This is a genomic window from Streptomyces sp. NPDC111516, assembly GCF_055635345.1.
The window spans coordinates 1-102,884 of the sequence record NZ_JBVKBV010000022.1 but is presented as its reverse complement, the minus strand read 5'-3'; the positions used below and the strand labels follow the sequence as shown (position 1 = coordinate 102,884).

The 102,884-nt window shown below is 71.2% G+C and carries 85 protein-coding genes; 27 read left to right on the top strand and 58 right to left on the bottom strand.

The window, feature by feature from the left end:
* Positions 1 to 159 precede the first annotated feature (159 nt).
* Entirely contained in the window at positions 160 to 1,776 is a 1,617-nt protein-coding gene (locus ACZ7L9_RS30525; RefSeq protein ID WP_471420231.1) for an MDR family MFS transporter, read from the bottom strand.
* A 128-nt stretch (positions 1,777 to 1,904) separates the two neighbouring features.
* Between ACZ7L9_RS30525 and ACZ7L9_RS30520 the strand changes: the two genes are divergently transcribed.
* Positions 1,905 to 2,489: a TetR/AcrR family transcriptional regulator gene (locus ACZ7L9_RS30520; RefSeq protein WP_471420229.1), complete on the top strand. Its 585-nt coding sequence runs from the start codon at positions 1,905 to 1,907 to the stop codon at positions 2,487 to 2,489.
* A 20-nt stretch (positions 2,490 to 2,509) separates the two neighbouring features.
* On the opposite strand, the gene ACZ7L9_RS30515 is transcribed toward ACZ7L9_RS30520, so the two are convergent.
* Together ACZ7L9_RS30515 and ACZ7L9_RS30510 are read right to left on the bottom strand one after the other, a co-directional pair.
* The gene (locus tag ACZ7L9_RS30515) at positions 2,510 to 3,190 is read right to left on the bottom strand and encodes a M23 family metallopeptidase (protein WP_471420227.1); all 681 of its coding nucleotides are present in this window, start codon (positions 3,188 to 3,190) and stop codon (positions 2,510 to 2,512) included.
* A gap of 735 nt (positions 3,191 to 3,925) precedes the next feature.
* Complete coding sequence (locus ACZ7L9_RS30510; protein ID WP_351787469.1) at positions 3,926 to 6,454, bottom strand: ATP-dependent Clp protease ATP-binding subunit; 2,529 nt, start codon at positions 6,452 to 6,454, stop codon at positions 3,926 to 3,928.
* Between the two features lie 429 nt (positions 6,455 to 6,883).
* Here ACZ7L9_RS30510 and ACZ7L9_RS30505 point away from each other — a divergent pair, with 429 nt between their 5' ends.
* Complete coding sequence (locus ACZ7L9_RS30505) at positions 6,884 to 7,492, top strand: SCO3374 family protein (RefSeq protein ID WP_471420225.1); 609 nt, start codon at positions 6,884 to 6,886, stop codon at positions 7,490 to 7,492.
* Here ACZ7L9_RS30505 and ACZ7L9_RS30500 read toward each other — a convergent pair.
* The 10 genes from ACZ7L9_RS30500 to ACZ7L9_RS30455 all read right to left on the bottom strand — a co-directional run bounded on the left by ACZ7L9_RS30500 (position 7,471) and on the right by ACZ7L9_RS30455 (position 15,802).
* Positions 7,471 to 7,806 carry a histone-like nucleoid-structuring protein Lsr2 gene (locus ACZ7L9_RS30500; RefSeq protein ID WP_093894032.1) on the bottom strand — a complete coding sequence of 112 codons (336 nt, stop codon included), beginning with the start codon at positions 7,804 to 7,806 and terminating at the stop codon, positions 7,471 to 7,473. The two genes, ACZ7L9_RS30505 and ACZ7L9_RS30500, sit on opposite strands and share 22 nt — an antisense overlap.
* Before the next feature lie 144 nt (positions 7,807 to 7,950).
* Entirely contained in the window at positions 7,951 to 8,508 is a 558-nt protein-coding gene (locus ACZ7L9_RS30495) for an amino-acid N-acetyltransferase (protein WP_471420224.1), read from the bottom strand.
* Between the two features lie 10 nt (positions 8,509 to 8,518).
* A complete protein-coding gene (locus ACZ7L9_RS30490) occupies positions 8,519 to 9,019 on the bottom strand; it encodes a BlaI/MecI/CopY family transcriptional regulator (protein WP_471420223.1) in 501 nt (166 codons plus the stop codon).
* Positions 9,020 to 9,129: 110 nt separating this feature from the next.
* Positions 9,130 to 9,309, bottom strand: coding sequence for a hypothetical protein (locus tag ACZ7L9_RS30485; protein ID WP_471420221.1), 180 nt, complete (start codon positions 9,307 to 9,309; stop codon positions 9,130 to 9,132).
* Between the two features lie 61 nt (positions 9,310 to 9,370).
* Complete coding sequence (locus tag ACZ7L9_RS30480; RefSeq protein WP_471420279.1) at positions 9,371 to 9,961, bottom strand: hypothetical protein; 591 nt, start codon at positions 9,959 to 9,961, stop codon at positions 9,371 to 9,373.
* Between the two features lie 142 nt (positions 9,962 to 10,103).
* The gene (locus ACZ7L9_RS30475; protein ID WP_471420219.1) at positions 10,104 to 10,901 is read right to left on the bottom strand and encodes a type III pantothenate kinase; all 798 of its coding nucleotides are present in this window, start codon (positions 10,899 to 10,901) and stop codon (positions 10,104 to 10,106) included.
* The gene (gene nadC, locus ACZ7L9_RS30470) at positions 10,901 to 11,944 is read right to left on the bottom strand and encodes a carboxylating nicotinate-nucleotide diphosphorylase (RefSeq protein WP_471420217.1); all 1,044 of its coding nucleotides are present in this window, start codon (positions 11,942 to 11,944) and stop codon (positions 10,901 to 10,903) included. Before nadC ends, ACZ7L9_RS30475 begins: the two co-directional genes overlap by 1 nt.
* Positions 11,945 to 11,946: 2 nt before the next feature.
* Positions 11,947 to 13,698 (bottom strand): L-aspartate oxidase, encoded by a 1,752-nt coding sequence (locus tag ACZ7L9_RS30465; protein ID WP_471420215.1) that lies wholly within the window; start codon positions 13,696 to 13,698, stop codon positions 11,947 to 11,949.
* The gene (gene panC / locus ACZ7L9_RS30460; RefSeq protein ID WP_471420277.1) at positions 13,695 to 14,747 is read right to left on the bottom strand and encodes a pantoate--beta-alanine ligase; all 1,053 of its coding nucleotides are present in this window, start codon (positions 14,745 to 14,747) and stop codon (positions 13,695 to 13,697) included. Before panC ends, ACZ7L9_RS30465 begins: the two co-directional genes overlap by 4 nt.
* Before the next feature lie 104 nt (positions 14,748 to 14,851).
* The gene (locus tag ACZ7L9_RS30455) at positions 14,852 to 15,802 is read right to left on the bottom strand and encodes a Rossmann-like and DUF2520 domain-containing protein (protein WP_471420213.1); all 951 of its coding nucleotides are present in this window, start codon (positions 15,800 to 15,802) and stop codon (positions 14,852 to 14,854) included.
* Positions 15,803 to 15,993: 191 nt separating this feature from the next.
* On the opposite strand from ACZ7L9_RS30455, the gene ACZ7L9_RS30450 reads away from it, so the two are divergent.
* Positions 15,994 to 17,283: a threonine aldolase family protein gene (locus tag ACZ7L9_RS30450; RefSeq protein WP_471420211.1), complete on the top strand. Its 1,290-nt coding sequence runs from the start codon at positions 15,994 to 15,996 to the stop codon at positions 17,281 to 17,283.
* On the opposite strand, the gene ACZ7L9_RS30445 is transcribed toward ACZ7L9_RS30450, so the two are convergent.
* Complete coding sequence (locus tag ACZ7L9_RS30445; RefSeq protein WP_471420209.1) at positions 17,262 to 17,447, bottom strand: hypothetical protein; 186 nt, start codon at positions 17,445 to 17,447, stop codon at positions 17,262 to 17,264. The genes ACZ7L9_RS30450 and ACZ7L9_RS30445 overlap by 22 nt on opposite strands.
* 104 nt (positions 17,448 to 17,551) lie before the next feature.
* On the opposite strand from ACZ7L9_RS30445, the gene ACZ7L9_RS30440 reads away from it, so the two are divergent.
* Positions 17,552 to 18,667, top strand: a complete 1,116-nt coding sequence (locus ACZ7L9_RS30440) for a DUF5937 family protein (protein ID WP_471420275.1) — start codon at positions 17,552 to 17,554, stop codon at positions 18,665 to 18,667.
* Positions 18,668 to 18,840: 173 nt separating this feature from the next.
* Here ACZ7L9_RS30440 and ACZ7L9_RS30435 read toward each other — a convergent pair whose 3' ends face one another.
* Positions 18,841 to 19,521: a response regulator transcription factor gene (locus ACZ7L9_RS30435; RefSeq protein ID WP_471420207.1), complete on the bottom strand. Its 681-nt coding sequence runs from the start codon at positions 19,519 to 19,521 to the stop codon at positions 18,841 to 18,843.
* An 84-nt stretch (positions 19,522 to 19,605) separates the two neighbouring features.
* Positions 19,606 to 20,808, bottom strand: coding sequence for a sensor histidine kinase (locus ACZ7L9_RS30430; RefSeq protein WP_471420205.1), 1,203 nt, complete (start codon positions 20,806 to 20,808; stop codon positions 19,606 to 19,608).
* Between the two features lie 96 nt (positions 20,809 to 20,904).
* Here ACZ7L9_RS30430 and ACZ7L9_RS30425 point away from each other — a divergent pair, with 96 nt between their 5' ends.
* Both ACZ7L9_RS30425 and ACZ7L9_RS30420 read left to right on the top strand, forming a co-directional pair.
* Positions 20,905 to 21,918, top strand: a complete 1,014-nt coding sequence (locus tag ACZ7L9_RS30425; RefSeq protein WP_471420203.1) for an SAM-dependent methyltransferase — start codon at positions 20,905 to 20,907, stop codon at positions 21,916 to 21,918.
* Positions 21,915 to 23,057: an NADH-quinone oxidoreductase subunit D gene (locus tag ACZ7L9_RS30420; protein ID WP_471420201.1), complete on the top strand. Its 1,143-nt coding sequence runs from the start codon at positions 21,915 to 21,917 to the stop codon at positions 23,055 to 23,057. The genes ACZ7L9_RS30425 and ACZ7L9_RS30420 overlap by 4 nt, the downstream gene beginning before the upstream one ends.
* Positions 23,058 to 23,086: 29 nt before the next feature.
* On the opposite strand, the gene ACZ7L9_RS30415 is transcribed toward ACZ7L9_RS30420, so the two are convergent.
* The 4 genes from ACZ7L9_RS30415 to ACZ7L9_RS30400 form a co-directional block, all read right to left on the bottom strand.
* Positions 23,087 to 24,097: a hypothetical protein gene (locus tag ACZ7L9_RS30415; protein ID WP_471420199.1), complete on the bottom strand. Its 1,011-nt coding sequence runs from the start codon at positions 24,095 to 24,097 to the stop codon at positions 23,087 to 23,089.
* A 92-nt stretch (positions 24,098 to 24,189) separates the two neighbouring features.
* Complete coding sequence (locus ACZ7L9_RS30410; RefSeq protein ID WP_471420197.1) at positions 24,190 to 25,179, bottom strand: ABC transporter substrate-binding protein; 990 nt, start codon at positions 25,177 to 25,179, stop codon at positions 24,190 to 24,192.
* Positions 25,180 to 25,311: 132 nt separating this feature from the next.
* Complete coding sequence (locus ACZ7L9_RS30405; protein ID WP_406382289.1) at positions 25,312 to 25,986, bottom strand: ABC transporter permease; 675 nt, start codon at positions 25,984 to 25,986, stop codon at positions 25,312 to 25,314.
* 3 nt (positions 25,987 to 25,989) lie between these two features.
* Entirely contained in the window at positions 25,990 to 26,712 is a 723-nt protein-coding gene (locus ACZ7L9_RS30400; protein WP_471420195.1) for an ABC transporter permease, read from the bottom strand.
* Positions 26,713 to 26,874: 162 nt separating this feature from the next.
* Here ACZ7L9_RS30400 and ACZ7L9_RS30395 point away from each other — a divergent pair, with 162 nt between their 5' ends.
* Positions 26,875 to 28,065 (top strand): ABC transporter ATP-binding protein, encoded by a 1,191-nt coding sequence (locus ACZ7L9_RS30395; RefSeq protein ID WP_471420193.1) that lies wholly within the window; start codon positions 26,875 to 26,877, stop codon positions 28,063 to 28,065.
* A 66-nt stretch (positions 28,066 to 28,131) separates the two neighbouring features.
* Here the strand turns inward: ACZ7L9_RS30395 and ACZ7L9_RS30390 are convergent, their stop codons facing one another.
* Positions 28,132 to 29,253, bottom strand: a complete 1,122-nt coding sequence (locus tag ACZ7L9_RS30390) for an alpha/beta hydrolase (protein WP_471420191.1) — start codon at positions 29,251 to 29,253, stop codon at positions 28,132 to 28,134.
* A 200-nt stretch (positions 29,254 to 29,453) separates the two neighbouring features.
* Here ACZ7L9_RS30390 and ACZ7L9_RS30385 point away from each other — a divergent pair, with 200 nt between their 5' ends.
* The 6 genes from ACZ7L9_RS30385 (at position 29,454) to ACZ7L9_RS30360 (ending at position 34,362) form a co-directional block, all read left to right on the top strand.
* Positions 29,454 to 31,235, top strand: a complete 1,782-nt coding sequence (locus ACZ7L9_RS30385; RefSeq protein WP_471420189.1) for a phosphatidylglycerol lysyltransferase domain-containing protein — start codon at positions 29,454 to 29,456, stop codon at positions 31,233 to 31,235.
* A 30-nt stretch (positions 31,236 to 31,265) separates the two neighbouring features.
* Positions 31,266 to 32,126 carry a dihydropteroate synthase gene (folP, locus tag ACZ7L9_RS30380; RefSeq protein ID WP_471420188.1) on the top strand — a complete coding sequence of 287 codons (861 nt, stop codon included), beginning with the start codon at positions 31,266 to 31,268 and terminating at the stop codon, positions 32,124 to 32,126.
* The gene (locus tag ACZ7L9_RS30375) at positions 32,123 to 32,602 is read left to right on the top strand and encodes a nuclear transport factor 2 family protein (protein ID WP_471420186.1); all 480 of its coding nucleotides are present in this window, start codon (positions 32,123 to 32,125) and stop codon (positions 32,600 to 32,602) included. The genes folP and ACZ7L9_RS30375 overlap by 4 nt, the downstream gene beginning before the upstream one ends.
* A gap of 193 nt (positions 32,603 to 32,795) precedes the next feature.
* Positions 32,796 to 33,155 (top strand): dihydroneopterin aldolase, encoded by a 360-nt coding sequence (gene folB / locus ACZ7L9_RS30370; protein WP_471420184.1) that lies wholly within the window; start codon positions 32,796 to 32,798, stop codon positions 33,153 to 33,155.
* Positions 33,152 to 33,763 (top strand): 2-amino-4-hydroxy-6-hydroxymethyldihydropteridine diphosphokinase, encoded by a 612-nt coding sequence (gene folK, locus ACZ7L9_RS30365; protein WP_471420182.1) that lies wholly within the window; start codon positions 33,152 to 33,154, stop codon positions 33,761 to 33,763. Before folB ends, folK begins: the two co-directional genes overlap by 4 nt.
* 116 nt (positions 33,764 to 33,879) lie before the next feature.
* On the top strand, positions 33,880 to 34,362 hold the full coding sequence (locus ACZ7L9_RS30360; RefSeq protein WP_471420180.1) for a DUF3180 domain-containing protein: 483 nt from the start codon (positions 33,880 to 33,882) through the stop codon (positions 34,360 to 34,362).
* Positions 34,363 to 34,395: 33 nt separating this feature from the next.
* Here ACZ7L9_RS30360 and folE read toward each other — a convergent pair whose 3' ends face one another.
* From folE to dacB, 6 genes are all read right to left on the bottom strand, one after another.
* Positions 34,396 to 35,001, bottom strand: coding sequence for a GTP cyclohydrolase I FolE (folE, locus tag ACZ7L9_RS30355; protein ID WP_471420178.1), 606 nt, complete (start codon positions 34,999 to 35,001; stop codon positions 34,396 to 34,398).
* A gap of 148 nt (positions 35,002 to 35,149) precedes the next feature.
* Positions 35,150 to 37,180: an ATP-dependent zinc metalloprotease FtsH gene (ftsH, locus tag ACZ7L9_RS30350; protein ID WP_471420176.1), complete on the bottom strand. Its 2,031-nt coding sequence runs from the start codon at positions 37,178 to 37,180 to the stop codon at positions 35,150 to 35,152.
* Positions 37,181 to 37,391: 211 nt separating this feature from the next.
* Positions 37,392 to 37,931 (bottom strand): hypoxanthine phosphoribosyltransferase, encoded by a 540-nt coding sequence (gene hpt / locus ACZ7L9_RS30345; protein WP_266752243.1) that lies wholly within the window; start codon positions 37,929 to 37,931, stop codon positions 37,392 to 37,394.
* Between the two features lie 100 nt (positions 37,932 to 38,031).
* Entirely contained in the window at positions 38,032 to 39,114 is a 1,083-nt protein-coding gene (gene tilS, locus ACZ7L9_RS30340) for a tRNA lysidine(34) synthetase TilS (RefSeq protein ID WP_471420174.1), read from the bottom strand.
* 199 nt (positions 39,115 to 39,313) lie between these two features.
* Positions 39,314 to 40,447, bottom strand: a complete 1,134-nt coding sequence (locus ACZ7L9_RS30335; protein WP_471420172.1) for a zinc-dependent metalloprotease — start codon at positions 40,445 to 40,447, stop codon at positions 39,314 to 39,316.
* Positions 40,448 to 40,496: 49 nt separating this feature from the next.
* The gene (gene dacB, locus ACZ7L9_RS30330) at positions 40,497 to 42,002 is read right to left on the bottom strand and encodes a D-alanyl-D-alanine carboxypeptidase/D-alanyl-D-alanine endopeptidase (RefSeq protein ID WP_471420170.1); all 1,506 of its coding nucleotides are present in this window, start codon (positions 42,000 to 42,002) and stop codon (positions 40,497 to 40,499) included.
* 86 nt (positions 42,003 to 42,088) lie between these two features.
* On the opposite strand from dacB, the gene ACZ7L9_RS30325 reads away from it, so the two are divergent.
* Positions 42,089 to 42,583, top strand: coding sequence for an inorganic diphosphatase (locus ACZ7L9_RS30325; protein WP_003968257.1), 495 nt, complete (start codon positions 42,089 to 42,091; stop codon positions 42,581 to 42,583).
* A 223-nt stretch (positions 42,584 to 42,806) separates the two neighbouring features.
* Complete coding sequence (locus tag ACZ7L9_RS30320; protein WP_471420168.1) at positions 42,807 to 44,516, top strand: threonine/serine exporter family protein; 1,710 nt, start codon at positions 42,807 to 42,809, stop codon at positions 44,514 to 44,516.
* A gap of 24 nt (positions 44,517 to 44,540) precedes the next feature.
* On the opposite strand, the gene ACZ7L9_RS30315 is transcribed toward ACZ7L9_RS30320, so the two are convergent.
* Positions 44,541 to 45,254, bottom strand: coding sequence for a DedA family protein (locus ACZ7L9_RS30315; RefSeq protein WP_471420166.1), 714 nt, complete (start codon positions 45,252 to 45,254; stop codon positions 44,541 to 44,543).
* Positions 45,255 to 45,399: 145 nt separating this feature from the next.
* On the opposite strand from ACZ7L9_RS30315, the gene ACZ7L9_RS30310 reads away from it, so the two are divergent.
* Positions 45,400 to 45,765 carry a YbjQ family protein gene (locus ACZ7L9_RS30310; protein ID WP_471420164.1) on the top strand — a complete coding sequence of 122 codons (366 nt, stop codon included), beginning with the start codon at positions 45,400 to 45,402 and terminating at the stop codon, positions 45,763 to 45,765.
* 126 nt (positions 45,766 to 45,891) lie between these two features.
* Here ACZ7L9_RS30310 and ACZ7L9_RS30305 read toward each other — a convergent pair whose 3' ends face one another.
* Positions 45,892 to 46,650 carry a MerR family transcriptional regulator gene (locus ACZ7L9_RS30305; RefSeq protein WP_471420162.1) on the bottom strand — a complete coding sequence of 253 codons (759 nt, stop codon included), beginning with the start codon at positions 46,648 to 46,650 and terminating at the stop codon, positions 45,892 to 45,894.
* A 147-nt stretch (positions 46,651 to 46,797) separates the two neighbouring features.
* On the opposite strand from ACZ7L9_RS30305, the gene ACZ7L9_RS30300 reads away from it, so the two are divergent.
* From ACZ7L9_RS30300 to ACZ7L9_RS30290, 3 genes are all read left to right on the top strand, one after another.
* Entirely contained in the window at positions 46,798 to 48,084 is a 1,287-nt protein-coding gene (locus ACZ7L9_RS30300; RefSeq protein WP_471420160.1) for an ion channel protein, read from the top strand.
* 169 nt (positions 48,085 to 48,253) lie between these two features.
* Complete coding sequence (gene wrbA / locus ACZ7L9_RS30295) at positions 48,254 to 48,877, top strand: NAD(P)H:quinone oxidoreductase (protein WP_471420272.1); 624 nt, start codon at positions 48,254 to 48,256, stop codon at positions 48,875 to 48,877.
* Positions 48,878 to 48,948: 71 nt separating this feature from the next.
* The gene (locus tag ACZ7L9_RS30290) at positions 48,949 to 50,373 is read left to right on the top strand and encodes a glutamate decarboxylase (RefSeq protein WP_471420158.1); all 1,425 of its coding nucleotides are present in this window, start codon (positions 48,949 to 48,951) and stop codon (positions 50,371 to 50,373) included.
* 16 nt (positions 50,374 to 50,389) lie between these two features.
* Here ACZ7L9_RS30290 and ACZ7L9_RS30285 read toward each other — a convergent pair whose 3' ends face one another.
* From ACZ7L9_RS30285 to ACZ7L9_RS30260, 6 genes are all read right to left on the bottom strand, one after another.
* On the bottom strand, positions 50,390 to 51,175 hold the full coding sequence (locus tag ACZ7L9_RS30285; RefSeq protein ID WP_471420156.1) for an ABC transporter permease: 786 nt from the start codon (positions 51,173 to 51,175) through the stop codon (positions 50,390 to 50,392).
* On the bottom strand, positions 51,172 to 52,119 hold the full coding sequence (locus ACZ7L9_RS30280) for an ATP-binding cassette domain-containing protein (RefSeq protein WP_471420154.1): 948 nt from the start codon (positions 52,117 to 52,119) through the stop codon (positions 51,172 to 51,174). The genes ACZ7L9_RS30285 and ACZ7L9_RS30280 overlap by 4 nt, the downstream gene beginning before the upstream one ends.
* A gap of 78 nt (positions 52,120 to 52,197) precedes the next feature.
* The gene (locus tag ACZ7L9_RS30275; protein WP_471420153.1) at positions 52,198 to 52,839 is read right to left on the bottom strand and encodes a PadR family transcriptional regulator; all 642 of its coding nucleotides are present in this window, start codon (positions 52,837 to 52,839) and stop codon (positions 52,198 to 52,200) included.
* Between the two features lie 14 nt (positions 52,840 to 52,853).
* A complete protein-coding gene (locus ACZ7L9_RS30270; protein ID WP_471420151.1) occupies positions 52,854 to 53,408 on the bottom strand; it encodes a DinB family protein in 555 nt (184 codons plus the stop codon).
* A 109-nt stretch (positions 53,409 to 53,517) separates the two neighbouring features.
* Positions 53,518 to 54,975: an aldehyde dehydrogenase family protein gene (locus tag ACZ7L9_RS30265; protein WP_471420149.1), complete on the bottom strand. Its 1,458-nt coding sequence runs from the start codon at positions 54,973 to 54,975 to the stop codon at positions 53,518 to 53,520.
* Between the two features lie 54 nt (positions 54,976 to 55,029).
* Positions 55,030 to 55,911 carry a helix-turn-helix domain-containing protein gene (locus ACZ7L9_RS30260; RefSeq protein ID WP_471420271.1) on the bottom strand — a complete coding sequence of 294 codons (882 nt, stop codon included), beginning with the start codon at positions 55,909 to 55,911 and terminating at the stop codon, positions 55,030 to 55,032.
* A gap of 326 nt (positions 55,912 to 56,237) precedes the next feature.
* Between ACZ7L9_RS30260 and ACZ7L9_RS30255 the strand changes: the two genes are divergently transcribed.
* Positions 56,238 to 56,738, top strand: coding sequence for an ATP-binding protein (locus tag ACZ7L9_RS30255; protein WP_471420147.1), 501 nt, complete (start codon positions 56,238 to 56,240; stop codon positions 56,736 to 56,738).
* Positions 56,739 to 56,887: 149 nt separating this feature from the next.
* Here the strand turns inward: ACZ7L9_RS30255 and ACZ7L9_RS30250 are convergent, their stop codons facing one another.
* Positions 56,888 to 57,130, bottom strand: coding sequence for a DUF397 domain-containing protein (locus tag ACZ7L9_RS30250; RefSeq protein ID WP_266746995.1), 243 nt, complete (start codon positions 57,128 to 57,130; stop codon positions 56,888 to 56,890).
* Positions 57,131 to 57,406: 276 nt separating this feature from the next.
* Here ACZ7L9_RS30250 and ACZ7L9_RS30245 point away from each other — a divergent pair, with 276 nt between their 5' ends.
* Positions 57,407 to 57,895, top strand: a complete 489-nt coding sequence (locus tag ACZ7L9_RS30245; protein ID WP_471420145.1) for a hypothetical protein — start codon at positions 57,407 to 57,409, stop codon at positions 57,893 to 57,895.
* Between the two features lie 67 nt (positions 57,896 to 57,962).
* Here the strand turns inward: ACZ7L9_RS30245 and ACZ7L9_RS30240 are convergent, their stop codons facing one another.
* Both ACZ7L9_RS30240 and ACZ7L9_RS30235 read right to left on the bottom strand, forming a co-directional pair.
* Complete coding sequence (locus ACZ7L9_RS30240) at positions 57,963 to 60,152, bottom strand: FUSC family protein (protein ID WP_471420143.1); 2,190 nt, start codon at positions 60,150 to 60,152, stop codon at positions 57,963 to 57,965.
* A gap of 66 nt (positions 60,153 to 60,218) precedes the next feature.
* Positions 60,219 to 61,421, bottom strand: coding sequence for a DUF2786 domain-containing protein (locus tag ACZ7L9_RS30235; RefSeq protein WP_471420141.1), 1,203 nt, complete (start codon positions 61,419 to 61,421; stop codon positions 60,219 to 60,221).
* Between the two features lie 371 nt (positions 61,422 to 61,792).
* On the opposite strand from ACZ7L9_RS30235, the gene ACZ7L9_RS30230 reads away from it, so the two are divergent.
* The 4 genes from ACZ7L9_RS30230 to ACZ7L9_RS30215 all read left to right on the top strand — a co-directional run bounded on the left by ACZ7L9_RS30230 (position 61,793) and on the right by ACZ7L9_RS30215 (position 67,704).
* On the top strand, positions 61,793 to 62,803 hold the full coding sequence (locus tag ACZ7L9_RS30230; protein WP_471420140.1) for a DUF1259 domain-containing protein: 1,011 nt from the start codon (positions 61,793 to 61,795) through the stop codon (positions 62,801 to 62,803).
* 229 nt (positions 62,804 to 63,032) lie between these two features.
* Complete coding sequence (locus ACZ7L9_RS30225) at positions 63,033 to 64,238, top strand: cytochrome P450 (protein ID WP_471420139.1); 1,206 nt, start codon at positions 63,033 to 63,035, stop codon at positions 64,236 to 64,238.
* Between the two features lie 552 nt (positions 64,239 to 64,790).
* Complete coding sequence (locus ACZ7L9_RS30220) at positions 64,791 to 65,849, top strand: type III polyketide synthase (protein ID WP_471420138.1); 1,059 nt, start codon at positions 64,791 to 64,793, stop codon at positions 65,847 to 65,849.
* A gap of 160 nt (positions 65,850 to 66,009) precedes the next feature.
* Positions 66,010 to 67,704: a bifunctional 3'-5' exonuclease/DNA polymerase gene (locus ACZ7L9_RS30215; RefSeq protein ID WP_471420136.1), complete on the top strand. Its 1,695-nt coding sequence runs from the start codon at positions 66,010 to 66,012 to the stop codon at positions 67,702 to 67,704.
* Positions 67,705 to 68,191: 487 nt separating this feature from the next.
* Here ACZ7L9_RS30215 and ACZ7L9_RS30210 read toward each other — a convergent pair whose 3' ends face one another.
* The 17 genes from ACZ7L9_RS30210 to ACZ7L9_RS30130 all read right to left on the bottom strand — a co-directional run bounded on the left by ACZ7L9_RS30210 (position 68,192) and on the right by ACZ7L9_RS30130 (position 97,951).
* A complete protein-coding gene (locus ACZ7L9_RS30210) occupies positions 68,192 to 69,346 on the bottom strand; it encodes a glutathione-independent formaldehyde dehydrogenase (protein ID WP_471420134.1) in 1,155 nt (384 codons plus the stop codon).
* Between the two features lie 329 nt (positions 69,347 to 69,675).
* Positions 69,676 to 70,653 (bottom strand): NAD-dependent epimerase/dehydratase family protein, encoded by a 978-nt coding sequence (locus tag ACZ7L9_RS30205; protein ID WP_471420132.1) that lies wholly within the window; start codon positions 70,651 to 70,653, stop codon positions 69,676 to 69,678.
* Positions 70,650 to 71,375: a 4'-phosphopantetheinyl transferase family protein gene (locus ACZ7L9_RS30200; protein ID WP_471420130.1), complete on the bottom strand. Its 726-nt coding sequence runs from the start codon at positions 71,373 to 71,375 to the stop codon at positions 70,650 to 70,652. The genes ACZ7L9_RS30205 and ACZ7L9_RS30200 overlap by 4 nt, the downstream gene beginning before the upstream one ends.
* Positions 71,372 to 72,505 carry an SDR family oxidoreductase gene (locus ACZ7L9_RS30195; RefSeq protein WP_471420128.1) on the bottom strand — a complete coding sequence of 378 codons (1,134 nt, stop codon included), beginning with the start codon at positions 72,503 to 72,505 and terminating at the stop codon, positions 71,372 to 71,374. The genes ACZ7L9_RS30200 and ACZ7L9_RS30195 overlap by 4 nt, the downstream gene beginning before the upstream one ends.
* Positions 72,502 to 73,230 carry an HAD family hydrolase gene (locus ACZ7L9_RS30190; protein ID WP_471420126.1) on the bottom strand — a complete coding sequence of 243 codons (729 nt, stop codon included), beginning with the start codon at positions 73,228 to 73,230 and terminating at the stop codon, positions 72,502 to 72,504. The genes ACZ7L9_RS30195 and ACZ7L9_RS30190 overlap by 4 nt, the downstream gene beginning before the upstream one ends.
* Positions 73,223 to 74,497, bottom strand: coding sequence for an ATP-grasp domain-containing protein (locus tag ACZ7L9_RS30185; RefSeq protein WP_471420124.1), 1,275 nt, complete (start codon positions 74,495 to 74,497; stop codon positions 73,223 to 73,225). Before ACZ7L9_RS30185 ends, ACZ7L9_RS30190 begins: the two co-directional genes overlap by 8 nt.
* A gap of 3 nt (positions 74,498 to 74,500) precedes the next feature.
* Positions 74,501 to 77,044: a non-ribosomal peptide synthetase gene (locus ACZ7L9_RS30180; RefSeq protein WP_471420122.1), complete on the bottom strand. Its 2,544-nt coding sequence runs from the start codon at positions 77,042 to 77,044 to the stop codon at positions 74,501 to 74,503.
* The gene (locus ACZ7L9_RS30175) at positions 77,041 to 78,633 is read right to left on the bottom strand and encodes an amino acid adenylation domain-containing protein (protein ID WP_471420120.1); all 1,593 of its coding nucleotides are present in this window, start codon (positions 78,631 to 78,633) and stop codon (positions 77,041 to 77,043) included. Before ACZ7L9_RS30175 ends, ACZ7L9_RS30180 begins: the two co-directional genes overlap by 4 nt.
* Positions 78,630 to 81,776: a non-ribosomal peptide synthetase gene (locus ACZ7L9_RS30170; RefSeq protein WP_471420118.1), complete on the bottom strand. Its 3,147-nt coding sequence runs from the start codon at positions 81,774 to 81,776 to the stop codon at positions 78,630 to 78,632. The genes ACZ7L9_RS30175 and ACZ7L9_RS30170 overlap by 4 nt, the downstream gene beginning before the upstream one ends.
* Positions 81,773 to 83,041: an MFS transporter gene (locus tag ACZ7L9_RS30165; protein ID WP_471420116.1), complete on the bottom strand. Its 1,269-nt coding sequence runs from the start codon at positions 83,039 to 83,041 to the stop codon at positions 81,773 to 81,775. Before ACZ7L9_RS30165 ends, ACZ7L9_RS30170 begins: the two co-directional genes overlap by 4 nt.
* Positions 83,034 to 87,131 carry a non-ribosomal peptide synthetase gene (locus tag ACZ7L9_RS30160; RefSeq protein ID WP_471420114.1) on the bottom strand — a complete coding sequence of 1,366 codons (4,098 nt, stop codon included), beginning with the start codon at positions 87,129 to 87,131 and terminating at the stop codon, positions 83,034 to 83,036. The genes ACZ7L9_RS30165 and ACZ7L9_RS30160 overlap by 8 nt, the downstream gene beginning before the upstream one ends.
* Positions 87,128 to 88,405, bottom strand: a complete 1,278-nt coding sequence (locus tag ACZ7L9_RS30155; protein ID WP_471420112.1) for a MupA/Atu3671 family FMN-dependent luciferase-like monooxygenase — start codon at positions 88,403 to 88,405, stop codon at positions 87,128 to 87,130. Before ACZ7L9_RS30155 ends, ACZ7L9_RS30160 begins: the two co-directional genes overlap by 4 nt.
* Before the next feature lie 2 nt (positions 88,406 to 88,407).
* Positions 88,408 to 92,994: a type I polyketide synthase gene (locus ACZ7L9_RS30150; protein ID WP_471420110.1), complete on the bottom strand. Its 4,587-nt coding sequence runs from the start codon at positions 92,992 to 92,994 to the stop codon at positions 88,408 to 88,410.
* Positions 92,991 to 94,856 carry an amino acid adenylation domain-containing protein gene (locus ACZ7L9_RS30145; RefSeq protein WP_471420108.1) on the bottom strand — a complete coding sequence of 622 codons (1,866 nt, stop codon included), beginning with the start codon at positions 94,854 to 94,856 and terminating at the stop codon, positions 92,991 to 92,993. Before ACZ7L9_RS30145 ends, ACZ7L9_RS30150 begins: the two co-directional genes overlap by 4 nt.
* Positions 94,846 to 96,501: a condensation domain-containing protein gene (locus tag ACZ7L9_RS30140; RefSeq protein WP_471420107.1), complete on the bottom strand. Its 1,656-nt coding sequence runs from the start codon at positions 96,499 to 96,501 to the stop codon at positions 94,846 to 94,848. Before ACZ7L9_RS30140 ends, ACZ7L9_RS30145 begins: the two co-directional genes overlap by 11 nt.
* Positions 96,498 to 97,352 (bottom strand): thioesterase II family protein, encoded by an 855-nt coding sequence (locus tag ACZ7L9_RS30135; RefSeq protein ID WP_471420105.1) that lies wholly within the window; start codon positions 97,350 to 97,352, stop codon positions 96,498 to 96,500. Before ACZ7L9_RS30135 ends, ACZ7L9_RS30140 begins: the two co-directional genes overlap by 4 nt.
* Positions 97,349 to 97,951, bottom strand: a complete 603-nt coding sequence (locus tag ACZ7L9_RS30130; RefSeq protein WP_471420103.1) for an NADPH-dependent FMN reductase — start codon at positions 97,949 to 97,951, stop codon at positions 97,349 to 97,351. Before ACZ7L9_RS30130 ends, ACZ7L9_RS30135 begins: the two co-directional genes overlap by 4 nt.
* 383 nt (positions 97,952 to 98,334) lie before the next feature.
* Here ACZ7L9_RS30130 and ACZ7L9_RS30125 point away from each other — a divergent pair, with 383 nt between their 5' ends.
* A complete protein-coding gene (locus ACZ7L9_RS30125) occupies positions 98,335 to 99,369 on the top strand; it encodes an aspartate-semialdehyde dehydrogenase (RefSeq protein ID WP_471420102.1) in 1,035 nt (344 codons plus the stop codon).
* Between the two features lie 9 nt (positions 99,370 to 99,378).
* Here ACZ7L9_RS30125 and ACZ7L9_RS30120 read toward each other — a convergent pair whose 3' ends face one another.
* The gene (locus tag ACZ7L9_RS30120; RefSeq protein ID WP_471420100.1) at positions 99,379 to 100,284 is read right to left on the bottom strand and encodes a LysR family transcriptional regulator; all 906 of its coding nucleotides are present in this window, start codon (positions 100,282 to 100,284) and stop codon (positions 99,379 to 99,381) included.
* A gap of 43 nt (positions 100,285 to 100,327) precedes the next feature.
* Positions 100,328 to 100,480, bottom strand: coding sequence for a hypothetical protein (locus ACZ7L9_RS30115; protein WP_471420098.1), 153 nt, complete (start codon positions 100,478 to 100,480; stop codon positions 100,328 to 100,330).
* A gap of 173 nt (positions 100,481 to 100,653) precedes the next feature.
* Here ACZ7L9_RS30115 and ACZ7L9_RS30110 point away from each other — a divergent pair, with 173 nt between their 5' ends.
* Positions 100,654 to 101,661 carry a helix-turn-helix domain-containing protein gene (locus tag ACZ7L9_RS30110; protein WP_471420096.1) on the top strand — a complete coding sequence of 336 codons (1,008 nt, stop codon included), beginning with the start codon at positions 100,654 to 100,656 and terminating at the stop codon, positions 101,659 to 101,661.
* A gap of 17 nt (positions 101,662 to 101,678) precedes the next feature.
* Here ACZ7L9_RS30110 and ACZ7L9_RS30105 read toward each other — a convergent pair whose 3' ends face one another.
* Entirely contained in the window at positions 101,679 to 101,897 is a 219-nt protein-coding gene (locus tag ACZ7L9_RS30105; protein WP_471420094.1) for an MbtH family protein, read from the bottom strand.
* Positions 101,898 to 102,884: the final 987 nt, after the last annotated feature.

Here is a 102,884-nt window from a genome sequence, read left to right as displayed (position 1 = left end):
CGGTTTTCCGAAAAGCACACCCAGGAAAGTGGGGACGGGGAGGGTGCGAGTCCTTCCCACAAAGGAACCGGTGGCGAAACCAGACACGGGAGAGCCTCCCGGGCCCCCCCCCGGGACCCTCTCCCGTACGCGGGCTCCTACGTGTACGCCGCGAAAAGGTCAGACGACCTCGGTCTGCTTGGGAGCGGCAGCCGCGTCCCGTGCCTGCGTGTCGTCCGACGACGTGGTCTCCGGGCCCGCTCCCCGCAGCGGGACCTCCTTGACGAACACCGAGGCGAGCAGGGCGATGACGCCGACCGATGCGCCCACCAGGAACGCGATGTGCGTGCCGGACGACACCGCGTACTGGTACGCCTCACGCGCCTGCTCCGGCAGCTTCGCCAGGCTCGCCGCGTCCAGCTGCGCGGACTTCGCGGTGGCTGCCCCGCCGCCGCGGGCCGCCATCTCGTCCTGCACCCGTCCGGTGAACAGCGCGCCCATGATCGCGACGCCGAAGGAGCTGCCGAGCGTACGGAAGAGGGTGGTCGCGGAGGAGGCGACGCCCATGTCCTTCATCTCCACGCTGTTCTGCGCGACGAGCATCGTGATCTGCATCAGGAAGCCCATGCCCGCGCCGAGCACCGCCATGTAGATGCCCGAGGTCAACCGCGTGGTGGCGGTGTCCATCTGGGAGAGCAGGAACAGACCGGCCACCATCAGGGCGGAGCCCACGATGGGGAAGATCTTGTACTTGCCGGTGCTGGTGGTGACGCGTCCCGCGATCAGTGAGACCACCATCATCGCCAGCAGCATCGGCAGGAGCAGCAGACCCGAGTTGGTCGCGGAGGCGCCCTGGACGGACTGCTGGTACAGCGGCAGGAAGAGCACCGCGCCGAACATCACGAAGCCCACCATGAAGCCGACGACGGACATCAGGGTGAAGTTGCGACTGCGGAATATGTGCAGCGGAATGATCGGTTCCGCGGCCTTGGTCTCGACGGCGAGGAAGCCGACGAGCGAGGCGACACCGATCGCGATGAGCTCCATGATCACAGCGGAGTCCCAGTCGTACTCCGAACCACCCCAGGTGGTGACCAGCACGATCGCGGTGATGCCGAGAGTCAGCAGCCCGGCGCCGAGGTAGTCGACCTTCGCCGCGGTGCGCTCACGCTTCGGCAGATGCAGTACGGCGGTGACCATGGCGAGGGCGACCGCGCCGAGCGGCAGGTTGATGTAGAAGCTCCAGCGCCAGCCGAGGTGGTCGGTGATGGTGCCGCCGACCAGCGGTCCGCCGATCATGGCGATGGCCATGACACCGGCCATCATGCCCTGGTACTTGCCGCGCTCGCGGGGCGGTACGAGGTCGCCGATGATCGCCATGACGCCGACCATCAGACCGCCCGCGCCGAGCCCCTGGACCGCCCGGAAACCGATCAGCTGACCCATGTCCTGGGCCATTCCGCTCAGCACCGAGCCGATCAGGAAGATCACGATGGACGTGAGGAAGATGCCCTTGCGCCCGTACATGTCGCCGAGCTTGCCCCAGATGGGGGTGGACGCGGCGGTGGCCAGGGTGTACGCGGTGACGACCCAGGACAGATGCTCCAGGCCGCCCAGGTCACCGACGATGGTCGGCATGGCCGTGCCGACGATCAGGTTGTCCAGCATGGCGAGCAGCATCGTGATCATGAGGGCGAGCATCACCACCCGGACACTGCGCTGCTGTTTCCCGGGTTTTCCGGCCGGCAGGTCGGCACCGGCCGCCTTTCCGCCGGCCGCCTTCTTCAGATCGGACACTTGGTCCCCACTCCCCTGATCCGCTGTGCGGCCCGGACACTTACTTGCCGCCCGGCTAGTTGACTACACTGGGGAAAGTAGACCCGTAACTAGCCGGGCGTCAAGTAAGTTTTTTGAGGGAGAGCTTCATGGGCCGCACGCCGCAGCAGCGCCGTGGCAACACGCGCCAGCGCATTCAGGATGTCGCCCTGGAGCTCTTCGCCGAACAGGGCTACGAGAAGACCTCGCTCCGCGAGATCTCCGAGCGGCTGGATGTCACCAAGGCCGCGCTGTACTACCACTTCAAGACCAAGGAAGACATCCTGGTCAGCATCTTCGATGACCTCAACCGTCCGGTCGAGGAGCTGCTCGCCTGGGGCAAGGAGCAGCCGCGCACCCTGGAGACGAAGAAGGAGATCCTCAGCCGCTACAGCGAGGCCCTGATCGGCGCGGCCCCACTGTTCCGCTTCATGCAGGAGAACCAGGCGGCCGTACGGGACCTCAGCATCGGGGTGACCATCAAGGAACGCGTTGTCGCCCTCGTCGACCTGATCCTGGAACCCGGCGCATCGCTGACCGACCAGGTGCGCTGCTATACCGCGCTCTTCGCGGCGCACGCGGGCATGTTCGCCCTCAAGGACCTCGAAGGCGACCCCGAGGAGAAGCGCAAGGCCGTCCTCGAAGTCGCCTTCGAACTCGTCACTCGGGCGCACAGCCCGGAGTCCGCCGAGTAGCGGGGTCCGTCCCGGCCGGATCAGACCGAGACGCCCTCCTTGTGCAGGAAGCTGACCGGGTTGACCGCGGAACCGTAGTCGGCGGTGTGGCGGATCTCGAAGTGCAGGTGCGGGCCGCTGGAGTTGCCGGTGTTGCCGGAGAGGGCGATCTTCTCACCCGTCTTCACGGTCTCGCCGATGCGCACATCGATCTGCGACAGGTGGGCGTACTGCGAGTATGTGCCGTTGGCGTGCTTGATCACGACGGCGTTGCCGTACGCGGGACCGTCGCCGCCACCGTTCGGACCGGCCTTCACGACGGTGCCGCTGTGCGCGGCCTTGACCTTGGTGCCGATCGGCACGGCGAAGTCCTGGCCGGAGTGCTTGTGGGCCCAGCGGCTGCCGTCGGTGCCGAAGCTCGCGCTCAGCTCGTAGTGGCTCACCGGGATCTCCCAGCCGACGGCCTTCTTCGCGGCCGCCTTCTTGGCTGCCGCCTCGGCCGCCTTGGCCGCCTTGCCCTGCACGGCCGCCTGCTGGGCGACCGAGTGGGCCGAGGAGTCGTTGATCAGGCTTGCCGCGCCGGGGGAACCCGCCGGGGCGGCCGCGAACGCAGCGCCCGCACCGAGAACCATCGACGTCCCCAGGCCGGCTGCCACCACGGCGCCACGGACACGGGACAGGGACGGGCGGCGGGAGTGCTGGAACGAAACGCGCTTCGACATAAGCGGAGATCCTCCGGAGATGACTGGACCCGGCGCTCCGGCCGGGCTGGCCATTCCTTGGTAACCCGCACCCCCAGCCATACTCAAACACCTCATCTACGAACAAAAGCCGTAGCGTGCCCTCGGGAATTCACTGCCGATGACTTCACACACCTATCGCCGGAGCTCCTCGAAACCCGTTTTTTCGGACAGGTTTAACCCCAGGTCCAAACCGGTTGAACCGGACTAAACGTAGCGATTCAGGCTCCTCCTCCTCGAGCTCCGAAAGCCCCTCCCCGGGCGGGGGCAAGGGTCCCTGCCGCTGCCGCGACGCTCTCCCCTATCGCTGCTAGTAGGCTCCGAATGGGCTGTGTGCCTTGTCACCCCGGTGGGGCCGAAGCCCGTCCGATTCGGGGTCTTCGGCCGGCACCCGGCCACGCGGCCACGACGACCGGCAGCGGATCGGCGCACTGCTCCCGGACCGCCCGGGTGCTCCCACGGGGCGGCGCGGGCGCCCGGAAACCCACGCTGCGGTGGTGACAGGCCGCAGCACGCGCCTCGCACCCGCACACGGGGCCCGCGGCCGGGTGCGACGCACGGCCGGCCCACGGGGCGAAGTCGTTCCGGTTCACCGTTCCGAGGTGTTCGGTGCCGATCGCGGCAAGGGCACGGCAAAAGGGGCTGCCCCGGACCGTTTCTCACGGTTCCGGGGCAGCCCCTTCAGATGCTCAGGCGCTCAGGCGCTTTGGCGCGTCCTCACACGTCCTTCGACATGTTCGGTCCCGCGCCGCCCGCCGCCTGCTCGATCGGGGGGACGTCGGGCAGAGCCGACTTCTCCTCGCCGCGGAAGGTGAACGCCTTCTCCTCGCCCTCGCCCTCGGTGCCGACGACCACGATGTGACCGGGGCGCAGCTCACCGAAGAGGATCTTCTCGGAGAGGATGTCCTCGATCTCGCGCTGGATCGTCCGGCGCAGCGGCCGGGCGCCCATCACGGGGTCGTAGCCCTTCTTCGCCAGGAGCGACTTGGCTTCCGAGCTCAGCTCGATGCCCATGTCGCGGTCCTTCAGGCGCTCGTCCACCTTGGCGAGCATGAGGTCGACGATCTGGATGATGTCTTCCTCGGTGAGCTGGTGGAAGACGACCGTGTCGTCGACGCGGTTGAGGAACTCGGGGCGGAAGTGCTGCTTGAGCTCTTCGTTGACCTTGTTCTTCATCCGCTCGTAGCCGGTCTTGACGTCACCCTGGGCGGCGAAGCCCAGGTTGAAGCCCTTGGAGATGTCCCGGGTCCCGAGGTTGGTCGTCATGATGATGACCGTGTTCTTGAAGTCCACGACCCGGCCCTGGGAGTCGGTCAGCCGACCGTCTTCCAGAATCTGGAGCAGGGAATTGAAGATATCGGGGTGGGCCTTCTCGACCTCGTCGAAAAGGACGACGGAGAACGGCTTGCGGCGCACCTTCTCGGTGAGCTGACCGCCCTCTTCGTAACCCACGTAACCGGGGGGAGAACCGAAGAGGCGGGAAACCGTGTGCTTCTCGCTGAACTCCGACATGTCGAGGGCGATCAGCGCGTCCTCGTCACCGAAGAGGAATTCGGCGAGCGTCTTGGACAGCTCCGTCTTACCGACACCGGACGGGCCGGCGAAGATGAACGAACCACCGGGGCGCTTCGGGTCCTTCAGACCGGCTCGCGTACGGCGGATCGCCTGCGAGAGGGCCTTGATGGCGTCCTTCTGGCCGATGACGCGCTTGTGGAGCTCGTCCTCCATGCGCAGCAGCCGGGAGGACTCCTCCTCCGTCAGCTTGAAGACCGGGATGCCGGTCGCGGTGGCCAGGACCTCGGCGATCAGCTCACCGTCGACCTCGGCCACGACGTCCATGTCGCCGGCCTTCCACTCCTTCTCGCGCTTGGTCTTCGCGGCGAGGAGCTGCTTCTCCTTGTCGCGCAGGGACGCGGCCTTCTCGAAGTCCTGCGAGTCGATCGCGGACTCCTTGTCGCGGCGGACGCCCGCGATCTTCTCGTCGAACTCGCGGAGGTCCGGCGGCGCGGTCATCCGGCGGATGCGCATCCGGGAACCGGCCTCGTCGATCAGGTCGATCGCCTTGTCCGGCAGGAAGCGGTCCGAGATGTACCGGTCGGCCAGCGTCGCGGCCTGGACCAGCGCCTCGTCCGTGATGGAGACGCGGTGGTGGGCCTCGTAGCGGTCGCGCAGGCCCTTGAGGATCTCGATGGTGTGCGGCAGCGACGGCTCCGCGACCTGGATGGGCTGGAAGCGGCGCTCCAGCGCGGCGTCCTTCTCCAGGTGCTTGCGGTACTCGTCGAGCGTTGTCGCACCGATGGTCTGCAGCTCACCGCGGGCCAGCATCGGCTTGAGGATGCTGGCGGCGTCGATCGCGCCCTCGGCGGCGCCCGCACCCACCAGGGTGTGGAGCTCGTCGATGAACAGGATGATGTCGCCGCGGGTGCGGATCTCCTTGAGGACCTTCTTCAGGCGCTCCTCGAAGTCACCGCGGTAACGGGAGCCGGCGACCAGCGCACCGAGGTCGAGGGTGTAGAGGTGCTTGTCCTTGAGGGTCTCGGGCACCTCGCCCTTGACGATGGCCTGCGCCAGTCCTTCGACGACCGCCGTCTTGCCGACGCCGGGCTCGCCGATGAGAACCGGGTTGTTCTTGGTACGGCGGGACAGCACCTGCATGACCCGCTCGATCTCCTTCTCGCGCCCGATGACCGGGTCGAGCTTGGATTCGCGAGCGGCCTGGGTGAGATTCCGGCCGAACTGGTCGAGCACCAGGGACGTGGAGGGGGTGCCTTCCGCGGGGCCGCCCGCGGTTGCCGCCTCCTTGCCGCCCGAGTACCCGGAGAGCAGCTGGATGACCTGCTGCCGCACCCGGTTCAGGTCGGCGCCCAGCTTCACGAGGACCTGGGCCGCGACGCCCTCGCCCTCGCGGATCAGGCCGAGCAGGATGTGCTCGGTGCCGATGTAGTTGTGGCCGAGCTGAAGGGCCTCGCGGAGCGACAGCTCCAGGACCTTCTTGGCCCGGGGCGTGAAGGGGATGTGCCCGGACGGGGCCTGCTGGCCCTGGCCGATGATCTCCTCCACCTGCTGGCGGACCGCCTCGAGCGAAATCCCGAGGCTCTCCAGGGCCTTAGCGGCGACACCCTCACCCTCGTGGATAAGGCCCAGGAGGATGTGCTCGGTGCCGATGTAGTTGTGGTTGAGCATCCGGGCTTCTTCCTGAGCCAGGACGACAACCCGCCGCGCGCGGTCGGTGAACCTCTCGAACATCGTTAATCGCTCCTCAGAGCGGTCAGGCAGTAAGGGGTCGGTCCCCTCCCTGTCCTTCCGCAGCTTAGTCCCGCAAGCGGGGACCGCTCATTCCAACTGCCGACACCGTCCTTGGCCTCCTGACCTCGAACGCCGACATCTGCTCCAACCCGATGGTGCGAGACGATGTTCCCGCAGGCCAGGCAGATACGCCTTTCGTCAGTACGCCGATGGCGAACGTGAGATGCCCGGGCCTGCGTGTCGCCCCTCCCCACTAGGGATGTCTTACCCGCTATTACAGACAGTCCATGCGGCGCACGCCGGTTCCCTCCGCTATGGGCGAACATATTTACGCTCCCGAATACGCCTCTACGCCCCCATGCCGGACACTCTGTGCACCCGGTCACGGACTCCGCGTAACCGTTGGTGCGGCTCGGCCGTTCTTCCGGCATGGCCATCACCGTCCCGCCTCCCCCGCCGTCGTTCGCCGACGGGAGGAAAAGCCTCGATGCATGCGTGTGGTGGGCACGGTGGTACGAACGCGAGCTCGGCTGGGCAACGGAGGGCACCACACCGGTGCGGTTGCTGACCGGGCTGCGGTTCGACGTCCTGGAGGTGCCTGCGGCCGTCGGCCGTGCGGCGCTGCGGCGGGTCGGCCGCAGCGGGCCGGTGGCGCTGGCGGGCGCACGGATGAGCCTGCTGGTCGCGGCGGGAAGCGCCGACGAGCTGCCCGGACTGCTGGAGTGGCTGGAGTGGGGCGGGGTCACCCTCTCGCTGACCGCCATCGGTGCGGGCGGCCGGATCACCGCGCCGGTGCCGCCCGGCGGGGTGCCGAGCCGGCCGGGGGCCGCGGTATGGCTGCGGCCCCCCGGGCTGCGGCACGAGGAAGAGCCGGAACTGCCGGCCCTGGGCGGCCTCGGGAGCAGGGGTGGGGGTGCTCCCGATCTCGCACGGCTCGTGGACGCGGTGGCGACGGAATGCCACCGGGTCCGGTTGATGCGCGCCCGAACGGGGCGGTCGACCGATGAGTCGACAGCTCAGCCGTTGGCCTTCTCGTAAGCCTCGCGGATCTCCGCCGGAACACGGCCGCGGTCATTCACATTGTGGCCGTTCTCGCGCGCCCACTTGCGGATCTCCGCGGTGTCCTTGTTGCCACCCGTAACAGCGCGGCCCTTGCCGCGACCGGCCGCGGCACGACCACCCGTACGCCGGCCACCCTTGGTGTACGGCTCAAGAAGACCACGGAGCTTGTCCGCGTTGCTCGTGGTGAGGTCGATCTCGTACGTCTTGCCATCCAGGGCGAACGTGACGGTCTCGTCCGCCTCGCCGCCGTCGAGGTCATCGACAAGAAGGACCTGAACCTTCTGTGCCACCGGATTTCCTTTCATCGAAAATGCAGTACGCGGAAAGGAAACCGCTTTTCTCCGAAAAACACAAACCCCCGGGAGAGGTTCAGGATCGCAAGAAGACGGGAAACGTGCGCGATTCGGACATAGAGCTACGGCTTCTTGTCGCGGTCACAGGTGCAGCAGCATCCGACTGTTGCCCAAGGTGTTCGGCTTCACTCGTTCGAGGCCCAGGAACTCTGCTACACCTTCGTCATAGGAACGCAGCAGCTCGCTGTAGACATCTCCGTCGACCGGTGTCTCTCCGATCTCCACGAAGCCGTGCTTCGCGAAGAAGTCGACTTCGAAGGTGAGGCAGAAAACCCGGCGTACGCCCAGCCAGCGGGCGGTCTGCAGCAACTTGTCCAGTACTTGATGTCCGACTCCGGCGCCCCGGATACGGTGGTCGACCGCGAGAGTGCGCACTTCGGCCAGGTCTTCCCACATCACATGCAGTGCACCGCAGCCGATGACCCGGGCGTCCTCGTCGCGTTCCGCGATCCAGAACTCCTGGATGTCCTCGTAAAGGGTCACCGTCGCTTTGTCGAGGAGGATGCCTTCACGTACGTACCCGTCGAGGAGACGGCGGACCGATGCCACATCGCTGGTCCTGGCACGGCGAACGGTGATGGCCACGTTTATAACCGACGGTTCGGTACGCAAATCGGTATGCGGAAGCTCTGAGGACATACCCCCGACGCTATCGCCCGGACTCCGGGCCCACGCCATCGGCCGGATCTCCGGCCCGTTCATCGGTTGGTTCATCCGCGGCTTCGCGCGTGCCTTCATCAGCGGCTTCGTCGGCCGCTTCCCGCGTCGGGGTCGCGGAGGTCCCGGGCAGGTCGGGCCGGACGATCCGCATGGCGTCCCGGAGGGCCTCGCGCTGCTCGGCGGACATCATGCCGAAGAAGGCGACAAGAGCGGCAGCGGGGTTGTCACTGCGCGACCAGGCCTCGTTCATCAGTGCGGCCGAGTAGGCGGCGCGGGTGGAGACCGCCGTATATCGATATGCGCGGCCGTCGACTTCCCTGCGCACCCAGCCCTTCTGATGGAGATTGTCCATTACCGTCATGACGGTGGTGTAGGCGATGGAGCGTTCCTGCTGAAGGTCCTCGAGGACTTCCCGCACGGTGACCGGACGGTTCCATTGCCAGACCCGCGTCATCACGGCGTCTTCCAGATCTCCCAATTGGCGGGGCACAATGTCACTTTAGTGCCAGATGCCGGGAATGCTCGGTTATTTACGCAGCGAAAGGGCGCACGACTCCTGACGAGTCGTGCGCCCTTTGCGTACTGCGAGATGCGAAGTGATCAGACTCCGTCGGTCCGCGGGGCCTGCTGGCCGGACTCGGCATGGCCGAGCATCGAGTCCACGGCCGCGTCCTCCTTGGCCTTGTTGGGACCGCCCTGGCTCTTGACGATCGTCACGACGAGGCCGATGAAGAAGGCGGCCATCACCACGGGGGGCACGAGCGCGGCTACGTAGTCCATGGCATCCAGAGTAGCGAGGCCGGTACGGACTTCCGCGCGCCCCCTCCGGGTGGCGGCGTGGCTATCCCACGGCGCGCTGCTGCTGCGGCGGCGGGGCCGGGCGGCGGGGCGGGAAGACCTCGGAGGGCTTGGGTGCCGGGCGTCCGGGCGACGGGGCGGGCCGGGCCGGCCGGGCCGGGGCCGCCGGGGTCTTCGGCTGTTCGGGTTCGGCTTCGTCGGCCCGGCCGCCGGGCAGGGCGAGAAGCCGGCTGCGGGGCGCGGGGGCCACCGCCGGCGTGGCACGTCCGGCGAGGCGGGCCCGTACCGAGCGCTCCGCGAGCACCTGACAGCGCTCCAGGAGGGCCGCGGCCACCGGTCTGTGGCGCACGGCACGCAGTGCGGCGAGGTCGTCGGGGCGGGGGTCGTATCCGCCCGCCAGGGCGTCCTGGAGCAGCTCCAGGTAGCCGCTGACGGAGCCGGGGAGGGCGTTGCGGTAGCGGACGAGATCGGCGAGCAGGAACGCGCGCAGGCGTCCCGCCTCGCCGACCGCCTCGTCCACGGCGCCCGCCAGCCGCAGGCAGTCCTGGACGTCCTCGTCGGGCAGGGGCGTGGGGTGAAGGGCGGTGGAGAGGGCGCGTCGGAGCACACGCAGCTCGTCCGCGCTGAACGCCATACCGCCGCGTGATCCGTAAGGCGTGGGCATGGCGCGACAATACGTGCTAAATGGACAAAATCCGCTTAACGGGTCGTCGGCGGCGCGGCGGCGGCCCTCGGTCCGCCGCCGCGCCGTTCCCGCAGGTACGCCCCCGTATCCGCTACATCCGGGCGATGTTCCGCTCGTACACCAGGCGCAGACCGATGAGAGTGAGCCAGGGCTCGTGCTCGTCGATGACGGAGGACTCGCCCAACACCATCGGCGCAAGGCCGCCCGTCGCGATGACGGTGACGTCGTCGGGGTCGGCGGCCAGCTCCTTCTTCATCCGTGTGACGACACCGTCGACCTGGCCGGCAAAGCCGTAGATGATGCCCGCCTGCATCGCCTCGACCGTGTTCTTGCCGATCACGCTGCGCGGCCGGGCCAGCTCGATCTTGCGGAGCTGGGCGCCCTTGACGCCGAGCGCCTCGACCGAGATCTCTATGCCCGGCGCGATGACACCGCCGGTGTACTCGCCGCGGGCGGAGACCGCGTCGAAGGTGGTGGCCGTGCCGAAGTCGACGACGATCGCCGGACCGCCGTACAGGTCGACGGCGGCGACCGCGTTGATGATGCGGTCCGCGCCGACCTCCTTCGGGTTGTCCATCAGGATCGGCACCCCGGTCTTGATGCCCGGCTCGACGAGGACCGCGGGGACGTCGCCGTAGTAGCGGCGGGTCACCTCGCGCAGCTCGTGCAGGACGGCCGGGACCGTGGAGCAGATCGCGATGCCCTCGATGCCGTCGCCCAGCTCCTCGCCGAGCAGCGGGTGCATGCCCATCAGCCCCTGGAGCAGCACCGCGAGCTCGTCCGCGGTACGGCGGGCATCGGTGGAGATCCGCCAGTGCTCGACGATCTCCTCGCCGTCGAACAGGCCGAGGACGGTGTGGGTGTTGCCGACGTCGATGGTGAGCAGCATCAGGCGCCGGCCCCGTCGGTGTCGCGGAAGTCCAGGCCGATGTCGAGGATCGGCGAGGAGTGGGTGAGCGCGCCGACGGCCAGGTAGTCGACGCCCGCCTCCGCGTAGGCGCGCGCGGAGTCCAGGGAGAGCCGGCCGGAGGACTCCAGGACCGCGCGGCCGCCGACCAGGGCGACCGCCTCGGCGGTCTGCAGCGGAGTGAAGTTGTCCAGCAGGATCAGGTCGGCGCCCGCGTCGAGGACCTCGCGGACCTGCTGCAGGGTGTCGACCTCGACCTCGATCGGTACGTCCGGGAACTCGTCCCGGACCCGCTTGAAGGCCTCGGCCACGCCGCCGGCCGCGATCACGTGGTTGTCCTTGACCAGCGCCGCGTCCGACAGCGACATGCGGTGGTTGACGCCGCCGCCGCAGCGCACCGCGTACTTCTCCATGGCGCGCAGGCCCGGGGTGGTCTTGCGGGTGTCGCGGACCTTGGACTTCGTTCCTTCGAGGACATCGGCCCAGGCGCGGGTGGCGGTCGCGATGCCGGAGAGCCTGCAGAGCAGGTTGAGTGCGCTGCGCTCGCCGGTGAGCAGGTCGCGGGTGCGGGTGGTGACGGTCAGCAGCTTCTGGCCGGGGACGACGCGGTCGCCGTCCTCGACATGGCGCTCGACCGCGAACTCGTCCGTGCAGACGATGGACAGGACTGCCTCGGCGATGCGCAGGCCGGCCACGACGCCCGCCTCACGGGCGGTGAAGTCGCCGGTGGCCACGGCGTCCTCGGCGACGGTCGCGACGGTGGTGACGTCGACACCGCCGTCGAGGTCCTCCTCGATGGCGACGTGCGCGACGTCCTCGACCTGGACCGGGTCCAGGCCCGCGTCGGCGAGGAGCTGGGCGAGATCGGGGTCGAGGCCGCACTCCAGGGGATTGAGCTCGTAGAACTCGTCCACGCCGCAGCCGCAGCCGTCCCCGCAGCCGCCCTCGGACGGTGCGGGCGCGCCGATCTGGATCAGCGGTACGTCCACGGGTGTGGGGCGCGGATTCTCTTCGGGCGTGCTCACGGTTACGGCTCCTCGGTGACGTCTGCGGGGTGAATCAGGGGTGCTGCTGCTGCGCAGTCTGGTGCCTGCGCCGGGCGTACGGGCCCGAATGCCTCGGTCTCCGTCCGACGGAGGACGAGTTGACGCTCCGGGGTGAGCCGGACGACGAGGTGGCGGCGCCAGTTCTCGTCGTCGCGCTCGGGCCGGTCCTCGCGCCAGTGGCAGCCGCGGGTCTCCTCGCGCCGGCGGGCGGCGGCGACCAGGACGCGCGAGACGAGCAGCAGATTGGTGGCCTCCCAGGACTCGACGCCGGGCACCGCGACCTTGGGCTCGGCCTCGCCGGCGGCCCGGGCGGCACTGTCGTGCAGGGCCTCCAGCTCCTCGGCGGCGGTGGCCAGGCTCTCGGCGGAGCGCAGGACTCCGGCGCCCCGGGTCATGATCCGCTGGATCGTGCCGCGCGCCTCGGGGGCGAGCAGCGGCGAGGGGGCGGGGAGGGGGAGTCGGCCGGCGGTTGTGGCGCCCGCGCGGGGCCGTTCCTCGACGATGTCCGCCGCGATGCGCTCGGCGAAGACGAGACCCTCCAGGAGGGAGTTGGACGCCAGCCGGTTCGCGCCGTGCACGCCGGTGCACGCGACCTCGCCGCAGGCGTACAGACCGGGCACGGTCGTACGCCCCCGCAGGTCGGTACGGATGCCGCCGGAGGCGTAGTGCGCGGCGGGCGCGACGGGGACGGGTTCGGTGATCGGGTCGATGCCGTGGGCGCGGCAGGCCGCCAGGATGGTGGGGAAGCGCTGTTCCCACATCGCGGCGCCGAAGTGGCGGGCGTCGAGATACATGTGTTCGGTGCCGTGCAGCTGCATCTGGCGGGTGATGGCCTTGGCGACGATGTCGCGCGGGGCCAGTTCCGCCAGTTCGTGCTGCCCGGTCATGAAGCGCGTACCGGACGCGTCGACGAGATGGGCGCCCTCGCCCCGTACCGCTTCCGACACGAGGGGCTGCTGGCCCTCGGAGTCGGCGCCGAGGAAGAGGACCGTCGGGTGGAACTGGACGAATTCGAGGTCGGAGACCTCCGCGCCGGCCCGCAGCGCCAGGGCCACGCCGTCGCCGGTGGAGACCGCCGGGTTGGTGGTGGCTGAGAAGACCTGGCCCATGCCGCCGGTGGCGAGGACCACGGTGGGGGCGCGGACCGCGCCGACGCCGTCGTGCTGGCCCTCGCCCATGACGTGCAGGGTGACGCCCGCGGTACGGCCCTCGTCGTCGGTGAGCAGGTCGAGGACGAGGGCGTTCTCGACGGTGTGCAGGGCGGCTTCGCGGACCGCCTCGACCAGGGCGCGGGAGATCTCGGCGCCGGTCGCGTCTCCGCCCGCGTGGGCGATGCGGCGGCGGTGGTGGCCGCCCTCGCGGGTCAGCGCGATGTCACCGCTGTCCGTGGTGTCGAAGTGGGCGCCGGTCCGGATCAGCCGGCGCACGGCATCGGGGCCCTCGGTGACCAGGGTCCGGACCGCGGCCTCGTCGCACAGGCCCGCGCCCGCGACCAGGGTGTCGTCCAGATGCTGCTGGGGTGTGTCGCCCTCGCCGAGGGCCGCGGCGATGCCGCCCTGCGCCCAGCGGGTGGAGCCGTCGTCCAGACGGGCCTTCGTGACGACGACGGTGGCGAGACCCGCGGCGGCGCAGCGCAGCGCGGTGGTGAGACCGGCCACGCCGGATCCGACGACCACGACGTCGGCGTCGATGGACCAGCCGGGGGCGGGGGCGGTCAGCCGTATTCCGGTCACGTGGTGGCTCCGAAGGTCAGCGGGATGTTGTCGATGAGGCGGGTCTTGCCGACCTTCGCCGCGACGGCGAGGATCGCGTCGCCGGTGGTGCGGTCGTCGGGGATCTCGGTGAAGTCGGCCGGGTCCACGAGCGCCAGGTAGTCCAGGGCGAGCGGCGGCTGTTCGGCGGCCGCGTCGTCGAGGATCAGTCGCGCGGCGGCGCGCACCGCGGCGGGTCCGTCCACCGGGCGGGCCAGGGCCACCGCCTGGGTGTCGGCGGCCGCGCGGGTCTCGCCGAGCGCGGTGAGCGCGGCGGCCCGGCCGGTGGTCGCCGCGGTGGTCTGCGCGCGGGCGTGCAGCGCCTGCTGGGCGGCGAGCCTGTCACGCGCCGCGAACAGGGCCCGGGACAGGGCGAGGGCGGTGTGGCGCTCCTCGGCGTCCAGGAAGCGGTTGCGGCTGGAGAGCGCGAGGCCGTCCGGCTCGCGAACCGTCTCCACGCCGACGATGTCCACCGGGAAGTTCAGATCGCGCACCATGCGGCGGATCAGCGCCAGCTGCTGGGCGTCCTTCTGCCCGAAGAACGCGGCATCGGGGCGGGTGAGGTGCAGCATCTTGGCGACGACGGTGAGCATCCCGTCGAAGTGCCCCGGCCGAAACGCGCCTTCGAGCCGCTCGCCCATGGGGCCCGCCGTGATCCGGACCTGCGGTTCGCCGCCGGGATACACCTCGTCGACGGATGGCGCGAAGACCGCGTCCGCGCCGGCGGCACCCGCCACGGCGAGATCGGCGTCGAGGGTCCGGGGGTAGCGCTCCAGGTCGGCGGCCTCGCCGAACTGGAGCGGGTTGACGAAGACGGTGACGACGACCCGGCCGTCCGGGCCCGCGGCCGCGCGTGCGGTACGGATCAGGGTGGCGTGGCCCTCGTGGAGGGCGCCCATGGTCATGACGACGGCCCGCGGCCCCTTGAGCGGCGCGAACCCGGCGAGCTCGGCAGCCGTACGGAGAAGGGTGGCCGCGGGGGCGGCGCCGGGGGCCTGCGGCGGGGCGGCGGGGCGGGGGGTGTGGGGCATGTGGGACCGAGCGGGCTGGGGCGGCGGGGTGGGCTTGTGCGACTGGGCCGTCGGAGACATGGCGCCCCGCGCGCGGGGTGCGTCGGACCTGCCGGTTGTGTTGGTCATCGGGGCTCCTGTGATCCCGTGCCGCCCGCGGTGTCGGCGCCGTCGGCCAGCACGCCGAGCAGGGCCTCGGCCAGCTCCGGCTTGAGCATGCCGTGGGCGAGCGCGCGGTCGGCCGTGGCGCGGGCCATCGCGAGGTAGCCGGCCACGGCCTGCGGAGCGTGCCGGCGCAGCTCGCTCATGTGCGCGGCGACCGTACCGGCGTCGCCTCGGGCCACCGGGCCGGTCAGGGCGGCGTCGCCGGAGCGCAGGGCGTTGTCGAGGGCGGCGCCGAGGAGAGGACCGAGCATCCGGTCGGGGGCGGCGACCCCGGCCGTACGCAACAGCTCCATCGACTGGGCGACCAGCGTGACCAGGTGGTTCGCGCCGAGGGCGAGCGCCGCGTGGTAGAGCGGGCGGGATTCCTCCGCGATCCATTCGGGCTCACCGCCCATCTCGATGACCAGCGCCTCGGCGGCGAGCCGCAGCTCCTCGGGGGCGGTCACGCCGAAGGAGCAGCCGGCCAGCCGCTGGACGTCGACGGAGGTGCCGGTGAACGTCATCACCGGGTGCAGGGCGAGCGGCAGGGCACCGGCCCGCATGGCCGGGTCCAGCACCTGTGTCCCGTACCGCCCCGACGTATGGACGAGCAGCTGTCCCGGCCGCACCGCGCCCGTCTCGGCGAGGCCCTCGACCAGACCGGGCAGGGCGTCGTCCGGAACGGTCAGCAGCACCAGTTCGGCGCGCGCGAGCACCTCGGCGGGCGGCACCAGCGGTACGTCGGGGAGCAGGGTGGCCGCCCGGCGCACCGACGCGTCGGAGACGCCCGACACGGCGACCGGTCGGTGCCCGGCGAGCTGCAGGGACGCGGCGAGAGCGGGGCCGACGCGGCCCGCGCCCACGACGCCGACCGTGAGTCGGGCGGGGCGGTCCCTCGCGTCGAGGGGCTCCTTGGGGAGTGATGCATTCACGCGGCGGCGGCCTTCCGTTCCAGTCCGCGGGGGGTACCGGACGATTTCTCTGCATGCTACGCCAGCGTTTCGCCCGGCCCTCCGGCTGTCCACAGCCTGTGGGAAAAGTCCCGGCGGGTGCGCGGTCCGGCATCCCCGCGGGCCCGAAAAAACGTGCGGGCTCCGGCTGCGACCTGCGTGATGATCGTCCCATGACAGACACGGCAGACACGGCGAGCACGGAAGAGCAGGCACGGCGCTCGGAGGGGGATCCGCAGGAACAGTCGCAGGAACAGTCGCAGGAGCAGTCGCAGTCGCAGTCGCAGTCGCAGTCGCAGTCGCAGTCGCAGGAGGACGCGCAGCGGCTTCGCAGGTTGAAGGCCTGGCGTGCGGCCGAGCGGGTCCTGGTCAGGCTGCCCCTGCACCTCCCGCTCGGTGAACGGCTGGCCGCGCTGGCGGCGGGGGCCGGAGCGGTCACCGATCTCGGCCGTCCTGCGGACATATACGGCAATGGCATCGTCGCCGAGCTGGAGCGGCGGATCGCGGACCTGCTGGGCATGGAGGCCGCCGCGTTCTTCCCGACCGGGACGATGGCGCAGCAGGTCGCGCTGCGGTGCTGGGCCGGGCGGACCGGAAATTCCACCGTCGCGCTGCACCCCCTGGCCCATCCCGAGGTGCACGAGCGCGGCGCGCTGGGAGCGGTGAGCGGGCTGCGTACCGTCCATCCCACGTCCGAGCCCCGGCCGCCCACGGCGCAGGAGATCCGCGACTTCGCCGAGCCGTTCGGCACGCTGATGCTGGAGCTGCCGTTGCGCGATGCCGGTTTCCTCCTGCCGACGTGGGAGGAGCTGGAGGCCGTGGTGGCGGCCGCCCGGGAACGCGATGCGGTGGTGCACGTCGACGGCGCGCGGCTATGGGAGTGCGCTCCCCACTTCGCGCGGGAGCTGCCGGAGATCGCGGCGCTCGCGGACAGTGTGTACGTCTCGTTCTACAAGTCCCTCGGCGGAATCTCCGGGGCCGCGCTGGCCGGTCCCGAGTCCCTGATCGAGGAGGCCCGCACCTGGCGCCACCGGTACGGCGGCCAGCTCTTCCAGCAGTTCCCGGCGGCGCTCGCCGCGCTGATCGGCCTGGACCAGGAGCTGCCGCTGCTGCCGTCGTACGTGGCACAGGCGAAGGTGGTGGCCGGGGCGCTGGCCGAGGGCTTCGCGGCGGCCGGCGCCGGGTGGTTCCGGGTGCATCCGGAACCACCGCACACCCACCAGTTCCAGGTGTGGCTGCCGTACGAGGCGGACGTCCTGACGGAGGCGGCGGTGCGGCAGGCGGAGGAGACGGGCGTGGTGCTCTTCCACAACTGGCACCCGGCGGCTGCCGGGCCGCCCGGGGTGGCGTGCACCGAGGTCACGGTGGGCCGGGAAGGGCTGGAGTGGACGGCGGAGGACGTACGGGGGGCGGCGGCGGAGTTCATGAACCGGGTGGTGGCTCAGCTCCGTTCGTCGGACTGACGTCCGTCGGGCGGGGCGGACCAGGTGCGACGGCGGTAGCGGCCGTAGCGGTCCCGGATGGTCCGCAGTACGGACCGGTCGTGCCGGCCCGGCGGTGGCGGCGGCGGTTCGCCGTGCTGAGCCGTGCGGTAGCTGTCGATCATGTGCTGCTGAAGGGCGTTCATGGCCTCAGCGTGGGCCGGTCCCGGCCCACGCTGCTCGTCGATTGACGAGCAACGTCAAGTGAGCGTGGCCTTCCGCGCCCACCCCGCACCATGGAGGGGTGAGCGTGCACATCGACATCGTGGGGCTGGCGCCCGAGAGCATCGTCTTCGAGACCTCTCCCCTCGCCGAGCTGGGGCTGACTCTGCATGCCCTCTCCGAGCCCGGACACCACCCGGGGCTGCACGGCTGGGCGACGGCGACCGCCAGTGCGCTGGAACCCGATCTCGCCGACCGGCTGCACGAGGCCGAGTTCCTGTGGCGCAACACGTTCTCGGACATCTTCCTGCCGTTCGCCGGAGTCCGTGGCGGCAACGGCAGGACGGGCGCGAACCTCGCCGAGGACCTGGACATCCTCGACCGGCTGGACGACGAGCGGTTCGTCGCCGCCGCCCTGGAGTTCACCTGCTCCGGTCTGTACGGGCGCGGCGCGCCGTCCCCGCTCAGCGACGCGCCGATGCGCGCCCGCGCCCTGGACATGGCGGCGGCGCGCGGCCCTCAACAGGTGGAATTCGCCCAGCAACTGCTGGACGATCCCGCCCCCGTACGCCGCTGGATCCGCCGCCTGTTCGAGGACTGCGACCAGGCGTTCTTCGCCGACACCTGGCGGCGGGTGCGGGTCCAGCTGGTCGCCGACGCCCGGCACAAGACGGATCTGCTGCGGCGCAAGGGGCTCGGCGAGGCGATGTGCGCGGTGTCCCCGGCGCTGTCGCTCGACGAGGCCGGGACCCGGATCAGTGCCGACAAGCTGACCGAGGGCCGGGCCAATGCCGCAGACCCGGCTTTCGGCCGCCCCGGGCTCACCCTCGTCCCGTCCGCCTTCGGCTGGCCGCACCTGAACCTGCTGTACGCGCCCGGCTGGCGCCCGGTGATCCACTACCCGGTGCACCACCCCGAGCTGCCCTCTCCCGCCTCGGTTGAACTGCTCCAGCTGCGCATGGAGGCGCTGGCCCACCCGATGCGGATGCGCCTGTGCCGCCATCTCGCCCGGTCCCCGTACACGACCGGCGAACTCGCCGAGACGTACGGCATCTCGGCGCCCGAGGTCTCCCGGCACCTCGCGGCGCTGAAGAAGGCGGGCCTGGTCACCACCCGGCGGCGCGGCCGGTACGTGCAGCACCAGCTGGACCTGACTGTGGTGGCACGGCTGGGCAGCGATTTCCTGGAGGGCATCCTGCGCTGAGCGGCGCTTCCGATTCGCGCCGAGCGACGACCGGCTCGGCCGACTCGGTCGAAGCGGACGTGCTTGATCCGCGTCCACGTACGCCGCACCCGGTGCCGCAGCACGCCGTCCGTGTCCGGCAGGATGCCCAGCCCCGCCGATCCGGCGATCCGGTCGGCGACTGCGGGACCGTTTCAGCGCATCCCGCCGCCACCGCCGGCCCTGACCAGCCCCGTCTCGTACGCGAGGACGACGACCTGCACCCGGTCGCGCAGGCTCAGCTTGGTGAGGATGCGGCCCACATGCGTCTTCACGGTCGCCTCGGAGAGCACCAGGCGTGCCGCGATCTCGCCGTTCGACAGGCCCTGCGCGACCAGCAGCATCACTTCGCGTTCACGTTCGGTGAGCTTGGCGATACCCATGTGCTGCGGTTCGCTGGTGCCGCTCGGCAGCATCGGTGAGAAGCGGTCGAGCAGCCGGCGGGTGGTGGACGGGGCGACGACGGCGTCGCCGCTGTGCACGGAGCGGATGGCCGCGAGCAGTTCGGCGGGCGGCACGTCCTTGAGCATGAAGCCGCTGGCCCCGGCCTTCAGCCCGGAGAAGGCGTATTCGTCGAGGTCGAACGTGGTCAGGATGAGCACCTTGGGCGCATCCGGCTGCGCGCAGATGCGCCGGGTGGCCTCGACACCGTCCAGCCTCGGCATCCGGACGTCCATCAGCACCACGTCGACGGCGGTGGCACGCAGGATCCCGATCGCCTCCGCGCCGTCGCCGGCCTCGGCCACGACCTCCATGTCCGGCTGGGCGGCGAGCACCATCCGGAAGCCGGTACGCAGCAGCACCTGGTCGTCGACGAGCATCACGCGGATCGCCATGAGGGGTCCTGTCTCCTGTCTGTCCTGCGCCTGTACTGCGTTTCTGTACCGCGCCTGTCCTGGGTCCGGAAAAGTGCCGGAGGTCTAGTGGGCCGCCTTGAGCGGCAGCAGGGCGCTGATCCGGAACCCGCCGCCCGGCCTCGGCCCCGCGTCCAGCGTGCCGCCGACCATGCCGACCCGTTCGCGCATGCCGATCATTCCGTGGCCCGCGCCGTCGGCGCCGCCGTCCACGTACAGCTCGTGCGCCGCGCCCCGCCCGTCGTCCTCGACCAGCAGCCCGAGCCCGTCGTCGAAGTAGACCAGCCGCACGCTGGCCCCGGCGTCCGGGCCGCCGTGCTTGCGGGTGTTGGTCAGGGCCTCCTGCACGATGCGGTACGCGGTCAGCTCGACCCCGCTGGGCAGCGGCCGCGGGGTGCCCTCGATCTTGAAGTCGACGGCCAGCCCGGTCTTCCTGACCTGCTCGATGAGGTCCTCGATCTGCTCGACGTCGGGCTGCGGGACGTACTCCCCGCTCTCCTGGGCGTCCCCGGTCCGCAGCACCCCGAGCAGCCGCCGCATCTCCGCGAGGGCCTGCCTGCCGGTGCTGGAGATGGTCTCCAGGGCCTGCCGGGCCTGGTCGGGGGCCGCGTCCATGACATATGCCGCGCCGTCGGCCTGCACCACCATCACCGAGACGTTGTGCGCGACGACGTCGTGGAGTTCGCGGGCGATACGGGCCCGCTCGGCGGCCACCGCGACCTTCGACTGCGCCTCGCGCTCCCGCTCCAGCCGGGCCGCGCGCTCCTCCAACTGGCTGAAGTATGCGCGCCGGGTCCGCATCGAGTCGCCGAGCACCCAGGCGAGCACGAACGGCACGGTCATCACGATGACGACGAAGACCTGCTGGGCCCAGCCGGTCTGCGGTACGTCCTGCGGCCAGCGCAGCTGGGAGAGGGCTGCCGCGCACAGGGCGCAGACCAGCGCGAGCCGGGATGCCCAGCGCTCCCCGAGGGTGGCCACGGTGAAGACGATCACCAGCATCGCGAAGTTCACGACGCCGGGGGTGACCCCGAACAGCAGCTGTCCGACGCCCATCGCGATGGTGAGCAGCAGCATCTTCTCCGGCGCACGCCGGCGCAGGGCGACGACGGTGCAGAGCCCGATGCTGATCAGCAGGGCAGCGAGCCGCCCGCCTGCGCGATCCGCAGGCGCCACCATGGACAGGCCGGAGAGCCCGAGGAGGAAGACAGCCCAGAAGCTGTCGACGCCCGTCGGGTGTCTGCGGATGAAGTCGTAGAGGCGCTGCACGTAACCCAGCGTAGGGACAGGCGACAGGTGCACGGGTCAGCCGAAGGGCCGATCCGGCTCCAGGGACCGTACTCCCCAAGGTGGAGACTTGGAAACGTGACGGATGAGTGGCGTGGGTGGCAGGAGGCGGCAGAGACCGCTTTGTACGGAGACGGGGGGTTCTACCGGAGCCCGGAAGGGCCGGCGGGCCACTTCCGCACCTCCGTCCACGCGTCCCCGCTGTTCGCCTCGGCCGTCGCCCGGCTGCTGGTCAGGACGGCGCGGGAGCTGGGCACCGACTCGGTCGACCTGGTGGACCTGGGGGCGGGGCGGGGCGAACTGCTGACGGGGGTGCTGGCGGCCCTGCCGGCCGTGGGCGCCGACGGCCTGGCCGTACGGGCGTACGCCGTGGAGCTCGCCGCCCGCCCCGCCTCTCTGGACCCCCGGATCGAGTGGTGCGCCGAACCGCCGTCGGGGACGCGCGGTCTGCTGTTCGCCAACGAGTGGCTGGACAACGTCCCGACCGAGGTCGCCGAGACCGACGCGGACGGCGTCGAGCGGTATGTCCTCGTCCGGACGGCGGACGGTGCGGAACGGCTGGGCGGGCCGGTGTCCGGGGCCGACGCCGGGTGGCTGCGCCGCTGGTGGCCGTCGGCCGGTCCGGGCAGCCGGGCCGAGATCGGCCGCCCGCGCGACGAGGCCTGGGCACGGGCGGTGTCCACCCTGGCCGGCGGGCTCGCGGTGGCGGTGGACTACGCCCACGTACGTGAGGCGCGGCCCCCCTTCGGCACGCTGACCGGCTTCCGGGGCGGCCGTGAGGTGCGGCCGGTGCCGGACGGCAGCTGCGACCTCACCGCGCACGTGGCCCTGGACGCGTGCGCGGCGGCGGCCGGGGGCGGGACGGTGCTCCCCCAGCGCGAGGCACTGCACGACCTCGGCATCGACAGCGGGCGCCCGCCCCTGGCCCTGGCCTCGACCGACCCGGCCGGCTACGTACGGGCCCTCGCCTCGGCAGGCGAGGCGGCGGAGCTGACGGCCCGGGGCGGCCTCGGCGACTTCGGCTGGCTGATGCACCGAAGGCCCGGGGTCCGGGGCGGGGCCCCGGACACTCAGGGAATACTGGCCGTATGACGGAGACGACAGTCGGCATCGGCGGCGCAGCGGAGAGCACCGACATGGTGCTCAACATCGGCCCCCAGCACCCCTCCACCCACGGCGTGCTCCGTCTGCGCATCGTCCTCGACGGCGAACGCATCCAGCACGCCGAACCGGTCATCGGCTACATGCACCGCGGCGCGGAGAAGCTGTTCGAGGCCCGCGACTACCGGCAGATCGTGATGCTCGCCAACCGTCACGACTGGCTGTCGGCGTTCTCCAACGAGCTGGGCGTCGTGATGGCCGTCGAGCGCATGCTCGGCATGGAGGTCCCGGAGCGCGCGGTCTGGACGCGGACACTGCTCGCCGAGCTGAACCGGGTCCTGAACCATCTGATGTTCCTCGGCTCGTACCCGCTCGAACTCGGCGGGATCACCCCGGTGTTCTACGCCTTCCGCGAGCGCGAGGAGCTCCAGGCCGTGATGGAGGAGGTCTCCGGCGGCCGGATGCACTACATGTTCAACCGGGTCGGCGGCCTCAAGGAGGACCTCCCCGCGGGCTGGCTCGGCCGCGCCCGGGACGCCGTCGCCTCGGTCCGGTCCCGGATGGACGTGTACGACGACCTGGTGCTCGGCAACGAGATCTTCCGGGGCCGCACGCGTGGTGTGGGCGTGCTGTCCGCCGGGACCGTGCACGCGTACGGGGTGTCCGGGCCGATCGCCCGCGCCTCGGGCGTCGACTTCGATCTGCGGCGCGACGAGCCGTATCTCGCGTACGGGGAGCTCCAGGACACCCTCGAGGTCGTCACCCGCACCGAGGGCGACTGCCTGGCCCGCTTCGAATGCCTGCTGGAGCAGACGCACAACGCCCTGGATCTGGCGGACGCCTGCCTGGACCGGATGGCCGGCCTCGCGCCCGGCCCGATCAACCAGCGGCTGCCCAAGGTACTGAAGGCCCCCGAGGGTCACACCTACGCCTGGACCGAGAACCCGCTCGGCATCAACGGCTACTACCTGGTCTCCAAGGGCGAGAAGACCCCGTACCGGCTGAAGCTCCGCTCCGCGTCGTACAACAACATCCAGGCGCTCACCGAGCTGCTGCCGGGCACGCTGGTCGCCGACATGGTGGCGATCCTGGGCTCGCTCTTCTTCGTCGTCGGCGATATCGACAAGTAGGCCCCGGACCGGCCCTGGCCGCGCGGCGCCTACGAGATGGCGCTGCGCAGCTCCACCACGTCCAGCTGCTCGGTCTCATCGTGCGCGGTCAGGTCGATGACCTTGCCGACGTCCCGGTTCCCGGCCGTGCCCGTGCGGTGCGCGGCCAGTGCCTCCTCGCCCACCACGTCCGCGAGGTCCTCGTTCTGCACGGACTCGATCGCGGCGCGCGCCTTCTGGGTACCGAAGAAGTCGAAGCTGCCCTGCGGCACCGGATGGCGGCGGGGCGCCGCGTGCGGAGCGACCGGGCTGGCGGCCGGAACGGCGCGCGCCGCGGGCAGCGCGGCGGACGGCCGGGGCGCCGGAAGGGCGGCCGTCGGACGGAGGTTCTCGGCCCCGGACGCGTCCGGGGCCGCCGCGTGCTTCCCCTGCCGCTCCTCCGCCTCCCGGGCCCGCTCCGCGAGATCCCGCTTCCTGGCCTGCTCGGCGGTACGGCGCGCCTCCTGGAGGGCACCGTTGCGCGAGAGGTCCTCCAGCGCCTGGGCGGCACGCAGATAGGCGGCCGGCGTCGGTGTGCTGCGCGCCGCGGGCAGTTCCCGGGGAGTCGCGGCTTCGAGCGCGAGCTGCCTGCGGCCCTCCAGCGCGCTGGCCCGCTCGGTCTCGGCGTTGGCATACCGCCGCAGCAGCGCGGCGTGCTCCCCGCGCAGATTGGCGAGCTCCACGCGCTTGCGGCGCAGCTTCGTCTCCAGCCGGGCGCGCAGCTCCCGCGACTCCTCCAGGTCGGCCTCCAGCTCGGCCAGGCGCTCCTCGGCCCGCCATTCGTCACCGGCTCGGGCGCGGGTCAGCTCGGCGATACGGCGGCCCGCATCCCGGTCCCAGCTGCGCATCAGATACGCACCGGTCACGGCCGCGGCCGCCACGGCGGCCACCAGACCGCGCAGGATCAGGGGCTCGGCGAGCAGCCAGGCGCCCCCGGCACAGAGAACCGACACTCCGACGACGGCCGAGGGCGGAAGGATTCTGTGCAGAGGTGGCGAATGGCGATGACGTCCACGTGGCATGGCCTGAAATTTACCGTGTGTAGGAGGCACTTGGGGAGCCGCCGGCCAATCTGTTCCCACCCGGTTACCTGGCGTTCCCCGATCCCCGATCTCTACTTCTTGATGAGGCCCTTCGATCGCAGATAGTCCTTGGCCGCGTCGGCGGGCTTTGCGCGCTCGGCGTCCACCTTGCGGTTCAGTTCTGCCAGATCCTCGGTGGTGAGGGCCTCGGTGAGCTTGCCGAGTGCGTCGGCAATGTCCTGGGAACCCGCGTCCTTGGCATTGACGACCGGCAGAACGTTGTCCGCGTTCTGGAGCTTCTTGTCGTCCTTCAGGAACATCAGGCCGTAGCTGTCGAGCACCGCGTCCGTGGTGGTGGTGAGGACCAGTTGGTCCTTGCCGTCCTTGACGGCCTGCTTGGACTGCGGTGTGCCGACTCCCTTGGGGTCGATACCGGTGACATTGATGCCGTACGTCTGCTTCAGGCCCGGCGCGCAGAACGGCCGCACCTCGCACTCGTCACCCGCCGCGATCTTCACTTCGGCCTTCGACCTGCCGAGATCCGAAAGGGTCTTGAGCTTGTTCTTCGCGGCGAATTCCTTGGTCACCGCGAAGGCGTTCTGGTCGACGGCGCCGCCGGCCGGGAGGACCTTCAGTCCGCGCGGAGTGGCGAGCTTCTCCAGCGCCGCGACCGTGGCGGCCGCGTCACCGGAGGCGACCGGCTTCTTCTCCGCCGCCTTCGCGCCATTCACCTTGGCATTGAGGAATTCGGCGATCGTCGCGGCGTATTCGGGGACGACATCGATCTCGCCCTTCTCCAGGGACGGTTCGTACAGCTCCCGGTTGGCCACCGTGGTGACCGAGGCGCTGTATCCGGCGTCGCCGAGGATCTGTGCGTACAGCTCCGCGAGGACCTTGGATTCGGTGAAGGACGCCGCGCCGACGACGAGCGAACCCTTCTTGCCGGAGCCGCCGCCGGAGTCGCCGGAGGACGCCGAGCCCGCTTTGTCCTTCTCCAGGCTGTCGCCGCCGCAGGCGGCGAGCGAACCGGCCAGCGCGACCATGCCGATGACCGCGCCCGCTATTCGCGAGGTCTTGCTCATGAGGTGTTCTCCGTCCACAGCAACAGGGTTATGTGAGATGAGATCCGAGGATCGAGAGGCGTGCGTCGACATCGAGAAGCGTGCGACGCCACGGATCCGACGGGCGGTCATGGCGGGCGGTCGTGGGGGCCGTCATGCCGTCCTGCGGCGACGCAGCGGTGACAGCAGCCGGTCGAGGCCCACCAGCACCGCCTCCACCAGCAGGGCGAGTACGGCGACCAGCAGCGCCCCCGCGACCACCTGCGGCGTGTTGTACGTGTTGAATCCGGCGGTGATGATCCGTCCCAGGCCGCCCTGGCCGACCATCGCGGCGATCGTCGCCGTGGCGACCACCTGGACCGCGGCCGAGCGCAGCCCGGTCATGATCATCGGGTAGGCCAGCGGCAGCTCGACCCGTACGAAGAGCTGGCCGCCGGACATTCCCATGCCCCGCGCCGCCTCGGCCACCGATCGGTCGACCTCCGTCATCCCGACATAGGCGTTGGTGAGCAGCGGCGGCACCGCGAACAGCACCAGCGCGGTGATCGTCGGCACGTATCCGGCATTGCGCAGCGGCGAGACCATGAAGAGGGCCAGCACCGCGAAGACCGGAACCGCCCGCCCCACATTGGAGATGTTGACGGCCAGCGCGCCCCCCTTCCCGATGTGCCCGAGGTACAGGGCGACCGGCAGCGCGACCGCGCAGGCCAGGGCGAGCGCGACGCCGCTGACATACAGATGCTCGGCGAGCCGGTGGGCCGCCCCGCTCTCCCCCGTCCAATTGGCGCCGGTCGTGAGCCAGGTCCAGGCCTCGCCGAGAACTCCCATGGTTCAGACCGCCTTTGCCGTGGCATCCGCGACCGCGGCCTCGCCCGCGTGGCCGGTGCGTATGCGAGTCCAGGGGGTCAACAGCCGCTGGAGGCCCAGCAGCAGCAGATCGGCGACGACCGCGAGCAGTACGCACAGGACCGAGGCGGTGAGCACCTGGGCCTTGAAGAAGCTGGGCAGGGCGTCCCCTATGAGGTTGCCCAGGCCTCCTCTGCCGATGATCGATCCGACCGTCGTCAGCGCGATCGTCGAGACCGTGGCGATCCGCACACCTGCCATCAACGCGGGCATGGCTAGGGGGAGCTCGACCTCCCAGAGCAGCCGGACCGGCCCGTACCCCATCCCCTGCGCGGCTTCCTTCGCCTCCTGCGGAACCGCTTCGAGGCCCGCCAGGATGTTCCGTACGAGAACGGTCAGGGAATACAGCACCAGGCCGGTGACGACCAGCGCCGCGGAGAGACCGAACAGCGGCAGCAGCAACGAGAACATCGCGAGGGACGGCACGGTGTAGAGCACCGTCGTCAGCCCCAGCACCGGTCCGGCGAAGCGGCGGCTGCGGCGGGCGAGCAGCGCCAGCGGAAAGGCCACCACGAGCCCGATCAGCACCGAGACCACGGTGATCCAGATGTGCTGGACCGTCGCATCGGTCAACTCCTGGCTGCGGGAACGGAGATACTCCCCGCAGATCCAGTCGTTCGTCACCATGCAGTTCTGTGCAGCAGCCATCCGTCCCCCACCTCCCGATTACCGCTCGTACCCGAGTGCCGAAGCACCGGCGCACCCGAAGCACCTATGCCTGGCGACCCTATCCCCGACCACTGACAATCGCCGAAGCCGTTGTATTCCAGCAACATGTCCTTCACAGAACACGCGCGACAATGGGGAACCATGATCCGTTTCGAGCACGTCACCAAGCGGTACGCGGACGGCACCACCGCCGTCGACGACCTTTCATTCGAGGTCGCCGAGGGTGAACTGGTCACGCTCGTCGGACCGTCGGGCTGCGGCAAGACGACCACCATGAAGATGGTGAACCGGCTGATCGAACCGACCGGGGGCCGGATATTCCTCGACGGGGACGACATATCCACCATCGACCCCGTCCAACTGCGCCGGCGCATCGGCTATGTGATCCAGCAGGTAGGCCTCTTCCCGCACCGTACGGTCCTGGAAAACACCGCGACCGTTCCCCACCTCCTCGGCTGGAAACGGGGAAAGGGCCGCGAGCGCGCGGCGGAACTCCTCGACCTGGTCGGACTTGATCCTTCCGTTTATGGCGACCGTTATCCGGAACAGCTCTCCGGCGGTCAGCGCCAACGCGTGGGCGTGGCAAGGGCGCTGGCCGCCGACCCGCCCGTACTGCTGATGGACGAGCCTTTCGGCGCGGTCGACCCCGTCGTACGGGAACGGCTGCAGAACGAATTCCTGAATCTCCAGGAACAGGTCCGCAAAACCGTGTTGTTCGTCACGCACGACATCGAGGAAGCGGTCCGGCTCGGTGATCGTATCGCCGTCTACGGACAGGGCTCGATCGAGCAGTTCGACTCCCCGGCGACCGTGCTCGGCGCCCCCGCCACCCCCTACGTCGCGGACTTCGTGGGCGCCGACCGCGGCCTCAAACGCCTCTCCGTGACCCCCATCGAGGAGGGCGACCTCGACCAGCCGCCGGTCGTCCACCTCGACGACTCCCTGGCGGGGGCGACCGAACGGCTGCGGGCCGAAGGGGCGCGCTGGGCCGTCGTGCTGGACGGCCAGGACAACCTGCACGGCTGGATCCCGGCCGACGGCGCCGCCACCACCGCGACCGAGGACACGGTGCGCGCCCACGCGCGCAGGATGGAGGCGTGGCTGCCCGTCGGCGCCCCGCTCAAACATGCATTCGCCACCATGCTCCAGCACGACGCCGGCTGGATCGCCGTCATCGACAAGGAGAGCACCGGCCGCTTCCTCGGCGTACTCACCCCGGCCCGGCTCCATGAGGCGCTGCGCCGCTCGATCGACGCGGACGCGCAGGACGTCCCCCGGGCCGAGGTGGCCGTCGAGACGGTGGAGAGCATCACCAAGACCGCCGCACGGTGAGCCGGGGCCGGTGAACCGATGGCCGGGGACGGGAGCCGGGATCCGGCCCCGTCCCCGGCCATCGGTTCAGTTCTCGCTCAGCCGACTGCTCATCCAGTCCAGCGCCGTAGGAATCTCCCGCCGCCAGGTGTTGAAGTTGTGCCCGCCGCTGTCGAGCACGATCGACGAGGCCTGGGCGGGCGGCTTCACCTTGCTGAGGAACCGCATCGTGGAGCGGTAGTTCCCCTCGCCGCGCTTGGAGGTCGTGACCAGGAAGGACGAGTCGGGCTGCGGCAGGTTGTCCAGACTCCACATCAGATCGGAGCGGTCCCGCGCGCCCTGGTCGCCGTGGAAGAGGTCGCCGGTCGTCGGGTCCTCGGCCGCCTTGTAGTACGCGGAGAGCCCGGCGCTCGCGGCGAACCGGTCCGGATGGTGGAGGCCGATCTTCAGCGCACAGTAGCCGCCGGTCGAATTGCCCATGATGCCCCAGTTACGGGCCAGCTTTCCGACCCGGTACGCATCCGAGACCACCCGCGGCAGATCCTCGGCGAAGAACGTCTCGGTCTGCGGCCCGCCCTTCACGTTCACGCACTCGGTGTCCCGCGGCGGCGCCACCGTCGGCCGCAGCATCACCAGGATCATCGGCTGCGACCGGCCGGCCGCCACCCGATCGTGTGCCGTCCGCGGATACCCGAGACCCTTCAGAAGGTTCTCCGAGACACCCGGGTACCCGGTGAGGACGACCACCGCGGGGAACTTCCGGCGGGCGAACGCCGGCTGGAAGTACTCCGGCGGCAGATACACGTACGCCGAACTCTCGATCTTCGACTGCCGCCCCGAGATCACGACCTTGTCGATCCGGCCGCTCACCGCGGGCTGCGAACTGCGCAGCCCTTCCGGCAGCTGCATCCCGACCCGGACGATGTTCTTGGCGGCCAGCGTTCCGGCCGCGTGGTCCGTGACCACGCCCAGATCCTGCTTCTGCCCGAACAGATCGGCCCAGGAACCGTAGAAGAGGAAGGAGTTGTTGGCCACCAGCCCGACGGTGACGAAGACCGTCACCTGAGTCGCCAGCAGCAGGCCGACCCGGCCGAACACCGCGGAGACGCTGCGCCGGGCCAGCCGCGGCCAGAGCCAGACAGTGGCAACGAAGAAAACCACGGCCAGCACGATGGCCAGCGCCAAGAATGTCTTGCTGGTAAGACCCATGGGGGGTGAGCTTTCTTGTCTGGAATTTTCCGGCCAACGGGTGAACCCCCGCCGCGGAAGCCTCGTCCTACAGGTCGCACATCGTCCGGAAGGCCCTCGGCCGAAGGACTGAAGAATCTCTCGCGGAACCACGGGAAGCGATGTCTGTCACGCTAGATGGGGATAAATCGGGATCGGTTCCGAGTCCGGTACGTAAGTTCATGCGGGGCCCGCGCCCCGAATCCGTACCGGCACTGGTCGGTACCGCCTGCGCCGTCGTCGGCCTGGTCGATGTCGCCGCGGGTGTTTTCCCGCGCTTCCGGCACAGCCGGATGCATACCCTCGCCGAGGTGCTCCCAGGCGCCCTCGGACCATTCGCCGCCGCCCTCTCCCTGAGCGCGGGCGTCCTGCTGCTGCTCCTCGCCCACGGGCTCAAGCGGCGCAAGCGGCGGGCCTGGCGGGCGACCGTCGCACTGCTGCCGGCCGGTGCGCTGGCGCAGTTCGCCTACCGGCACTCGGTCACCGGCACGCTCGTCTCGCTCGCGCTCTGCCTGCTGCTGATCCGCCACCGCCGTGAATTCGCCGCACTCCCCGACCCCAGGAGCCGCTGGCGGGCCCTGGCCAATTTCGTGCTTCTCGGCGCGGGTTCGCTGACCCTGGGCCTGATCATCGTCAGCATCCACCCCGGCCGCGTCGTGGGGAACCCCAGCATCGCCGACCGGCTCCAGCACGTGCTGTACGGGCTGTTCGGCTTCGAGGGGCCGGTCGAGTACGCCGGAGTCACCTCCTGGACCGTGGCGTACTCGCTCGGCGCCCTCGGTCTGCTGACCGCCGTCACCACCATCTACCTGGCCTTCCGCCCCGAACACCCGGCCGCCCGCCTCACCGAGGAGGACGAGACCCGGCTGCGCACGCTGCTGGAGAAGCACGGCGGCCGCGACTCGCTCGGCCACTTCGCGCTCCGCCGCGACAAGGGCGTCGTCTTCTCCCCCAGCGGCAAGGCCGCCGTCTGCTACCGCGTCGTGTCGGGGGTGATGCTGGCGAGCGGCGACCCGATCGGTGACGTGGAGGCCTGGCCCGGCGCCATCGAGCGCTTCATGGACGAGGCCAAGGCCCACTCCTGGACCCCTGCCGTGATGGGCTGCAGCGAGACCGGCGGCGAGGTCTGGACCCGCGAGACCGGACTCGACGCGCTGGAACTGGGCGACGAGGCGGTGGTGGATGTCGCGGATTTCTCGCTCGCCGGGCGCGCGATGCGCAACGTACGCCAGATGGTGAAGCGCATTGAACGTCTAGGCTACGAGACCCGGGTCCGGCGCGTCCGCGACATCGGCGAGGCCGAACTGGACCGCATCCGGCTGGCCGCCGCCGACTGGCGCGGCACGGACAACGAGCGCGGCTTCTCCATGGCGCTCGGCCGGATCGGCGACCCGGCCGACGAGGACTGCGTCATCGCCACCGCCCACAAGGCCGACGAACACACCGCCGACTCCCCGTACGGCGACCTGAAGGCCGTGCTCCACTTCGTCCCGTGGGGCAGCGACGGCATGTCCCTCGATCTGATGCGCCGCGACCGCTCCGCCGACCCCGGCATGAACGAGCTGCTGATCGTCGCCGCCCTGCAGGCGTCCTCCCGGCTCTCCGTCGAACACGTCTCGCTGAACTTCGCGATGTTCCGCTCGGCGCTCGCCCGCGGCGAGAAGCTGGGTGCGGGACCCGTGCTGCGGACCTGGCGGGGGCTGCTGATCTTTCTGTCGCGCTGGTTCCAGATCGAGTCGCTGTACAAGTTCAACGCCAAGTTCCGGCCCCGCTGGGAGCCCCGCTTCGTGGTGTACCGCGCCGCCCGCGACCTGCCCCGTATCTCTCTCGCGGCCATGCAGGCGGAGGGCTTCGTGAACCTCGCGCTGCCCCGTCCCTTCGCCCGCCGGTTCCCGCGCCGCCGGCCCCGCCCCTGCGCCCACACCCCGGCGTCGGGCCAGGAGCACCACGCCCGCGCGGCGTAACAGCACGCCGCGCGGGCCTACGCTGGTCGCATGAGTACGTTGCGTGGACGAGGCACGGTCCGAGGCCTGCCGGAGTGGGACCGCTGCGCGGTCATGGGGGTCGTCAATGTGACCCCGGACTCCTTCTCCGACGGGGGCCGCTGGTTCGACACCACGGCCGCGATCAAACACGGCCTCGACCTGGTCGCCGAGGGCGCCGACCTGATCGATGTCGGGGGCGAGTCGACCCGCCCCGGCGCCAGCCGGGTGGACGCGTCGGAGGAGCTGCGGCGCGTGGTCCCGGTGGTCAGGGGCCTGGCGTCCGAAGGGGTCACGGTCTCCGTCGACACCATGCGGGCCCGGGTCGCCGAGGAGTCGGTCGCGGCCGGAGCCGCCCTGGTCAACGACGTGAGCGGTGGCCTCGCCGACCCGGACATGGTCGGTGTCGTCGCGGCGGCCGACGCGCCGTTCGTCGTGATGCACTGGCGCGGCTTCAGCGAGTCCATGAACAGCCGGGCGGTGTACGAGGACGTCGTCGCCGAAGTCGTCACGGAGCTGCGGGAGCGGATGGATGCCGTGATCGCGGGCGGTATCGCCCCGGAACGGATCGTGATCGACCCCGGTCTCGGCTTCGCCAAGGACGCCGGCCACGACCTCGCCCTCGTCGCCCACCTCGACGAATTGCGCGCCCTGGGCCGCCCGCTGCTGGTCGCCGCCTCCCGCAAGCGCTTCCTCGGCCATGTGCTGGCCGGCGAGGGCGCCGCCCCGCCACCCGCCCGCGAACGTGACGCCGCCACCGCGGCGATCTCCGCGCTCTCCGCCCACGCCGGCGCCTGGGCCGTCCGGGTCCACGAGGTCCGGGCCACAGCCGACGCCGTACGGGTCGCGCGCGCCGTCGAGGGCGCCGCGTGAGCGGGCGCGACGAGCACGCGGAGGCGGCCGCCGACATCGCGGCCGTCGAGCAGGCCAACACCGCCTTCTACGAGGCGATGGAGCGCGGCGACTTGGAGGAGCTCTCCGGGCTCTGGCTGCCCGGAGAGGACCTCACCGTCTCCTGCGTCCACCCAGGCTGGCCGGTGCTCACCGGGCGCGGCGAGGTACTGCGCAGTTACGCCCTGATCATGGCGAACACCGAGTACATCCAGTTCTTCCTGACCGATGTCGGGATCGCGATGACCGGCGACACGGCCCTGGTGACCTGCACCGAGAACATCCTCAGCGGCGGCCCCGCGGAGGACGGCAACGCGCTCGGACCGCTGGTCGGCCAACTTGTCGTGGCCACCAATGTGTTCCGGCGCACGCCGGACGGCTGGAAGCTCTGGTCCCACCACGGCTCGCCCGTACTCACCGAATCCGATGACGAGAACGAGGAAGAAACCCCCTCCTGACCAGAACATCCGCGCGACAGGGGGGTTGGGAGCGGGTGAAGGGGGTAGTAGCGGATACCAGTCCCACGGGGTCCTGTCCATAGCCCCCGCGGGCGGGCACTGTCGGTGCTCGCAGGTAGATTCGAGAGTGAGAACCCGGCCGTCCGCACGCGGCCCCGTGTCTCTACGCCCTACGACAGCAGGAGTGATTCGCGTGGATCGTGTCGCGCTGCGCGGCCTCAAGGCCCGTGGACACCATGGCGTCTTCCCCCGGGAACGGGAGGAGGGCCAGACGTTCATCGTCGACCTGGTGCTCGGCCTCGACACCCGCCCCGCGGCAGCCGCCGACGACCTGACGAAGACCGTGCACTACGGCATCGTCGCCGAGGAAGTCGTCGAGGTGGTGCAGGGGGAACCGGTCGACCTGATCGAAACGCTCGCGGAGCGCATCGCCCAGACGTGCCTCAAGCACGAAGGAGTCGAGGAGGTGGAGGTCGTGGTGCACAAGCCGGACGCGCCGATCACCGTCCCCTTCGACGATGTGACCATCACCATCACCCGGAGCCGAGTATGAGTGCATTTTCTACCGAGGGGCAGAGCGACCCGACCGTACAGCCGGTACCCGCCTCCGTGGTCGAGCAGGTGGACGCCGCGGACATCACCCTCTCCAACCCCAAACGCGCCGTGATCTCCCTGGGCTCCAATCTCGGCAACCGCCTGGAGACGCTCCAGGGCGCCATAGACGCCCTGGAGGACACCCCCGGCCTGCGGGTCAAAGCGGTCTCCCCGGTCTACGAGACCGAGCCCTGGGGCGTCGCTCCCGGCTCCCAGCCCTCGTACTTCAACGCGGTGATCGTGGTGAAGACGACGCTTCCCCCGTCCTCGCTCCTGGAACGCGGTCAGGCCATCGAAGAGGCTTTCGAACGGGTCCGCGAGGAGCGCTGGGGCCCGCGCACCATCGACGTCGACATCGTGGCGTACGCGGACGTCGTCTCCGACGACCCGTCGCTCACCCTCCCTCACCCCCGGGCCCATGAGCGGGCCTTCGTCCTCGCCCCGTGGCACGACGTCGACCCCGAGGCCCAGCTGCCCGGCGCAGGCCCCGTGGCGGAGCTTCTGGCCGGCCTCGGCCGTGCGGGCGTACTGCCCCGGACCGATCTGGAACTCCGGCTGCCCGAGTAGTCGTTAGGCTCGACGGACACGGACCGGTGGCGACACGGACCACGGACGACTGACCGACCACTGACCACTGACCACTGACGGCACGGACCCACCGGCGGCGAAGGGCGGATCACTCGGTGAAGCAACTACGGCTCGGGATACTGGTCGGCCTCTTCGCCGCGGCCGGGGTGCTCTCCTGGGGCGGCGCCCGCCTCTGGGACTCCCTGGGCAGCCTGCCGAGCGTTCCCCTCGCCGCGCCGATCGTGCTCGCGGTGATCGCCGCCATCCTGCTCGCGACGGCACTCTCCATCCGTTCCCGGCTGCGTGCCCAGCGCGAGCGCCGGCCGGGGGCCAAGGGCGTCGAGCCCCTGATGGCGGCCCGGGCAGTCGTCTTCGGCCAGGCCAGCGCCCTGGTCGTCTCCCTGGTCTCCGGCATGTACGGCGGCACGGGCGTCTTCCTGCTCGGCTCGCTCGACATCCCGGCCCGCCGCGACCAGGCGATCTACGCGGGCTTCGCGGTCCTCGCCGGCATCGCGGTAGTGGCCGCGGCCCTCTGGCTCGAACGTATCTGCAAGCTCCCGGACGACGAGGACAAAGACAAGAGCTCGGCGGCCGCATAAGAGGAGCTCACCTCCCACGGGCCGCTCCGGAACTCAGCGCGCCATGATCAGGCTCATGGCCTCGGCGCGCGTCGCGGGGTCGCGGAGCTGTCCGCGGACCGCCGACGTCAGCGTCTTGGCACCCGGCTTGCGGATACCCCGCATCGACATGCACATGTGCTCGCACTCGACGACGACGATGACGCCGCGCGGCTCCAGGATCTCCATGAGCGAATCGGCGATCTGCGTGGTGAGCCGCTCCTGGACCTGCGGACGCCGGGCGTACACATCGACGAGGCGGGCCAGCTTCGAAAGACCGGTGATCTTGCCGCTGGTCGCCGGGATGTACCCGACGTGCGCGACGCCCCTGAACGGCACCAGATGGTGTTCACAGGTACTGAAGACTTCGATGTCCTTGACCAGCACCATCTCGTCGTGGCCCAGGTCGAACGTGGTCGTCAGGACGTCCTCGGGCTCCTGGTAGAGGCCCGCGAATATCTCCTTGTACGCCCTTGCCACCCGGCCCGGTGTCTCGCGCAGTCCCTCACGGTCCGGATCCTCGCCCACCGCGAGAAGGAGTTCACGTACGGCGGCCTCGGCCCGCTTCTCGTCGAACTCACCGATCGGACCCTGGCCGTCCAACGTCACCGGGTCGGTCATCTGTGCCTCGTTCCCTTGAGCTGTCACCCGCATATACATCCGCACGGGCGTACGAAAAAGCCGCGCCCCCACAGGCTAGAACCTGCGGGGGCGCGGCATCCATTCCAGACCCGGTACGAACCCCGTGACAGGGGCCACACCAGGGCTTCTATGCCTCGGGGTGGTCCTCCGGGATCACCTCGGTGGCCGGGACGGTGTCCGTGGGGACGACCGAGCCGTTCGCCGCGGTGGCTCCGTTGGTGAGGGCGAGTTCCTTCGGCGAGAGCACCGGCGGCCGCGTCGACGGGGTGCGTCGGGCGGAGCCGGTCCATGCCGGACGGGACGGGCGCTTCACGATCGGGGCGAAGATCTCGGCGATCTCCTCCTTGCCGAGCGTCTCCTTCTCCAGGAGCTGGAGAACGAGGGCGTCGAGCACGTCGCGGTTCTCGACGAGAATCTCCCACGCGTCGTTGTGCGCGGTCTCGATGAGCTTCTTGACCTCTTCGTCGACGAGGGCCGCGACCTCTTCCGAGTAGTCGCGCTGGTGGCCCATCTCCCGGCCCACGAAGGGCTCGGTGTTGTCGCCGCCGAACTTGATCGCGCCGAGCCGCTCCGTCATGCCGTACTGCGTGACCATCGCGCGGGCCGTTGCGGTGGCCTTCTCGATGTCGTTCGCGGCGCCGGTGGTCGGGTCGTGGAAGACCAGCTCCTCGGCCGCGCGCCCGCCCAGCATGTAGGCCAGTTGGTCGAGCATCTCGTTGCGCGTCGTGGAGTACTTGTCCTCCTCCGGGAGCACCATCGTGTAACCGAGGGCGCGGCCGCGGGAGAGGATCGTGATCTTGTGGACCGGGTCCGACTGGGGGGAAGCCGCCGCGACCAGGGCGTGTCCGCCCTCGTGGTACGCGGTGATCTTCTTCTCCTTCTCGGACATGATCCGGGTCCGCTTCTGCGGGCCCGCGACGACGCGGTCGATGGCCTCGTCGAGCATCTTGTTGTCGATCAGCTTCAGATTGCCGCGCGCCGTGAGGAGCGCCGCTTCGTTCAGCACGTTCGACAGGTCGGCACCGGTGAAGCCGGGCGTACGACGGGCGACGGCGCCGAGGTCGACGTCCTTCGCAACCGGCTTGCCCTTCTGGTGCACCTTGAGGATCTCGAGACGGCCCTGCATGTCCGGCCGGTCGACCGCGATCTGCCGGTCGAAACGGCCCGGGCGCAGCAGCGCCGGGTCGAGGATGTCCGGCCGGTTCGTGGCGGCGATCAGGATGACGCCGCCCTTCACGTCGAAGCCGTCCATCTCGACGAGCAGCTGGTTCAGCGTCTGCTCGCGCTCGTCGTGACCGCCGCCCATGCCGGCACCGCGGTGCCGGCCGACGGCGTCGATCTCGTCGACGAAGACGATCGCCGGGGCGTTCGCCTTGGCCTGCTCGAAGAGGTCACGGACCCGGCTGGCACCGACACCGACGAACATCTCGACGAAGTCGGAACCGGAGATCGAGTAGAACGGGACGCCCGCCTCGCCCGCGACGGCGCGTGCGAGCAGCGTCTTGCCCGTACCAGGAGGCCCGTACAGCAGGACACCCTTGGGAATCTTGGCGCCGACGGCCTGGAACTTCGCCGGCTCCTGGAGGAACTCCTTGATCTCCTGGAGTTCCTCGACGGCCTCGTCCGACCCCGCCACATCGGCGAACGTCGTCTTCGGCGTGTCCTTGGTGATCAGCTTGGCCTTGGACTTCCCGAACTGCATGACTCGGGAGCCGCCGCCCTGCATCTGGTTCATCAGGAACAGGAAGACGACCACGATCAGGACGAAGGGCAGCAGCGAGAGGAGGATCGAGATGAACGGGGACTGCTTCGACGGCGAGACGGTGTAGCCCTTGTCGATCTTGCCGCTCTCGAACTTCTGCTGCAGCGTGTCGGCCAGCTGGACACCCTGGTCGCCGATGTAGCTCGCCTGGAACTTGCTGCCGGACTCGCCCGAAAGCTTCTGGTCCTTCTTCAACTCGATCTTGATGATCTGTTCGTCACCGGTGGTCAGCTTGGCCTGCGCCACCTGGTCCTTGCTGATCGCCTGGATCACCTTGCCGGTGTCCACCGATTCGTAGCCGCCCGACGAGCCGACGACCTGCATCAACACGACCACGGCGAGGACGGCCAGCACGATCCACATGACCGGCCCACGGAAGTATCGCTTCACGTCCATCCATACGGGGCGATGACGCCCCGTCCCTCCTGCCCGTAGGTAAATGCTGCTGTGAGAAAAGACTGTTCTTCGGACGGTACCCCAGCATTGTCACCCGCGACTGCCGGGGACGTCTGTCAAAACCTGCCTTCGAAGGCTCAACGGCGGGAATCCCGTGAAAGGTTCCCGGCGCCCCGTCCCGGTCAGGCCGGCACCCGGGACCGGGAGACGGTCAGCCGCCGTAGACGTGCGGGGCGAGCGTGCCGACGAAGGGGAGATTGCGGTACTTCTCCGCGTAGTCCAGCCCGTACCCGACGACGAACTCGTTGGGGATGTCGAATCCGACCCACTTGCAGTCGAGCGCGACCTTGGCCGCGTCCGGCTTGCGCAGCAGGGTGCAGATCTCCAGGGACGCGGGCTCGCGCGAGCCGAGGTTCGACATCAGCCAGGACAGGGTCAGGCCCGAGTCGATGATGTCCTCGACGATCAGGACGTGCTTGCCCTTGATGTCGGTGTCCAGGTCCTTGAGGATCCGGACCACTCCGGAGGACTGGGTACCCGCGCCGTACGACGAGACGGCCATCCAGTCCATCGTGACGGGGGTGGACAGCGCACGCGCCAGGTCCGCCATCACCATCACGGCGCCCTTGAGGACGCCGACGATGAGCAGGTCCCTGCCCGCGTACTCCGCGTCGATCTTCGCGGCCAGCTCGACGAGCTTCGCGTCGATCTCTTCCTTGGTGAGGAGCACCGACTGAAGGTCGGTGCCCATGTCCTTCTCGTTCACCCGCGTCTCTTTCTCTGCCTGCCCGGTCCGGGGTGATGCCCCGTACCTGCGCGGCCGCTCGCCTGCATTGTCAGCCGCCCGTGCTTCAGCTCTGCCGAATCACCAGTCTGCCACCCTGACGCATGGCTTCGACCCGGCCGGGCAGATTGATGGCCCGCTGGCCGCGCCAGCCGGTGATCAGACGGTCGACTTCCTCGATGTGCCGGGCGAAGAGGGAACCGGCCGGGGAACCCGCCTCCATGGCGGCCCGGCGCAGCACCCGGCGGCGCACGGCGGGCGGCAGCGCGTACAGCTTGGCGCACTCCAGCCGGCCCGCGTCGTCCCGAACGGCGCGGTCGGCCTCGGCGGCCCAGGTGTCAAGGGCGTCGGCGTCGTCGCGGGAGAGCTGCGCCGTACGGGCCAGGGCCTCGACGACGCCCTTGCCCAGCGCCTTCTCCAGGGCGGGCAGGCCCTCGTGGCGCAGTCGGGAGCGGGTGTAGGCGGGGTCGATGTTGTGCGGGTCGTCCCAGACGGGCAGCGACTGGACGAGGCAGGCCTTGCGGGCGGTCTGCCGGTCGAGCTGGAGGAAGGGGCGGCGGTAGCGGCCCGCCGGTCCCGACGCGGCGGCCATGCCGGACAGCGAGCGGATGCCGGAGCCGCGGGCGAGGCCCAGCAGCACCGTCTCCGCCTGGTCGTCACGGGTGTGGCCGAGCAGGACGGCGGCGGCGCCGTACCGCTCGGCGGCCGCGTCGAGGGCGGCGTAGCGGGCGTCGCGGGCCGCGGCCTCGGGTCCGCCCTCCTGGCCGACCCGCACAGCGACGGACTCGACCGGGTCGAGGTGCATGTCGGTGAGGCGGTCGACGACCTCGGCGGCCCGGGTGTCGGAGCCGTCCTGGAGGCCGTGGTCGACGGTGATGCCGCCGGCCCGGACATCGAGTTTGCGGGCTTCGAAGGCGAGGGCGGAGGCGAGTGCCATGGAATCGGCGCCGCCGGAGCACGCCACCAGCACCAGGGGGGTACCGGGGCGTTCGGGGAGCGCGGCGCGCTGCCTGCCCGCGCCGGCTTCGGCGAGCTCGGGGTGCGGGGTGCGCCGGGTGTGCTCGGCGCAACGGGTGTGTTCGGTGAGTACGTCGTGGAGTACGCGGCGGACCGCCAGGCGTATCGCCGCGACCGCAGGATGGGGACCCATGTCCGGTGCCCTTCGTGAAGTTCGGGGAGGTGCCTCGGAGTGCCGGGACGAAAAGTGTGCCGTCACTCAGAGTGCGTCGATGGTGACAGAGGCAAGCCGTTCATCGAGCATTGCACGCCTTCCCATGCCCCTACGGTCCCTCGGATGGGTGAATACCGGCGCGTTCTTGTCCTGTCGCACGCCGTCCGGCCCGTCATGATCAGGACTCTGCCTTACGGTGCACCCTCGCGATCCAGTCCGCCGGCTTCGCGATCTCCGCCTTGGTCGGGAGCGTGTTCGGCGAGGTCCAGACCCGGTTGAAGCCGTCCATGCCGACCTCGTCGACCGCGGCGCGGACGAACCGTTCGCCGTCCCGGTACTGGCGCAGTTTGGCATCGAGTCCAAGGAGCTTGCGCAGCGCCTGGTCGAGCCGGCTCGCGCCGCGCGCCCTGCGCTGCTGGAACTTCTCCCGGATCTCGCCGACGGAGGAGACCACCTCCGGACCGACGCCGTCCATCACATAGTCGGCGTGTCCTTCGAGCAGAGACATCACGGCGGTGAGCCGGCCGAGGATCTCGCGCTGCGCGGGTGTCTGGACGAGTTCGACGAAGCTGCGGCCGCCGTCCTCGCCCTCCTCGCCCTCGGGGCGCCCCCCAGCCAGGGACTGGGCCGCCTCGCGGAGCCGCTCCAGCACGGTCACCGGGTCGACGTCGGTCTCCTCGAGGAATGACTGGATCTCGCCCTGAAGGTGGTCACGGAGCCAGGGCACCCCGGTGAACTGGGTGCGGTGGGTCTCCTCGTGGAGGGCGACCCAGAGCCGGAAGTCGTGCGGGTCGACCTCCAGTTCGCGCTCGACGTGGACGATGTTCGGGGCGACGAGCAGCAGCCTGCCGCCGCCGTCCGCCGAGGCCGGGAGTTCGCGGGTGGCCGGGGCGAACGTCTCGTACTGGCCGAGGACCCGGGAGGCGAGGAACGACAGCAGCATCCCCACCTCGACGCCGGTCACCTTGCCGCCGACCGCGCCGAGCACGGCGCCGCCGGGGCCGTTGCCGCGCCGCTCCTGCATCTTTCCCAGCAGGGGGCGGAGCAGTTCGCGGAAGCCCGCGACGTTGGCCTTGATCCAGCCGGCCCGGTCCACGATCAGGACCGGGGTGTCCTCCGGATCGGTCCCCTCGGGGATCATCCGGGTGAAGGAACGGACGTGCTCCTCCGAGGCCTTGGCATGCCGGCGGAGCTCCGCGACGACTTCGCGGGCCTCCTCCCGGCTGATCTCCGGCCCCGGCCGCACGAGTCGGGTCGCGGTCGCCACCGCGAGATTCCAGTCGACCATCTCGGCACCACCGATGCTCGTCATGCGTCAACGGTACGTGCTCGGGTCCGTCCGCGGTGTGGTGTCGACCGGCTCACCGGGTTCGGGTGGCGAGGCTGGTGGCGAGTGCGTCGAGGGAGGACTGGGCCTCGGAGGGGGATGTCGTGCCGGATGCCAGGAAGGCGAAGGCGAGCAGCCGGCCCTGCCGGTCGACGACCGTACCGGCGAGGGAATTCACTCCGGTGAGGGTGCCGGTCTTGGCGCGGATCAGGCCGGTGCCTGCGGACTTCTCGGTGTAACGGCCGCTGAGGGTGCCGCTGAACCCGGCCACGGGAAGGCCGGTGAGGACGGCGCGCAGTTCGGGGTGGTCCGGGTCGGCGGCGCGGGCGAGGAGGCCGGCCAGCAGTCCGGCGGTGACCTTGTCCTTGCGGTTGAGCCCGCTGCCGTCGGCGAAGTTCGCGCCGGTCAGCGGCAGGTGGAGCTTCTTGAGCTGTGCGGTGACGGCCCGTCGTCCGCCGGCGAAGTCGGCCGGTTCGCCCGCGGCCAGGGCGGTCTGCCGGGCGAGTGCCTCGGCGATGTCGTTGTCGCTGTTGGTCAGGGCCCGTTCGACCAGGGCGGAGAGCGGGGCGGAGAGGTGTTCGGCGACCGTCCGGGACCCGCCGGCCGGGCGGCCGGGCGCCGGGCCGGACCCGGTGTCGATCCCGGCGTCGTGGAGCAGTCTGCCGAAGGTCCGGGCGGTGTCACCGGCCGGGTCGTCGCTGCGCGGGGCCGGTCCGCTGTCGGTGCTGTCGAGCCTGCCCTCGCCGGTCATCAGGGCGCTGACGGGCGCGATGTTCTCGTTGGGGCCGATCGGGTGCCGCGCGGGACCGGAGTAGCGGGAGGCGTCGTACGCGAGGCGGACCGTCTTCACGCCGCGGTCCTTCAGGGCGCGGGCAGTGTCGGCGGCCAGCTCGCGCAGTGCGGCCCTGTCGAGGGTGGGATCGCCGCCGCCGACCAGGGTGAGGCCGCGGGAGTCGGGGGACGCCCGGACCGTCGTGGCGATGCGGTGGCCGGGGCCGAGCGCGCTCAGGGCGGCGACCGAGGTGGCGATCTTGACGGTGGAGGCGGGCGTCATGGGCGTGTCGGCGCCCTGGCCGTACAGCCGCTCGCCGGTGGTGGTGTCGATGACGACGGCGGTACGCACGGTGCCCAGGGCGGGGGCCTTCAGCAGGGGGCCGAGGGTGGCGCGGAGGGCGGCCGCCGCGCCGTCCTGGTTGCCGCGGGCGTCCGGGGCGGCGTTGTCGACCGCGGCGGAGAGCGGGGCGAGGACGGCCGGGGCGCTGGGGGCGGGTTCCGGTCCGGACGGCGTGCCGGGTTCGTGATCTGCGCCACCTGTACGGTTGCGGGCGGCGGCCCAGTCCTGCTCGGCCTTACGCTGACCCGAGTCCCAGGGGCCGGCGGCAAGGACGACGCCGGCCGCGAGCACCAGGCCCAGGCCGGCGGAGACAGCCGCGAACTGCCGATCGCTCAGCCCCCGCAATCTGATCACGCCGCCCGGCCGGGCGAGCCTGCTCAGCTTGTCCAGCGGGTTGACCGATGGTCTTTTCACCGGCTCGTCCACCGTTGACCAGCCCCTTTCGCGAGCACACATCTGCGTGGGGGACACTTAATCACCAGTCGTATGTGTTGATCATGGAGGAGCCACCCGTGGAGTTCGACGTCACCATCGAGATCCCGAAGGGTTCGCGGAACAAGTACGAGGTGGACCACGAGACCGGTCGGATCCGCCTGGACCGTCGACTCTTCACCTCGACCAGCTACCCGGCGGACTACGGTTTCGTCGAGAACACCCTCGGCGAGGACGGCGACCCGCTGGACGCGCTGGTCATCCTGGACGAGCCGACCTTCCCCGGCTGCCTCATCAAGTGCCGCGCCATCGGAATGTTCCGGATGACGGACGAGGCCGGCGGCGACGACAAGCTGCTGTGCGTGCCGGCCTCCGACCCCCGGGTGGAGCACCTGCGCGACATCCACCACGTGTCGGAGTTCGACCGCCTGGAGATCCAGCACTTCTTCGAGGTCTACAAGGACCTGGAGCCCGGCAAGTCCGTCGAGGGCGCCGACTGGGTCGGCCGCGCCGAGGCCGAGGCCGAGATCGAGGCCTCCTACAAGCGCCTTGAGGCGCAGGGCGGCGCGCACTGACGACCTGCGGGTCGCGGCCGGGTTCCGGCTGAGATACGTCGCGCGCGATTCCGTTTTCGGTTCCGTTTTCGGTTCTGTTTTCGGTTCTGTTTTCGGTTCAGTGCCGGAAGTGGGCGGCACTCCCTCCGAGGGAGTGCCGCCCACTTCGCGTCCGCACCCTTGTCCGTGGCCATACTGGCAGCAGCGCAACCGAAGACGCGCAGCCGATGAGGAGCGAGGTCGAGTGGTGGCGGAAACGGGCGGTCCGGAGGACCAGAAGCCCCAGTCCGACGAGGCGCGCAGCGCCTTCGTCCCGCCGGCCGGGGTGGGGCGGCGGACGTCTGCGTCCGAGGACGACCAGCCGACCTCGGAATTCGCCATCCCGACCGGTCTGACGACCGAGCCCCAAGGACCGGGCCCGGCTTCCGCTTCGAGCTCCGGTTCCGGTACCGCCTCCGGCTCGGACACGATCGGCTCCGCCTTCGCCCCGCCGAGCACGTACAGCGCCCAGCACGCGCCGCCCGCGTTCACCCCGGCTCACGGCAGCCCGATGATCCGGCTGACCAAGGAGGCCCCTTGGCAGGACCGGATGCGCACGATGCTGCGGATGCCGGTCGCCGAGCGCCCCGCGCCCGAACTGGTGCAGAAGCCCGACGAGGCGGGGCCCGCGGTGCCGCGCGTGCTCGACCTCACGCTGCGTATCGGGGAGCTGCTGCTCGCGGGCGGCGAGGGCGCCGAGGACGTCGAGGCGGCGATGTTCGCGGTGACCCGCAGCTACGGCCTCGACCGCTGCGAGCCCACCGTCACCTTCACCCTGCTGTCGATCTCGCACCAGCCGTCGCTGGTCGACGACCCGGTGACGGCGAGCCGCACCGTACGCCGTCGTGGCACCGACTACACCCGGCTGGCCGCCGTCTTCCGGCTCATCGACGACATCACCACCGAGGACGTCGACGTCTCGCTGGAGGAGGCCTACCGGCGCCTGGCGGAGATCCGGCGCAACCGGCACCCGTACTCCGGCTGGGTGCTGACGCTGGCCGGCGGCGGTCTCGCGGGGGCGGCATCGGTGCTGGTCGGCGGTGGCGCACTGGTCTTCGTAGTGGCCGCGATCGGCGCGATGCTCGGTGACCGGCTCGCCTGGCTCTGCGCCGGGCGGGGGCTGCCGGAGTTCTACCAGTTCGTGGCGGCGGCCATGCCGCCCGCCGCGATGGGCGTGGCGCTGACCCTCACCCACTGGTCGGACGTACAGCCGTCAGCGGTGATCACCGGTGGGCTGTTCGCGCTGCTGCCGGGGCGGGCCCTGGTGGCGGGCGTGCAGGACGGGCTGACCGGCTACTACATCACGGCCGCCGCGCGCCTGCTCGAAGTCATGTACCTCTTCATCGGGATCGTCGTCGGTGTGCTGCTCGTGCTGTACCTGGGAGTTCAGCTGGGCGCCCAGCTGAACCCGGAGACCAGGTTCATCGCCCACGACCGGCCGGTGGTGCAGATCCTGGCGTCGATGGCGCTCTGTCTCGCCTTCGCGATCCTGCTCCAGCAGGACCGGTCCACCGTGCTCGCGGTGACCCTCAACGGCGGGGTGGCCTGGGTGATCTACGGGGCGATGGCCCGGACCGGCCATATCTCGCCGGTGCTGGCGACAGCGACGGCGGCCGGTCTGGTGGGCCTGTTCGGGCAACTGTTCTCGCGCTACCGGTACACCTCGTCGCTGCCCTTCATCACGGCGGCGATCGGTCCGCTGCTGCCCGGTTCGGCCACGTACTTCGGTCTGCTGGGCGTGGCCCAGGGCAATGTGAACGCCGGGCTCGCCTCGTTGTCCACCGCGGTGGCGACGGCGCTGGCGATCGCGATCGGGGTGAACCTGGGAAGTGAGGTCTCCCGGCTGTTCATGCGGGTGCCGGGAGCGGTCGGCGGGGCGAACCGCCGCGCGGCCAAGCGGACGCGCGGCTTCTGACACCGCCGACGGTGCGGCTCGTGGTCAGCGCTTGGCGTGGCGGCCGCGCTGCGCCGTGGAGGGGCCGGGGCCCGCGGACGGGCCGGTGCCCGCCACGCCGCCGGCCGCCGCTTCCTTCTTCGACCTGGAGCGGGCCCGCAGGTACTCGATCGCGATCGGCACCACCGAGATGAGCACGATCAGGATGAGTATCGCCTCGATGTTCTGGTGCACGAACTCGATCTTGCCGAGCGCCGCCCCGAGCAGCGTGACGCCGACGCCCCAGAGCACGCCGCCGATGATGTTGAACGTGATGAACGAGCGGTAGTTCATCCGGCTCACACCGGCGATGATCGGCGTGAACGTACGCACGACGGGCACGAAGCGGGCCAGGATCAGCGACTTCGGCCCGTACTTCTCGAAGAAGTCGTGGGCCTTCTCGACGTTCTCCTGCTTGAAGAGGCGGGAGTCCGGGCGCTTGAAGAGCGAGGGACCGACCTTGCGGCCGAAGAGATATCCGACCTGGTCGCCGATGATCGCCGCGAGGGCGACCAGGAGACAGACCAACCACAACGGGGTCTTCAGCTGGCCCGTGGTCACCAGCAGGCCCGTGGTGAACAGCAGCGAGTCACCGGGCAGGAAGAAGCCGATCAGCAGTCCGGACTCGGCGAAGACGACGAGGAGGACGCCGGGGAGTCCGAACGTGTTGATCAGATAGTCCGGGTCCAGCCAGCTCGGTCCGAGCGCAAGCGTATTCAAGGGTCCGGGCTCCTGGATCGATCGATGACGGCTTCGTGGCCGCCAAAGCTATCAACGCAGAATGATGTCCCCGGGTTCCAGTGGCCCCTGCGAAAGTACGCACCGGGCCAACCGGGACAAAGCTCTCTCCAGGAGGTGCCACACGATGAGTATCGAGGATTTCGGCGGCGGGCAGGCGGACCAGTCGGATGTCCTGGTCGTCACCACGAACGACGTACCGGGCTACCAGGTGACCCGGGTGATCGGTGAGGTGTTCGGCCTGACCGTTCGCTCCCGCCACCTCGGCAGCCAGATCGGCGCCGGACTGAAGTCCATGATCGGCGGCGAGCTGAAAGGGCTGACCAAGACGCTCGTCCAGACCCGGAACCAGGCGATGGAACGGCTCGTCGAGCAGGCGCGGGCCCGGGGCGCCAACGCGGTGCTGATGATGCGCTTCGATGTGACCGAGGCGGCCGACGTGGGCACGGAGGTGTGCGCGTACGGTACGGCCGCCGTGATCAGCAGGACGTGACCAGCGAGAGCTGAGCGAGAGCTGAGCGAGAGCTGAGCGAGAAGCGAGTACGGGGGTGAGGTCGCTCTCGCCCCCGTACGTCCCGCTCCCGTACGTCCCACTCCCGTACGTCCGTCCCCGTACGGACTACGCCCGGCGCTCCGCGTTGGCGTCGATCGCGGCCCTCAGGTGTTCCGCCAGGCCGGGCCGCATCGACTCGTAGTACGCGCGGAACCGCGGGTCGGACACGTACATCTCGCCGAGCCCCCGGTGCATCTCGGAGGTGCACTCGTAGAACCAATTGGTGATGTGCAGTCGGTGCGCCTCGGCCAGGTCCATCGCCCGCTCGCCGGTGGCGGGTTCGCCGGCCTCCATCAGCGCGTCGTAGGCGGCGCTCCAGTCGGCGACTTCCGCCTGCATCCGCTTCCAGTCCTCCTTGGTGCAGCGGGCGGCCCGGCGCTGCGACTCGGCGTGGGCGGCGGTGCCGCCCCAGCGGCGTTCGGCCTCCTCGGCATGCTCCTCGGGGTCCTTGCCCCCGAACACCTCGAACTTCTCCTCGGGCGTGAGGTTGATGCCCATCTTCCGTGCCTCCATGGCTGTCTCGACGGCGGCTGCCATCTTTCGGAGCTCGGCGATCCGGCCGGTCAGCAGCCGGTGCTGGCGGCGCAGGTGCTCCTGCGGGTCCGCGTCCGGATCGTCGAGCAGTACCGCGATCTCGTCGAGCGGGAAGCCGAGCTCCCGGTAGAACAGGATCTGCTGCAGCCGGTCGAGGTCGGCGTCGTCGTAGCGGCGGTGGCCCGCGTGGCTGCGCCCGCCGGGCGACAGCAGCCCGATGCCGTCGTAGTGATGCAGGGTGCGCACCGTGACCCCGGCGAATCCGGCGACCTGTCCCACGGAGTAGTCCACGACTCCCCGCTCCCTTCTCCGTTCTGGGTACGTACCGAGCCTGAGTCCTGACGCGACGTGAGGTGCAAGCCCGAAACACCACGCCTTCCGGCGTCATTCGATGCCGTTCGAGGAGGTATGCGGCTTTTACGTCTATAAGGTGAGCCGATGGCCACAGATTCTCCGGCCCCGACCGGAACCGCGCCCGGGCCCACCCCCGTGCACCGGCTGCTGCCCGTCATCGTGCCCGCCCTGGCCGTCGGCGTCGCCTCGGCCCTCATCCTGCTGGGCGTCAGCCTGCTCGCGGAGAAGCTGCAGCATGTCCTCTGGGGAACGCTCCCCGACGCCCTCTCCATCGGCCGCTACTCCAGCCTCTGGATGATCGTGATGCTCACCACGAGCGGGCTGGTGATCGGACTGCTCATCCAGGTGGTGCCCGGCCACGCCGGTCCCGATCCGGCGACCACCGGGCTGGTCGACCCGCCGCTCGCGCCGGGTGTGGTTCCCGGGCTGCTGCTCGTCACGGCCCTCACCCTGGCGAGCGGGGTCAGTCTCGGTCCGGAGAATCCGATCACGGCCGCCAACATCGCGCTGGCGTACTGGCTCGGCCGCCGGTTCGCGCCGGGCAAGACGGCGGAACTGTGGATCGCCCTGGCCGCGGCCGGCACCGTCGGCGCACTGTTCGGCACCCCGGTCGCCGCCGCGCTGATCCTCTCCGAGGCCCTCACCTCCCGCGCCCGACCGGGCGCGCTCTGGGACCGGCTCTTCGGCCCGCTCGCGGCGGGCACCGCCGGTGCGCTCACCATGACGCTGCTGGCCCATCCCAGCTTCGACCTGTCGCTGCCCGCCTATACCCACCCGCACTGGGGCGACCTGCTCTCCTCGGTCGTCATCGCCCTGGGGGGTGCGGTGCTGGGCCTGGCGGCGGTGTACGCCTTCCCGCACACGCACCGGTTCTTCCGAACCCTGAGGAAACCGGTCCTGGCACTGACCCTCGGCGGACTGCTGCTGGGCCTGCTGGGTGCGCTGGGCGGCCACCTCACCCTTTTCAAGGGGCTCGACGAGGTGAAGGAGCTCGCCGCCGACCCGGGCGGCTGGTCGGCCGGGCAGTTCGCGGTCATGGCCGTGGTGAAGACGGCCGCCCTGCTGATCGCGGCGACCTGCGGCTTCCGGGGCGGCCGGATCTTCCCCGCCGTCTTCGTCGGGGTCGCGCTGGGGCTCTGCGCCCACGCCCTGGTCCCGTCGGTGCCGGTGGCGCTCGCGGTGACCTGTGCGGTGCTGGGCATTCTGCTGGCCATCACCCGGCAGGGCTGGCTGAGCCTGTTCACCGCGGCGGTGCTGGCAGGCGACGCGGCCGTCCTCCCGATCCTGTGCGTCGCCTCGCTGCCGGCCTGGCTGCTGGTGACCGGGCGGCCGCAGATGCAACTGCACGAGGACGGTTCGCAGCTGAGGTGACCCCGCCCCGGAGCCGTGGCCCGCAGCCGTGCCCCGGAGCCACCACCCTGCGCCGTCGCCCGACGCGCCGGGTGCCCCTTTTTACGTATCATCCCGTTTTTTACGTATCGTCACACTCATATGGATACGCATGGATACATCCCGTAAGGCCCTGCCGGAGGTTCCCGCGATGCCCACGCCCGTCAACGTAGCCGTCATCTACTACTCATCAACCGGCACCGTCGCCGCGATGGCCGGCGCCATCGCGCAGGACGCCGAGAAGGCCGGTGCGGAGGTGCGGCTGCGCAAGGCCCGTGAGCTCGCCCCGCAGGCGGCCATCGACTCCAACCCGGCCTGGGCCGCCAACGCGAAGGCGACCGCGGACATCGCCGAGGCATCGCCCGACGACGTGGCCTGGGCGGACGCCGTGATCTTCGGTACGCCGACCCGGTTCGGCAATGTCTCCTCCCAGCTCAAGCAGTTCATCGATACCCTCGGCGGCCTCTGGCAGGCGGGCCGCCTGGCCGACAAGGTCTACAGCGGCTTCACCTCCACCAGCACCGCGCACGGCGGCCAGGAGTCCACGCTGCTCGCGCTCTACCACACGGTCCACCACTTCGGCGGCATCCTGGTCGCCCCCGGTTACACGGACCCCTCGAAGTACGTCGACGGCAATCCGTACGGCACCTCGCACGTGGCCGGCCAGGGCGACATCCCGGTCGGCGTGCAGACCCTGACCGCGGCCCGGGTCCAGACCGAACGCGTCGTCAGGTTCGCCCGGGCCATCAAGGACGGCCTCGCCGCCGAGAGCTGAACGCACCGCACGTCCACAGGACCGTGGCAGATCACAAAAGACCGCCGAGAGCCGAGAAAGGCTGTTCACCGATGCCTCTCCACAAGGGTTCGCCGCACGGTACGGAACCGTCCGAGAAACGCCGAAGGCTCGCCCTCAACCCGTTCTACGGAGAGGCCGACCCGATCGCCGGAATGGAGTCGGCGCCGCCCCGGCACCGGCTTCCCGACGGACCGATGCCGCCCTCGATCGCCTACGGCCTGGTCCATGACGAGCTGATGCTCGACGGCAACGCACGGCTCAACCTGGCCACCTTCGTCACCACCTGGATGGAACCCCAGGCCGGGGTGCTGATGGGCGAGTGCCGCGACAAGAACATGATCGACAAGGACGAGTACCCACGCACCGCCGAGCTGGAACGGCGGTGCGTGGCGATGCTCGCCGATCTGTGGAACGCCCCCGACCCCTCGACCGTCGTGGGCTGTTCGACGACCGGTTCCAGCGAGGCCTGCATGCTCTCCGGCCTGGCGCTGAAACGCCGTTGGGCGGCCAGGAACGCCGACCGCTACCCGGCGACCGCCCGACCGAACCTGGTCATGGGCATCAATGTGCAGGTCTGCTGGGACAAGTTCTGCAACTTCTGGGAGGTCGAGCCGCGGCTGGTCCCGATGGAGGGCGACCGCTTCCATCTCGACCCGCAGGCCGCGGCCGATCTCTGCGACGAGAACACCATCGGCGTCGTCGGCATCCTGGGCTCCACCTTCGACGGTTCCTACGAGCCGATCGCGGAGCTCTGCGCGGCCCTGGACGCCCTCCAGGAGCGCACCGGCCTGGACATCCCCGTCCATGTGGACGGGGCGTCCGGTGCGATGGTGGCGCCGTTCCTGGACGAGGACCTGGTGTGGGACTTCCGGCTGCCCCGGGTCTCCTCGATCAACACCTCCGGGCACAAGTACGGTCTGGTCTACCCGGGGGTCGGCTGGGCACTGTGGCGCTCGCCCGCCGAGCTGCCCGAGGAGCTGGTATTCCGGGTCAACTACCTGGGCGGCGACATGCCGACCTTCGCACTGAACTTCTCCCGGCCCGGCGCACAGGTGGTGGCGCAGTACTACACCTTCCTGCGGCTGGGCCGGGACGGCTACCGGGCCGTTCAGCAGGTCTCCCGGGACGTCGCGACCTCGCTGGCGCAGCAGATCGGGAAGCTCGGCGACTTCCAGCTCCTCACCCAGGGCGACCAGTTGCCCGTCTTCGCACTGACGACCGCGCCGGACGTGGAGGCGTACGACGTCTTCGACGTGTCCCGACGGCTGCGGGAGCAGGGCTGGCTGGTGCCCGCCTACACCTTCCCCGCAAACCGGCAGGACCTGTCGGTGCTGCGGGTGGTGTGCCGCAACGGCTTCTCGTCGGACCTCGCCGAGCTGCTGCTGGAGGACCTCCGGCTGATCCTGCCCGACCTGCGCCGCCAGCCGCACCCGTTGAGCCAGGACAAACAGGCGGCGACATCCTTCCACCACTGAGCGCCGGGCGCCGCGGTCAGCGGCCGATCCGGGCGAACCTCCGTACCGCCAGCGGGAAGAACACCGCGAGCAGTGCCAACGGCCAGGCCGCCGCGAGCAGTCCGGCATGGTCGGACGCCCAGCTGCCGCCGGCCGCCCCCGGGTTGCCGAACAGGCCGCGTACCGCCGTGGCCGTGGCCGACATCGGGTTCCATTCGACGACCGCGCCCAGCCACCCCGGCATCGACTCGGGTGTGGCGAAGACGTTGGAGAGGAAGCCGACCGGCCAGACCAGGATCTGCACCGCCTGCACCAGCTCCGGCTTCCCCGCCACCAGCGCCAGGTGGATGCCGATCCACAGCATCGCGAACCGCAACAGCAGCAGAAGCCCCACCGCCCCCAGCGCCGCGGCCGGCCCGTGGTGCCAGCGCCAGCCGACCGCGTAGCCGACGCCCGTCAGCACGACGAGCGCGGCCGCCGACTGGAGCATGTCCGCGACGCTCCGGCCGACCAGCACCGAACCGGAGACCATCGGCATGGCGCGGAACCGGTCGATGACACCCTTGTCGAGGTCCTGGGTGACCGCGAGCATGGTCGACTCCAGGCCGAAGGCCATGGTGAGCGCGAGCATGCCGGGCACCAGGAACTCGGTGTTGTCGCCGTCGACGCCCTGCCCTCCGCCGACCAGGTAGTTGAACATCAGCAGCAGCATCACGGGGAAGACCAGGCCGACGACGATCCGCACCGGCTGCCGCGACCAGTGCGCCAGTTCGCGCCGGGTCATCGTCCAGGAGTCGGAAACCGCCCAGCTCATCGCGCTCATGCCGGCACCTCCGCGGCCTCGGACTTCCGGTCGGTCAGCGCGAGGAAGACCTCGTCCAGCGTCGGACGCCGCACCGCGATGTCCTCCGCCTCGATGCCCGCCTCCTCCAGCGCCCGTACGGTCCGGGTCAGGGTCGCCATCCGGTCCGGGGCCGGCGCCCCGATCAGCCGCCGGTCCGTGTCGACCACCGCGTCGTCGCCCAGCAGCCGTGCCGCGGCCGCCAGTTGGGCCCCGTCCCGGACGACGACATCGATGCGGTCCCCGGCCACCATCGTCTTCAGCGCGTCGGGCGTCCCCTCGGCGGCCACCCGTCCCGCGTCGATCACCGAGATCCGGTCAGCGAGCTGATCGGCCTCCTCCAGATACTGCGTGGTCAGCAGGACCGTCGTGCCGCCGCCCACCAGTGACCGCACCGCCGCCCACACCTCGGCCCGGCCGCGCGGGTCGAGTCCGGTGGTGGGCTCGTCCAGGAAGAGCACTTCCGGGTCGGTGATCAGCGAGGCGGCCAGGTCGAGCCGTCGACGCATGCCGCCGCTGTACTCCTTGACCGGTTTCCGGCCGGTGTCCGCGAGCCCGAAGCGGACCAGCAGTTCGTCCGCCCGGACACCCGCCCGGCGGGCGCCCAGGTGGTACAGCCGGCCGAACATCTCCAGGTTCTGCCGGCCGCCGAGCTCCTCGTCGACCGCCGCGTGCTGCCCGAGCAGCCCGATGCGGCGCCGGACCTCGCCGGCCCGGTGCCGTACGTCGAAACCCGCCACCTCGGCGCGTCCCTCGTCGTGCCGCAGCAGCGTCGACAGGATGCGTACGGCCGTGGTCTTGCCCGCACCGTTCGGGCCGAGCACGGCATGGACGGTGGCGGCGGCGACCCTGAGGTCCAGACCGTCCAGGGCACGCTTCTCCCGGTACCGCTTGTGCACACCTTCGACAGCGATCGCGTCGGTCAAAATCGCCACACCTTCCAGTAGTCAAACTTGACTAGTGACCTAGAAGGTAGCCCCTCCAGTCCTACTCGTCAAACTTGATTACTCGTCGTCGCCGGGATCGGGGACACCCGTCGCGTACGGGTTCTCCTGCCCCTCGGCGAGCACACCGATGAAGGGCTCACCCTCCCCCGCGAACGTGTACGCCCCGCCCTCGATGCGGGCGATCAGCCCGCGCGTCCACTCCGCCCCGGCGTCCGACGAATGGACCCACATGTTCATGATCTCGCCGATGTGGCCGAGCGATTCGGGCCCGGCCTCCGGCGTGTAGTAGTCGGTGACCGAGGCCCGCCAGGCCGCCAGACCGGCCACCCGCTCCCTGAGCAGCGCGATCACCTCGGACCGCTCCAGGTCGACGATGCCGCCGAGACCCGCGGACAGCACGTCCAGCTTCTGGTCGTACGAGGTCAGCGCCGCGCGCAGCAGCGTGAAGTACTCCTCGTTGCCGCGCTCGGTGATCTCGTACTCGGTACGGGGCGGGCCGCCCGCCGTGCTCGGAGCGGTCTCGTGGGCGACCAGCAGCCCCTGCTTCGCCATCTGTTTCAGTGCGTGGTAGATCGATCCGGGTTTGGCGTTGGACCACTCGTGGGCGCCCCAGTACTCCAGGTCGTTGCGGACCTGATAGCCGTGCGCCCGGCCGTGCTGACGCACGGCGCAGAGGACCAGCAGCCGGATCGCGGACATGTCACGCACTCCTTCTATTCAACTCTGATCAGCGTAATGCCCGCCTCGGCGACCAACTCGAACGCGGTACGGCCGTCCAGGGACTCCCTGATGATGTCGGCGTGCCCTGCGTGCCGGGCGTGCTCCTCGACCAGATGGACCAGCAGCCACCGCATCGAGACCCGCCCGTCCTTCGGGAACCAGGGCGCGTCGGGCAGCGGAAAGGTGTCGTCCAAGCTGGGCACCGAGCCGATGAACTTCTCGACCTCGGCCGCGACGTCGTCCCAGAGTTCCAGCATCCGCTCCACGGTCTCGTCGCCGACGAGCCGGAAGCTGTCCGCCCAGGTCTCCTCGTTCCGTGAGGTCTCGCTCGGCCGCTGCTGAGCCATCCGCAGCCAGTTCAGCTCACCCTCGGCGGCGTGCTTGAGCAGCCCGGAGAGCGAGAGTTCACTGGCGCTGGGCCGGCTCGCCGCCTGCTCCTCGGTCAGTCCGATCAGAGAGCGCCGGATCGCGCCGCGCTGCGCCTCGACGAAGGAGAGGAGCGCGCCGCGCTCGTCGCCGGTGGCTTCCGCGGGAACGTGAGTGACCATGATTGTCCGCCCTTGGTGGCTGTGCCGGTTTCTTTCTGACACCGACCAAGCTACGGACCGTTGCGGTCAGCTTCTGTCCTCGACTCCGATCGGACCGACGGCTCAGACGTCAGAAGGGGAACGCGCTCCGACCGCGCTGGATGGAGATCCACTTCTGTGTGGTGAAGGCGGCCACGGTCGCCTCGCCGTTCAGCCGGCCGATCCCGGAGGACTTCTCGCCGCCGAAGGCCACCAGCGGATCGTCCTGGACAGTGGCGTCGTTGACGTGGAACATCCCGCTGACGACGCGCCGCGCGAACCGCACCCCGCGTTCGGCACTACGGGTGTGCACGGCACCGCTCAGCCCGTACGGGGTGTCGTTGGCGATCCGTACGGCTTCGTCCTCGCCGTCGAACGGCACCAGCAACGCCACCGGGCCGAAGATCTCCTGGGACAGCAGCGGGGAGCCCTCGGGGAGTCCGGTGAGCACGGTCGGCTCCACGAGGTTGCCGCGGGTCCGGCCCCGTACGAGCGCGGTGGCCCCCTCGGCGAGCGCCTGGTCGACCAGGGCGGTCAGGGCGTCGGCCTGGAAGGTGTTGATGACCGGGCCGATCTGGGTCCCCGGGTCGCGTGGGTCGCCGGTCCTCAGCGCGGCCACCCTGGCGGTGAACTTCTCGGTGAACTCCCGTTCCACACGGCGATCCACCAGGATGCGGTTGGCCGCCATGCAGACCTGCCCCTGATACACGAAGCGGCTGAAGACGGCCGCGTCGACCGCGTAGTCGATGTCAGCGTCCTCCAGCACCACCAGGGCGCTGTTGCCGCTGAGTTCGAGGACCGTCCGCTTGAAGTGCCCGGCCGCCGTCGCGCCGACGTGGCGGCCGACCCGGTCCGTGCCTGCGAAGGAGATCACCTTGGGTACGGGATGTTCGATGAACGCGTCCCCTATTTCGGCGACGTCGGTGATCACGATGTTGAGCAGTCCGGCGGGCAGCCCGGCGTCCTCGAAGATCTTGGCGATCAGCCCGCCGCCGACGACCGGGGCGTTCTGATTGGGCTTGATGACGACCGCGTTGCCGAGCGCGAGGGCCGGCGCGACGGACTTCATCGTCACCAGGAAGGGGAAGTTGAAGGGGCTGATCACCCCTATGACACCGACGGGCTGCCGGTGGACGCGGTTCTCCTTGCCGTCCACCGCGGAAGGCAGGGCGCGGCCACCGGGGCGCAGCGCCTGCTGGATCGCGTCGCGCAGGAACTCCTTGGCGATCCGGACCTCGTACTCCGCCTTGAGGCGGGTGCCACCCAGTTCGTCGACGATCGCCTCGACGATGCCGTCGTGCAGTTCCTCGGTGATGCGCAGGGCACGTTCCAGAACGCCGCGGCGTTCGTACGGGCCGGTGGTGGCCCAGGACCGCTGGGCGCGTTCGGCGGCGCGGTAGGCCAGGTCGACCTCCTGCGCGGTCGCGATGGTGATCGCGGCGAGTTTCTCCCCGTTGTAGGGATTGAAATCGATGATGTCCCACGAGCCGGTTCCGGTCCGCCACTCACCGTCGATGTACTGGTCGGCCAGCTCGTAGAAGAAGGACATGCGATCCCTTAACTCAGGTGCAGACTCCCGTCGAGCCGTCATCGTACTGATGAATCAGGTGAGTTGGAGTAGACCTCGGAGCAGATCACGACTCTCCTCCGGACCGGGACTGTCCTCGTGCAGTCGCGTCATGGCCTTTTCGTACTGAGCGACTTCTTCGGTCTTGTCCAGATAGAGCGCACTTGTCAGCTGTTCCAAATAGACAATGTCCGACAGATCGGATTCCGGGAATCGGAGCATCGTAAAAGAACCGCTCTCGCCGGCATGTCCGCCGAAACTGAAGGGCATCACTTGAAGAGTGACGCCTGGCCGCTCGGACATCTCGATCAGATGCCGCAGTTGCCCGCGCATGACTTCACGGTCGCCGTACGGTCGGCGCAGCGCCGCCTCGTCCAGTACGGCGTGGAATCGGGGTGCGCGTTCGGAGACGAGGGCCTTCTGCCGCTCCAGCCGCAGCGCCACCCGGCGGTCGATCTCGGCGGCGGGCGCGTCACCCATGCCCCGGGTGACGACCGCGTGCGCGTATGACTCGGTCTGCAACAGACCGTGCACGAACTGGACTTCATACACCCGGATGAGCGACGCCGCGCCCTCCAGACCGATGTACGTCTGGAACCATCCGGGCAATACGTCTCCGTAACTGTGCCACCAGCCCGCCACATTGGCCTCGCGGGCGAGGCCGAGCAGGGCGTCGCGCTCCGCGTCGTCCGTGACGCCGTAGAGCGTGAGCAGGTCCTCGACATCCCTGGCCTTGAAGCTCACCCGTCCCAACTCCATGCGGCTGATCTTCGATTCGGAAGCCCGGATGGAGTAGCCGGCCGCCTCACGGGTGATACCGCGCGAGTCGCGCAGCCGCCTGAGCTGCGAGCCCAGCAGGATGCGCCGCACCACAGATCCACTCGACTCGCCTGCCGCCACTGGTCCGGCCCTCCCCATCGCTTCCTGGACACCGGGGCTCCCCCTGAACCCCAAGTGCCGGATTCTGCCATCAAAACGCTTCAGCCCGTACTCATTCGATTACGGAAATGAGAAGGCTCTCGCAAAGCCACGAAAGTACCCGCAGGAAGAAATGACCAAGAACCGGCACGGGTTCGGACAGGTCCGGCGCGTGCACGTGCATCTGCCCTTGCATCTGCCCTGCGCATTCGGAACCATGGTCCTCGCGCACCTGCGTGCTCGTTCGTGTTGTGCCGCTGTACCCCGTAGTGCCGATACAGCCGCGAATCCCGGGAGTGCCTCGCATGGGGACGAATGGATCGACGATGCTCGAGCCGTTACGGCAGGGGCTTCCCCCCATCGATCCCTCGGCCGCCTCCGGATCGGCGACCTGCACACTGCCCGCCCAGTACGAAGCCGTGGGCGGGGCACGGCGGTTCACCAGGACGACGCTGAACGGATGGGGCCTGGACGAGCGTTTCGACGACGTCGCGCTCGTCGTCTCCGAACTCGTCACCAACGCGCTGCGGCACGCCTTGCCCGCCGACATGGCGCCGGATCCCCAAGTACCGCCCGTACGGCTGCACTTGATGCGTTGGAGCTCGCGCCTGGTGTGCGCCGTGCGCGACCCCAGCCGGAGGAGCCCCATCGCCTCCGAGGCTCCCGACTCCGCGGAGTCGGGCCGCGGCCTCTTCCTGGTGGAGTCCTTCAGCGACTCCTGGGGCTGGCATCCCGCCCTCGCCATGGGCGCGGAGAGCCCGGACAGCGTGGCGGCACCGCAGGGCAAGGTGGTCTGGGCACTGTTCCGGCTGTCCGACAACGTGTGACCCGCGCGGTCCGACGGTGAGCGACGGGCCGATGGGCCGCGGGAGACCGGACCGGCGGGCCCGGACTGCGGCGGGCCGGGCCGCGACGGAGTGAGCCGCGGCAGGGCGAGTGGCGGCGGCCGGGCCGGATGCCGGCCCGTGGGATGTGATCAGCCGCCCGCTATGAGGTGGTCGAACTCCCCGTCCTTCACCCCGAGCAACAACGCCTCTATCTCGGCCGGCGTATAGACCAGGGCAGGCCCGTCGGGGTGGCGCGAATTCCGCATCGCCACATCACCGCCGGGCAGTTTCGCGAACTCCACGCAGGATCCCTGGGAGTTGCTGTGTCTGCTCTTCTGCCAGACGACTCCGCGAAGCTCTGTGGCCGCCATGCCGTTGTACACGTGGTGCACAGGACGCTCCCCGAGTTGCAAGGTGCAAGTGTCAACTGTCTCGGATCATAGCTCTGTTCAATTATCCCTGCATGAGCAGATGCATGAGCGGATGCACGTGCACGCGGGGTGTTCCCGTGATTACAGCTTTGCGATTACAGCTTTGGACGCAGGGATAGACGTAACGGTTGTCTGTTCGGCTCCACCCGGCTGCGCCTACCCCGAGTCGGGCCCTCCATCCCGGGGCCGCGCGCTGGTAACTTGGCGCGGTCTTTCGTCGACAAGGGGGAATTCCACATGCGCAAAGTCCTACGCACCGGCGCCGTGGTCGTCGCCGGACTCGTCACCGCCGTCGCACTGACCGGCTGCAGCAGTGACAGCGAGAAGAGCGACTCGGGCAAGGGCGCCGACGCCACGAAGTCCAGCCGGGCTCCCGGCGACAGTGGCAGCAGCGGTGGAGGCGGCGATTCCGGGGCCGGCACCGCGGCGCTGGAGGGCGGTTGGGCCGGGAAGACCGACGGCAAGGCGGTGATCCTGTCCGTCGCGACCGGGAAGGCCGTGCTCGTCACCGAGCAACAGGCCTGCACCGGCACCGTGCAGGACACGGGCAAGGTGACGCTGACGCTGAAGTGCGCCGACGGCGACACCCGGCGCACGATGGGGGCCATCGAGTCCGACGACGGCAAGACCGTCGTCGTGTCCTGGGACAGCGGGACGAAGGACACCCTGACCAAGACCGCCCCGGGAGCGATCCCGTCGGGCCTGCCGGACCTGCCCACCTCCTGACGGCCGACTGCGCCGCCTTCCTTGCTCCTCTCGATCCTCGGTCCGCCTGGTCCGAGGGCGAGTTCGGCTATGGGCTCGGGTTCGGATCCGAACCCCGCTTCGGATCCGGCTTCCGCTTCTGCTTCGGTTTTGGTTTCGGCGTACCGTCCAGCCCACGGGAGAACTCATCCAGGGCTTCGAGGAGGAGGCCGGCCCCGTTCCGTACGAACGGGGCCGCCTCCCCCGCGCCCGTCCGCTGCCGCGCGTCCCACTGCGCCAGCACCTCGCGCACCTCCGCCCAGTCCGGTACGCGCCGCTCCCGCACCTCCTTCGCGCCCTGTTCGGTTGCCCGGCGCAGCGCCTCGGCCAGGCGCGCGGCGCCCGGTACCGGGGTGGCGCCGCCCCACGGGAGGTGGGCCTCCAGCAGCATCGCGACCCGGCCGAACTGGGCAAGGGCGTGCTGGGTGTCGTCGGCGGCGGCGCGGGAGAGGCCGCGGCTGCGCACCGGTTCGTGCTGGGCGGTTGCCAGCGCCTCCTGCCAGGCGACACGGGCCTCGCGGGTGTCGAGCAGGGCGGAACGGACATCGTCGTGGCCGCGCTCGGCCGGTTCGGCGTACTGGTCGACGACCGAGGCCGCGTACCGCCCGTCCGCCTTCAGCCAGTCGCCGAGCCTGCCGCGAAGCCTCGGGGTCTCCCAGGCCGGGTAGGCGGCGTACGAGATCATCGCGAGGAGGCCGCCGACGAGGGTGAGGACGACCCGTTCGAACACCGTCTGCGACCAGTTGTCGCCCGCCATGCCGAGCAGGAAGACGACGTACGCCGAGACGCATGCCTGGCCGACGACGTACCCGGTGCGCATCAGCAGATACATCAGCAGGGCGCAGAGCACGGAGAGCGTCGCGGCCAGAGTCACACCGGGTTGGGTGATCTCGACGATCGCGGTGGCGAGCGAGACGCCGACGATCGTGCCGCCGAAGCGGGCCACGGAACGCCCGTACGTCTGGGAGAACTCCGGCCGCATCACCATCACCGCCGCCATGGGCGCCCAGTAGCCGTGACCGAACGGCAGCGCGGCGGCGATGAGATAGCCGACGGCGACGACGACGGAGACCCGGACGGCGTGCCGCAGGATCGGTGAACCGGGGCGCAGTTCGGCGCGCATCGCCTTCATGACGACGGGGATCAGCCGCGGGAGGGTGGGCCGGCGGCGGTGCGGGGCGGCGGGCGGTTCCTCCCCGGCGGTCTTGATGGCCTCCGCCGCCGCCTCGGCCTCGGCCTGTTCCTCCTTCGTCCCCTCGCCCTCGGCCGTCTCGATGACGTCGGAGAGCAGCGCGCCGAGCCGGTCGGCGGCGCGGCGGGGCGGGCCGGCGAGGAGGGTGCCGGTGTCGGGGGTCCGCAGCACCGCGACGGCGGCCGGGGAGAGCTTCACCGGATCGCCGTTGCGGATCGCGCGGGCCGCCGAGTCGAGCACGGATCCGGCGGCCGCGAGCAGCTCGCGAACCCGGTCCCGCTCCGGCCCTTCGGACGGAACACCCATCGCCGGGTCCGCGAGCGAGGCGAGCACCGGCCTGATCCGCTCGGCGACCCCGCGCGAGCCACGCAGTTCGGGCGGCCGACGGCGGGCCTGACGCGGGGTGACGGCGGCCGCGCTGCGGGCCGTCATCAGCGGCACCGGGTCGAAGGCGGCGAGCGGGTCGTGGCTCAGTCGCCGGGCGTAGTCCGCCTCCGCGGCCAGGGCGTCGGCGAGAGCGTCGCGCTGGGCACCCCATCTCCGTACCGGGAACAGGACGATCAGCACCGCCTGCACCACACCGCCGAAGAGGATCACCGCTGCGTGCACGGCAGAGTTCGCGACGGAGGTGGGCAGGGTGACCGTCACCAGCATGATCGCCACGTTGGACGACGCGATGATGCCGCCCGTCGGCCCCGCCGCCCAGGCCAGGCCCGCGAGGAACGTCCAGAGCACCAGCAGGGCCAGGAACAGCGGCATGCTGAAGCCGGTCAGATATCCGAGGAAGGTCGATACGGCGAGACTCGCCCCGGAGACCAGGGCGAGGACGGGCCGAGGGCGCCAACTGCGCTGGAACGTGGCGATGGCCGCCTGGAACGCGCCGAACGCGGAGCTCGCGGCGACGACGGGCCCGAGGAACGCGAGGCCGATGCCGATGACGAGGGCGAGCCCGGCCGCACCGCGGATGGCGATGAGCGGTTCGAGACGCCGTCGCTCGATCCTCAGCCCCGAGCGGGCCGTTTCCTTCAGCGCCCGGAGCCAGCTCATGCCCAGAGCCTAGCCGGAATCACCGATAAGCCCGAGTTGCGGTGGTTTCCAGGGCTTTCGATACTCCTACCGCTTCCCGCGCCTGCCGGGGATCTCCGGCCCGGTACGGCCCGTCCTCGCCCGGTCCGCGGCGGCCGTTCCATGGGTCCATCCGTCGAGGTCGGTGGCGCCCCGGACGCGCGTGGTCGTGGTCTCGGGGAACATCCGCTCGGCGGTGTCCGTGACGGCCATGTCGCGGGCGGCGAGGACCGGGAGCAGATGGGGGGTGGCGGATCCCCCGGATTCGGTCCCGGCTACGGATTCCGTCTCCGCTTCGGCGACTGCGGTGACGCGGGCGGTGTCGGCGGCAAGCCGGCTGCCCAGGCGCTGGGCGTACGCCATCAGGAAGGACTGCCGGAATGTCTTGGTCCGCTTGCGTCCGCCGGCGCGCTGGCCCGCCTCCGCCTTCGTCATCGCCGCCGTGCCCTGGACCAGCAGGGACGTGTACAGCAGTTCTGCGGCCTCCAGGTCCGGCTCGAAGCCGACCACCGTGGAGAAGCCGAGGTCGCTGTTCCACACCGCACGACAGCGGTTCGCGGAGGCGACCGCGTCGAGCAGGATCGCCTTCGCCGTCTCGTACGGGGCATCGACCCCGATCCGGCACGCGCCCGGCGCCTCCTTGCTGTGGGTGCGGGCGGCGAGCAGGGCCTCGTCGATGGAGTGCCGGGCCATCAGCTCCTGCGCCTTGGTGGTGAGGGCCTCCGCTTCTTCCGGGAAGCCGGTCGCCTCCGCCTTGGCGAGCAGGGCGCGGATCCGGGTCAGCATCCGCGGTTCGTCGTGCGCGGGCGGCAGGTGGAGCCCGTGCGGAGAGGTGCCGGGGGGCGGACCGACCGGTTCGATGGCGGGAAGCCGGAGCAGCAGCCGGTACAGGCCGAGGAGGGCGGAGGCGTAGGAGAAGCGGTCGGGCCGGTTCCGGGGCGGCGCGGCGGGGAGCCCGTCGAGCTGCGACCGCCAGCGGGGCGGCAGCGACTCGTAACGCCGGGTCTCCGAGGCGATCAGACCGGCGACGAGGCCGGCCGCGGTCTCGTCGAGGTCGCGACGGACGATGCGTACGACGTCGGCGGGCTGCCAGCCGCGCTCCCAGGCCCGGCGGACGAACTCCTCGCCGCGCCGGACGAGTTCCGCGTCGGCCGTCGGGTCGGCGGCCAGGAGGGAGGCTCCGGTGTCGAGACCGGCGTCGCCGTCCGAGTAGAGGGCTGCCGAGAATGCCTGGTCGATCACCGGTTCCATGAGGTCAGGGTAGGCAGGACAGGGCCTGGGGCGCGCCGCGCGGGCCGTCGCCCCGGCCGCCCTGCGTACCCGCTGGACCACTGGTGATGGGCGACGGCACCCTGACCGTGGAGGTGCGGCGCGGGCCGTCCACAGACCGGATCAGCCGCAGACCCGCTCATCCACACCCTGTGGATATCGAACTCCTGCGCGACCTTCGGCGCGTCGCCCGGCTGGTCCGACCGTCCGGGGCGACCGGAATGCCGGGCCGTACGGGGATCGGCCCGACAACATGATTGGTCCATCCAGCCCCACCCGCTGACGGTGTATCCGCTTTCATCCTTTTATCCATGTTTCGCATGGTTTCATCTCGCCATGGAGGCGATCAAGTGATGACTGGAGACCGACAGCAGGACACACACGCACGGGCGATCACATCGCGGCGACGCGTACTGGCGGCGGCCGCACTCGCACCGGTGCTGACCGCCGCGGGGCCTGCCACCGCGCGCGCCCTGCCCGCCGGAATGCCCGGACCGGGACACCGGGGGCACCGCAGGCGGGTCAAGCCGGTGCCGACCGGCCTGGCCGACTGGGCGGCCGTGGCGAAGGCGCTGGGCCGTACCGGCAACATGCTGCGCGGAACGACGTACCACACGGGCTTCCCCCGGCGGGACCTCCACGTGGTGTCCGACGGCGTCGTCGTCACACCGGGGCTCGCGCTGGGCACGCATGTGGCCTTCGTCCGTTACGCCGACGGCAGCACGATGCTGATGGGCGACGTGGTGGTCACCGAGCGCGAGTTGCAGCAGGTGACCGACGCCTGGCAGGCGCACGGAATCGAGCAGACCGCGCTGCACAAGCACCTGCTCGCCCAGATCCCCGACATCTGGTGGACCCATGTCCACGCCCACGGCCACGACGCGGTGGCCATGGCCCGCGGCCTGCGCGCCGGCTTCGACCGGACCGGGACCCCGCCCGCTCAGCCGCCCGGCCCGCCGCTCCCGGTCGACCTGGACATCGCCGGGATGGAAGCGGCGCTCGGCGCGAAGGGCTCCATCGAGGACGGGCTGTACAAGGTCATCTTCGTCCGCCGCGAGACCATCGCGGACGGGCATCTGATCCTGCCCCCCGGCCTGGGATCGACCAGCGCGTTCAACTTCCAGCCGCTGGGCGGCGGCCGGGCCGCGCTCAGCGGTGACTGCGCCATGCTCGCCGGTGAGGTCCAGAACGTGCTCAAGGCATTGCGGCGCGGCGGGATCAAGCTCGTCGAGCTGCACAACCACCACCTGGCGGAGGACCCCCGCCTGTTCTTCACCCACTTCTGGGCCGTGGGCGACGGCGTCGAACTCGCCCGCGCGGTGCGCCCCGCGGTGGACGCCACCGACGTCGTACCGTCCGGCTGAGACCGGCCGCTCACGCCGGCCCCGGCGAACGCGCCGACCCACCGAACCCACGGAACGGGGTCGCCGGACCGATTTGCGCCGGTCCAGCGACCCCGGCCGTCGATTCCGTTCTGCATATGGACCAATCGGCCCGAAGTGGCGCGTGCCCGTGCGGGTGACCGGGCACCCATGTCCCGTCCAGCCCGCACCTTCCTCGAACCGCCCGTCAGATCCCCCTCTGGAGCTCCGTATGGAACCGGTCGCCGCCGCACGGCACTGCCCGTTCGACTATGCCGAGGCCCTCGAATTCGACCCGGTGCTCAGGCACTTGATGACCGAAGAACCCGTCTCCCGCATCCGGCTGCCGCACGGCGACGGCGAGGCATGGCTCGTCACCGGCTACGACGACGTGCGCACGGTGACCACCGACCGGCGCTTCAGCCGGAGCGCCATCATCGGCCGGAACTTCCCGCGCATGACCCCTGAGCCGATCGTTCAGGACGAAGCGATCAACGTGATGGACCCGCCGGGCAGCAGCCGGCTGCGCAGCCTGATCTCCAAAGGGTTCGCGCCCCGCCACATGGAGCGCATGAAGGTGCGCACCCAGCATGTCGTGGACGGGCTGCTGGACCGCATGGAGGAGCACGGAGCGCCGGCCGACCTCTTCGAGCATCTGGCGGCCCCGCTGCCCCTGACCACCATCTGCGAGGTCCTCGACATTCCCGAGGCCGACCGCGCCCAACTGCGCGCCCACGCCCGGACCATGATGGACACCACCGTCGAGAACAAGGACGCCGCGGTACGTGCCAAGGCCGATCTCCGCGCCTACTTCCAGACGTTGACGGCCGAGCGGCGCGCGAACCCCGGCGACGACCTGATCAGCGCACTGGCCACGGCCCGCGACGGGGACGAGATCCTCAACGACCAGGAACTGACCGTGATGGCCATGGTCCTGCTCATCACCGGCCAGGACACCACCACGTACGAGATCGGCAACATCGCCTACACGCTGCTCACCAGGCCGAACGAGCTCGCCATGCTGCGCGAGCGCCCCGACATGCTCCCGCAGGCCATGGAGGAGCTGCTGCGCTTCATCCCGTTCCGCAAGGGCGTCGGCATCCCCCGGGTCGCCCTGGAGGACGTGGAGCTGAGCGGGGTGCTGATCCGGGAGGGGGACATCGTGCACGTCTCCTATCTGACGGCCAACCGCGACCCCCGGAAGTTCGACCGGCCCGACGAGCTGGATCTGAAGCGCGAGAATCCGTCCCACATGACGTTCGGCTGGGGCGGTCACCACTGTCTCGGCGCCCCGCTCGCCGCCACGGAGCTCCAGGCCGCCATCGGAACCCTGCTGAAGCGCTTCCCCGCTCTGAAGCTGGCGACGCCGGCCGAGGAAGTGCGTTGGAACAAGACGTCGATCTGGCGCTATCCCCTCGAACTGCCCGTCACCTGGTGAGGGGGGTGCACCGCGCGTCTGCGCAGGGACCGTGCGGACCGTACGGTCCATGACTGTCATTGATGATGCGTTGCGGCAGGGCGCCCGGCAACCCGGATCCATCCCGGGCACCGGGCGCCCTGCCGCACTCCTTTTGCGCTCCTTTTGTGCTCCATTTACTCTTCTCTTGCACCCCTGTTGCACGCGTGTTGTACCTCGTCGTATCGGCTCGGCATGCGCGCCGATCCGCTCGACGTGCGGCCCTGAACCGCTCGACGTGCGGCCCTGAACCGCTCGACGTGCGGCCCTGACGCTTCTGCCGTAGCGTGATCCCGACGGCCACCCAGCCGTGGCGGATCAGCATCCGCCCACGAACGGCTAGAACTCAGTCTTCGACGGTCGGCCCGTCCGCGCCCGTTCCAGGGGTATCGAATCCGGCGCAGGAATCCACCAGAGCTCTGTCTCGCGCGGCACCGCGCGTGACGGAACAGTGGTGGCCACTCCCGCGTCGGCTCACACCCCGTGACCGTTCCGGGCCCGGCCGTGTGGACCAAGTCCGCTAGGAGGAGCTCCATGGCGGTTCTCTGCAAGCCGGCAATCGAGGTTCCCGAGTACGTCATCACCAACGAGGAAACTCTCGAGCTGGCTCAAAGGTTGCATGGCGACCATCCGCAGATCGACCTGGTCCTTCGCTTGATCGAACACACCGGGGTGCAGAAACGGCACCTGATCCAGCCCATCGACAAGGTGCTGCAGCACCCGGGCTTCGACGCCCGCAGCATCACGTACGAGGAACACACCAAGGCCCGCGTGCCGGCGGTGGTACGCCGGGCACTCGACGCGGCCGAACTGGAGCCGCAGCAGATCGACTTGATCGTCTACGTCTCCTGCACCGGCTTCATGATGCCGCCGCCGACCGCGTGGCTCATCGGCGCGATGGGCTTCCGGCCGGAGACGCGACAGCTGCCGATCGCCCAACTCGGCTGTGCCGCGGGCGGCGCGGCCGTCAACCGGGCCCATGACTTCTGCACGGCGTACCCCGACGCGAATGTGCTGGTCGTCGCCTGCGAGTTCTGCTCGCTCTGTTACCAGCCCACCGATCTGGGCGTCGGATCCCTGTTGTCCAACGGCCTGTTCGGCGACGGCATAGCCGCGGTGGTGCTCCGGGGCAACGGTGGCACCGGTGTCCGCCTGGAACGCAACGGCTCGTTCGTCATCCCGGACACCGAGGACTGGATCTCCTACGCGGTCCGCTCCACCGGGTTCCACTTCCAGCTCGACAAGCGGGTGCCCGGAACCATGGAGCCCCTCGCTCCGGCGCTGAACGCCGTCGCGGAGGAGCACCATTGGAACGCCGGCAAGCTGGACTTCTACATCATCCACGCGGGCGGCCCACGCATCCTGGATGACCTGAGCCTCTTCCTCGACGTGCCGCCCGAAGCGTTCCGATTCAGCCGGGCCACGCTCACCGAGTACGGCAACATAGCCAGTGCGGTGGTGCTCGACGCCCTCGGCCGCATGTTCGACGAGGCATCGGCCCTGGACGGCCACCGCGGCCTGATGGCCGGCTTCGGGCCCGGCATCACCGCCGAGATCTCCCTGGGCACCTGGACGACGGGCGCCGAGTCCTGACATCCCGCCTCCAGGCCGCCCGGCGTGCCGGCCTTTCCAGCCCTCCCGGGTGCGGGGTGGGGTGAAAACCCGCGCAGCGGCCCACCCCTCTCCGCACCGCACGCCCCTTCCCCGCCCGCGTCCCCGCCCGCTGTCAGTGCCGGGTGCCAGACTCGACGACATGACCGAACGTTGGGCTCTGGCCACCACGGAGACCGGCGGCGCCCTCCTCGCCCCGCTGGATCCCACCGGCCTGCCCACCGCCCCGGTCCTGACCGAACCCGACCTCGTGGAGGCCGTCCGCTCCCGCCCGGACGTCACACGCTGGGTCTGGCGGTCCACCGCCGAGATCTACCCGCGCCTGCTCACCGCCGGCGTTCCCGTGGCCCGCTGTTACGACATCGAGGTCGCCGAATCCCTCCTCCTCGCCCACGAGGGCCGTCTCGGCGAACCACGCTCCGCAGCCGCCGCCCACGCCCGCCTGCGCAACGCCCCCGTACCCCCCGATCCCCCGCCCCGCTCCGCCGAGCCCGGCTCGCAGTCCTCCCTCTTCGAGCCGCAGTCCGGCACGGCCCTGCCGTTCGACCACCTGCTCCAGGTGTACGCCGCGCAGCTCCGCCGCCACGACGCCACCGCGCACCCGGGCCGGATGCGCCTGCTGACGGCCGCCGAATCGGCCGGCATGCTGGTCGCCGCCGAGATGAACCGCTCCGGCCTCCCCTGGCGCGCAGACGTGCACCGGGAGGTGCTCCAGGAACTGCTCGGCGAGCGCTACGCGGGCGGCGGCGAACCCCGCAGGCTGGCCGAGCTGACCGACGAGGTCTCGGCCGCCTTCGGCAGACGGGTCCGCCCCGACCTGCCCGCCGACGTGGTGAAGGCGTTCGCGCAGGCCGGCATCAAGGTGAAGTCCACCCGGCGCTGGGAGCTGGAGGGGCTGGACCATCCGGCGGTGGAACCCCTCATCCAGTACAAGAAGCTGTACCGGATCTGGACGGCGCACGGCTGGAGCTGGCTCCAGGACTGGGTGCGCGACGGCCGCTTCCGCCCCGAGTACCAGCCGGGCGGCACCGTCAGCGGCCGCTGGACGACCAACGGCGGAGGGGCGCTGCAGATCCCCAAGGTGATACGGCGGGCGGTCGTCGCCGACGAGGGCTGGCGCCTCGTCGTCGCGGACGCCGACCAGATGGAGCCCAGGGTCCTGGCCGCGATCTCCCGCGACATCGGCCTGATGGAGGTGGCCGGCCATGACGGCGATCTCTATACGACGCTGTCGGACCAGGCGTTCCAAGGCGACCGGGAGCACGCCAAGCTCGCCCTGCTGGGCGCGGTCTACGGCCAGACCTCGGGCGACGGCCTGAAGAACCTGGCCGCCCTGCGTCGAAGATTTCCCCTGGCCGTGGCCTGTGTCGACGACGCGGCGAAAGCGGGCGAGGAGGGGCGTCTCGTACGGACGTGGCTGGGCCGGACCAGTCCGCCCGCCGCCGGGGGCGGGGACGACGACGAGGCCGGCATCCCGCAGGAGAGCGCGGAACAGCCCTCTGCCGATGACGAGTTCACCCCTGGTTACGCCTCGTCGAACGCCCGCGCGCGGGGCCGTTTCACCCGTAACTTCGTGGTGCAGGGCAGTGCCGCGGAGTGGGCGCTGCTGCTCCTGGCCGCCCTGCGCCGGGCGATCGGCTCCGCCGGTCTCCGGGCCGAGCTGGTCTTCTTCCAGCACGACGAGGTGATCGTGCACTGCCCGCGGGAGGAGACCGAGGCAGTGGTGGAGGCGATCCGGGCGGCCGGTGAGCTGGCCGGGCGGACCGCCTTCGGTGAGACGCCCGTGCGGTTTCCGTTCACGACCGCGGTGGTGGAGCGCTACTCGGACGCGAAGTGATCACCCTCCCGACCCGGAACCGGAGCCGGCGCCGGAACCAGAGTCGGAGTCTGTCCCGGAACCAGCTCCTCCGCCTTGCCGTTGTTCACCCGCGCGCGACTCCGGAGCGAACCGGGAAGAGCGTCCCGAAGCCGGTTCCTCCCCGAACGCGGCCAGCCCGTGTTCGTAATGAGCCGGACGCAGATGCTGATGCCGATGGCGGGCATTGAGCTGATGTATGACGAACGCTGCGATCGCGATCATCGCGAGGACGACCACGACAGTGACCAGGGTGTCCATGCGGTACCGGCCCCCTTCGATGCGCAGGCCGACAGAACCGGCTCACCGGGAGCCGTACAGATCCAGGCTACTCCGCGGCCCGTCAGCGGCCCCCTGGGGCAGCGGGCCGTTCGTGCCGCAGTACGTGACCCCGCCGCACGTGACGCGGTCCCCCGCGTTGTAGAACGTTCCGGCCGCCCAGCTGCCGCCCGGGGCGGCCAGGCCGGATTCAGCCGGCGCCGTCGGGGTGGAGGACCACCTGGGTCCAGCCGTCGTCGCGGGCGTCGAAGTGCTGGTAACCGTTGGGCGCCTGGTCCAGCGGCAGCTCGTGGGAAACGATCCACGACGGCTTCGCCTTGCCCTGCTCGATCAGGGCGCACAGCTGACGGTTGTAGGCCTTCACGTTCGTCTGCCCGGTGCCCATCGACTGGCCCTTGAACCAGTACAGGCCGTAGTCGAAGGCGACCTCGCCCTCCTTCTTGTACAGCTGGTCCGGACTGCCCGGGTCGTGCGGCAGGAAGACACCGACGACGCCGATGCTGCCGGTGAACTTCACCGAGTGCACCAGGTTGTTCAGCGTCAGGTTCGGATGCTCATTCCCCTGCGCATCGTGCGCCTGGTAGCCCACGCACTCACACCCGCGGTCCGCGCCCAGACCGTTGGTGTGCTCGTTGATCTGGTCGATCGGTGAGGCCTTGGAGTCGTCGATGGGGATGGCGCCGATCTCCTCGGCCAGCCGCAGCCGGTCCGGGTGGCGGTCCACGACCATCACCTTGGCGGCGCTCTTGAGGTTCGCCGACAGGGCCGTCATCAGGCCGACGGGGCCGGCACCGTAGATGACGACGGTCTCGCCCGGCTGCACACCGGCGAGTTCGGTGCAGTGCCAGCCGGTCGGAAAGATGTCGGACAGCATCACGTAGTCGGTCTGCTTCTCCCGCGCCTCTTCCGGCAGCACCAGGCAGTTGGAGTCGCCGTACGGCACCCGCAGGAGCTCCGCCTGACCACCGTTGTACGGGCCCATACCCGCGAAGCCGTACGCGGCGCCTGCCATCTTCGGATCCACGGGCGTGGTCAGGCAGAACGCCGTCAGCCCCCTGTCGCAGTTGCGGCAGAAGCCGCAACTGATGTTGAACGGCAGGCAGACCAGGTCCCCGACCCGCACCCGGTCCACACCGTCGCCGACCTCGACGACCTCACCCATGTTCTCGTGGCCCAGGACACGCCCCGTCTCCATGTCGGTGCGCCCCTCATACATATGCAGGTCCGACCCGCAGATGTTCGTCGAGGTGATCTTCACCAGCACGTCCGTCGGCCGTTCGATCCTCGCGTCCGGCACATCCTTGACGCTCACCGACCGCGGTCCGTCATACACCAGCGCCTTCATGGAATTACCTCCACACGCCTCATTTCGAAACATTTTCCGTTTCGAAATTCAAATGAGGCAGATTCAGCCATCGCGCCGCCGGCGCCCACGGAACACTGACTTCACACGGATGAAAACCGGCATTCCCTGCCGCCGGAGCCCGGATCCATCTGGGCCGAACCGCCGCTCCCGGGGCAGCCGTCCGACCACCCCGGGCACATCGGTCCCGGGCGGGACTCACCGCCTCTTCAACCCTCCCACCGGGGCGCCGCCTGTCAACCGGAGACCTGTGCCGGAACCCAAATGCCGCCCGCAGCGGCGGGCCGGGCCGGTCAGGTCCCTCGTACCCGTCACTCCTTCAGGAGCCGCCCCTCCGCCTCCTCGCTCAACCCGTCCGCGAGCTTCACCTCCCCGTCCGGGACAGCCTGTTGCCAGAGCCAGGTGTCGGTGATCGTTTCGGTGGCCGGGCGGCAGTGGAGGCCCGTGGCGTGGGCTCGGGACACGTCCCCCGCGTGGATCGCGGCGTGGAAGTCCGTGCCGGGCGGGGCCCAGACGGGGAGGTCGGTCCAGGGGGAGAGGCCCGCGGCGGCGATCGCGTCGGGTGACGTCCAGCGGAGCTCGGCGGCAGTGCCCGTGACACGTACACAGGTGTCCAGGAGTTCGCCGATGGTGGTGTGGCCCGGCTGCGAGACCAGGTTGTAGGGGCCGTACCGGGCCGCCTCCAAGGCGTCCAGGAGCCACGTCGCCAGGTCGCGTACGTCGATGTACTGGAGGGGGGTGTCCCGGGGGCCGGGGGCCGGGATCTCCCCGCCCCTGGCGATGCGGGACAGCCACCACGGCAGACGGCCCGCGTTCTCGCGCGGGCCCAGGATCAGCCCCGGGCGGACCAACAGGGCGCGGTCCGGACCGAATTCGCGCAGCACCGCCAGCTCCCCGCCCCGCTTGTCGGCCGCGAAGTCGGTCGCCTCCGCGTCCGGGTCGCCCTCGGCCAGCGGTCCGAACTCGTCCAGACCCGCCGGCGCCGGCCACGCGTACACCGAGCGGCTGGAGATGAAGGTGTAGCGTCCGGCGCGCCCGGCCAGCAGGCGGGCCGTGTCGCGCACCATGGTCGGGGCGCCCGACCAGGTGTCGACGACCGCGTCCCATTCGCCCGTCGCGAGGGCGGCCAGGCCGTCCTCGCGGGTGCGGTCACCGTGCAGGACGTGTACGCCGGCCGGGGCCGGGTGCTCGCCCCGGTGGAAGACGGTCACGTCCCAGCCCCGGGCGACCCCGGCCTCGGCGACCGCGCGCCCTGCGAAGTCCGTTCCGCCCAGCAGCAACAGCCTCATCCTGGTCCCTCTCCGTGGAGCTCGTCCGTCTCTTCGTACTCTTCGTACTCTTCGTGCTCTTCGTGCGTGGCCACCGCCGCCGCGTACCCCGGCAGGGTCGGTACGTCCGCCACCCGCCCGCCGGGGATCCGGGCGGGCCGGGGCCCGGCGCCGACCCGCACCGTGGCCGGCGGCCTGTTCAGACCCGTGCCCGTGCTTTTCAGGTACGCCTCCTTGCGGGTCCAGCAGCGCGCGAACGCCGCCGGGCGGGCGGCCTCGGGGAGCGCGGCCAGTTCGCCCAGCTCCCCGGGGTGCAGCGCGGTCGGGGCGGTCGCGGTCGCGACGTGCGGCTGGGGGACCTCCTCCACGTCCACGCCCACGGGGACGGCGGCCACCGCGACGGCCACCAGGTCGCCCGCGTGGGAGAGCGAGAAGTGCACGCCGGTGGCGCCCGCCACGACGGGGCGGCCGTGCGGGCCGCCACAACCCGTACAGGGCTGCCGGGTGATGCGTACCGCCGACGGAGCCACGTCGAGGTGCTCACCCAGGAGTTGGCGTGCCAGTACGTGGGCCACCAGGTAGCGGTCCCGGTCCGCCGCCGTGCGGAAGGCGGCGAGCCGGGCGTGTTCGGCGGCGTCCAGGACGGACGCGTGGCGGGCGGCCTGCGGGAGGTATCCGGAGACCCGCCGCTGCCACACGCGTTCCGGACCGGACGCCGCCGTCCGCGAGGGAGCCGAGGTCACCGCGCGGCGCGCTCGCGGTACGCGGCGAAGCGCTCGGCGATCTCCTGGGCGCGGCCCTCGGCCTCCGACAGCTTCATCTCGGCGCAGTCGTAACCGAGTTCCTCCTTCATGATCGCCATGGAAGAGGGCTCGAAGACGACAGTGCCGTCCGCGCGGATCTCGCTGATGCCGTCGTGGAACTGGCCGGAGACGTTGATGGCGTGCGCCTCGTCCGCCGTCATACCGTCGGGGAGCAGCGGGTGGAACTTGCCGTCCTCGATCGCCACCGGGTAGCCGCCGAGCGCCCCGCCCGCGCCGGGCGCGTGGACCACCGCGTCGCGCTGGTCGGCCAGCGGCTCGAGGACGCTGAGCGCGGAGGACGCGGTCATCGTCTGGCCGGGCAGGCCGCCGGTGCGGCGGTACTGGCCGGGGAGGCGGCCCAGGAGCGCCGCCACATCCAGGTCGGCGGTGACGTCTCGGCCGTCGAGGCGGATGCCGAGGCCCATGCCGGCGGGGCCGCTGTTGCCGGTGCGGGAGAGGCGGTGCGAGACGTAGTGGTGGGCGACCAGGCGCACCTCCACGTCGGCGGTGGAGCGGCCCAGCTCGTCGGCGGCGACGGCGGTGATGCCCGGGACGTTGTTGGCGACATTGCCGATGCCGATGTCCGGGGAGAGGCCGATCGCGGTGAGCGCGGGGTGCACGGCGTCGGGGTACGCGGCGTTGACGACCAGCGCCTGGGTGCCGGAAAGACGGACGGCCTCCATGGCCTTCATCACCGGGACGAGGTGCATGGGCAGCCACGGGCCGTAGTTGGCGGCGTACACCCGCTGGAAGGCGTCCTGCTGGAGCGTGGAGATGACCCACCAGGACTGGTAGCTGACGGCCAGGAAGATGATGTCGGGGCCGAAGGCGGCTATCCGCTCGGCGGTGCGCGCCACGTCCGTGATGTCGGTCCGCGCGTGGCTGACGTCGGTGGTGTAGCCGCGCTGGACGCTGCAGAAGCGGGCCAGGTTGGCGGCCCTGTGCACGGTCTCCTCGTCCCGGCCGACCAGCTGGACGTGGCGGTCGTTCGGGCTGTGCGCCAGCTCGTGGAAGACGCGGCGGCCGATGTCACCGGCACCCAGGACCATGATCTTGCGGGCGTTGCTCATGAGGCACCTCCGAGTTGTGCGGCAGTGGCGAAGGGGGTGGGCGCGGGCGCCATCAGGTGGGCGTCGCGGACCAGTTGGGGCAGCGCGCGCATGGACGGGAAGGTGACGGCACCCTCCCTGTGGGGCGGGGTGGCCGGGTCGGCGGTGTACTGCAGGACCCGCATCCCGGCGGCCACGGCGGCGTCCACGCCGACCGGGCTGTCCTCGACCACGACGCACTCGTCGGGTGTGACGCCGCACTGCTCGGCCGCCCGGCGGAACAGTCGCGGGTCGGGCTTCCAGGCGTTGACGTCGTACGCCGAGAAGAGCCGGCCGCCGAAGTGGTGCAGGATCCCCGCCTTCTCCAGGCGGCTCTCCATGATGTCGAGCGGGCTGTTCGAAGCCACGCACATGCGGTCGCCCACGGCGGCGGCGAGCTGTTCGAGGGCGTACGCGACGCCGTCGATGGGCTCGATGCGGTCGCCGATCAGTTCCTCGCACCTGGCGCGGGCGATCACCATGGCGTCCTGCGGCGGGGTGGCGCGCGCCAGGTCCGCCATCAGGTCGATGCACTCCTGCATCTTCTTGCCGGAGAACAGCTCGTCCCGCTGCTCCTTGTCCAGGCGCAGGCCCATCAGCTCGCCGACGTGGGCGATCCCGCCGTTCTCGGCGTCCTGCGTGTCGACCAGGACGCCGTCCAGGTCGAAGACGACGAACTCGGCAGCCCGTCCGGGGAACTCACTCATAGTCGATCCAGTCCACGCTCTCGATGGCGGCGACAGTCGCGGCCAGTTCCTCATGGGTCGCGGCGGAGCCGATGACGGCCGCCGTGTTGCCGCGCGCGCCGATCCGCCAGTCCACGTCCGCGCCCGGCTCGGCGAGCACGACGACCCGGTCCACGTGAGCGAGGCGGCGCAGCGCGGAGACCCCTCGGATGGCGCGCACCCGGCGGGCGCCGACGGGCGGCACGGTCAGGTAGTGGAAGGCGATCGGCCCGCCCTGCTTGACCTCGGGGGTCTCGTACGGGAGGCCGAGGGCGGCGGCAACCGCGACGTACGCCGGGTCGGAGGTGCCGGAGCGGACCGCGAGGTCGTCGACCCAGGCACCGAGCCGGCCGTTGACCTCGATGACCCGGGGGCCGTCGGCGGTCAGCTTGATCTCGACGTCGGCGACGCCGTGGATGTTCAGGGCGCGCACCGCGCGGCAGGCCAGGTCGCGGACCTCGCGCTCCTCCGCCTCCGGTACGACGGAGAAGCCGCCGTAGCCGCCGCGCTCGCGGAACGGCTCGGCGAGGGCGAACTTGCTGGTGACGAACACCGGCCGCACGTCGTCGCCGTCGGCGACGCAGTCCACCGCGATGTAGTCGCCCCAGGGCGCCGGGGTCGGCCGCCCCACCAGGAGCTCCTCCAGCATCACGGCCGTCTCGGCGGGCCCGCCTTCGGCCCCCGCGAAGACCTCCGCGAGGGCGGCCCGGCACTCCTCGGGGGTGGCGACGGCCTGGGTGTTGCGGCTGGACGCGCCCTTCACCGGCTTGATGATGGCGGGCAGTCCGACGTAGGCGATCGCCTCGTCGGCCTGCGCGGGACCGGTCAGGGTACGGAAGCGCACGCTGTCGACGCCCGCCTCGGCGAACCGCCGGCGCTGAAGGTCCTTGTGGGTGATGGCGTCGACGTCGGCGGGGCGGTGGTAGCGCAGGCCGAGGGACTCGGCGAGCCGCACCGTGGGGGCGATCTGGAACTCGCTGAAGGTGATGATGCCCGCCGGGGCGAGCGCGCGCAGCGCCGCCTCGGTCTCCGCCTCGGTGCGGCCCGCGGTGTTCACCACGGTGCCGACCATCTCCAAGGTCGGGATCATCTCCTGGGCGTGCCCGGTGTCCGCCGTCACGAACACCAGTTCGCAGCCGGCCTGCCGGGCCGCCTCGGCGAGCCGGGTGGGCGCGAGGCTGCCGGCGTCGTAGACGACGAGCAGGACGGGGGTGTCAGGGGTGTCGGGGTTGTCGGGGATCTCGGACATCGGTCAGCCTCCGACCGGGAACGCGCCGGTGCGGCGGGCGACGGTCAACGCCCCCGCGAGCGACTCGACGGTCGAGTAGGTGAACAGGGTCCGCACCGGTATCTCCAGGCCGAAGTCCTCCTGGAGCCGCAGCGCCACCCGGGTCGCGGTCAGCGAGTCCCCGCCCAGGTCGAAGAAGTCGTCCTGGGCGCCGACCTCGTCCGCGTACAGCGTCTCGGCCCACACCCGGGCCACCGCCCGCTCGGCGGGGGTGCGCGGCGCGATGAACTCGGCCTCCAGGACGGTGCGTTCGCCGTCCGGCGCGGGCAGGGCCTTGCGGTCGGTCTTGCCGCTGGTGGTCAGCGGCATCCGGTCCAGGAAGACGTACGTGCCGGGCACCATGTAGCCGGGCAGGGTGCGCCCGCACCAGTCGCGCAGCGCGCCGACGCCGGGTGCCGGGCGGCCGGGCACCGGGACGACGTACGCCGCGCCGGGTGCCGGGCGGCCGGGCACCGGGACGACGTACGCCACCAGTGCCTTCTCGCCGGGCACGTCCTCGCGGACGATGACGGCGCAGGAGTCGACGTCCTCGTGGGCGAGCAAAGCGGCCTCGATCTCACCGAGTTCGATACGGAAGCCGCGCACCTTGACCTGGTCGTCGAGACGGCCGAGGAACTCCAGATCGCCGTCGGGCAGCCAGCGCACCAGGTCGCCGGTGCGGTACAGCCGCCCGGCGGCGAACGGGTTTTCGGTGAAGCGTTCGGCGGTCAGGTCATCGCGGCCGAAGTAGCCGCGGGCCACCCCGGCGCCGCCGATGAGCAGTTCGCCGGGTACGCCGACGGGGACCGGGCGGTTCGCGTCGTCCACGACGTACAGCTCGGTGCCGGCGGTGGGGCGGCCGATGGGGATCGTGCCGGTGGTGTCGGTGATCTCGGCGACGGAGGCGTAGACGGTGGTCTCCGTCGGACCGTAGCCGTTGAGGACGCGGGTGCCCGCGCGCAGCATCCGTGCGGCCAGTTCGGCGGGCAGCGCCTCGCCGGCGGCGAAGATCTCCAGGGCACGCGGCCGGTCGCCGAGGGCGTCGAGGAGCGGGCGCAGGGCGGACGGCGTGGCCTGTACGAGGGTGACGGCGTGCCGGTCGATGAGCTCGACGAGGGCGGGCGGGTTGTGGATCTGGTCCTGGTTCGCGCCGATGATCCGGCCGCCGGTGATCAGCGGCAGGAACACCTCGACGGCCGCGATGTCGAAGGTGGCCGAGGTGGTGAACAGGACCCGCTCACCGGCCGGCTCCGGGAAGGTCTCCCGCATCCCGCACAGCAGGTTGAGGAAGCCGCCCCGGGTGACGGCGACGCCCTTGGGGGTGCCGGTGGAGCCGGAGGTGTAGAGGACGTAGGCGAGGTGCCCGGGCCCGGCCGTCGCCACCGGTTCCACGACGGCGGAGGCGGCGATCGCCTCGCGGTCCGTGTCGACCGCGACGAGGGTACGCGGGCCGGCGGCATCACCGGCGGACAGCCGCCCACGCAGGGACTCCTGGGTGACGACGACCGGCGCGGCCGTGTCCCGCAGGACGAACTCCAGTCGGTCGACCGGGTGCTGGGGATCGAGCGGCACATACGCCGCGCCCGACCTGAGCACCGCGAGCAGCGCCACGATCAGTTCGGGGCCGCGCTCCAGGCAGACCGCGACGGGCACGTCGGGCCCGGCGCCGAGGCCGCGCAGGTGGTGTGCGAGGCGGTCGACGCGGGCGTCGAGCTCCTGGTAGGTGACCTCCTCGGCGCCGAAGACGACCGCGACGGCCCCGGGCGTCCGCCCGGCCTGCTCGGCGACCAGTCCGGCCACGTCCTGGCCGGCGGGGAACGCGGCGCGGCCCCGGCCCCAGCCGGTGAGCAGCAGCTCGCGCTCGGCGGCGGTGAGCGGGTCGAGGCCGCCCAGCGGGAGGCCGGGGGCGTCGGCGATCGCGGTGAGCAGGGTGAGGTAGCCGTCGGCGAACCGGTCGGCGCTCGCCGCGTCGAACAGCTCGGCTGCGAAGTCGACGCGCAGGCCCAGCTCGGCGCCTTGGCCGTCCCGGCCGACCCGGTCCTCGTGGCCCAAGGTCAGGTCGGGTGGGCAGACACCGTCGGCCGTGTAGGCCGCACCGTCCGTGAACAGCGCCTGGACGACGGGGTGGTGGCCGGTGTCGGCGGCCGGTGCGAGCTCGGCGGCGAGGCGGGCCGGCGGCAACGCGGTGGCCCGGCCCCGGTTCAGCGCGGCGTCCGCCCGCGCCACGAACGCGGCGAAGGCCGGGTCTCCGGTCAGGTCAGCCCGTACGACGGAGAGTTCACCGCCCGCGCCGGGGACGCCCACCGCGAGGTCGCGCTGCCGGGTCCACTGGCCGAGCAGTACCTGGTAGGCGGCGAGCAGCACGGCGTTCAGCGGGGTGCCGTACTCGGCGGCCGCCTTGCGCAGCGCCTGCGCGGTGTCGGCCGGGACGGTGCGGGTGACGTGGCCCAGGGCGCCGGTACGCGCCGAGGGGCGCGGCCGGTCGGTGGGCAGCTCCAGCGGTTCCAGGCCCGCCAGCGCGTCGGTCATGACCCCTCCGTGGTGTCGAGGATCCGCGCCAGTGCCTTGCGGTCCGTCTTTCCGTTGTCGTTGAGCGGCAGCCCGCCCGGCAGGTGGGTGAGCGAGGCGGGCACCATGTGCAGCGGCAGCAGCTCGCGCAGCCAGGCGTCGAACCGCTCGGGGTCCACCTCGCGGCCCGCGTATGCGGCGACCAGCTCGGTCTCGCCGTCCGGGCCCGGCAGGGCGAGCACCGCGGCGTCGATGACGTGCGGGTGGCGGTGCACGGCCGCCTCGACCTCGCCGAGCTCGATGCGGAAGCCGCGCACCTTGACCTGCTGGTCGAGGCGGCCGCAGTGCACGTAGAGCCCGTTCTCCCGGCGGACCCGGTCACCGGTGCGGTACCAGTGGCGGTCGGTCAGCACGGTGCTGCCGTCGTAGACCTCGGCGGGGCCGCCGTCGGCCTCGTAGGACACGAACCGCCCGGCGTTCTCGCGCGGGTCGAGGTAGCCGGCGAAGCGCTGCGGGCCGCGCACACACAGCTCGCCCTCGTCGGCGGCCAGGCCGTCCGCGTCGAGCAGCACCAGCTCCATGTCCGGGAAGGCCACACCGATCGGGACGGTGCCGTTGGTGAACTCCGGCCAGCTCGACCTCGGCCCGGACAGACTGTGATTGGTGACGCACACGGTCAGCTCGGTGGGCCCGTACACGTTGTGGATCTGCGCGTTCGGGGCGACCGCGCGCCACAGCTCGGCATGCTGCGCGGTGACCGGCTCCGCGCCGAACATGCTGTGCTCGAGAGTGATCGCGCGGCCCAGCGGCAGGTTGCCCAGGCGCTGCGCCTCGCGCACCACCGACGGAACCGAGAACCAGTGGGTGAGCCTCCGCTCCACGATGAAGTCGACCGGGTTGTACAGATCGGCGGCCAGCGGCACCACCAGAGTGGCGCCGCCGCCCCAGACCCCGAACAGGTCGAAGATGTGCGCGTCGAAGGTCAGGCCGAAGGTCTGGGTGAGCCGGGCGCCCGGCGCGACCTCGTACCGCTCGATGTTGTGCGCGAGGAACGGCGAGGCGTTGCGATGCCGGATCGGCACGCCCTTGGGCTGGCCGGTCGAGCCCGACGTGAACAGCAGGTACGCCTCCCGGTCCGGGTCGTCGGGGACCGGCGGCAGCGACTCCTCCAGTACGTCGGTGAGCTGACCGGCGGCGGCCCGCTCGTCCTCGTCGAGTTCGAGGACGGTCGGCCGGTGCCGCTCGGGCAGCCGGGCGAACAGCCCGGCCGACCGGGAGTCCACCAACACCGCCTCCACGCCCGCCCGTTGGGCGATGTCGAGGTTGCGCTGCGCGGGGTAGTCGGGGTTGAGCGGGACGACGCTCGCGCCGAGCCGCTGGATCGCCAGGTAGCCGGCGTACGCGGCGACCGAGCGGGTGGCGGCGAGCGCCACCCGGGTGGGCAGCGAGCCGTGCTTGCGGGCGATGCGGTCGGCGAGGGTGAGCGCGAGGGCGCGCAGCTCGCCGTAGGTCAGTACCTCGTCGCCGATCTCCAGGGCGGGCAGGCCGGGGTGACGCAGGGCCGATTCCTCGAACCACTGGTAGAGCGTGCGCTGTTTCCGGTCGTTCATCGCTTCCTCGGTATCGGTGTGCTGGTCTGGCGGGCGCGGCCCCGGGCACGCATGGCCTCCGCACGGGCCCGGGCCCGGCTCTGGCCGCGCTCCCCGGCGGCCGACGTGGCGTCCGTGGCGGGCGCGCCGCCCAGGAAGGCGGCCATGGCCTTGACGGTGGAGTGGCGGAACAGGTCCACCACGTCGACCTCGTGGCCCAGTGCGGTGCGCAGCCGGTCGCGCAGGCGGATCAGGAGCAGCGAGTTGCCGCCGATGTCGAAGAAGTTCTCCGACGCTCCGACGGTCCGGCCGAGCACCTGCTCCCAGGCCGCGGCGACGGTCCGCTCGGTGTCGCTCACCGGCTGGGCGTCGGCCTCCTCGGCCGGCCGCCGGGCCTGCGCGGCGGCCGCCTCGGCGAGCAGCTCGGCGATCCGCTCCCGGTCAAGGCGCCCGCCGGGCAGCAGCGGCAGCCGGTCGGCCAGGTGCAGCCGGGCGGGCAGCAGGTAGCCGGGCAGCAGGTCCCGAAGGTGGGTGCTCAGTGCGTCGACGGTCAGGTCCGTGCCGGGCCCGGCCGCGACGGCCGCCGCGAGGGCGCCGTCCGCCGGGTCGGGGAGAACCTGCGCCCGTACGACGTCGGGGTGCGCGAGCAGCGCGGCCTCGACGCCGAGGGCGGCCACCCGGATGCCCCGCACCAGGGTGCGGTCGGCGGCCCGACCGGAGAACACGAATCGCCCGTCGGGGAGTTGGCGGGCCAGGTCGCCGGTGGCGAACAGACGCGCGCCGGGCTCGCCGCCGAACGGGTCGGGCAGGAAGCGCTCGGCGGTGCGGCCCGCCCGGTCCAGGTAGCCGCGGGTGACGGCCGGGCCGCCGATGTGCAGCTCGCCGACCGCGCCGGGCGCCGCGAGCTCGCCGCGCGCGTCCAGGACGTACGCCGCGGCATCGGCCGGCAGCCCGAGGGGCAGCGGACCGTAACTCTCGCCCTGCGGCGCTTCGGCCGGGCCCGCGAGCGCGTGGCCCGCCGTCTCGGCACAGGTGTACAGCTGGTGCACGGGCCCGGCCCCGGCGGCCCGCGCGGCCTCGAGGGTCGCCGGGAACAGGGGCTCACCCGCGGTCAGTACGGCGACCGGCGCGCCGCTCGTGAGCAGTCCCGCCAGCTCGGCGGGGACCGCGAGCACGGTGGCCTCGTCGCCGCCGGCCGGGACGACCGCGCGGCCGCCCCGGGTCAGCGGGCCGAACAGCTCCAGAAAGGCGGCCGGCGAGTCCGGAGCCCCCAGCTGGGCGACTGCGTCGAAGGTGGTCGCGGGCAGCTCGCGGTGGGCCCAGCGCAGCCGGGACACCAGGTTGCGGTGCTCGGCGACGACCGCGCGCGGCTCGCCGGTCACGCCCGACGTGCGCAGCACCCAGGCGGCGTTGCGCGCTGTGACGCGTACGGCGTCCGGCGCCCCGTCGGCATCGACCCCGCCCTCGTCCTCCGGGTCCAGCACGTCGACCCTGGTGTGGTCGAACAGCGCGCTGGAGCAGCCGTCCGCGAGGACCGTCGTCAGCCCCGCGTCGTCCACGGCGAGCCGCAGCAGGAACGCGGGCAGCTCCGGGTCGAGCGGCACGCACATCCCGCCCGCCCTGACCACGCCCAGCTGGGCGGCGGCCAGCGCGAAGGACTTGGGCACGCACACCCCGACCGGGGCCTCGGGGCCGACCCCCAGCGCCCGCAGGCGCGCCGCGACCCGGTCCGCCGCGCCGTCCAGGTCGCGGTACGTCCAGGTGCGAGCCCCGGCGGCCACGGCGACCGCGTCGGGGGTGCGGGCGATCTGCTCGGCGACCAGCCGGTGCAGACAGCTCTCGTCCTCGTACACCTCCACGGGCGCCGGAGCCCCGGTGCGCAGCAGCGCGGAGACGCGGGCCTCCGGATCGGCGCCGGCCCGCTCCAGGACGGTGCGCAGCCGGGCGAGCAGCAGCTCGACGGTGGCCTCGTCGAAGAGGTCGGTGCGGTAGTCGGCGAGGGCGAGCAGGCCCTCGGCGGTCTCGACGGTGTCGATCGCCAGGTCGGTCTTCATGGTGGGCAGTCGCAGCTCGGCGGCGCCGAACCGGGCGCCGGCCGCCTCGTGGACGGGCGCGGCGGGCGAGTGCGTGTACATGACCTGGTAGAGCGGGTGGTAGCTGGGGTCGCGGTTGATCCCGAGCCGGTCCATGACCTCGTCGACGAGCAGGTCGGGGTGGTCGAGGGCGTCCAGGAGGTCGCCGCGCACCCGGCCGATCAGGTCCCCGAACTCCGGGTCGTCGGCCAGCTCGCCGCGCAGCACGACGGGCCGGGTGAGGTAGCCGATGACGCCGGCGCTCTCGGTGGTGTCGCGCCCGGAGACGGCCATGCCGGTCAGCACGTCGGTGCCGCCGTACTGGCTGAGGACCACGTCGACGGCGGCCTTGAGCACCATGAACAGGCTGGCGCGCTTGGTGCGGGCCAGCCGGCGCAGGGGCTCCACGACCGGCGCGGGTACGAGGGTGGTGACCCGGCCGCCCGCGTGCCCGGCACGGGCCCGGCGCGGCCCGGCGAGCGGCAGTTCCAGGAGTTCGGGGGCGCCGGCCAGGCGCCGCGTCCAGTAGGCGAGCCGCTCGGGCTTGGCCGCCTCGTCCCGCGCGGTGCGCTCGGCGAGGAACTCCCCGTACCCGACGGCCGGTCGGGGCAGCGGGTCGGGCAGTCCCCGCGCGAACGCGTCGTACAGAGAGACGAGTTCGGTGGTGAACAGCTCCAGCGAGGCGCCGTCGAAGACGATGTGGTGGACGCCGACGAGGAGTCGGTGCCGCGTCTCGCCGAGGCGCAGCAGCCGGGCCCGCAGCAGCGGCCCGCCGTCGAGGTCGAAGGGGGTGCGGGCGAAGGCGTCCGCGAGTGCGGCCGCCTCCTCCTCGGTCGCCTCCACACGGTCGAGGCCGACCGGACCGGGCGCCCCGATCCGCTGGACGGGCTCGCCGTCGGCGTCCCGCACGATGCGCGCCCGCAGCGCGTCGTGCCGCTGGACGAGGGCGTCCAGGGCACGCCGCAGGGCGTTGCCGTCGAGCGGGCCCTCGATGGTGACGCCGAAGGGGATGCTGAAGAACGGGTCCCCGGGCCGGAGCTGGCCAAGGGCCCACAGCCTCCGCTGGGCGGGGGTCAGGGGAAGGGTGGTCACGCGACGGCCTCCGGTTCCGGGCTGCCCGCCGTGTCGTCGGCGCCGCCGCGCGGCCTGGGGGCGAGGAGGACCAGGGCGGCGACCAGCAGGACCACGCCGGCCCCCACGATGGAGGCGGCGATGCCGACCAGCCCGGCGAGCACACCGCCGACGACCACGCCGAGGACGGTGAAGTTGACCATCAGGGCGTTGAGCAGGCCGACGCCGCGGCCGCGCAGCTCCTCGGGCAGGTCGCTGAGCAGCGTGTTGGCGACCGGCACCTGGAAGAGCCCCGAGCCGAGCCCGGCAACGACGCACCAGAGCAGGACGACGGTCAGACCGAGGCCGCCCCGCTCGGTGGCGTCCCACACCGTGCCGGTGGGCGCGAGCAGCAGCAGGGACGCGCCGAACAGCATGATCGAGCCGATGAGCAGCCCCCGGTCGGAGAACCGGCGCACCAGCGGCGGGCCGGTGAGCGCGCCGATCACGCAGCCTGCGCCGAACCCGGCCTGCGCCATGCCGTACTCGAACGCGGGCAGTTCGAAGACGCTCAGGAGCTGGGAGTTGAGGTTGGTGGTGAACAGACCGAGGACCAGCATCACCGGGACCATGACGATCGCCAGGAACCGCAGCGACGGCACGGCGAGCACACCGGAGATCCCGGTGCGCAGCGACTGCCAGTACCCCTCGCGGCCGCTGTCGGCGCCCCGTACGGGCACCTCCCGCAGCACCGCCATGCTGGCGAGCAGCACCGCCGAGATCACGAACGTCGCGGCGTCGAGCACGAAGACCGCGGTGACGCTGCCGAACGCGATGAGCAGTCCGCCGAACGCCGGACCCACCAGGTTGAGGGTGTGGTTGGTGGACTGGAAGAGGGCGACCGCCGTCGGGATGCTGTGCCCACGCACGATCAGCGGGATCGCGGTGATGCGGGCCGTCTCGAAGAAGGCCTTGGCGATGCCGCTGAGCAGGATGAGCACGAGCAGCAGCAGCGGCGAGTCCCGTACGACGATCATCGCGAGCACCAGAACGACGCGGACCAGGTCCGAGCCGACCATGAGCAGCCGGGCCGGCAACCGGTCGGCCAGCGGTCCCACGAACGCACCGAGCACGCCGAAGGGCAGCAGTTGTGCGATGACGACCAGGGACACGTACAGGACCGGGTCGTCGGTCTCGGTGGCCACCACGTAGATCAGGGTGATCTTCGTGATGGCGTCACCGAGGAAGGAGGCGACCACAGCCAGCCAGTACCGGATGTACGTCCGGTCCTTCAGCAGCTCAAGCATCGTCGCCTTCTCCATTCCCGCCGACGCCGTTCAGTACGTCGTTGAGTACTGCGGCGACTCCCTCGATGTGGGGGTGGCGCATCATCGTGTAGTGGTTGCCGTCGACCGTACGGACGTCGAAGTGCTGCCCGGTCAGCTCGTTCCAGGAGGCGGCCAGGTCCCACTCCTCCTCACCGGCGCGGATCAGCGTGACCTTGCCCTTGACGGGGCTGGGCCGGAAGTTCCACACCAGGCGCAGGTTGGCGACCCACAGCTCGTAGATGTCGCGGATCTGTTCGCGGCCGGCGTCCGGCGGCAGGTAGTCGGAGGCGCGGGCGATGCCGAGCAGGTAGTCGAGGTGCTCGTCGGCGCCCATGGCCTGGAGTTCGGCGAGCGACTTCAGCCGGTCGCCGTAGTCCCACTGGAGGTTGGCGGCGATGGCCTCGACGATCTCGGCGGGGTCCGGCTCGGAGCCGGCCGGCACGACGGCGGGCGCGTGCGCGTCCATCATGACCACCGACACCTCGGCGCCGCTCTTCTCCAGCTCCCCGGCCACAGCGAAGGCGTTGGCGCCGCCGTAGCACCAGCCGGCGACGGTGTACGGGCCCTCGGGCTGGGTCTCGCGGATCAGCTCGGCGTACTGGGCGGCGCGGTCGCCGAAGCCGGTGAACGGCAGCTCACCGTCCACGGGCGGCGGCGAGGCCAGCGCGTACAGCGGGCGCCCTGCGGGCTCGACGAGCGCGGCGAACGGCATGTAGCAGACGACCTCGCTGCCGGCCGGGTGGGCGAAGAACACCGGGGAGCCGGTGCCTTCGCCGGAGCCGAGCTCGACCAGGTGCACCCCGGTCTCGTCCTGGTAGCCCTCGCGCAGCATCCGGGCGAACCGCTCGACGGTGGCGCCCCGGAAGATCGCCGCCATCGGGAGCTGCTGCCCGAACCGCTTCTCGATCTCCGCCATCAGGCGCAGCACGAGCAGGGAGTGGCCGCCCAGGTCGAAGAACCGGTCGTGCAGGCCGATCGGGGAGACTCCGAGGACCTCCTCCCAGATGTGCGCGACCTCCAGCTCGACGGCGTCGCGCGGAGGCACGTAGCTCGCCGCGTCGCGGTCGACGACGGGGGCGGGCAGCGCACGGCGGTCGATCTTGCCGCTGGTGTTGAGCGGGAAGGTCTCCAGGCGGACGATCGCGGCGGGGACCATGTAGTCGGGCAGGAAGCCGCGCAGGTGCTCGCGCAGTTCCTCGACGGTCAGCGACTCGTCGGCGGACTCGACGTACCCGGTCAGCCGCTTGTCGCCGGGGCGGTCCTCGCGGACCAGGGCGACCGCGCGGCGCACCGCCGGGTGCCCCTCCAACCGGGCCTCGATCTCGCCCGGTTCGATGCGGAATCCACGCAGCTTGACCTGGCCGTCGTCGCGGCCGAGGAAGACGAGCGTGCCGTCCTCGCGCAGCCGCGCCTTGTCCCCGGTGAAGTAGAGGCGGGCGCCGGGGCGGGTGCTGAACGGGTCGGGCACGAACCGCTCGGCGGTCAGGCCGGGCCGGCCGCGGTAGCCGCGGGCGACACCGGTGCCGCCCAGGTACAGGTCGCCGGGCATGCCGACGGGGACCGGGGCGAGCCGCTCGTCCAGGACGTACACCTGGGTGTTGTCGAGCGGCCGGCCGATGGAGATCTGCTCGGTGCCGCTGTCCAGGCGCTGGAAGGTGGACCAGATGGTGGTCTCGGTGGGGCCGTACACGTTCCACGTACGGCCGGGCTCGCGGACCAACTGCTCGGCCAGGGCAGGCGGCAGGGCCTCGCCGCCGACCAGGACGCGCAGCGAGCCGTCGTTGTGCCAGCCCGCCTCCACCAGGAGGTGCCAGGTGGCGGGGGTGGCCTGCATGACGGTGACGCCGGTCCCGGCGAGCAGCTCGGCGAGCCGCCGGCCGTCTACGGCCTGCTCCTTGGTGACGACGTGCACCCGGGCCCCGCTGATCAGCGGGGCGTACAGCTCGAGGCCCGCGATGTCGAAGGTGACGGGGGTGACGGCGGCGAGGGTGTCGCCCGGGGCGAGCCCGGTCTCGCGGGCCATCGCGAGGAGCAGGTTGACCAGGTTGCGGTGGGTGACCTCGACGCCCTTGGGGCGGCCGGTGGAACCCGAGGTGTAGATGACGTACGCGAGCCGGTCCTCGCCGGAGGCGGCCTTCGCCGGGGTGGCAGGCGCGGCGGCGATCGCCTCGGCGTCGGTGTCCAGGCAGACCCGTTCGCCGGGGCACTCGGCGAGCGCGTCGAGCAGACCGCTGCGGGTGAGCAGGAACCCGGTGCCGGCGTCGCCGGTCATGTCGGCGAGGCGCTGCGCCGGGTAGGCGGCGTCGAGCGGCAGGTAGGCGCCGCCCGACATCAGCACGCCGAGCAGGGCGACGACGAGGTCCACCGAGCGGTCCAGGCAGACGCCGACGACGGTCTCGGGGGTGACGCCACGGGTCTGCAGGTGCGAGGCCACCTTGCCGGAGCGGTCCAGGAGTTGGGCGTACGTCAGCCGCTCGCCGTCGCAGGAGACGGCGACCGCGTCGGGGGTGGCGGCGGCCTGGCGGCGCACCAGGTCGTCCAGGCACAGGCCGGGCTCGCGCTCGGCCTCGGTGCTGTTCCACTCGACGAGCAGGGTGTGCGCCTCGTCGGCGTCGACCAGGGACAGCTCGCGCACGGTACGCCCGGCGTCCTGGGCCATCTGCTCCAGGACGCGCACGATCTGGCGGGCCATCCGGGCCATCGTGCTCTCGTCGAACAGGTCGGTGTTGTACTCGAACAGGCCGTGGAAGTGGTCGGCGGCGAGCATCGGGTCGTCGAGGAACCCGAGCATCACATCGTCCTTGGCGGTGGCGTTGTCGAGCATCAGCTCCTCGACGCGCAGCCCGGCCATCGGCGGCGGGTCCTCGTGCACGAAGTCGACCAGGATGAAGGATGCCTGGTAGATGGGGGTGCGGCTCGGGTCGCGGACGATGTCGAGCTCGTCCAGGAGGGTGCCGAACGGGATGTCGTAGTGGTCGAAGGCGCCCAGCATGGTGGAGCGGGTCGCCTGGAGCAGCTCGCGGACGGTCATCGCGGGCGAGACCGTGGTGCGCAGCGGCAGCATGGTGAGGAAGTAGCCGATCATCGGCTCGATCTCGGGCCTGCCGCGGGTGGAGGAGGTCGTGCCGACGACGACGTCCTCCTGGCCGCTGAGCCGGTGGAGCAGCGTCTGCCAGGCGGCGAGCAGCACGATGTTGACGGTGACGTCCTCGCGCTTGGCGAGGTCGCGGATCGCCTGGGTCAGCTCCGGGGTGAGCGGGAACTGGTAGCGGGCGCCGTTGGAGGTCATCAGCGGCGGGCGCGGTCGGTCGGTGGGCAGCTCCAGGACCAGCTCGGCGCCTTCGAGCTGCTTCTTCCAGTACGGCAGGTGCTTGTGCCGGACGTCCTCGGCCAGCCACTGCGGCTGCCACTCGGCGTAGTCCGCGTAGTGCACCTCGATGGCAGGGAGTCCGGGCTCCCGGCCAGTTGCGAACGCCGTGTAGAACTCGGCGAACTCGGCGTTGAAGATGCCCATCGAGCCGCGGTCCCAGACCAGGTGGTCGACGGTGCCGACGAGCACGTGCTCCTCGTCGGCGACCCGCAGCATCGTGATGCGCAGCAGCGGTCCTCCGACCAGGTCGAAGGGGGCGCGCATCTCCTCGGTGGCGAGGCGCGTCACCTCGGCCTCGCGCTCCTCGTCCGGTACGGAGCGCAGGTCGACGTGGCGGACCGGCACCTCCATCGCCGGGTGGACGACCTGCACGGGGGCGTGGCCGTCCTGCTCGAAGGTGGTGCGCAGGGCCTCGTGGCGCTGCACGAAGGCGTCGGTGGCGCGCTGGAGCGCGTCGCGGTCCAGCGCACCGTGCAGCTTCGAGGCGAAGTACACGTTGTAGAGCGGGTCTTCGTCGTCGAACTGGTGGATGAGCCAGATGCGTTCCTGGTCCACGGTGAGCGGCACCCGGTCGCCGCCCTTGCGCCGGGGGACGGGGCCGGCCGTCGCGGGCGTCCGGGCGCGCTCCCGCATCTTCTTGTCCAGGAGAGCCCGCTGGGCGGGGGTGAGGCCGGCCAGCCGGTTGGCGAGTTCGGTCACGACTGCTCTCCTTCGGCCTCGGCGGCCCGGTACCGGTTCTTGAGTTCGGTGAGGTGTTCCAGGCCCTTGACGATCCGGCCCGGCGCGAGGCCGAAGTCGACCAGGCAGGCCACCTCGTCCACGCCGATGTCGACCAGGTCCTCGATCAGGGACTCGCACTTGTCGGGCGTGCCGAGCAGCGCGAGCGTGTCGAAGTACCGCTCGAAGGTGGCGTTCAGCATCACGTCGCGCTCGGCCTCGGAGAGCTTGGAGTACTCGCTGCCGAAGCTGTCCTGCTGGGCGAGGAAGGTCTTGAGGTAGCCGGTCAGCGGCTCCCGCACGATCTCCCGGGCGATCTCGTCGTCGGAGTCCAGGAAGGTGTGCACCATCGCGGTGACCCTGGCGCGGGCCGGGTCGTGCCCGGCGCCGACGAGCGCCTCGCGGTAGGCGGCGATCTTGTCCTTGAGGTCGGCGGGCCGCTGGGCGACGAGACCGGTCAGCAGGTACGCGCCGGCCTCACCGGCCTTGATGAACGTCTCCGGGCTGCCCTGCGCCGCCACCCACACGGGGAGCTCGGCCTGGAGCGGGCGCGGCAGGGTGCGTACCGACTGCGACGAACCGTCGGCGCGCGGCAGTTCGACGCTCTCCCCGGCCCACAGCCGCCGGATCGTCTCGATCGCCTCGAACATCTCCTCCTTGCGGTGCGGGTAGCGCCGCTGCCCGTCGCCGGGGGCCAGGAGGAAGTCGTCGGGGTGCCAGCCGGAGGCCGCGGCGATCGCGGCCCGCCCGCCGGACAGGTTGTCGACGACCGCCCACTCCTCGGCGACCCGCACCGGGTGGTGCAGCGGCAGTACGCAGCTGCCCGCGCGGATCTGGATCCGCTGGGTCTGTACGGCGATGGCCGCGGCCAGGACCGACGGGTTGGGGTAGAGCCCGCCGAAGTCCACGAAGTGCCGCTCGGGCACCCAGATCCCCGCGAAGCCGTTGGCGTCGGCGAACCGGGCGCTCTCCATCAGCAGGTCGTACTTCCCCGGTCCGGCGGCGGTGCCGTCGCCGGAGAAGAAGAACAGGCTGAACTCCATGGTGCTGCCCGGGCGCCGGGTGCGGCGCGGCGCGGCGGCCTGCTTGGCGCCGGCCTTCTCCCCCGCGTCCACGGTGGCGGGAGCCTTGACGCCGCGCTCCCGCATGGAGCGCTCCAGGACCGCGCGCTGCTCGGGAGTCAGCGAGGAGAGCCGCTCCTGGAGCTTGCGCGCCTGCGCCGCCTCGATGTCGGTGTTCGTGTTCTCGTCAGCCATGGTCAGCTGTCCCCCTTCAGCTTCTGCTCGGCCTCGGCGGCGGAGAGGGCCTCGACCTCGCGCAGCATCGCCTCGAACTCGTCCAGACCGATGGACTCGGCCTGGTGGGCGCGGATCGCCGCCGCGAGCCCGGGTACGGTCGGCGCCTCGAAGACGGCGCTCATCGGGAAGTCGCCGTGCGCCTGGCGCAGCCGGCCCACGATCTGGATGGCGAACAGCGAGTTGCCGCCCAGGTCGTAGAAATCGTCCTCCGGGCCGATCGGGGAGGCACCGAGCATCTCCTGCCACACCCGGGCCACCGACTGGGCCAGTTCGTCGTCCGGCCACACCGTGGCGGGGTCCCAGTCGCTGTCCTCGCCCCGGCCGCTGCCCAGCGCGTCGGTGAACGAGGTCGCGGTCAGGCCCTGCTGGTCGGCCAGGACGTCCTGGAAGTCGGCCCGGGACACGACCAGTTGGGGCAGGCCGGCGAAGAGCGCGGCGCGGGCCAGCGCGAGGCCGTCGGCGACGGGGATGCCCTGGTTCAGGCGCAGCCGCTCGTACAGCTCGCGCACCTCGGGCAGCCCGGCCATCTGCAGCTCGAACCAGTCGTCCCACTCCCACTGCGACCAGTCGAGGGTGACGGTGTTGCGCCCCTCGGCGGACCCGGCGGCGGCGAAGGCGTCCAGGAAGGCGGCGGCCGCGCAGTTGTCGGCCTGGCCGAAGCCGCCGACGATGCCGGTGGTGGCCGAGCCCGCCAGGAAGAAGTCCAGATCGTCGGCGGCGAGCAGTTCTTCGAGCAGCAGCGTGGAGCGCACCCGCGCCCCGAGCACGGCCTCGAAGTCCTCCCGCGACTTGAGCGCGACGAGTCCGGTGCCCCGGGCGTCCGCGCAGTGCAGTACGCCATTGACGGCGCCCAGCACGGTCCGGGCCTCCTCGACGAGGAGTCGGGCCTGCTCCGGGTCGGCCAGGTCGGCGGCCCGGTAGGTGACGGCGTCGGGTCGGGCGGCGCGCAGCGCGGCGAGCCGCTCGGCGCGGGCCCGCTCGGCCCCCGCGGGCAGCGCGGCCCACTCGCTCTCGGCCGGGAACCGCGGGTCCCCGACGAGCACCAGGCGGGCGCCCGCCTCGGCGAGCTGCTCGGCGAAGCCAAGTCCGGCCTCGCCCGACGCGCCGGTGATCAGATAGCCGGCGTCGGCCCGCCACGCCCGCCCGACGGGTACGGAGGCCAGTTCGACCGGTGCGAACGCGCGGCGCAGCCGCTGGGCGCCCCGGTAGGCGACGAGCGGTTCGGCGCCGGGACCGGTCAGTTCGGCGGTGAGCTGCTTGGTCAGCAGGGTCCGCGCGGCGGTGTCCGTCGGGGGCAGCACGTCGACGCCGCGGCAGGTCAGCCAGGCGTACTCCTGCGGCAGGACGGTGACCGCGCCGTACAGAGCGGCCCGCTCGGGGCGGATCACGGCCGAGCCGTGCGCGTCCTGCAGCCGGTCGGTGAGGAGATCGACGCGCACCGGGGTGTCCGTGCCGCTCTCGCCGAGCTCCTGCGCCAGCGAGACCAGGCTGTGGAAGCCGGTGGCCAGACCGTGGGCGTACCGGCCGTCCGCAGTCGAGGGGGTGGTCCCCTCCGGGTCGGTCACGGCCCAGGCGTGCACGATCCGGTCCGGGGTCAGCCCGTCCTGGCGCAGCTCCTTGAGGACGCGGCCCAGGTGCTCGGCGTCCGCCGGGTCGACGTCGAAGCCGTGCTCGGAGGTGCGGGCGTACGCCGCCGCCTTGCGCACGGTGGTGACGCTCTCGCCGCGCTCGCGCAGGGCGGCGACCAGGTCACCGGTCAGCCCCCGGCCGTCGGCCAGGACCAGCCAGGTGGCCGGCTCGGCCTGCTCCGGGGCGACGGCCAGCGGCGCGCGGTGCCAGACCGGTGCGTACGTCCACCGGGCGCTGTTCGTACGGACGCCGGTGGTCGCGGTCGGCTTGGGCAGCAGGAAGCCGGGGCCCTGGAAGGGGTAGGCGGGCAGCGGCACCCGGCGGCGCACGCCGCCGGTGTGCAGGGCCGTCCAGTCGACCGTGACGCCGTGGCGCCACAGCTCGGCAAGGCCCTCGCGGACCGTGCGGCCCTCGGCGGGCGCCTCGGCGCCGGCGCGCGGCTTGCGCAGCAGGCTGACGACGGGGCCCGGCTCCGGGTGGGTCCTGACGAGTCCGCCGAGCTGGCTGCCGGGACCGGCCTCGACGAACACGGCGGGGCCGCGCTGGACCAGGGTGGCGACACCGTCGGAGAACCGGACGGGCCGACGGGTGTGGGCGACCCAGTACGCCGGGTCGGTGGCCTGCTCGTCGGTGATCCAGGTTCCGGTGACGTTGGACAGGAAGGGGATCTCCGGCGCGTTCAGCGTGACCGAGCGCAGCACCTCCTCCAGGGCGGGCAGGGCGGGCTCGACCAGCGCGGTGTGGAAGGCGTGCGAGGTCTCCAGATCCCTTACGGAAGCGCCCTGTTCCGCCAGAACGCGGCGCGCCTCGGCGACCTCCCCGGGCGTACCGGCAACCACGCAGGAGCCGGGCGCGTTGACCGCGGCGATCGTGCCGCGGCCGTCCAGCGCCTTCGTCAGCGCCTCCTCGTCGAGGAGCACCGACAGCATCCGGCCGGGCGCGAGGTCCTGCATCAGTCGGGCACGGCGGGCGACCACGCGCAGGACGTCCTCCAGGCTGAACACCCCGGCCAGGCAGGCCGATACGTACTCGCCGAGGCTGTGCCCGGTCATCGCGGCCGGCTCGATCCCCCAGGAGAGCAGCAGCTGTGCGGTGGCGTAGTCGAGGGAGAAGACGGTGGGCTGGGTGTAGAGGGTCTGCCGCAGTCGCTCGCGGGTCTCCTCGCCGTCGGCGGCGAACGCCACTTCCCGTACGTCCCAGCCCAGTTCGGGCTTGAGAAGCTCGGCGCACCGGTCGAGGGCCGCGCGGAAGACGGGCTCGGTGCGGTACAGGTCCGCGCCCATTCCCGGGTACTGGGCCCCCTGGCCGGGGAACAGGAACACCACGCCGGGCGCGGCGTCGCCCTGCCCGGCGGCCACGGCGGGCCGGTCCTGACGCAGCGCGGCGGCGGCGCCCTCCCGGCTGTCGGCCACCACGGCGCGGCGGTAGGCGAATTCGGCGCGGCCCGACTGCAGCGTGTGGGCGGCGTCCGCGAGCCCGGATCCGTTCTCGGTGAGCGCCGACGCGAGGCGCCCGGCGGCGGCGTCCAGGGCTTCGGGAGTGCGGGCCGACAGCGGAAGGACCTGCCAGTCGCCGTCCGTCTCGGGCTCCGTGGTCACGACGGGCGCGGCCTCGAGGATTACGTGCGCGTTGGTGCCGCCGATGCCGAAGGCGCTCACCCCGGCGCGCGGCGGGGTCGCCGTCAGCGGCCAGGGGGTGCCCTCACCGCTGACCACGAACGGCCCCTTGTCCAGGGCGAGTCGGGGATTGGGAGCCCGGAAGTGCGCGGTCGGCGGGATGAAGCGGTGTTCCAGGGCGAGCGCGGCCTTGATGAGGCCGGCCACACCGGCGGCGGCGTCGAGGTGGCCGATGTTGGACTTCACCGAGCCCAGATGGACCGAGCCGGCCCGCAAGTCGGAACCGAACGCCTCGGTGAGCGCCTGCACTTCGATGGGGTCGCCGAGCGGGGTGGCGGTGCCGTGCGCCTCGACGTACTGGACCGTGCCGGACTCGACGCCCGCGACGGCCAGCGCCTCGGCGATGACCTCGGCCTGGCCCTGTGGGGACGGCGCGGTGAAGCCGACCTTGGCGGAGCCGTCGTTGTTGACGGCCGAGCCACGGATCACGGCGTGGATGTGGTCGCCGGCGGCGACCGCGTCCTCAAGGCGCTTCAGGACCACCAGGGCGACACCGTCGCCGGACACCGTGCCGGAGGCGTCCGCGTCGAACGGGCGGCAGTGGCCGTCCGTCGAGAGGATCGCGCCCTCCTCGTAGCGGTAGCCGCGCGGCTCGAACTCGCGCACCGCGACACCCCCCGCGAGGGCGAGGTCGGACTCCTGGCCGAGCAGCGACTGCACGGCGAGGTGCACGCTCACCAGCGAGGAGGAGCACGCGCTCTGCACGGTGAAGCTGGGACCGCTCAGGCCGAGCTTGTAGGAGACGCGCAGCGCCGGCATGCCGGGGTCGTTGCCGATCGCGACCTGGATCTCGTCGGAGATCTGCCCGTCCGAGCCGGAGTCGGCGATGCGCTCGCGGAGGTAGGCGCTGCCCGAGGTGCCGACGAAGACGCCGGTGCGGCCCTCGAAGGTGCCCTCCGGGTAGCCGGCCCGCTCCAGGGCCTGCCAGGCGGTCTCCAGGAGCAACCGGTGCTGCGGGTCCATGAGCCCGGCCTCGGAGCGGGTCACGCCGAAGAACTCGGCGTCGAACCGGTCGAACCCGTCGACGGGGAAGCCGGACTTCACATAGGCCGGGTCGGCGAGCAGCCGCTGGTCCACGCCCGCCTCGGCGAGCTGCTCGTCGGTGTAGTCGGTGCGGCCTTCTTCGCCCGCCGCCACCATGCGCCACAGAGCGTCGACATCGTCGGCACCGGGGAAGCGTCCGCTCATCCCGATGATGGCCACGGACTGCTCGGGCAGCGGCAGTTCCGCTTCGTACGTCATGCGTTCTCCCCGTGCGGGTTGGTTATGGACTGTGCGGCGAGCAGCTCTTCCAGGGCGCCCGCGAGTTCCCGGACCGTGGGCAGGTCGAAGAAGAGCCGCAGCGTCACGGCGACGCCGAACTGCTCCTTCGAGCGGGCCACGACCTGGGTCGCGAGCATCGAGTGGCCGCCGAGTTCGAAGAAGTCGTCGTCGAGGCCGACGCGGTCGACCGAGAGCACATCTGCCCAGATCTCCGCGAGGGCCTTCTCCACCGGAGTGCCGGCCGCCTCGAAGCCGCCGCCCAGGTCGGGGCGTACGGCCTCGGGCGCGGGCAGTGCCCGCCGGTCGACCTTGCCGTTGAGGGTCAGCGGCAGCCGGTCGAGCGCGACGAAGACGTTCGGCAGCATGTACGCGGGCAGGGTGCGCCCCAGGTAATCGCGCAACTCCGTGGTGCTGTCGGTGAGTTCCGCCCCGCCGGACACCCAGTACGCGACCAGGCGCGGCTCGCCGACCGAGTCCTCGTCGACCGTCACCACGCAGTCCCGGACGTCGGGGTGGCGGGTCAGGGCGTTCTCGATCTCGCCGAGTTCGATGCGGTAGCCGCGCACCTTGACCTGGTGGTCGAGCCGGCCGAGGTACTCGTGGTCGCCGTCCGCGCCGCGCCGGGCGCTGTCGCCCGAGCGGTAGCGCCGGGCGCCGGGCACGGCCGCGTCCGGGTCGGGCAGGAAGCGCTCGGCGGTCAGGGCGGGCCGGCCCAGGTAGCCCCGGGCCACCCCGGCGCCGCCGACGAACAGCTCGCCCGCCTCGCCGGCGGCCGCCCCGGTGCCGTCGGCGGCGACGACCTTCATCGTCCAGCCCTCGAAGGCCCCGCCGATCATGCTGCCGGCGCCGGCGTCGAGGTCGGCCGAGGTCATCCGGCGGTAGGTGGAGTGCACGGTGGTCTCGGTGATCCCGTACATGTTGACCAGTTCGGGTCGGTCCGCGCCGTGCCGGGCGATCCACGGCCGCAGCATCTCGGGTGGCAGCGCCTCCCCGGCGAAGACGACGAGTCGCAGCGCGTCGAGGGCGGCCGGTCCGGCGCCGGGCGGCTGCTCCTCCTCGTACCGCACCAACTGCCGGAAGGCGGCCGGGGTCTGGTTGAGGACGGTCACCCGCTCGCGGTTCAGCAGAGCGTGGAACTCCTGCGGCGAGCGCCGGGTCTCCTCCGGTACGACGACCAGTCGGCCGCCGTGCAGCAGCGCGCCCCACATCTCCCACACCGACACGTCGAAGGCGGCGGAGGCGAACATCGACCAGACGTCGTCGGGGCCGAAGCCGAAGCGGCCCCGGACGCCGGTGAGCAGGCCGGTCACATTGCGGTGCTCGATCATGGCGCCCTTGGGGGAGCCGGTCGAGCCGCTGGTGTAGATGACGTACGCGAGGCTGGCCGGGCCGGTGCCCGGCTCCTCGGGCGCGGTGTCCGGGTGGGCGCTCAGGTCGGTGCCGCCGGGGCCGGTCAGGACGGTGTGCTCGACGGCGAGACCGCGCCCGGCGCGGTCGGTGACCAGGACGGTGGCGCCGGCGTCGGCGAGCGTGAAGGCGACCCGCTCGTCCGGGCTCGCCGGGTCGAGCGGCACGTACGCGCCCCCCGCCTTGAGCACGGCGAGCAGCGCCGTCACCAGGGCGGTGGTGCGCTCCATGCAGACGGCGACCGGCACTTCGGGGCCGACGCCGAGGGTGCGCAGGTGATGAGCGAGGCGGTTGGCGGCGCGGTCGAGCTCGGAAAAGGTCAGCCGGCCGTCGGTGCCGGTCACGGCGACCGCGTCGGCCCGCTCGGCCGCCTGCCGCCCGAACCAGGCGTCGATGGTGCCCGGGCCTGTGGCGGCCAGTGGGTCAGCGGTCACGGTGAATGTTCCTCTCGGAGCCGGACTCCCGGAACCGGACCGCTGCGAGATCCAGAACCGGCCTGTCCGGGAAGGTGATTGCGTCGTGCAGCGTCTGCTCGTAAGCGACCAGCAGCGCGGCCGGCGTCTCGGGGCCGAACAGGTCGGTGTCGTATTCGAGGGTCAGCGCGACACCCGCGCCGCTCTCCTGCGCGTACAGACTGAGGTCGTACTTCGCGGTGTCCTGCGGGCCCGTGAGGTCGAGGGAGCAGTGGTCGAGCCCGGGGAAGACCGGCACGGACTGTTCCTTGAGGAAGCTGAACATCACCCGGAACACCGGCAGGAAGTCGCGGCCGCGCCGGGAGACCAGGGCCTCGACCAGCTTGTCGAAGGGCAGTTCCTGGTGCGCGGAGGCGTCGAGCAGCGCGGTGCGGGTGCGGGCGAGCAGCTGTCGGAAGTCCGGGTCGCCGCCGAGTCCGACGCGGACCGGGACCATGTTGATGAGGCAGCCGAGGAGCTCCTGGAGTTCGGGCCGGGTGCGGCCCGCGACCGGGGTGCCCACAGTGACGTCGTCGGTCCCGGACCAGCCCGCGAGCAGCGCCTGGAACCCGGCGAGCAGCGTCATGTTGAGCGTGCCGCGCTCACCCCTGCTGAACTCACGTAGTCGGGCGGCGAGTTCGGGCCCCAGCTCGCGGGTGACGACCGCGCCCCGGAAGGAGCGGTACGTGGGCCGGGGGCGGTCGGTGGGCACGGCGAGGGCCTGCGGGTCGTCGCCGAGCACCGCACGCCAGTGGGCGGTCAGGGCGTCCAGAGTGTCGCCCTGGAGCCGGTCGCGTTGCCAGACGGCGTAGTCGGCGTACTGCAGCGCAGGCGCCGTCGCGGACCCGCTGCCCGCGTCCGCGTCGCCGTACAGCTCCCCCAGTTCGCGGAAGAAGATCTCGACGGACCAGCCGTCGATGGCGATGTGATGGAACGTCACCACCAGGTGGTGCTCGTCGGGGCCGAGCCGCAGCAGATGGGCCCGCAGCGGCAGGTCGACGGCGAGGTCGAAGACGTGGGCACCCACCTCGGCGGCGATGCGGGCCGCCTCGGCCGCCGGGTCGTCCTTGCCGGTCAGATCGGTGTACGGAAGCGCGACCTCCCCGGGTGCGGCGACGGCTTGGTGCGGCACTCCGGACGACGTCTCATAGACCGTACGCAGCACCTCGTGCCGGGCGACGAGCGCGGTCAGCGCCCGGGCGAGCCGGCCGTGGCCGAGGTCGCCGCGCAGCCGTAGCACGGTGGGCACGTTGTAGAGCGTGGTGTCGGGGTCGATCTGCTGCATGAACCAGAGCCGCTGCTGGGCGAAGGACAGTGCGGGCCGCTCCGGCCGCGCCCCGGCCCGCGGGCCCACCGGTCCGTCCGCCGTCGGCCTGGCCGCCGCGTTCCTGGCCGCCATGGCGTCCCGCACCAGGCGGGCCATGCCCTCCAGGGTGGCCGCGTCGAGCAGCCCCTCGGGCTCGACGCGCGCGCCGAGCTCTTCGTCGATCCGGTCGGCGAGGGTGCGTACCGCCTCCGGCCGCCCGCCGAGCGCGTGCCAGCCGGAGCCGAGCGTCACACCGGTGACGTCAAGGATCTCGGCCCACATCCGGGCGAGCTCTTCCTCCACGAATCCCATGGCTGTCATACGAGTTGTGTCCCGGGGTGAGAGTGACGCACGGCGTCCTGGAGCAGTTCGAGAAACTTCGGCGGGTTGCCGCTGAAGTAGAAGTGGTCGCCCTCGAAGACGTGCACGGCGGCGCCCGCCGTCGTGTGGGCGCCCCACCCGTCGGCCTCGGCGAGCGGCACATCGGGGTCGCTGTCGGCGACGAACACCGTGACCGGGCAGCCGACCGCGGCACCCTCGTCGGGCCGGTATCCCTCCAGGGCGCGCAGGTCGGCCCGGATGGCGGGAAGCACGAGCCGCAGCAGCTCCGGATCCTGGCGCACCCCCTCGCGCGTGCCGCCCAGGCCCATGATGCGGGCCAGCACGGCGTCATCGGCCTCGGCCTCGCTGCGGGGCGCGCCCCGGCCGGCGGCCAGCCGGTCCGTACGCACCGAAGGCGCCGAACTGGCCGAAGCGACAAGGACGTGGGGGGCGAGCCCCCCGGCCGACTCCAGCCGCCGGGCGACCTCGAAGCCGATGAGCCCACCCATGCTGTGCCCGAAGAAGGCCGGGCGCCGCGGCAGTCGGGGACGCAGCGCCTCGTACACACCGTCCGCCAGCGCCGCCACGGAACCCGCGGGCTCCTCGAAGAGCCGGTTCTCGCGCCCCGGGTACTGGACGACCAGCATCTCGATGTCCGGGTCGAGCGCTGCCGAAAGCCTGAAATAGTAACTGGCCGACCCACCCGCATGCGGAAAACAGACCAGGGTGTACCGAGCCGCCGGCTTCGGGTGGAAACAGCGGATCCAGGGGGTGGCGCCGGCGGCGGTCCCGGGGGCCGTGGTCGTGGCCGTGCCCCCGTCGGGACAGTGGCCGTCGTCCGTGCCGCTCATCGGGCATGCACCGACTCGGCCCGGAGCGCCCGGTGGGCCCGACGTGCCTCCGCGAACTCGACGACCTGCCCGGCCATCGCGGTCAACTGCCGCTGGATGTGCGGATCGTCGCACGCGCCGTCCGCGCCGAACCCGGCCGTCGCGCTGTTGAGCGCCACCCCCAGCGGGGTGGTCCAGCCGCGCAGGGCGTGCACGACGTCCCGGAGCGCGGCGAGCGTGGTCACGGCACCCTGCCAGCCCATCCCGACGGACAGACAGCCGACGGCCCGGCCCGAGAGATACGGCCGGGCGTCGTCCCGGAGCTCCTCGGTGTAGTCCAGGGCGTTCTTCAGGAGCCCTGACACCGTGCCGTGGTACGCGGGGCTGGCCAGCACCACCCCGTCCGCCGAGGCCACCTCGGCGAGCAGCCGGCGCGCCTGCGGCGGGCAGCTCGCCACACGCGGGTCGTACAGCGGCATCACCAGGTCGGCGCCGCTGACGAGACCGACCTCCGCACCCAGCCGGGCGGCCTCCGCGAGCACCACCCGCAGCCCCAGCTCGGCGGTGGAGCCGGGTCGGGAGGATCCCCCGATTCCGACGACCTTCACGGCCTGCTGCATGAACTCCCCGTTTCGCGTGTTCGGTTCCGGCACCCGGTCGTTCAGGACCGGCCACAGCCTTCGGCAAGCCAACTTGCGGGTCAACGCTCGCCGTCCGGAGAGTTCCGATGGCCCGGTTCAGACATTCCGATGACGCTTGCGGTCGCGGCGGGCCGCACGACCGGAGCCGATCGTTCCCGCTGATGGGAGCCATCGGAGATGCCCGTCGGGGCACCCATTGCCGAGCGCCCCGGATGCGCGGATCATCGGACCGGCGCCGATCGCGCACACCGCCCCACGCCGAGCCTCCGGCGCGTACTCGAACAGGGTCATGTCCAGGAGCCGACGACTCGCACGGCCGCCTGCCGTCCGTGTCCCCTGCCCTACGCGGATCCGAGAAGCCCATGCCACAGGTCGACGACCCCGCCGCCCCCCGAATCGCCATCGTCGGAGCGACCGGCGCGGTGGGCGGGACCCTGCTCGAACTCATCGAGGACCGCCGCCTCCCGTACCGGCGACTGGACCTGGTGGCCTCCGCCCGCTCGGCCGGCCGTACGATCCGCGTCGACGGCCACGACCACCGCGTCACCAAGCTCTCCCGGTTCGACTTCGGCATGGTCGACGCCGCGCTGTTCTGCGCCGGCGAGGAGGTCAGCAGGGACTGGGTCCCGGTCGCCGTCGCCCACGGCGCCCTGGCCATCGACAGCACCCCCGCCTTCCGGATGGCGCCGGGCACCCCCCTGGTCGTCCCGCAGCTCAACGCGGCCGAGCTGGGCCGCCGCCCGGTCGGCGGAGTGATCGCGGTGCCCGGCGCCGCCACCGTCCCCGTGGTCCGCATAGCGCGGGACGTGGAGCGCCGCTGGGGGATCCGCCGGATCGTCGTGAGTACGTACCAGGGCGCCTCGGGCGCCGGGCACGCCGGCATCGAAGAGCTCCAGGACGGCTCGCGCACCGTCCTGCAGGACCCGCAGGCCACCGTGGTCTCGGCGGAGTTCTCGCCCGCGCTGGCCTTCAACGTGCTGCCCGGCATCGGCGACATGCTGGAGGACGGCTCGACCCGCCAGGAGCGGGAGCTGGTCGACGAGGTCCGCAAGGTCCTGGGTCTGCCCGGCATCGAGGTCACGGCGACCTGCGTACGGGTCCCGGTGGTCAGCGGGCAGGGTGCGGCGGTGTGGGTGCAGTGTCGTTCGGCGGTGAACCGCGTCGAACTGGTGGCCCTGCTCAGGGCGTTGCCCGGGGTCACCGTCCACGACGACTGCGGCGGCCCGACCCCGGCGGCGCTGGGCGACCCGGACCACCTCCACGTGGGGCGGATCCGGGTCTCGGCCACCACCCCCGCCGGCTTCTGGCTGTGGCTGGCCACCGACAACCTCCGGGTCGGCGGCGCGCTGGACGCCGTACAGATAGTGGAGGAACTGCTGGCCCGGGGCACCCTGTGAACACAGCCCTCAGCAGGCCACCAACGGCCGGTCCTCCTCCATGAACTGGACCATCCAGTCGATGAACACCCGCATCTCACGCGTGAGGTGGCGCCCGTACCGCCAAGCTATCTGCGTATACACCTCGAACGGCGCTTTCCAGTCCAACACGGTCAGCGACTTCGCCTCGACCTCGCCGGCCACCGCCATCGCCGGCAGCACAGTGACGCCCAGGCCGGCCGCGACCCCGCGCTTGATCGACTCGATGTTGCCGAACTGCAGCAGCGGTACGGGCTCCTCGGCGCCGCCGTTGAGCTCCGCCTCGAACATCGCCCCGTACGAGCAGCCCGCCTCCGACGCCAGGATCGGCACCGCGCGCAGATCGCTGGTGGAGACGTTGCGGGCGCCGGCCAGGACATGGTCCGGGGCGGCGACCGCGACCAGCGGCTCGGAGCCGAGGACCTCGGTCCTGACCCCCGGGTGCTCGGTCTCGGCCTCCATGAGGAAGCCCAGGTCGAAGGTGCCCTGCCGCAGCGCCTCGCAGGTGTCCCGGCACAGGCTGGACCGCAGGGCGAGCTGGAGCCGCGGGTAGCGGTGGTGGAAGTACTCGAGGACCGGGGGCATCCGGTAGGAGGTGAAGCTCTCCATCGTGCCGATGGTGAGGACTCCCGACGGCTCGGCCCGGCCGGTTGTCCGGTCCCGGGCCTCGTCGACCAGGGACAGGATCTGCTCGGCGTACGGTACAAGCCGCTCGCCGGCCGGTGTCAGCCGGATCCGCCCCCGCAGCCGCTCGAAGAGCTCCACACCGAGCGCCACCTCCAGGCCCTTGACCTGCGCGGTCACGCTGGACTGCGCGTACTTCAGGTCGGCCGCGGCGCGGGTGAAGCTGAGCAGCGTCGCGACCCGGTGGAAGGTGGTGAGCTGCTTCAGATCCATGCGCTGTCCCTGCGGCACGCCGTCCCCGTGGTGGCGGCGGTGGTCACTGCCAGCCCATGTCCTGCTTCGGGGCGTCCACGACCGGCGCGGGAGCCGCGACGGCCTGCGGCGCCGCGGTGACGGCGGCGGGCGCGAGCAGCGCGGCGGTGCCTATGACAATGGTTGCGGCGGCCTTGACCATACGAGCACGAAGCATGACGAATCTCCCCCAGTGACTGCGTGTCTTCCCTCAGTCACAGCATCACCATCCGTCACACGGTCAGGAAGGCTTTCCGGGTGGCCAGATTGGGCCCTGACCCAATCTGGCCAGCTCAGCCCGGATCGGCCACGCCGGGGATAATGGCAGGGATTGATGGACGGGGGGGTCCGATGCTCGAACCACTGGGACTGGACAGACCGACCGAGGCTGTTTACCGGGCGATGCTGAGCCGCCCCCGGGACGACGCCAAGGCCCTGGCCGAGCGGCTCGGGATCACCGAGGAGGCCGTGCGCGAGGCGTGGGACCGGCTGTCCGGGCTCTCGCTCGTGCAGTATGCCGCCGACCGCCCGACCGGCGCTTCGGCGCCGCCCCGCGCGGTCAACCCGGAGGTCGGTCTGGAGTACCTGCTGGCCAAGCGGGAGGCCGAGTTCGCCCTGGAGAGCCAGCGCATCGCGGGCACCCGGGCGGCGGTGCGGCAGCTGATCTCCGAGTACGAGGACCTGCGCCCGATCGGGGCGCCGGTCAGCGTGGAACACCTCGCCGACGTCAACGAGGTCCGGGCCCGCCTCGCGGTGCTCACCGAGAACGTCCGGACCGAGGTGATGGTCTTCGCCCCCGGCGGGGCGCAGACGAAGGCGAACATGGCGGCCTCCCGCCCGCTCAACGAACGGCTCCTGGGCCGGGGCGTCACCATGCGGACGATCTATCTGGACAGCGTGCGCAACAACCCGGCCAGCGAGGCGCACGCCAAGTGGCTGACGGAGCTGGGCGGCCAGGTCCGCACGGTCGCCGTGCTGCCGCTTCGGATGACCATCGTGGACCGTACGACCGCCGTCCTCCCCGTCAACAGTGAGGACAGCGGCGAGGGCGCGGTCGCCCTCACCGGCCAGGGCACGCTCACCGCCCTGTGCACCCTTTTCGAGACGGTGTGGGAGAACGCCCGTCCGCTGGGCCGGGCCCAGCGCCGCGACGAGGGCGAACTGGACCGCCAGGAGGCGGCCACCCTGCGCCTGCTCGCCGAGGGCCACACCGACGAGGGCATCGCCAAGCGCCTCGGGGTCTCCCACCGCACGGCCCGCCGCATCGCAACGGTCCTGATGGACCGCCTGGGCGCCCGAAGCCGCTTCGAAGCCGGCGCCCGAGCGGTCCAACACGGCTGGCTTCCCCCGGACGCGTAGCCCGGCCGAGACGGTCCCTACCGCACGCTCAGCGGCCGCTGGTCCGTCCACACCTCGTCGATGTGCGCAAGGCACTCCTCCTTGGTCCCGGCCACACCCGTGTCCCGCCAGCCCAGGGGCAGTTCGCGCCCTTCGGCCCAGATCGAGTACTGCTCTTCCCCGTTGACGACAACGGTGAACCGCCCCACGCCGCACCTCCACGTAAGCGCCGGCCCGAACAAGCCCGGCAACCTCATTGCGGGCCCCAGCCTGATCCGCCCACCCCGACACCACAACACCCACCCCATACCGGCTCCCGAACCCCCCTATCGCCCCAGCCGATCGCCCCACCCCGGACCGCCATCGCCCGCTCCTCGGCCCGCCGCATCGCCACTGACACACATGAACGGGCAAGCGATTGGCAAGAAACTGACGCCACGGCGACAAACCCGGCTCCCGGCAACGACCCGTCCGGCCTGTATCCGTCTCGCTGCCCGAAGGCGCCACCGCGGCACCCAGCCGTGTGACTCGTCACGCCCTGAGCAAGGAAAAACCCCAGGTCACGGCGAGTGAGTCCTGGGGTTTCTCGGAGCCGCCTTCGGGATTCGAACCCGAGACCTACGCATTACGAGTTGTCCGATCTTGTTCCATGGGCGTCCACCGATGTCCTCCAGGGGGCGAATTCCCTGGTCAGGGCGTCTCGCAGACCTACGCGGACACGGGCAGACGACTGCGGATGCGGCGGCAACTGAGACTGAGACTGAGACTGAGACCGCTTCGTCCCGAAGCAACTTGCGTGGGGAGTCTGCCTTGGACCAGCGTGTCTCTCAACTGCGCTGATGGTCCGCAGACGTTCGCGCTCGTCCACCGCTGTTCGTCAGCGTTGTCACGCAGTTAGACACTCACCGCTCAACGGCCAATCACGTACAAGGCCGTTGTCAGTGCCGGCCTTTAGGGTCTCAAGCGCGCGGTCGGCTTCCGGGGGTTCCAGCTCCGAAAGGAATGGTTGCATCCCCGGCCTGTCTGGGGGCGGCCCGGAGAATCGTCCGGGACCTAACCGACGGTCGGGCTTCGTCGATGGCCAGCAGATGACCTGCCAGAGCCGACCGCGCACCACCCCCTCTCGTGGGTACCACCTGATCCGTAGCTCTAGAAGACTCATGAAGATCTTGGTGAGGGGCTGTCCGGCCGTAGGCCGGGCAGCCCCTTTTCGCTATGCGGTGGCCGGGGTGAGGTGCCAGCTG

Coding starts and splice junctions, on each gene's coding strand:
- ACZ7L9_RS30520 (WP_471420229.1), top strand. CDS start 1,905: ATGGGCCGCACGCCGCAGCAGCGCCGTGGCAACACGCGCCAGCGCATT.
- ACZ7L9_RS30515 (WP_471420227.1), bottom strand. CDS start 3,190: ATGTCGAAGCGCGTTTCGTTCCAGCACTCCCGCCGCCCGTCCCTGTCC.
- ACZ7L9_RS30510 (WP_351787469.1), bottom strand. CDS start 6,454: ATGTTCGAGAGGTTCACCGACCGCGCGCGGCGGGTTGTCGTCCTGGCT.
- ACZ7L9_RS30505 (WP_471420225.1), top strand. CDS start 6,884: ATGGCCATCACCGTCCCGCCTCCCCCGCCGTCGTTCGCCGACGGGAGG.
- ACZ7L9_RS30495 (WP_471420224.1), bottom strand. CDS start 8,508: ATGTCCTCAGAGCTTCCGCATACCGATTTGCGTACCGAACCGTCGGTT.
- ACZ7L9_RS30485 (WP_471420221.1), bottom strand. CDS start 9,309: ATGGACTACGTAGCCGCGCTCGTGCCCCCCGTGGTGATGGCCGCCTTC.
- ACZ7L9_RS30480 (WP_471420279.1), bottom strand. CDS start 9,961: ATGGCGTTCAGCGCGGACGAGCTGCGTGTGCTCCGACGCGCCCTCTCC.
- ACZ7L9_RS30475 (WP_471420219.1), bottom strand. CDS start 10,901: ATGCTGCTCACCATCGACGTCGGCAACACCCACACCGTCCTCGGCCTG.
- panC (WP_471420277.1), bottom strand. CDS start 14,747: ATGCCCCACACCCCCCGCCCCGCCGCCCCGCCGCAGGCCCCCGGCGCC.
- ACZ7L9_RS30450 (WP_471420211.1), top strand. CDS start 15,994: ATGACAGACACGGCAGACACGGCGAGCACGGAAGAGCAGGCACGGCGC.
- ACZ7L9_RS30445 (WP_471420209.1), bottom strand. CDS start 17,447: ATGAACGCCCTTCAGCAGCACATGATCGACAGCTACCGCACGGCTCAG.
- ACZ7L9_RS30435 (WP_471420207.1), bottom strand. CDS start 19,521: ATGGCGATCCGCGTGATGCTCGTCGACGACCAGGTGCTGCTGCGTACC.
- ACZ7L9_RS30420 (WP_471420201.1), top strand. CDS start 21,915: ATGACGGAGACGACAGTCGGCATCGGCGGCGCAGCGGAGAGCACCGAC.
- ACZ7L9_RS30415 (WP_471420199.1), bottom strand. CDS start 24,097: ATGCCACGTGGACGTCATCGCCATTCGCCACCTCTGCACAGAATCCTT.
- ACZ7L9_RS30410 (WP_471420197.1), bottom strand. CDS start 25,179: ATGAGCAAGACCTCGCGAATAGCGGGCGCGGTCATCGGCATGGTCGCG.
- ACZ7L9_RS30405 (WP_406382289.1), bottom strand. CDS start 25,986: ATGGGAGTTCTCGGCGAGGCCTGGACCTGGCTCACGACCGGCGCCAAT.
- ACZ7L9_RS30400 (WP_471420195.1), bottom strand. CDS start 26,712: ATGGCTGCTGCACAGAACTGCATGGTGACGAACGACTGGATCTGCGGG.
- ACZ7L9_RS30395 (WP_471420193.1), top strand. CDS start 26,875: ATGATCCGTTTCGAGCACGTCACCAAGCGGTACGCGGACGGCACCACC.
- ACZ7L9_RS30390 (WP_471420191.1), bottom strand. CDS start 29,253: ATGGGTCTTACCAGCAAGACATTCTTGGCGCTGGCCATCGTGCTGGCC.
- ACZ7L9_RS30385 (WP_471420189.1), top strand. CDS start 29,454: ATGCGGGGCCCGCGCCCCGAATCCGTACCGGCACTGGTCGGTACCGCC.
- folP (WP_471420188.1), top strand. CDS start 31,266: ATGAGTACGTTGCGTGGACGAGGCACGGTCCGAGGCCTGCCGGAGTGG.
- folK (WP_471420182.1), top strand. CDS start 33,152: ATGAGTGCATTTTCTACCGAGGGGCAGAGCGACCCGACCGTACAGCCG.
- folE (WP_471420178.1), bottom strand. CDS start 35,001: ATGACCGACCCGGTGACGTTGGACGGCCAGGGTCCGATCGGTGAGTTC.
- ftsH (WP_471420176.1), bottom strand. CDS start 37,180: ATGGACGTGAAGCGATACTTCCGTGGGCCGGTCATGTGGATCGTGCTG.
- hpt (WP_266752243.1), bottom strand. CDS start 37,931: ATGGGCACCGACCTTCAGTCGGTGCTCCTCACCAAGGAAGAGATCGAC.
- tilS (WP_471420174.1), bottom strand. CDS start 39,114: ATGGGTCCCCATCCTGCGGTCGCGGCGATACGCCTGGCGGTCCGCCGC.
- ACZ7L9_RS30335 (WP_471420172.1), bottom strand. CDS start 40,447: ATGACGAGCATCGGTGGTGCCGAGATGGTCGACTGGAATCTCGCGGTG.
- ACZ7L9_RS30310 (WP_471420164.1), top strand. CDS start 45,400: ATGAGTATCGAGGATTTCGGCGGCGGGCAGGCGGACCAGTCGGATGTC.
- ACZ7L9_RS30300 (WP_471420160.1), top strand. CDS start 46,798: ATGGCCACAGATTCTCCGGCCCCGACCGGAACCGCGCCCGGGCCCACC.
- wrbA (WP_471420272.1), top strand. CDS start 48,254: ATGCCCACGCCCGTCAACGTAGCCGTCATCTACTACTCATCAACCGGC.
- ACZ7L9_RS30290 (WP_471420158.1), top strand. CDS start 48,949: ATGCCTCTCCACAAGGGTTCGCCGCACGGTACGGAACCGTCCGAGAAA.
- ACZ7L9_RS30285 (WP_471420156.1), bottom strand. CDS start 51,175: ATGAGCGCGATGAGCTGGGCGGTTTCCGACTCCTGGACGATGACCCGG.
- ACZ7L9_RS30275 (WP_471420153.1), bottom strand. CDS start 52,839: ATGTCCGCGATCCGGCTGCTGGTCCTCTGCGCCGTGCGTCAGCACGGC.
- ACZ7L9_RS30270 (WP_471420151.1), bottom strand. CDS start 53,408: ATGGTCACTCACGTTCCCGCGGAAGCCACCGGCGACGAGCGCGGCGCG.
- ACZ7L9_RS30265 (WP_471420149.1), bottom strand. CDS start 54,975: ATGTCCTTCTTCTACGAGCTGGCCGACCAGTACATCGACGGTGAGTGG.
- ACZ7L9_RS30260 (WP_471420271.1), bottom strand. CDS start 55,911: ATGGGGAGGGCCGGACCAGTGGCGGCAGGCGAGTCGAGTGGATCTGTG.
- ACZ7L9_RS30255 (WP_471420147.1), top strand. CDS start 56,238: ATGCTCGAGCCGTTACGGCAGGGGCTTCCCCCCATCGATCCCTCGGCC.
- ACZ7L9_RS30245 (WP_471420145.1), top strand. CDS start 57,407: ATGCGCAAAGTCCTACGCACCGGCGCCGTGGTCGTCGCCGGACTCGTC.
- ACZ7L9_RS30240 (WP_471420143.1), bottom strand. CDS start 60,152: ATGAGCTGGCTCCGGGCGCTGAAGGAAACGGCCCGCTCGGGGCTGAGG.
- ACZ7L9_RS30235 (WP_471420141.1), bottom strand. CDS start 61,421: ATGGAACCGGTGATCGACCAGGCATTCTCGGCAGCCCTCTACTCGGAC.
- ACZ7L9_RS30230 (WP_471420140.1), top strand. CDS start 61,793: ATGACTGGAGACCGACAGCAGGACACACACGCACGGGCGATCACATCG.
- ACZ7L9_RS30225 (WP_471420139.1), top strand. CDS start 63,033: ATGGAACCGGTCGCCGCCGCACGGCACTGCCCGTTCGACTATGCCGAG.
- ACZ7L9_RS30220 (WP_471420138.1), top strand. CDS start 64,791: ATGGCGGTTCTCTGCAAGCCGGCAATCGAGGTTCCCGAGTACGTCATC.
- ACZ7L9_RS30215 (WP_471420136.1), top strand. CDS start 66,010: ATGACCGAACGTTGGGCTCTGGCCACCACGGAGACCGGCGGCGCCCTC.
- ACZ7L9_RS30210 (WP_471420134.1), bottom strand. CDS start 69,346: ATGAAGGCGCTGGTGTATGACGGACCGCGGTCGGTGAGCGTCAAGGAT.
- ACZ7L9_RS30205 (WP_471420132.1), bottom strand. CDS start 70,653: ATGAGGCTGTTGCTGCTGGGCGGAACGGACTTCGCAGGGCGCGCGGTC.
- ACZ7L9_RS30195 (WP_471420128.1), bottom strand. CDS start 72,505: ATGAGCAACGCCCGCAAGATCATGGTCCTGGGTGCCGGTGACATCGGC.
- ACZ7L9_RS30190 (WP_471420126.1), bottom strand. CDS start 73,230: ATGAGTGAGTTCCCCGGACGGGCTGCCGAGTTCGTCGTCTTCGACCTG.
- ACZ7L9_RS30185 (WP_471420124.1), bottom strand. CDS start 74,497: ATGTCCGAGATCCCCGACAACCCCGACACCCCTGACACCCCCGTCCTG.
- ACZ7L9_RS30180 (WP_471420122.1), bottom strand. CDS start 77,044: ATGACCGACGCGCTGGCGGGCCTGGAACCGCTGGAGCTGCCCACCGAC.
- ACZ7L9_RS30175 (WP_471420120.1), bottom strand. CDS start 78,633: ATGAACGACCGGAAACAGCGCACGCTCTACCAGTGGTTCGAGGAATCG.
- ACZ7L9_RS30165 (WP_471420116.1), bottom strand. CDS start 83,041: ATGCTTGAGCTGCTGAAGGACCGGACGTACATCCGGTACTGGCTGGCT.
- ACZ7L9_RS30155 (WP_471420112.1), bottom strand. CDS start 88,405: ATGGCTGACGAGAACACGAACACCGACATCGAGGCGGCGCAGGCGCGC.
- ACZ7L9_RS30150 (WP_471420110.1), bottom strand. CDS start 92,994: ATGACGTACGAAGCGGAACTGCCGCTGCCCGAGCAGTCCGTGGCCATC.
- ACZ7L9_RS30140 (WP_471420107.1), bottom strand. CDS start 96,501: ATGACAGCCATGGGATTCGTGGAGGAAGAGCTCGCCCGGATGTGGGCC.
- ACZ7L9_RS30135 (WP_471420105.1), bottom strand. CDS start 97,352: ATGAGCGGCACGGACGACGGCCACTGTCCCGACGGGGGCACGGCCACG.
- ACZ7L9_RS30130 (WP_471420103.1), bottom strand. CDS start 97,951: ATGCAGCAGGCCGTGAAGGTCGTCGGAATCGGGGGATCCTCCCGACCC.
- ACZ7L9_RS30125 (WP_471420102.1), top strand. CDS start 98,335: ATGCCACAGGTCGACGACCCCGCCGCCCCCCGAATCGCCATCGTCGGA.
- ACZ7L9_RS30120 (WP_471420100.1), bottom strand. CDS start 100,284: ATGGATCTGAAGCAGCTCACCACCTTCCACCGGGTCGCGACGCTGCTC.
- ACZ7L9_RS30115 (WP_471420098.1), bottom strand. CDS start 100,480: ATGCTTCGTGCTCGTATGGTCAAGGCCGCCGCAACCATTGTCATAGGC.
- ACZ7L9_RS30110 (WP_471420096.1), top strand. CDS start 100,654: ATGCTCGAACCACTGGGACTGGACAGACCGACCGAGGCTGTTTACCGG.
- ACZ7L9_RS30105 (WP_471420094.1), bottom strand. CDS start 101,897: ATGAGGTTGCCGGGCTTGTTCGGGCCGGCGCTTACGTGGAGGTGCGGC.